The sequence below is a fragment of the Nocardioides sp. Soil805 genome (assembly GCF_001429625.1).
In the GTDB taxonomy this organism is placed as follows: domain Bacteria; phylum Actinomycetota; class Actinomycetes; order Propionibacteriales; family Nocardioidaceae; genus Nocardioides.
This window is the reverse complement of the sequence record NZ_LMSU01000001.1, coordinates 1462440-1575316: the sequence shown is the minus strand read 5'-3', so window position 1 is coordinate 1575316 and position 112877 is coordinate 1462440. Positions and strand designations below refer to the sequence as shown.

The 112877-nt window shown below is 72.9% G+C and carries 111 protein-coding genes and 1 riboswitch (2 of these 112 cut by a window edge); of the genes, 84 read left to right on the top strand and 27 right to left on the bottom strand.

Going from position 1 to position 112877, the window contains the following annotated elements:
* Both ASG94_RS07780 and idi read left to right on the top strand, forming a co-directional pair.
* Positions 1-387: the 3' end of an NAD(P)/FAD-dependent oxidoreductase gene (locus tag ASG94_RS07780; RefSeq protein WP_056925717.1), read on the top strand. The gene continues 654 nt to the left of window position 1, outside the view; the window shows 387 of its 1041 coding nt (coding positions 655-1041); the start codon falls outside the window, past its left edge; it ends in the stop codon at positions 385-387.
* The gene (idi, locus tag ASG94_RS07775) at positions 384-989 is read left to right on the top strand and encodes an isopentenyl-diphosphate Delta-isomerase (protein ID WP_056925716.1); all 606 of its coding nucleotides are present in this window, start codon (positions 384-386) and stop codon (positions 987-989) included. Before ASG94_RS07780 ends, idi begins: the two co-directional genes overlap by 4 nt.
* Positions 990-1047: 58 nt before the next feature.
* Here the strand turns inward: idi and ASG94_RS21650 are convergent, their stop codons facing one another.
* On the bottom strand, positions 1048-1203 hold the full coding sequence (locus ASG94_RS21650; RefSeq protein ID WP_156411460.1) for a hypothetical protein: 156 nt from the start codon (positions 1201-1203) through the stop codon (positions 1048-1050).
* 135 nt (positions 1204-1338) lie between these two features.
* On the opposite strand from ASG94_RS21650, the gene ASG94_RS07770 reads away from it, so the two are divergent.
* Both ASG94_RS07770 and ASG94_RS07765 read left to right on the top strand, forming a co-directional pair.
* A complete protein-coding gene (locus tag ASG94_RS07770; RefSeq protein ID WP_162260794.1) occupies positions 1339-2025 on the top strand; it encodes an SGNH/GDSL hydrolase family protein in 687 nt (228 codons plus the stop codon).
* 155 nt (positions 2026-2180) lie between these two features.
* A complete protein-coding gene (locus ASG94_RS07765; protein ID WP_056925714.1) occupies positions 2181-2507 on the top strand; it encodes a putative quinol monooxygenase in 327 nt (108 codons plus the stop codon).
* An 80-nt stretch (positions 2508-2587) separates the two neighbouring features.
* Here the strand turns inward: ASG94_RS07765 and ASG94_RS07760 are convergent, their stop codons facing one another.
* Positions 2588-3490, bottom strand: coding sequence for a LysR family transcriptional regulator (locus ASG94_RS07760; RefSeq protein WP_056925713.1), 903 nt, complete (start codon positions 3488-3490; stop codon positions 2588-2590).
* 210 nt (positions 3491-3700) lie between these two features.
* Between ASG94_RS07760 and ASG94_RS07755 the strand changes: the two genes are divergently transcribed.
* Genes ASG94_RS07755 through ASG94_RS07740 form a run of 4 tightly spaced genes read left to right on the top strand, consistent with a single transcriptional unit; the run spans position 3701 to position 8577 of the window.
* A complete protein-coding gene (locus ASG94_RS07755; protein WP_056925712.1) occupies positions 3701-4804 on the top strand; it encodes a PrpF domain-containing protein in 1104 nt (367 codons plus the stop codon).
* Between the two features lie 58 nt (positions 4805-4862).
* Complete coding sequence (locus ASG94_RS07750; RefSeq protein ID WP_056925711.1) at positions 4863-6062, top strand: Bug family tripartite tricarboxylate transporter substrate binding protein; 1200 nt, start codon at positions 4863-4865, stop codon at positions 6060-6062.
* A 9-nt stretch (positions 6063-6071) separates the two neighbouring features.
* Positions 6072-8147, top strand: coding sequence for a tripartite tricarboxylate transporter permease (locus ASG94_RS07745; protein WP_056925710.1), 2076 nt, complete (start codon positions 6072-6074; stop codon positions 8145-8147).
* Positions 8148-8193: 46 nt separating this feature from the next.
* Positions 8194-8577: a universal stress protein gene (locus tag ASG94_RS07740; protein ID WP_056925709.1), complete on the top strand. Its 384-nt coding sequence runs from the start codon at positions 8194-8196 to the stop codon at positions 8575-8577.
* A gap of 280 nt (positions 8578-8857) precedes the next feature.
* Here ASG94_RS07740 and ASG94_RS07735 read toward each other — a convergent pair whose 3' ends face one another.
* Positions 8858-9892: a LacI family DNA-binding transcriptional regulator gene (locus tag ASG94_RS07735; RefSeq protein WP_056925708.1), complete on the bottom strand. Its 1035-nt coding sequence runs from the start codon at positions 9890-9892 to the stop codon at positions 8858-8860.
* Positions 9893-10072: 180 nt separating this feature from the next.
* On the opposite strand from ASG94_RS07735, the gene ASG94_RS07730 reads away from it, so the two are divergent.
* The 12 genes from ASG94_RS07730 to ASG94_RS07675 all read left to right on the top strand — a co-directional run bounded on the left by ASG94_RS07730 (position 10073) and on the right by ASG94_RS07675 (position 24278).
* The gene (locus ASG94_RS07730) at positions 10073-11584 is read left to right on the top strand and encodes a sugar ABC transporter ATP-binding protein (protein ID WP_056925707.1); all 1512 of its coding nucleotides are present in this window, start codon (positions 10073-10075) and stop codon (positions 11582-11584) included.
* The gene (locus ASG94_RS07725) at positions 11581-12666 is read left to right on the top strand and encodes an ABC transporter permease (protein WP_235537167.1); all 1086 of its coding nucleotides are present in this window, start codon (positions 11581-11583) and stop codon (positions 12664-12666) included. Before ASG94_RS07730 ends, ASG94_RS07725 begins: the two co-directional genes overlap by 4 nt.
* Positions 12663-13715: an ABC transporter permease gene (locus ASG94_RS07720; protein ID WP_056925706.1), complete on the top strand. Its 1053-nt coding sequence runs from the start codon at positions 12663-12665 to the stop codon at positions 13713-13715. Before ASG94_RS07725 ends, ASG94_RS07720 begins: the two co-directional genes overlap by 4 nt.
* Positions 13716-13738: 23 nt before the next feature.
* Positions 13739-14782 (top strand): rhamnose ABC transporter substrate-binding protein, encoded by a 1044-nt coding sequence (gene rhaS / locus ASG94_RS07715; RefSeq protein ID WP_056925705.1) that lies wholly within the window; start codon positions 13739-13741, stop codon positions 14780-14782.
* Positions 14783-14971: 189 nt separating this feature from the next.
* Positions 14972-15361, top strand: coding sequence for an L-rhamnose mutarotase (locus tag ASG94_RS07710; RefSeq protein ID WP_056925704.1), 390 nt, complete (start codon positions 14972-14974; stop codon positions 15359-15361).
* Complete coding sequence (rhaI, locus tag ASG94_RS07705; RefSeq protein ID WP_056925703.1) at positions 15358-16521, top strand: L-rhamnose isomerase; 1164 nt, start codon at positions 15358-15360, stop codon at positions 16519-16521. The genes ASG94_RS07710 and rhaI overlap by 4 nt, the downstream gene beginning before the upstream one ends.
* Positions 16522-16560: 39 nt before the next feature.
* On the top strand, positions 16561-18612 hold the full coding sequence (locus ASG94_RS07700; RefSeq protein ID WP_056925702.1) for a bifunctional rhamnulose-1-phosphate aldolase/short-chain dehydrogenase: 2052 nt from the start codon (positions 16561-16563) through the stop codon (positions 18610-18612).
* 13 nt (positions 18613-18625) lie between these two features.
* Positions 18626-20140, top strand: coding sequence for a rhamnulokinase (locus tag ASG94_RS07695; RefSeq protein ID WP_235537166.1), 1515 nt, complete (start codon positions 18626-18628; stop codon positions 20138-20140).
* Positions 20141-20186: 46 nt separating this feature from the next.
* Positions 20187-20972 carry a (Fe-S)-binding protein gene (locus ASG94_RS07690; protein WP_056925701.1) on the top strand — a complete coding sequence of 262 codons (786 nt, stop codon included), beginning with the start codon at positions 20187-20189 and terminating at the stop codon, positions 20970-20972.
* Positions 20969-22450 carry a lactate utilization protein B gene (locus tag ASG94_RS07685; RefSeq protein ID WP_056925700.1) on the top strand — a complete coding sequence of 494 codons (1482 nt, stop codon included), beginning with the start codon at positions 20969-20971 and terminating at the stop codon, positions 22448-22450. The genes ASG94_RS07690 and ASG94_RS07685 overlap by 4 nt, the downstream gene beginning before the upstream one ends.
* Positions 22447-23058 carry a LutC/YkgG family protein gene (locus tag ASG94_RS07680; protein ID WP_056925699.1) on the top strand — a complete coding sequence of 204 codons (612 nt, stop codon included), beginning with the start codon at positions 22447-22449 and terminating at the stop codon, positions 23056-23058. Before ASG94_RS07685 ends, ASG94_RS07680 begins: the two co-directional genes overlap by 4 nt.
* A 65-nt stretch (positions 23059-23123) precedes the next feature.
* Complete coding sequence (locus ASG94_RS07675; protein ID WP_056925698.1) at positions 23124-24278, top strand: NAD(P)/FAD-dependent oxidoreductase; 1155 nt, start codon at positions 23124-23126, stop codon at positions 24276-24278.
* 34 nt (positions 24279-24312) lie between these two features.
* Here ASG94_RS07675 and ASG94_RS07670 read toward each other — a convergent pair whose 3' ends face one another.
* Positions 24313-27291 (bottom strand): sensor domain-containing protein, encoded by a 2979-nt coding sequence (locus tag ASG94_RS07670; RefSeq protein WP_156411459.1) that lies wholly within the window; start codon positions 27289-27291, stop codon positions 24313-24315.
* Between the two features lie 44 nt (positions 27292-27335).
* Entirely contained in the window at positions 27336-27677 is a 342-nt protein-coding gene (locus tag ASG94_RS07665) for a TraR/DksA family transcriptional regulator (protein ID WP_056925696.1), read from the bottom strand.
* Positions 27678-27717: 40 nt separating this feature from the next.
* On the opposite strand from ASG94_RS07665, the gene ASG94_RS07660 reads away from it, so the two are divergent.
* On the top strand, positions 27718-28008 hold the full coding sequence (locus ASG94_RS07660) for a DUF1330 domain-containing protein (RefSeq protein WP_056925695.1): 291 nt from the start codon (positions 27718-27720) through the stop codon (positions 28006-28008).
* A gap of 147 nt (positions 28009-28155) precedes the next feature.
* Here the strand turns inward: ASG94_RS07660 and ASG94_RS07655 are convergent, their stop codons facing one another.
* The gene (locus tag ASG94_RS07655) at positions 28156-29430 is read right to left on the bottom strand and encodes an ammonium transporter (RefSeq protein WP_056925694.1); all 1275 of its coding nucleotides are present in this window, start codon (positions 29428-29430) and stop codon (positions 28156-28158) included.
* Positions 29431-29703: 273 nt separating this feature from the next.
* Here ASG94_RS07655 and ASG94_RS07650 point away from each other — a divergent pair, with 273 nt between their 5' ends.
* The 3 genes from ASG94_RS07650 (at position 29704) to ASG94_RS07640 (ending at position 31981) form a co-directional block, all read left to right on the top strand.
* The gene (locus ASG94_RS07650) at positions 29704-30549 is read left to right on the top strand and encodes a hypothetical protein (RefSeq protein ID WP_156411458.1); all 846 of its coding nucleotides are present in this window, start codon (positions 29704-29706) and stop codon (positions 30547-30549) included.
* A 77-nt stretch (positions 30550-30626) separates the two neighbouring features.
* Complete coding sequence (locus ASG94_RS07645; RefSeq protein ID WP_056926367.1) at positions 30627-31529, top strand: cation diffusion facilitator family transporter; 903 nt, start codon at positions 30627-30629, stop codon at positions 31527-31529.
* 47 nt (positions 31530-31576) lie between these two features.
* Positions 31577-31981: a hypothetical protein gene (locus tag ASG94_RS07640; RefSeq protein ID WP_056925692.1), complete on the top strand. Its 405-nt coding sequence runs from the start codon at positions 31577-31579 to the stop codon at positions 31979-31981.
* A 15-nt stretch (positions 31982-31996) separates the two neighbouring features.
* On the opposite strand, the gene ASG94_RS21300 is transcribed toward ASG94_RS07640, so the two are convergent.
* Entirely contained in the window at positions 31997-32674 is a 678-nt protein-coding gene (locus ASG94_RS21300; RefSeq protein WP_056925691.1) for a hypothetical protein, read from the bottom strand.
* A 106-nt stretch (positions 32675-32780) separates the two neighbouring features.
* Here ASG94_RS21300 and ASG94_RS07630 point away from each other — a divergent pair, with 106 nt between their 5' ends.
* Together ASG94_RS07630 and ASG94_RS07625 are read left to right on the top strand one after the other, a co-directional pair.
* Complete coding sequence (locus ASG94_RS07630) at positions 32781-33611, top strand: glycerophosphodiester phosphodiesterase (protein ID WP_162260793.1); 831 nt, start codon at positions 32781-32783, stop codon at positions 33609-33611.
* Between the two features lie 106 nt (positions 33612-33717).
* A complete protein-coding gene (locus ASG94_RS07625; RefSeq protein WP_200958031.1) occupies positions 33718-34776 on the top strand; it encodes an MBL fold metallo-hydrolase in 1059 nt (352 codons plus the stop codon).
* On the opposite strand, the gene ASG94_RS07620 is transcribed toward ASG94_RS07625, so the two are convergent.
* Together ASG94_RS07620 and ASG94_RS07615 are read right to left on the bottom strand one after the other, a co-directional pair.
* Positions 34752-35177: a GNAT family N-acetyltransferase gene (locus tag ASG94_RS07620; protein WP_056925689.1), complete on the bottom strand. Its 426-nt coding sequence runs from the start codon at positions 35175-35177 to the stop codon at positions 34752-34754. The two genes, ASG94_RS07625 and ASG94_RS07620, sit on opposite strands and share 25 nt — an antisense overlap.
* Positions 35174-36076, bottom strand: a complete 903-nt coding sequence (locus ASG94_RS07615) for an alpha/beta hydrolase (RefSeq protein WP_056925688.1) — start codon at positions 36074-36076, stop codon at positions 35174-35176. Before ASG94_RS07615 ends, ASG94_RS07620 begins: the two co-directional genes overlap by 4 nt.
* A gap of 22 nt (positions 36077-36098) precedes the next feature.
* Positions 36099-36205: riboswitch (TPP riboswitch) on the top strand.
* Between ASG94_RS07615 and ASG94_RS07610 the strand changes: the two genes are divergently transcribed.
* From ASG94_RS07610 to ASG94_RS07590, 5 genes are all read left to right on the top strand, one after another.
* A complete protein-coding gene (locus ASG94_RS07610; RefSeq protein WP_056925687.1) occupies positions 36196-37287 on the top strand; it encodes a thiamine ABC transporter substrate-binding protein in 1092 nt (363 codons plus the stop codon). It overlaps the preceding riboswitch by 10 nt.
* Positions 37284-38918 (top strand): ABC transporter permease, encoded by a 1635-nt coding sequence (locus tag ASG94_RS07605; RefSeq protein ID WP_056925686.1) that lies wholly within the window; start codon positions 37284-37286, stop codon positions 38916-38918. The genes ASG94_RS07610 and ASG94_RS07605 overlap by 4 nt, the downstream gene beginning before the upstream one ends.
* Positions 38918-39892: an ABC transporter ATP-binding protein gene (locus ASG94_RS07600; protein ID WP_056925685.1), complete on the top strand. Its 975-nt coding sequence runs from the start codon at positions 38918-38920 to the stop codon at positions 39890-39892. Before ASG94_RS07605 ends, ASG94_RS07600 begins: the two co-directional genes overlap by 1 nt.
* Positions 39893-39937: 45 nt before the next feature.
* Positions 39938-40984, top strand: coding sequence for a phosphatase PAP2 family protein (locus tag ASG94_RS07595; RefSeq protein ID WP_235537165.1), 1047 nt, complete (start codon positions 39938-39940; stop codon positions 40982-40984).
* A gap of 328 nt (positions 40985-41312) precedes the next feature.
* Entirely contained in the window at positions 41313-42878 is a 1566-nt protein-coding gene (locus ASG94_RS07590; protein ID WP_156411455.1) for a C40 family peptidase, read from the top strand.
* Between the two features lie 130 nt (positions 42879-43008).
* On the opposite strand, the gene ASG94_RS07585 is transcribed toward ASG94_RS07590, so the two are convergent.
* Positions 43009-43884, bottom strand: coding sequence for a sulfotransferase domain-containing protein (locus ASG94_RS07585; protein WP_056925682.1), 876 nt, complete (start codon positions 43882-43884; stop codon positions 43009-43011).
* Between the two features lie 23 nt (positions 43885-43907).
* Here ASG94_RS07585 and ASG94_RS07580 point away from each other — a divergent pair, with 23 nt between their 5' ends.
* From ASG94_RS07580 to ASG94_RS07565, 4 genes are all read left to right on the top strand, one after another.
* Positions 43908-45926, top strand: coding sequence for an acyl-CoA dehydrogenase family protein (locus ASG94_RS07580; RefSeq protein ID WP_082623994.1), 2019 nt, complete (start codon positions 43908-43910; stop codon positions 45924-45926).
* Positions 45923-46579: a class I SAM-dependent methyltransferase gene (locus ASG94_RS07575; RefSeq protein ID WP_056925681.1), complete on the top strand. Its 657-nt coding sequence runs from the start codon at positions 45923-45925 to the stop codon at positions 46577-46579. The genes ASG94_RS07580 and ASG94_RS07575 overlap by 4 nt, the downstream gene beginning before the upstream one ends.
* 89 nt (positions 46580-46668) lie before the next feature.
* Entirely contained in the window at positions 46669-47247 is a 579-nt protein-coding gene (locus ASG94_RS07570) for a carboxymuconolactone decarboxylase family protein (protein ID WP_056925680.1), read from the top strand.
* Positions 47244-48116 carry an RNA polymerase sigma-70 factor gene (locus ASG94_RS07565; RefSeq protein WP_056925679.1) on the top strand — a complete coding sequence of 291 codons (873 nt, stop codon included), beginning with the start codon at positions 47244-47246 and terminating at the stop codon, positions 48114-48116. Before ASG94_RS07570 ends, ASG94_RS07565 begins: the two co-directional genes overlap by 4 nt.
* A gap of 30 nt (positions 48117-48146) precedes the next feature.
* Here ASG94_RS07565 and ASG94_RS07560 read toward each other — a convergent pair whose 3' ends face one another.
* A complete protein-coding gene (locus ASG94_RS07560; RefSeq protein ID WP_442938482.1) occupies positions 48147-48689 on the bottom strand; it encodes an inorganic diphosphatase in 543 nt (180 codons plus the stop codon).
* Between the two features lie 122 nt (positions 48690-48811).
* On the opposite strand from ASG94_RS07560, the gene dacB reads away from it, so the two are divergent.
* The 13 genes from dacB (at position 48812) to ASG94_RS07495 (ending at position 61286) form a co-directional block, all read left to right on the top strand.
* Complete coding sequence (dacB, locus tag ASG94_RS07555) at positions 48812-50284, top strand: D-alanyl-D-alanine carboxypeptidase/D-alanyl-D-alanine endopeptidase (protein ID WP_056925678.1); 1473 nt, start codon at positions 48812-48814, stop codon at positions 50282-50284.
* A gap of 40 nt (positions 50285-50324) precedes the next feature.
* Positions 50325-51392 carry a zinc-dependent metalloprotease gene (locus ASG94_RS07550; RefSeq protein WP_235537164.1) on the top strand — a complete coding sequence of 356 codons (1068 nt, stop codon included), beginning with the start codon at positions 50325-50327 and terminating at the stop codon, positions 51390-51392.
* Positions 51389-52387, top strand: coding sequence for a tRNA lysidine(34) synthetase TilS (gene tilS, locus ASG94_RS07545; protein ID WP_056925676.1), 999 nt, complete (start codon positions 51389-51391; stop codon positions 52385-52387). Before ASG94_RS07550 ends, tilS begins: the two co-directional genes overlap by 4 nt.
* A 168-nt stretch (positions 52388-52555) precedes the next feature.
* Positions 52556-53482, top strand: coding sequence for an endonuclease domain-containing protein (locus ASG94_RS07540; RefSeq protein WP_056925675.1), 927 nt, complete (start codon positions 52556-52558; stop codon positions 53480-53482).
* A gap of 160 nt (positions 53483-53642) precedes the next feature.
* A complete protein-coding gene (gene hpt, locus ASG94_RS07535) occupies positions 53643-54194 on the top strand; it encodes a hypoxanthine phosphoribosyltransferase (protein WP_056925674.1) in 552 nt (183 codons plus the stop codon).
* Between the two features lie 97 nt (positions 54195-54291).
* Entirely contained in the window at positions 54292-56361 is a 2070-nt protein-coding gene (ftsH, locus tag ASG94_RS07530; RefSeq protein WP_056925673.1) for an ATP-dependent zinc metalloprotease FtsH, read from the top strand.
* 11 nt (positions 56362-56372) lie between these two features.
* Positions 56373-56978, top strand: coding sequence for a GTP cyclohydrolase I FolE (gene folE / locus ASG94_RS07525; RefSeq protein ID WP_056925672.1), 606 nt, complete (start codon positions 56373-56375; stop codon positions 56976-56978).
* A complete protein-coding gene (gene folP / locus ASG94_RS07520) occupies positions 56975-57820 on the top strand; it encodes a dihydropteroate synthase (protein WP_056925671.1) in 846 nt (281 codons plus the stop codon). The genes folE and folP overlap by 4 nt, the downstream gene beginning before the upstream one ends.
* 4 nt (positions 57821-57824) lie before the next feature.
* On the top strand, positions 57825-58310 hold the full coding sequence (gene folB, locus ASG94_RS07515; protein ID WP_327152774.1) for a dihydroneopterin aldolase: 486 nt from the start codon (positions 57825-57827) through the stop codon (positions 58308-58310).
* The gene (folK, locus tag ASG94_RS07510) at positions 58307-58879 is read left to right on the top strand and encodes a 2-amino-4-hydroxy-6-hydroxymethyldihydropteridine diphosphokinase (RefSeq protein WP_056925670.1); all 573 of its coding nucleotides are present in this window, start codon (positions 58307-58309) and stop codon (positions 58877-58879) included. Before folB ends, folK begins: the two co-directional genes overlap by 4 nt.
* On the top strand, positions 58876-59400 hold the full coding sequence (locus ASG94_RS07505; protein ID WP_056925669.1) for a DUF3180 domain-containing protein: 525 nt from the start codon (positions 58876-58878) through the stop codon (positions 59398-59400). Before folK ends, ASG94_RS07505 begins: the two co-directional genes overlap by 4 nt.
* Positions 59401-59409: 9 nt before the next feature.
* Entirely contained in the window at positions 59410-60063 is a 654-nt protein-coding gene (locus ASG94_RS07500) for a hypothetical protein (RefSeq protein WP_056925668.1), read from the top strand.
* 137 nt (positions 60064-60200) lie between these two features.
* Entirely contained in the window at positions 60201-61286 is a 1086-nt protein-coding gene (locus tag ASG94_RS07495; protein WP_200958030.1) for a GNAT family N-acetyltransferase, read from the top strand.
* A 43-nt stretch (positions 61287-61329) separates the two neighbouring features.
* On the opposite strand, the gene ASG94_RS07490 is transcribed toward ASG94_RS07495, so the two are convergent.
* Entirely contained in the window at positions 61330-62394 is a 1065-nt protein-coding gene (locus ASG94_RS07490) for an ABC transporter ATP-binding protein (RefSeq protein WP_082623992.1), read from the bottom strand.
* A gap of 3 nt (positions 62395-62397) precedes the next feature.
* Here ASG94_RS07490 and ASG94_RS07485 point away from each other — a divergent pair, with 3 nt between their 5' ends.
* The 3 genes from ASG94_RS07485 to ASG94_RS07475 are packed head-to-tail and all read left to right on the top strand — an operon-like array spanning position 62398 to position 64896.
* Positions 62398-63120 (top strand): ABC transporter permease, encoded by a 723-nt coding sequence (locus ASG94_RS07485; RefSeq protein ID WP_235537163.1) that lies wholly within the window; start codon positions 62398-62400, stop codon positions 63118-63120.
* The gene (locus tag ASG94_RS07480; protein WP_082623990.1) at positions 63117-63893 is read left to right on the top strand and encodes an ABC transporter permease; all 777 of its coding nucleotides are present in this window, start codon (positions 63117-63119) and stop codon (positions 63891-63893) included. The genes ASG94_RS07485 and ASG94_RS07480 overlap by 4 nt, the downstream gene beginning before the upstream one ends.
* A gap of 55 nt (positions 63894-63948) precedes the next feature.
* On the top strand, positions 63949-64896 hold the full coding sequence (locus ASG94_RS07475; protein WP_056925667.1) for an ABC transporter substrate-binding protein: 948 nt from the start codon (positions 63949-63951) through the stop codon (positions 64894-64896).
* A 339-nt stretch (positions 64897-65235) separates the two neighbouring features.
* Here ASG94_RS07475 and ASG94_RS07470 read toward each other — a convergent pair whose 3' ends face one another.
* Positions 65236-66354 (bottom strand): glycosyltransferase family 2 protein, encoded by a 1119-nt coding sequence (locus tag ASG94_RS07470; protein ID WP_056925666.1) that lies wholly within the window; start codon positions 66352-66354, stop codon positions 65236-65238.
* A gap of 123 nt (positions 66355-66477) precedes the next feature.
* Between ASG94_RS07470 and ASG94_RS07465 the strand changes: the two genes are divergently transcribed.
* The 10 genes from ASG94_RS07465 to ASG94_RS07420 all read left to right on the top strand — a co-directional run bounded on the left by ASG94_RS07465 (position 66478) and on the right by ASG94_RS07420 (position 77987).
* Positions 66478-67536, top strand: coding sequence for a sulfotransferase family protein (locus ASG94_RS07465; RefSeq protein WP_056925665.1), 1059 nt, complete (start codon positions 66478-66480; stop codon positions 67534-67536).
* A complete protein-coding gene (locus ASG94_RS07460) occupies positions 67533-68483 on the top strand; it encodes a glycosyltransferase (RefSeq protein ID WP_056925664.1) in 951 nt (316 codons plus the stop codon). Before ASG94_RS07465 ends, ASG94_RS07460 begins: the two co-directional genes overlap by 4 nt.
* Before the next feature lie 146 nt (positions 68484-68629).
* A complete protein-coding gene (locus ASG94_RS07455) occupies positions 68630-69613 on the top strand; it encodes a Rossmann-like and DUF2520 domain-containing protein (RefSeq protein ID WP_056925663.1) in 984 nt (327 codons plus the stop codon).
* Positions 69610-70536 carry a pantoate--beta-alanine ligase gene (panC, locus tag ASG94_RS07450; RefSeq protein WP_082623989.1) on the top strand — a complete coding sequence of 309 codons (927 nt, stop codon included), beginning with the start codon at positions 69610-69612 and terminating at the stop codon, positions 70534-70536. Before ASG94_RS07455 ends, panC begins: the two co-directional genes overlap by 4 nt.
* Positions 70536-70952 (top strand): aspartate 1-decarboxylase, encoded by a 417-nt coding sequence (gene panD, locus ASG94_RS07445; protein ID WP_056925662.1) that lies wholly within the window; start codon positions 70536-70538, stop codon positions 70950-70952. The genes panC and panD overlap by 1 nt, the downstream gene beginning before the upstream one ends.
* A gap of 9 nt (positions 70953-70961) precedes the next feature.
* Positions 70962-72662 (top strand): L-aspartate oxidase, encoded by a 1701-nt coding sequence (locus ASG94_RS07440; RefSeq protein WP_056925661.1) that lies wholly within the window; start codon positions 70962-70964, stop codon positions 72660-72662.
* The gene (nadC, locus tag ASG94_RS07435) at positions 72659-73579 is read left to right on the top strand and encodes a carboxylating nicotinate-nucleotide diphosphorylase (protein WP_056925660.1); all 921 of its coding nucleotides are present in this window, start codon (positions 72659-72661) and stop codon (positions 73577-73579) included. The genes ASG94_RS07440 and nadC overlap by 4 nt, the downstream gene beginning before the upstream one ends.
* Before the next feature lies 1 nt (position 73580).
* On the top strand, positions 73581-74354 hold the full coding sequence (locus ASG94_RS07430) for a type III pantothenate kinase (protein WP_056925659.1): 774 nt from the start codon (positions 73581-73583) through the stop codon (positions 74352-74354).
* 132 nt (positions 74355-74486) lie between these two features.
* Complete coding sequence (locus ASG94_RS07425; RefSeq protein ID WP_056925658.1) at positions 74487-74819, top strand: histone-like nucleoid-structuring protein Lsr2; 333 nt, start codon at positions 74487-74489, stop codon at positions 74817-74819.
* 567 nt (positions 74820-75386) lie between these two features.
* Complete coding sequence (locus tag ASG94_RS07420) at positions 75387-77987, top strand: ATP-dependent Clp protease ATP-binding subunit (RefSeq protein WP_056925657.1); 2601 nt, start codon at positions 75387-75389, stop codon at positions 77985-77987.
* A gap of 164 nt (positions 77988-78151) precedes the next feature.
* On the opposite strand, the gene ASG94_RS07415 is transcribed toward ASG94_RS07420, so the two are convergent.
* Entirely contained in the window at positions 78152-79018 is an 867-nt protein-coding gene (locus ASG94_RS07415; RefSeq protein ID WP_056926359.1) for an A/G-specific adenine glycosylase, read from the bottom strand.
* An 81-nt stretch (positions 79019-79099) separates the two neighbouring features.
* Here ASG94_RS07415 and ASG94_RS07410 point away from each other — a divergent pair, with 81 nt between their 5' ends.
* The gene (locus ASG94_RS07410; protein ID WP_156411454.1) at positions 79100-79888 is read left to right on the top strand and encodes a hypothetical protein; all 789 of its coding nucleotides are present in this window, start codon (positions 79100-79102) and stop codon (positions 79886-79888) included.
* Positions 79889-80084: 196 nt separating this feature from the next.
* On the opposite strand, the gene disA is transcribed toward ASG94_RS07410, so the two are convergent.
* Positions 80085-81167: a DNA integrity scanning diadenylate cyclase DisA gene (gene disA, locus ASG94_RS07405; RefSeq protein WP_082623988.1), complete on the bottom strand. Its 1083-nt coding sequence runs from the start codon at positions 81165-81167 to the stop codon at positions 80085-80087.
* 77 nt (positions 81168-81244) lie between these two features.
* Positions 81245-82645 carry a DNA repair protein RadA gene (gene radA / locus ASG94_RS07400; RefSeq protein ID WP_056925655.1) on the bottom strand — a complete coding sequence of 467 codons (1401 nt, stop codon included), beginning with the start codon at positions 82643-82645 and terminating at the stop codon, positions 81245-81247.
* 74 nt (positions 82646-82719) lie between these two features.
* On the opposite strand from radA, the gene ASG94_RS07395 reads away from it, so the two are divergent.
* Positions 82720-83763 (top strand): LacI family DNA-binding transcriptional regulator, encoded by a 1044-nt coding sequence (locus ASG94_RS07395; RefSeq protein WP_056925654.1) that lies wholly within the window; start codon positions 82720-82722, stop codon positions 83761-83763.
* Positions 83764-83820: 57 nt separating this feature from the next.
* Here ASG94_RS07395 and ASG94_RS07390 read toward each other — a convergent pair whose 3' ends face one another.
* The 3 genes from ASG94_RS07390 to ASG94_RS07380 all read right to left on the bottom strand — a co-directional run bounded on the left by ASG94_RS07390 (position 83821) and on the right by ASG94_RS07380 (position 86012).
* Positions 83821-84504 (bottom strand): class I SAM-dependent methyltransferase, encoded by a 684-nt coding sequence (locus ASG94_RS07390; RefSeq protein ID WP_235537162.1) that lies wholly within the window; start codon positions 84502-84504, stop codon positions 83821-83823.
* Positions 84505-84521: 17 nt separating this feature from the next.
* On the bottom strand, positions 84522-85160 hold the full coding sequence (locus ASG94_RS07385; protein WP_056925653.1) for a VOC family protein: 639 nt from the start codon (positions 85158-85160) through the stop codon (positions 84522-84524).
* Positions 85161-85250: 90 nt separating this feature from the next.
* Entirely contained in the window at positions 85251-86012 is a 762-nt protein-coding gene (locus ASG94_RS07380) for a hypothetical protein (RefSeq protein WP_056925652.1), read from the bottom strand.
* Positions 86013-86037: 25 nt separating this feature from the next.
* On the opposite strand from ASG94_RS07380, the gene ASG94_RS07375 reads away from it, so the two are divergent.
* From ASG94_RS07375 to proC, 8 genes are all read left to right on the top strand, one after another.
* On the top strand, positions 86038-87000 hold the full coding sequence (locus tag ASG94_RS07375) for a Ppx/GppA phosphatase family protein (RefSeq protein ID WP_056925651.1): 963 nt from the start codon (positions 86038-86040) through the stop codon (positions 86998-87000).
* The gene (locus ASG94_RS07370) at positions 86997-87785 is read left to right on the top strand and encodes a sugar phosphate isomerase/epimerase family protein (RefSeq protein ID WP_056925650.1); all 789 of its coding nucleotides are present in this window, start codon (positions 86997-86999) and stop codon (positions 87783-87785) included. Before ASG94_RS07375 ends, ASG94_RS07370 begins: the two co-directional genes overlap by 4 nt.
* Before the next feature lie 20 nt (positions 87786-87805).
* Complete coding sequence (locus ASG94_RS07365; protein WP_056925649.1) at positions 87806-88402, top strand: TetR/AcrR family transcriptional regulator; 597 nt, start codon at positions 87806-87808, stop codon at positions 88400-88402.
* 118 nt (positions 88403-88520) lie between these two features.
* Positions 88521-90161 (top strand): peroxidase family protein, encoded by a 1641-nt coding sequence (locus ASG94_RS07360; protein ID WP_082623987.1) that lies wholly within the window; start codon positions 88521-88523, stop codon positions 90159-90161.
* Positions 90162-90202: 41 nt separating this feature from the next.
* Positions 90203-90907, top strand: a complete 705-nt coding sequence (locus ASG94_RS07355; protein WP_056925648.1) for an ABC transporter ATP-binding protein — start codon at positions 90203-90205, stop codon at positions 90905-90907.
* The gene (locus ASG94_RS07350; protein WP_056925647.1) at positions 90904-91641 is read left to right on the top strand and encodes an ABC transporter permease; all 738 of its coding nucleotides are present in this window, start codon (positions 90904-90906) and stop codon (positions 91639-91641) included. Before ASG94_RS07355 ends, ASG94_RS07350 begins: the two co-directional genes overlap by 4 nt.
* Before the next feature lie 454 nt (positions 91642-92095).
* Positions 92096-93031, top strand: a complete 936-nt coding sequence (locus ASG94_RS07345) for a proline dehydrogenase family protein (RefSeq protein ID WP_235537161.1) — start codon at positions 92096-92098, stop codon at positions 93029-93031.
* A 9-nt stretch (positions 93032-93040) separates the two neighbouring features.
* Positions 93041-93844, top strand: coding sequence for a pyrroline-5-carboxylate reductase (gene proC, locus ASG94_RS07340; RefSeq protein ID WP_056925646.1), 804 nt, complete (start codon positions 93041-93043; stop codon positions 93842-93844).
* Between the two features lie 33 nt (positions 93845-93877).
* Here proC and ASG94_RS07335 read toward each other — a convergent pair whose 3' ends face one another.
* The 4 genes from ASG94_RS07335 to ASG94_RS07320 are packed head-to-tail and all read right to left on the bottom strand — an operon-like array spanning position 93878 to position 95893.
* Positions 93878-94381 carry a general stress protein gene (locus tag ASG94_RS07335; RefSeq protein ID WP_056925645.1) on the bottom strand — a complete coding sequence of 168 codons (504 nt, stop codon included), beginning with the start codon at positions 94379-94381 and terminating at the stop codon, positions 93878-93880.
* Positions 94382-94413: 32 nt separating this feature from the next.
* The gene (locus ASG94_RS07330; RefSeq protein WP_235537160.1) at positions 94414-95088 is read right to left on the bottom strand and encodes a TetR family transcriptional regulator; all 675 of its coding nucleotides are present in this window, start codon (positions 95086-95088) and stop codon (positions 94414-94416) included.
* On the bottom strand, positions 95054-95467 hold the full coding sequence (locus tag ASG94_RS07325) for a hypothetical protein (protein WP_056925644.1): 414 nt from the start codon (positions 95465-95467) through the stop codon (positions 95054-95056). Before ASG94_RS07325 ends, ASG94_RS07330 begins: the two co-directional genes overlap by 35 nt.
* A 3-nt stretch (positions 95468-95470) precedes the next feature.
* Positions 95471-95893, bottom strand: a complete 423-nt coding sequence (locus tag ASG94_RS07320) for a hypothetical protein (protein WP_056925643.1) — start codon at positions 95891-95893, stop codon at positions 95471-95473.
* Positions 95894-96033: 140 nt separating this feature from the next.
* Here ASG94_RS07320 and ASG94_RS07315 point away from each other — a divergent pair, with 140 nt between their 5' ends.
* The 5 genes from ASG94_RS07315 (at position 96034) to ASG94_RS07300 (ending at position 100072) form a co-directional block, all read left to right on the top strand.
* The gene (locus ASG94_RS07315; RefSeq protein ID WP_056925642.1) at positions 96034-97212 is read left to right on the top strand and encodes an acetoin utilization protein AcuC; all 1179 of its coding nucleotides are present in this window, start codon (positions 96034-96036) and stop codon (positions 97210-97212) included.
* Between the two features lie 183 nt (positions 97213-97395).
* Positions 97396-97602, top strand: a complete 207-nt coding sequence (locus tag ASG94_RS07310) for a helix-turn-helix domain-containing protein (RefSeq protein WP_056925641.1) — start codon at positions 97396-97398, stop codon at positions 97600-97602.
* A gap of 185 nt (positions 97603-97787) precedes the next feature.
* Entirely contained in the window at positions 97788-97889 is a 102-nt protein-coding gene (locus ASG94_RS21295) for a 30S ribosomal protein bS22 (RefSeq protein ID WP_008356322.1), read from the top strand.
* Positions 97890-97911: 22 nt separating this feature from the next.
* Entirely contained in the window at positions 97912-98922 is a 1011-nt protein-coding gene (locus ASG94_RS07305) for an NAD-dependent epimerase/dehydratase family protein (RefSeq protein ID WP_056925640.1), read from the top strand.
* Positions 98915-100072, top strand: coding sequence for a lysophospholipid acyltransferase family protein (locus ASG94_RS07300; RefSeq protein WP_056926353.1), 1158 nt, complete (start codon positions 98915-98917; stop codon positions 100070-100072). Before ASG94_RS07305 ends, ASG94_RS07300 begins: the two co-directional genes overlap by 8 nt.
* A 49-nt stretch (positions 100073-100121) precedes the next feature.
* Here the strand turns inward: ASG94_RS07300 and ASG94_RS07295 are convergent, their stop codons facing one another.
* The 3 genes from ASG94_RS07295 to ASG94_RS07285 form a co-directional block, all read right to left on the bottom strand.
* Positions 100122-101426 (bottom strand): DUF5667 domain-containing protein, encoded by a 1305-nt coding sequence (locus ASG94_RS07295; RefSeq protein WP_056925639.1) that lies wholly within the window; start codon positions 101424-101426, stop codon positions 100122-100124.
* A gap of 148 nt (positions 101427-101574) precedes the next feature.
* On the bottom strand, positions 101575-102360 hold the full coding sequence (locus tag ASG94_RS07290) for a sigma-70 family RNA polymerase sigma factor (RefSeq protein ID WP_056925638.1): 786 nt from the start codon (positions 102358-102360) through the stop codon (positions 101575-101577).
* A gap of 106 nt (positions 102361-102466) precedes the next feature.
* Entirely contained in the window at positions 102467-103351 is an 885-nt protein-coding gene (locus ASG94_RS07285; protein WP_235537159.1) for an HAD-IB family hydrolase, read from the bottom strand.
* 80 nt (positions 103352-103431) lie between these two features.
* Here ASG94_RS07285 and ASG94_RS07280 point away from each other — a divergent pair, with 80 nt between their 5' ends.
* The 7 genes from ASG94_RS07280 to hemB all read left to right on the top strand — a co-directional run bounded on the left by ASG94_RS07280 (position 103432) and on the right by hemB (position 111065).
* Positions 103432-105030 carry a class I adenylate-forming enzyme family protein gene (locus ASG94_RS07280; RefSeq protein WP_056925637.1) on the top strand — a complete coding sequence of 533 codons (1599 nt, stop codon included), beginning with the start codon at positions 103432-103434 and terminating at the stop codon, positions 105028-105030.
* Positions 105027-105296 (top strand): glutaredoxin family protein, encoded by a 270-nt coding sequence (locus tag ASG94_RS07275; protein WP_056925636.1) that lies wholly within the window; start codon positions 105027-105029, stop codon positions 105294-105296. Before ASG94_RS07280 ends, ASG94_RS07275 begins: the two co-directional genes overlap by 4 nt.
* Positions 105297-105456: 160 nt before the next feature.
* The gene (locus ASG94_RS07270) at positions 105457-106173 is read left to right on the top strand and encodes a redox-sensing transcriptional repressor Rex (protein ID WP_056925635.1); all 717 of its coding nucleotides are present in this window, start codon (positions 105457-105459) and stop codon (positions 106171-106173) included.
* Positions 106170-107471, top strand: a complete 1302-nt coding sequence (locus tag ASG94_RS07265) for a glutamyl-tRNA reductase (protein WP_056925634.1) — start codon at positions 106170-106172, stop codon at positions 107469-107471. Before ASG94_RS07270 ends, ASG94_RS07265 begins: the two co-directional genes overlap by 4 nt.
* On the top strand, positions 107468-108406 hold the full coding sequence (gene hemC, locus ASG94_RS07260; RefSeq protein WP_056925633.1) for a hydroxymethylbilane synthase: 939 nt from the start codon (positions 107468-107470) through the stop codon (positions 108404-108406). Before ASG94_RS07265 ends, hemC begins: the two co-directional genes overlap by 4 nt.
* Positions 108403-110061, top strand: coding sequence for a uroporphyrinogen-III synthase (locus ASG94_RS07255; RefSeq protein ID WP_056925632.1), 1659 nt, complete (start codon positions 108403-108405; stop codon positions 110059-110061). Before hemC ends, ASG94_RS07255 begins: the two co-directional genes overlap by 4 nt.
* Positions 110058-111065 carry a porphobilinogen synthase gene (gene hemB, locus ASG94_RS07250; RefSeq protein WP_268788571.1) on the top strand — a complete coding sequence of 336 codons (1008 nt, stop codon included), beginning with the start codon at positions 110058-110060 and terminating at the stop codon, positions 111063-111065. Before ASG94_RS07255 ends, hemB begins: the two co-directional genes overlap by 4 nt.
* A 10-nt stretch (positions 111066-111075) precedes the next feature.
* Here the strand turns inward: hemB and ASG94_RS07245 are convergent, their stop codons facing one another.
* Positions 111076-111783 (bottom strand): 4a-hydroxytetrahydrobiopterin dehydratase, encoded by a 708-nt coding sequence (locus ASG94_RS07245; protein ID WP_056925631.1) that lies wholly within the window; start codon positions 111781-111783, stop codon positions 111076-111078.
* A gap of 247 nt (positions 111784-112030) precedes the next feature.
* Here ASG94_RS07245 and chrA point away from each other — a divergent pair, with 247 nt between their 5' ends.
* Positions 112031-112877, top strand: the 5' portion of a protein-coding gene (gene chrA, locus ASG94_RS07240) for a chromate efflux transporter (RefSeq protein ID WP_235537158.1). It continues 563 nt past the right edge of the window; only the first 847 of its 1410 coding nucleotides appear in the window; its start codon is at positions 112031-112033; its stop codon lies off the right edge, out of view.

Below are 112877 nucleotides of genomic sequence, written 5' to 3'. Positions count from 1 at the left end.
CTGCTGCGCGAGCGGCTGGTCGGGGAGCGCACCAAGGTGATGGGGGCCGGCCCGCTGCGGCAGCGGGCCCGCCGTCGGGTCGCCGGCCGCACGCTGCTCGTGGGCGACGCCGGCGGCTACGTCGACGCGCTCACCGGCGAGGGAATCGCGCTGGGGCTGGCCCACGCCCGCGCTGCCGTCGCGTGCGTGGCTGCCGACGACCCGCAGCGCTTCGAGGCCCTGGCGGGCCGGCTCAGCCGCCGCCACGAGATGCTGACCCACGCCCTGCTGCACGCCACCGCCCACCGTGTCGTCCGTCGCCGCCTGGTCCCCGCGGCGGCCCGGGCCCCGTGGCTCTTCTCCGCCGCCGTCAACCAGCTCGCCCGACCGATCGAGGTGCCCGCATGACGCCCACCGACCCCCCGTCCCGTCCCGCGCCCGCTTCCGAGTCCGTGGTCCTGCTCGACGAGGAGGGCCGGGCGGTCGGCACCGCCGACAAGCGCCTCGTGCACCACGAGGACACCCCGCTGCACCTGGCGTTCTCCTGCTACCTCTTCGACGGCGACGGCGCGTTCCTGGTCACCCAGCGGGCCCTGCACAAGCCCACGTGGCCCGGCGTGTGGACCAACAGCTGCTGTGGTCACCCGGCCCCCGGTGAGCCGATGGCCGACGCCGTACGCCGTCGGGTCGAGCAGGAGCTCGGCGTGCGCGTGCAGGACCTGCGGCTCGTGCTGCCGCGGTTCCGCTACCGCGCGGTGATGGACGACGGGATGGTCGAGCACGAGATGTGCCCGGTCTTCGTCGCCACCACGACCGATGAGCTCCGACCCGACCCCGAGGAGGTCGAGGAGGCGCGCTGGGAGCCGTGGGACGCCTTCCGGTCGGGGGTGCTCGACGGCAGCCGGGAGATCTCCCCGTGGTGTCGCGAGCAGGTCGCCGCGCTGCCGGCCGACCCGCTCGCCGCGACCAGCGCGTCGTACGACGACCTCCCCCCGGCCGCCCGCCCCTGACTCGTCCCGTCCGCCCCGCTGGCGGTGGCGGCCCGCAGGCAGGTGGCCGACGGGTCGATCACTCGGGGTCCTCGTCTTCCTCGGCCACCTCGTCACCCTCGGGGTGGGCCGGCGTCTCCGGGTCGGTGTCCAGCTCGTCCGAGAGCTGCTCGGTGTCGAGGTCGTCGTCGTGCGCCGGTGTCTCGGTCGGGGGCTCCGGGTTGGGATCGGACATGTCGCGCCTCCTGTGGGTCGCAGCCTCCTCGAGGCTGCCTGATCCAGCACCGTAGAGGCGTCGGAGGGAGGACGGAACACCCCCTGCGGGTGAGCCGGTGCGACGGCGCGGAGGGGGATCGGTACGGTCGTGCCGGTGTCCAAGCGAGTCGTGCCTGTCGTGGTGGTGGCCCTGGCGCTCGTCGCCGGGGGCACCTGGTGGTGGCGCGACCACCAGGAGGACGTCGACGTGTGCGAGGTGATCCGCGCCAGCGTCGCCCGGCGGGGTGACGCCCCCGTCGGCAGCGGGTCCCAGCAGGTCGTGGTGGTGGGCGACTCCTACGCCCAGGGCTGGGGACTGCACGACCAGCGCCGGTCCTGGCCGACCGCGATGGCCCGCGAGGCGGACGCGACGGTGCACGTCGACGGGTTCGCCGGCTCCGGCTTCACGGGATCGGCGTTCTGCGGGGGTGAGGACTTCGGCACCCGCGCCGACCGGCTCGACCTCGCCGACGGCGAGGTGCTGGTGATCCAGGGCGGCCTCAACGACGTCAACGCCGACCCCGACGCCATCGAGGCCGCCGCGGTGGCGGTCGTGGAGCAGTCCGGCGCCGCGGCCGTCGTGGGCCCGCCGCCGGCCCCCCAGCGGGACCAGGCGCTGACGGTGGCCACGGACGAGGCGCTCGCGCGAGCCGCGGAGGAGGCCGGGGTCGCCTACGTGTCGACGATCGACTGGGACGACCTGTCCTACCTGCCCGACCGGCTGCACCTGACGCCCGAGGGCCACGTCGTCTTCGGCACCCGGGTGGCGGACGCCCTCCTCGACGCCGGCGTCCTGCGCTGAGGTCCACACTGCTGTAACGCTCCGTTACAGGAGCTTCGCCCCCCACCGGTGGGGTGTGGAGCTCGTCTGACGGAGCGTTACAGCCGGATGGTCCGGCCGTCGGGTCCTCCGTATCCTCGAACCGTCCGATCCACCCCTGCGCGAGGAGTCCTGCGTTGATCTTCATCACCGCCAAGTTCCAGGTCCGTCCCGAGTCGGCCGAGCAGTGGCCCGAGATCAGCCGGGCCTTCACCGAGGCGACCCGTGCCGAGCCGGGCTGCCTGTGGTTCGACTGGTCCCGCAGCCTCGACGACCCGCACGAGTACGTCCTCGTGGAGGCCTTCGCCGACGACGCGGCCGGCGCGGCCCACGTGGGCTCCGCCCACTTCAAGGCAGCGACGACCGAGCTGCCGCAGCACCTCGCGGCCACGCCGAAGATCGTCAACACCACGATCGAGGGCCAGGACTGGTCCGAGCTCGGCGAGATGGCCGTCGAGGGCTGAGCGGGCAGTCCGTCGCCGGTCTCGTTCCCCAGCGGTCCCGCGCAGGGGCATGAACGGACGCGGCGGCATGCCCATGGGCGTCAGGAGTACGACGCGGCCGTCTCGACGAGCACGTCGTGCAGCGCCAGCTCGGCGGCGGCGCGCACCCGGCCCGGCCGGTGCGCCACGAGCACCCGGCGGGCGGGGGCGGTGTCGCCGAGGGAGATCACCCGGACGTCGGGGTGCTGGTTGACCGTGGCCGTCCGTGGCGCGAGCGCGATGCCGAGCCCGACGCTCACCATGGCCTGCGCCTCCTGGTAGTCGTTGGCGTGGAAGGCGATGCCTGGGGTGAAGCCCGCCGCCACGGCGCTGCGCTCCAGCACCTCGACCACCGGGTGTCCGCCGGCCCGGATGATCCACGGCTCGTCGGCGAGGTCGGCCATCCGCACCGTGCGCCGTCGGGCGAGCCGGTGGGTCGCTCCGACCAGCAGCACGGTCGGGTCGGTGAACAGCTCGGTGAGCTCGAGGTCCCGGTTGTCGACCCGCTGCCAGTCGTAGTCCCACAGCAGGGACAGCGCCACCGCTCCCTCCTCCAGCATCCGGACGAGGTGGTCCTCCCGCCCGCTGTGGATGGTCAGCTGGATCGCCGGGTAGAGCTCGCGGTAGCGCCGCACGGCCAGCGGCAGGAACGAGCTCCCGACCGTGGGGAACGTGCCGAGCGTGACGCTGCCGCGGCGTACGCCGGCGATGTCGGCGAGATCGGACTCGGCGGCGGCGAGCTGACGCACGACCTTGCGCGCGTGGCGGGCCAGCACGAGCCCGGCATCGGTGGGGGTCATGCCACGGGCGTGCCGGTCGAGCAGCGGCTGGCCGGCCTCTCGCTCCAGGCGCAGCAGCTGCTGCGACACCGCCGAGGGCGTGTAGCCCAGCGCGGTCGCCGCGGCGGTGACCGAGCCCTCCTCGACGATGGCCAACAGGACCTGGAGCCGCTTGACATCGAGCACGGTCCGATTGTGCCTGAAGGACTGCTACAGGGCCATGTAGCAACATCCAGCGTTGCTGGATTGACCCTCGGTGGTCGCGGCTCGGTCGAGGTCGCCGAAGCATGCAGTATTGCTACAGGCGCATGCATAAGATCGTGATTGTGCTTCACCTCACGTGACTCCACGCTGAGCAGGTCCGGACCGACCGGACCAGCCAGCCCAGGAGGCACGATGCACGAGATCCCCGCGACGTGGATGCGCGGCGGGACCAGCAAGTGCTGGGTCTTTCGCCGCGACGACCTGCGGGTGGGAGACCTGTCCGTCGACGAGGTCCTGTTGCGGGTCTACGGCAGCCCCGACCACCGCCAGGTGGACGGGGTCGGAGGCGGCACCTCCACGACGAGCAAGGCCGTCATCCTCGCCCCCTCCACCGACGACGGTGTCGACGTCGAGTACACCTTCGCGCAGGTCGGCATCGACGAGGCGAAGGTCGACTGGGGCAGCAACTGCGGCAACTGCTCGGCCGTCGTCGCCTCCTTCGCGATCCGCGAGGGCTGGGTCGTCACCGGATGCGACGAGACGGCTGTCCGCGTCCTCAACACCAACACCGGACAGCTCATCGTGCAGCGCGTGGACACCCCCGGCGGGGTGCTGGCCGAGGCCCCGACGCAGACCATCCCGGGCGTGCCCTTCCCCGGTGCACCGGTGCGGATGGGCTTCGTCGACCCGGCCGGTCGTAGCACCGGTCATCTCTTCCCGACCGGCCGGCCCAGCGACTCGATCGTGCTCGACGGCGACGTCGTGACCGTCACCCTGGTCGACGCGGGTGCACCCGTGGTCGCCGTGCGGGCCGCCGACTTCGACGTCCGGGGCGACGAGGAGACCCAGGTGCTCGATGCGACGCCCGGCCTGCTCGCACGTCTCGACGTCGTACGCCGCGAGGCCGGTGTCCGCATGGGCCTCGCCGAGGACCGGGCGTCGGTCGCGCGGGCCGTGCCCAAGCTCGCGATGGTCTCCGCCGCCGTGGGAGGCGGCACGGAGACCGACCTCACCGTGCGGATGTTGTCCATGGGCCGCTTCCACCCCGCAGTGCCCGTGACCGGATCGGTCGCCCTGACCCTGGCCGCCGGGGAGCCGGGGACGGTCGTGCACGACCTGGTGCCCGACCGGCAGGTCGCCGGCCTGCGGCTGGGCACCCCGGCCGGGTGCGTGACCACGTTCGTCGAGCAGCACGACGGGGTGCCGGTCGTCGGCGTGGTCCGGACCTACCGGCGTCTCGCGCACGGGTCCGTCCTGCTCCCGGAGCCACCCCTGCTGCCCTCGGCCTCGGCATGAGCGCCCTCTTTCCCGATCCCGGAGTCTCGTGCGAGGCTCGCAACCCCTGGAGGACCAGATGACCCAGCACGTTGACGACGAGGACGTCGTGGACACCACGCCCGGCCACGTGCCGTCCCCGGACGAGGCACCCGAGCGTCCGGCCCCGGGGCCGCGACTGGCCGCGATGGTCGTGGCCGGCTTCACCGCCCTGGCGGTGGGCGTCTCGGTGCTCGGTGGCGACCTCCTCAACCCCGCCGCCTCGACCACGGACGGTGACTACGCCGACGAGACCGTGGAGCTGATGATCCCGCTGGCCGAGGGCGGCGGGACCGACACGTGGGCACGCTTCGTGGCCGCCCGGCTGACCGAGGCGGTCCCGGGCCGGCCGGGGCTCGCGCCCGAGAACGACGACGGTGGCGAGGGCATCCTGGGCACCAACCACTTCATGACCTCGGCCGAGCCCGACGGCACCGAGGTGCTGGTGAGCACCGCGTCGACCGTGGTGCCCTACCTCCTCGACATGCCGGCCGTCCAGTACGACTTCGGCCGGCTGCGGCCGATCCTGGCCAACGGCACCGGCGCTGTCGTCTACGCACGCACCGCGGCGGGCGTCGAGGGGGTCGAGGACCTGGTCGACCGCGACCGGCCCCTCGTCTTCGGTGGCATCGCGGCCACCAGCCTGGACCTCACGACGCTGCTCGCCTTCGACCTGCTGGGTGCGGACGTGACGTCCACCTTCGGCTTCGAGGGTCGTGGGCCCGTCAACCTCGCGCTCCAGCGTGGCGAGGTCGACATCGACTACCAGACGACGTCGTCGTACGGGCCGGCCGTCGAGCCGCTCGTCAAGGACGGGACGGCCGTCCCGCTGTTCTCGCTCGGCCAGGTCGACGACGCCGGCGAGATCGTCCGGGACCCCAACTTCCCCCGGATCCCGACCGTCGTCGAGGCCTACGAGCAGCTGTACGGCGAGCAGCCGGACACCGAGCGCCTGGCGACGTACCGGGCGATCCTCGCCCTCACCTACACGTACCAGAAGGCGCTGTGGGTGCCCGAGGAGACGCCCGGCGAGGCCGTCGACCTGCTACGCACCACCGCAGCGGAGATGGGCGAGGACCCGGCGTTCCAGGAGTCCGCGGCCGAGGTGCTCGGCGGCTACCCGATCGACGCCTCCGCCGACCTCGACGAGCGCATCGGCGAGGCCTACCAGGTGGACGACGACGTCCGCACCGACGTGCTCGAGCTGCTCGAGGACACCTACGACATCACGATCGACTGAGGCACTCCGATGACTGACGCAGCCTTCTCCGCACTCGCCTCGCTGGGCGATCCCTCCCTGCTCATCATGCTCGCGATCGGGGTCGTCGCCGGCCTCGTGATCGGGCTCATCCCCGGTCTCGGCGGCACCGGTGCCGTCGCGATCCTGCTCCCCGTGACCTTCGGCATGGAGCCCGAGCAGGCCCTGGCCATGCTCATCGGCGCCCTGGCGGTGGTGCACACCTCCGACACGGTCGCTGCGGTGCTCCTCGGGGCACCGGGCTCGGCCTCGGCCAGCGTGACCATGCTCGACGGCTACGCGATGGCGAGGAAGGGGCAGGCCAAGCGGGCGCTGTCCCTCGCGTTCCTCTCCTCGATGGCCGGCGGCCTCATCGGCGCCGTGGGCCTCACGGTGGCCATCCCGCTGGCCCGGCCCCTGGTGCTGTCCTTCGGCAGTCCCGAGCTCTTCATGCTGACCATCCTCGGCGTCTCCCTCGCCGCGGTGCTCTCGCGCGGCAACGTGGTCAAGGGCCTCACGGCCGGCTTCCTCGGGCTCCTGCTCGGCCTGGTCGGCACGTCGCCGACGACCGCCGAGGAGCGCTTCACCTTCGGCTCGCTCTTCCTCGGTGACGGGGTCTCGCTCGTCGCGGTCGCCCTCGGCATCTTCGGCCTCGCCGAGATCGCCAGCCGCGTCGGCCAGCGACGGGTCACCGAGCAGCCGGTCTCGCTCGAGGGCGGCTGGGGCGCGGGCATCCGCGAGTGGCTGACCCACTGGACGCACGTCATCCGCGGTGCGCTCATCGGCATCTGGGCCGGCGTCCTGCCCGGTGTCGGAGCGACGGCGGGCACCTGGCTGGCCTACGGCCAGGCCGTCGCCACGGCAAAGGACAAGCGGAAGTTCGGCAAGGGTGACCCGCGCGGCATCGTCGGCCCGGAGAGTGCCAACAACTCCGTCGAGGCGGGCGACCTCATCCCGACGTTCCTCTTCGGCATCCCTGGCGGCGTGCCGTCCGCGATGCTGCTCGGGATGCTGCTGACCTACGGGATCCAGCCCGGCCCCGCGATCGTCACCGAGCACCTCGACCTGATGTACGTCATCATCTGGTCCTTCGCGATCGCCAGCGTGGTCGGCGCGTTCCTGTGCTTCCTCGCCACGCCGACCCTGGCCAGGCTCACCAAGGTGCCGTTCGCGGTCCTCGGTCCTGGCCTGCTGGTCATCATGCTGCTCGGCGCCTTCCAGGAGGGCGGCCAGATCGGCGACCTGTGGGTGATGGTGGTGCTCGGCGCTGTCGGGTTCTTCCTCAAGGCCACCGGTATGCCGCGCGCGCCGTTCCTCATCGGGTTCGTGCTCGCCATCCCCATGGAGCGCTACTACTACCTGACCACCAACCTGTACGACGGCGGCGGCTGGATGGCGCGTCCCGGCGTGCTCGTCTTCGCCGCCCTGCTCGTCGGGCCGCTCGTGTGGGCGCTGGTCAAGAAGCTGCGCGGCGCCTCCGGCGCTGTCGACGACGGGCACCGCAGCGAGCTCGAGACCGACGAGCCGGAGGGCGACGAGCTCGAGGGCTCGATGGCCGGCACCCGCTGGTCGCTGGCCGTGGCCGTGGTGGCCGTCGTGCTCTTCGCGGCGGCGCTGTGGGTGAGCGGTTCGTTCTCCGACGAGGCACAGCTGATGCCGCGCCTGGTCTCGCTCTGCGGCCTTGTGGCCGCGGGCGTCCTGCTCTGGCAGGAACGGCGCGGATGGCGCGAGGCGCACCCGACGCTCCCGGCCCGGGTCGAGTCTCTCGACGACGCGGTCGGCGGCTCGGTCTCGGGCCCGGCCTCGGGGTCCACCCTCGTGGCGACCCGGGTCGACGCCCGGCTCGAGGCGCGGCAGCGAGACCTGGTGGTCGCGGGTCGAACCTTCGCCGCGATGGCGGCCTTCCTCGTGCTGGTCGGGCTCTTCGGCTACCTGGCGGCCACGTTGGTCTTCGTCCCGGTGTGGCTGCTGTACGCCGCCCGGACCACGCCGCGCACCGCCGTCGTCTACACGCTGGTGCTCGGACTCGTGCTGCTCTCGCTGCCTTCCCTGCTCCCGGTCGAGCTGCCCATGGGGCTGCTGCAGTGAGCCCCCGTCGTACGACCGTCACGTCCCGCCTGCCGAGAGGATCCCGATGACCATCGTGGTGGCCTACGCCGACACCGCCCCAGGGCACGCCGCTGTCGAGGCAGCCCTCGACACCCCTGCGGCCGAGGGGGAGCCGCTCGTGCTGGTCCCCGCGGTCCGCGGCGAGCCGGTGCCGGACGTCGCGGCGCTGGTGGCGCGGTGGCCGAGGCTCGCCGGCCGCGCCGAGGTCGCGCGCGGCGACCTGGGGGACCCCAGCGACGCGGTCGTGCAGGTGGCGCAGCGTCGCGGCGCTCGGCTCGTGGTGCTCGGCCTGCGTCACCGGTCACCCGTCGGCAAGATGGTCTTCGGGAGCACCGCGCAGCGGATCCTCCTCGACGCCACCTGCCCGGTCCTGGCGGTCAAGCCGCCTCCGGAAGCCCGCGAGGCCTGAGTGCCCTCGTCGACCTACGGCAGGATGGCGGCCCCTCCGGTCCACACGGTGGATCACAGGGGCCGCTGTCGGTCCCACGTCTGAAGATCCACGCACCAGGGCGGGATTGCAGGAGTCGACCGCCGATCGATCCCGAAGTCCGACGCACGTGCGTGGATCTTCATCCGCGCTGTCGCTCCGTCGGTCTGGTGACCCTCGAGCCTGGTCCACGTGCACCCGCGTGCCCGGTCGGCACGAGCCAGGTGCATCCACGTGCCCGATCGGCAGCAGCGGGCGAAGGTCAGCCCAGCGTGGAACGCCGGGCCACCAGCTCGGGCTCGAAGACGACCTGCTCGTGCGCGTGCAGGGGGTCGTCGGCCTCGGCGAGCAGCAGGCGGGCGGCGGTGCGGCCCAGCTCGGCGCGGGGCTGGCGGACCGAGGTGAGGGGCACGGCGGCCGCGGCGGCGAAGTCGATGTCGTCGAAGCCCACGATCGCCAGCTCGTCGGGCACCCGCACGCCGGCGGAGGTGGCCTGCTGGAGCAGGCCGAGCGCGACGAGGTCGTTGGCGCAGAACACCGCGGTGGGGCGCCGCCGGGCCGGCAGGCCGGCGAGGCGCTCACCCGCCGCGCGCCCCTCGGCGACGCTCAGGGCGACGGTGGGTACGACGACGAGGTCGGCGTCGGGCAGCCCGGCCTCGCGCCAGGCCTGCCGGGCGCCCTCGAGGCGCTCGCGCACCTGGCCGAGAGAGTCGGGGCCGCCCACGAAGGCGACCCGCCGGTGGCCGCGGTCGACGAGGTGCTCGACCGCCAGACGACCGCCCAGCACGTCGTCGACCGACACGGTGCAGAAGGCGGCGCCCGGACGGGTGCGGTCCACGATCACCAGCGGCGTGCCGCGGGACGCGAGGTCGGCCAGCGCGGGGGAGTCCGGGTCCACCGGCGTCACCAGGATGCCCTGCACCCGCTGCTCCTGCAGGTGGGCGAGGTGCGCCGCCTCGCGGGTGGCGCGGTTGTCGCTGTTGCAGAGGAAGAGCGAGAGGTCGCGGTCCTCGGCGACGTGCTCCATCCCCTGGGCGACGTCGGTGAAGAACGGGTTGGTCGCGTCGAGCATCACGTAGCCGATGGTCCGGCTGCGTCCGGCCCGGAGCTGGCGGGCGGACTCGTTGCGGACGAAGCCGAGGTCGGCCATCGCCTTCTCCACGCGGGTGCGGGTGTCGGCGCTGACCCGCTCGGGGCGGTTGAGCACGTTGGAGACGGTGCCCAGGGAGACGCCTGCGAGCTGGGCGACGTCCTTGACGGATGCACTGCGCCCCGAGCCGTCGCGTGAGTGCGGCACGACGACGCCTCCTTCCGAGAAGTTGAAACGATCGAACGCTGATGGGGCGCGGGGCCCGCCATCCGCGTGAGCCGCACTCTAGCCGGAAATGGTCCAGAAGGGCCTTGACGGCTGTGACTGCCATCACTTAACGTCTCCGCCATCGCATTGAAACCTTTCAATCGATGACGAGGAGGACCCGTGACCGGCAGCAGCACCCCCGTGCTCGAGCTCCGCGACGTCTCGAAGTCGTTCGGCCCGGTCGTCGCCCTGCGCTCGGGCAGCCTGCGCGTCGACGCGGGATCGATCCACGCCCTGGTGGGGGAGAACGGCGCCGGCAAGTCGACGCTGGTCAAGGTCGTCGCCGGCGTGCACCGCCGCGACGGCGGTGACTTCCTGCTCGGTGGCGACAGCGTCGACTTCGGCTCGACGTCCGACTCCAAGGACGCGGGCGTCGCCGTGATCTACCAGGAGCCGACACTCTTCCCCGACCTCTCGGTCATGGAGAACATCTTCATGGGCCGCCAGCTCCTCGGCCGCGGCCGCCGCATCGACCGGGCAGCGATGTACGCCGAGGCGGAGGGCCTCTTCGACCGGCTGGGCGTCGACCTCGACCCGCGCCGACCGGCCCGGGGCCTGTCCATCGCCGACCAGCAGATCATCGAGATCGCCAAGGCCATCTCCCTCGAGGCGCGCCTCCTCATCATGGACGAGCCGACCGCCGCCCTCAGCGGGGTCGAGGTCGAGCGCCTCTTCGCCGTGGCCCGCAGCCTGCGCGACGAGGGCCGTGCCCTCGTCTTCATCTCGCACCGCTTCGACGAGGTCTTCGACCTGTGCGACACGATCACCGTGATGCGCGACGGCTCGTACGTCGCCACCCACCGCACCGAGGACACGTCCTCCCCGGCCATCGTCGCGGAGATGGTGGGCCGCGAGGTCGCCGACCTGTTCCCCAAGGCACCCGCCGAGATCGGTGAGCCGGTCCTCGAGGTCGAGGGCCTCCAGTCGCGCGGCGTCTTCCACGACGTCTCGTTCACCGTGCGCCGTGGGGAGATCGTCGGCCTGGCGGGACTCGTCGGCGCCGGCCGCAGCGAGATCGCCCGCGCCGTCTTCGGTGTGGACGCGTACGACGAAGGCCGCGTCCGGCTCAACGGCCGGGAGATCCGCCGACGCAGCCCCCGCGCCGCCATCGACGCGGGCATGGCCTTCGTGCCGGAGGACCGGCGCGCGCAGGGCCTGGTCACCGAGGCGTCCGTGGCCCGCAACGTGGCCGCGGTGATCCGGGGTGGCCTGGCCCGGGCCGGCCTCCTCACCACCGGCGCCGAGAACCGCGCGGCGGGTCCGTGGGCCGGGCGGCTCGAGGTCAAGACCAACGCCCTCGACATGAGCGCGCGCACCATGAGCGGCGGCAACCAGCAGAAGGTCGTCATCGCCAAGTGGCTGGCCACCGAGCCCGACCTGCTGATCATCGACGAGCCCACGCGCGGCATCGACGTCGGCACCAAGTCCGAGGTGCACCGCCTGCTGTCCGAGCTCGCGGGGCAGGGCATGGCGATCCTGATGATCTCCAGCGAGCTGCCCGAGGTGCTCGGCATGGCCGACCGCGTCCTGGTCGTCTGCGAGGGCCGGATCACCGCCGACCTGCCGCGCAAGGACGCCACCCCCGAAGCCGTGATGCACGCGGCCACCCGCCAGCTGGAGGTCGCCGGATGACTCCCCCCACCGAGATCAGGCACGCCGACGGGACCGAGGTCTCCACGAGCGAGGCCCTCCTCGTCGAGCCGAGCGCCATGTCTCCCACCCGGCGCGTGGTCGGCACGGTCCTGCGCTCGCGCGAGCTGTCGATCTTCCTGGTGCTCGTCGCCGTCACGGTCGTGGCCACGCTGAAGAACGAGAGCTTCCTCTTCAGCGCCGACGGCTGGCGCAACTTCTGGGTGAACCCGTCGCTCCTGCTGCTGCTCGCGGTCGGGCAGGCGGTGGTGATCATCACCCGCAACGTCGACCTGTCGGTCGGCTCGGTGATGGCGCTGACGGCGTACCTCACGGGGCGGCTGTTCATCGACCAGCCCGGCCTGCCGATCGTGGCGGTCTTCGCCCTGTGCATCCTCGCCGGGGCCGTCCTCGGCCTGGTCAACGGCATGCTGGTCGCCTACTTCAACGTGCCCTCGCTCGTCATCACCCTGGGCACCCTCTACATCTACCGCGGCATCGTCCTCTCCTGGGCGGGGAGCGACCGGATCAACGCCGGTGACCTGCCGGGCGACTTCCTGGCCCTGGGCAACAAGGCCATCCTGACCATCCCGGTGCTCACGATCATCGCCCTCGGGGTGATGGCCGCCGTCGGCTACTACCTCTACACCGCACGCGGTGGGCGCGAGTTCTACGCCATCGGCTCGGATCCCGACGCCGCCGTCCTCTACGGCCTGGACGTACGCCGCCGGGTGCTCGCGGCGTTCGTCCTGAGCGGCGCCCTGGCCGGCCTCGTCGGCGTCCTCTACACCGCGCGGTACGGCACGGTCAGCTCCGGCGTCGGCTCCGGCCTGGAGCTGCAGGCGGTCGCGGCCGTGGTCATCGGCGGCGTGGCCATCTTCGGCGGCAGCGGCACGGTCTGGGGGGCCGCCATCGGCGCCTTCCTCCTCGTCACCATCAACCGCGCCCTCCCCAGCCTGGGCATCGAGGACTTCTGGCAGCGCGCCGTGGTCGGCGCACTCATCCTCGGCGCCATCGTGCTCGACCGGCTCCTGGCCAACCGCCAGGCGCGCAAGCTCGCCGAAGCAAGGGAGATGACGGCATGACGACGCCGCGCACCTACTCCGAGTTCTCCCAGCCGCTGTGGCAGCGGGTGCTGCTCACCCGCGAGATGGCGGTCATCGTCCTCACGGCCGCGGTGGTGCTCTACTCGCTGGCCAACGTGCCCAACTTCGACGGCCCGCTGACGCTCAAGTTCCTGCTGCAGGACATCGCTCCCATCCTGCTCATCGCGCTGCCGATGACGCTGATCATCATCACCGGCGAGATCGACCTGTCGGTGGCGAGCATCGTGGGCCTGAGCAGCGTCATGCTCGGCGTCCTCCACGACAACGGCCTCTCCGTCCCGGTCGCCGCGCTGCTCGCCCTGCTGCTCGGCGCAGCGTGCGGAGCGCTCAACGGCTTCCTCATCGCCTACGTCGGCCTGCCGTCCCTCGCCGTCACCATCGGCACCCTCGCCCTGTTCCGAGGGATCGCGGTCGGCCTGCTCGGGACCAAGGCGGTCACCGAGTTCACCGAGCGCTGGACCGACCTGGCGACCGACACGCTCGGGTCCAGCAACATCCCCGTGGTGATGGTCCCGTTCGTCGTCCTCGCGATCGGGTTCTCCCTCCTGCTGCACTTCTCGACCTTCGGCCGCGGCGTCTACGACATCGGGCTCAACGACGAGGCCGCCCACTTCACCGGCATCAACGTGGCGCGCACCAAGTGGATCCTGTTCGTGCTCTCCGGCGTGGTGTCGGCCTTCGCCGGCGTCTACTACACCCTGCGGTTCGGCAGTGCCCGCGGCGACAACGCCACCGGCATGGAGCTCCAGGTGATCGCCGCGGTGCTGCTCGGCGGCGTCTCGATCTTCGGTGGCCGCGGCAAGCTCCACGGCGTCATCGCCGGCGTCGTGCTCATCGGCGTCATCGCCAGCGCCCTGCGTCTCGAGCGGGTGACGGTCAACGTCACCAACATCATCATCGGGCTGCTCCTCATCGCCTCGGTGATCTCCACCCCCCTGTTGTCGTGGGTCGCCACCCGGCTCCCGCGCAAGGCTCCTCCGTCCGAGGAGCCGACCTCTCCGAAGCAGGCCACACCGGCCGGCGTCTGAAACCAAGAGAAAGGTTGGATGGAATGTACCTCCATTCGAACCGGGCGACCGCGCTGGCAGCGTTGGTGCTCAGCTTGTCCCTCATGACCGCGTGCGGCTCCGACGACTCCGGGAGCGACTCCGGCGGCGAGTCCGACGGTGGCGGCGACGTGGCCCTGACCATGCTCCCCAAGAACCTCGGCAACCCCTACTTCGACACCAGCACCAAGGGTGCCGAGGCAGCGGCCGAAGAGGTCGGCGCGGCCATCGAGCAGGTCGGTCCCGAGACCGGCGACGACCCCGCCGGACAGGTGCCCTTCATCAACACCGTCGCCCAGCAGGGCGCCGACGGCCTCATCGTGTCCGCCAACGACCCGGAGGCGATCTGTGACGCCATCGGGGAGGCCCGCGACGCGGGCGTCAAGGTCGTCACCTTCGACTCCGACACCAACCCGGAGTGCCGCGACCTCTTCATCAACCAGGCCACCTCGGAGGGCATCGCCGCCAAGCAGCTGGAGCTGATCTCGGAGCAGATCGGTGGCGCCGGTGAGATCGCCATCCTCTCGGCAGCGGCCAACGCCACCAACCAGAACGCCTGGATCGAGATGATGGAGGCAGAGCTCGAGTCCAACCCGGACTACGCCGACATCGAGCTGGTCGACACCGTCTACGGCGACGACCAGGACCAGAAGTCGTTCGACCAGACCGAGGCGCTCCTCCAGAACCACCCGGACCTCAAGGGCATCATCTCGCCCACCACCGTCGGGATCGCTGCCGCGGCGCGCTACCTCTCGGAGTCGGAGGCCAAGGGCAAGGTCATGCTGACCGGTCTCGGCACCCCGAACCAGATGCGGCCGTTCGTCGAGGACGGCACCGTCGAGGCCTTCGCCCTGTGGAACCCCGCCGACCTGGGATCCCTCGCGGTCTACGCCACGACCGCCCTGGTCAACGGTGACATCACCGGCGAGGAGGGCGACACCTTCGAGGCCGGTGAGCTCGGCGAGTTCGAGGTCGGCGCCGACGGCGTCGTCCTGCTGGGCGAGCCGTTCACCTTCGACGCGGACAACATCGGCGACTTCGACTTCTGATCGCCCCAGCCCGAGCGAAGCGAGGGCTGGAGAAGACGATCAGGTTGAGGAGGGTCCCGCAGACCCGAACGTGTGAGGGGCTGCGGAACCCGTCTCGAAACCTCAGTCACGTTTCGAAACGGGCCCCTGGGGCCCTCCTCAACCGGCGACACCCACCACCCGCGATCGACGAGGAGGCGTGAGCCTGCCATGAAGCGCTACTGCTTCCAGCTCCAGGTCAAGCCGGACCGCATCGAGGACTACACCCGTGCCCACGCGGCCGTGTGGCCCGAGATGGTCCGGGCGCTCGCCGAGACCGGCTGGCACAACTACTCGCTCTTCCTGCGCGAGGACGGGCTGCTCATCGGCTACGTCGAGAGCGACGACCTCGCCGCGGCGCAGCGCGCCATGGCGGCCACCGAGGTCAACGCCCGCTGGCAGGCCGCGATGGGGGACTTCTTCGTGGACCTGGAGGTCCCTCCCGACGAGGGGTTCCTCCTCCTCGACGAGGTCTTCCACCTCGAGGACCAGCTCGCGGCGGCCGACGCCGCCGCCCACCCCAGCACCCCGCCCACCAGCAGGACGAAGGATCCGTCATGACCGTGTTCGCCGACATCGCCCCCACCCTCGAGGCGCTGGCCATCGAGGTCCCGTCGTGGGCCTACGGCAACTCCGGCACCCGCTTCAAGGTGTTCGGCAGCCCGGGGACCCCCCGCTCGGTGCAGGAGAAGATCGCCGACGCCGCGACCGTGCACCGCTTCACCGGCCTGGCGCCGAGCGTCGCCCTGCACATCCCGTGGGACCGGGTCGACGACTTCGCCGCCCTGGGGTCCTACGCGAAGGAGCACGGCGTCGTCCTCGGCACCATCAACTCCAACACCTTCCAGGACGACGACTACAAGCTCGGCAGCCTCACCCACGCCGACCCGGCCGTGCGCCGCAAGGCCGTCGACCACAACCTCGCCTGCATCGAGGTGATGAACGAGACCGGCTCCCGCGACCTCAAGATCTGGCTCGCCGACGGCACCAACTACCCCGGCCAGGGCGACATCCGCGCCCGCCAGGACTGGCTGGCCGAGGGCCTCGCCGAGATCTACTCCCAGCTCTCCGAGGACCAGCGCCTCGTGCTGGAGTACAAGTTCTTCGAGCCGGCGTTCTACCACACCGACGTCCCGGACTGGGGTACGTCGTACGCCCACTGCGCCGCCCTCGGCGAACGCGCGATGGTCTGCCTCGACACCGGCCACCACGCGCCCGGCACCAACATCGAGTTCATCGTGGCGCAGCTGCTCCGGCTCGGCCGGCTGGGCTCCTTCGACTTCAACAGCCGCTTCTACGCCGACGACGACCTCATCGTCGGCGCCGCCGACCCGTTCCAGCTGTTCCGGATCATGGTCGAGGTCATCCGTGGTGGCGGCTTCGGCCCCGGCAGCGACGTCGCGCTGATGCTCGACCAGTGCCACAACATCGAGGACAAGGTGCCCGGCCAGATCCGGTCGGTCCTCAACGTGCAGGAGATGACCGCCCGCGCGCTGCTGCTCGACGCCGAGGCCCTGGCCGCGGCCCGCGCGTCCGGTGACGTGCTGGCCGCCAACGCGGTCTTCATGGACGCCTTCTACACCGACGTGCGCGGCGACCTCGCGACCTGGCGCGCGGAGCGCGGCCTGCCGGCCGACCCGATGCGCGCCTACCTCGACTCGGGCTACCAGCAGCAGATCGAGGCCGACCGCGTCGGTGGCGCCCAGGCCGGCTGGAACTGACGCACCCCACCCCCTACGCACGAATCGAAGGACAACACCGTGAGTGACCTCAACCCCGCCGTCGCCGACCTGGTGGAGCGGTCCAACCGCCTGGGCCAGGACCCCAAGAACACCAACTACGCCGGTGGCAACACCTCGGCCAAGGGCGTCGAGACCGACCCCGTGACCGGCGAGGACGTCGAGCTGCTGTGGGTCAAGGGCTCCGGCGGCGACCTCGGCACGCTCACGGCCGGCGGTCTCGCCGTGCTGCGGCTGGACCGGATGCGCGCGCTGGTGGACGTCTACCCGGGCGTGGAGCGCGAGGACGAGATGGTGGCGGCGTTCGACTACTGCCTGCACGGCAAGGGCGGCGCTGCCCCGTCGATCGACACCGCGATGCACGGGCTCGTGGACGCCGCGCACGTGGACCACCTGCACCCGGATTCCGGTATCGCCATCGCGACCGCCGCGGACGGTGAGGCGCTCACCCAGCAGGTGTACGGCGACAAGGTGGTGTGGGTGCCGTGGCGCCGGCCGGGCTTCCAGCTGGGCCTCGACATCGCCGCCATCAAGGAGGCCAACCCGCAGGCGGTCGGCTGCATCCTCGGCGGGCACGGCATCACCGCGTGGGGCGAGACCAGCGCGGCGTGCGAGAAGAACTCGCTGTGGATGATCCGCACCGCGGAGCGCTACATCACGAAGCACTCGAGGAAGGACCCCTTCGGCGCCCGGCTCAAGAAGTACGAGCCCCTGGCCCCGGCGAAGCGTCGGGCCCGCGCCGCTGAGCTCGCGCCGCTGCTGCGTGGCGTCGCCTCCCAGGACCGGCCCATGGTCGGCCACTTCACCGACGACAAGGTCGTCCTCGACTTCCTGGCCAGCCGCAACCACCCGCGCCTGGCCGAGCTGGGCACGAGCTGCCCGGACCACTTCCTGCGCACCAAGGTCAAGCCGATGGTGCTCGACGTGCCGCCCACCGCGTCGCTGGACACGGTCCGCGAGCGGGTCGCGGAGCTGCACGAGGCCTACCGCGCCGACTACGCGGCGTACTACGACCGCAACGCGAAGGCCCTCGGCGGGTCCTGGCCCGCGATGCGCGGCGCCGACCCGCTGGTCGTCCTCGTGCCCGGGGTCGGGATGTTCAGCTACGGCAAGGACAAGCAGACCGCCCGCGTCGCCGGCGAGTTCTACATCAACGCGATCAACGTGATGCGCGGCGCCGAGGGGCTCTCGACGTACGCCCCGATCGACGAGTCGGAGAAGTTCCGCATCGAGTACTGGGCGCTCGAGGAGGCCAAGCTCCAGCGGATGCCGGCACCCAAGCCGCTCGCCACCCGCATCGCCCTGGTCACCGGCGCCGCGTCCGGCATCGGCAAGGCCATCGCGGTCAAGCTCGCCGCGGAGGGGGCCTGCGTCGTCATCGCCGACCTGTCGCTGGACAAGGCGCAGGCCGCGGCCGCCGAGATCGGCGGCCCCGACGTCGCCGTCGGCGTGCGGGTGGACGTCTCGGACGAGCGGGCCGTGCAGGCGATGGTGGACGCCGCGGTGCTCGCCTTCGGCGGCCTCGACCTGGTCGTCAACAACGCCGGGCTCTCGCTGTCCAAGTCGCTGCTCGACACCACCGTGGCCGACTGGGACCTCCAGCACGACGTGATGGCCAAGGGCTCGTTCCTCGTCTCGAGGGCGGCCGCGCGGGTGCTCATCGACCAGGGACTGGGCGGCGACATCGTCTACATCTCGTCGAAGAACTCCGTCTTCGCCGGCCCCAACAACATCGCCTACTCCGCGGTCAAGGCCGACCAGGCCCACCAGGTGCGGCTGCTGGCCGCCGAGCTCGGCGAGCACGGCGTCAAGGTCAACGGCGTCAACCCCGACGGCGTGGTCCGCGGCTCCGGCATCTTCGCCGGCGGCTGGGGCGCCCAGCGGGCGGCCGTCTACGGCGTCGACGAGGAGAACCTCGGCGAGTTCTACGCCCAGCGGACGCTGCTCAAGCGCGAGGTGCTGCCCGAGCACTGCGCCAACGCGGTCTTCGCGCTGTGCGGCCCGGAGATGACCCACACCACCGGCCTCCACATCCCGGTCGACGCCGGCGTGGCCGCCGCGTTCCTGCGCTGAGGACGGGGCTGTCGTGACGGAGCTGCGGGTCGCCGCCGTCGACCTCGGCGCGACGAGCGGCCGGGTCATGGCGGCGCGCGTCGGCGCGGACCACCTGTCCCTGGAGGAGGTGCACCGGTTCCCCAACGGCGGGGTCCCGGTCGGTCGCTCCCTCTTCTGGGACATCCTGGGCATCCACCGCGAGGTGCTGGGCGGCCTCGGCCGCGTCGCCCGCTCGGGCCCTCTGCACGGGATCGGCATCGACTCGTGGGCGGTCGACTACGGCCTCCTCGACCGGGACGGCGAGCTACTCGGCAATCCCTACAGCCACCGCGACGCCCGCACGGCCGGCGTCCCGGAACGGGTCGCCCGGCAGGTCTCCCCGCAGGAGCTGTACGCCGTCAGCGGCCTGCAGGAGCTGCCGTTCAACACGGTCTTCCAGCTGTACGCCGCCCGCGGCACCGCTGCCCTGGAGGCGGCCGACTCACTCCTCCTGCTGCCGGACCTGCTGGGCTACTGGCTCACCGGCCGGATCGGCGCCGAGCGCACCAACGCGTCCACGACCGGCCTGCTGGACATCGCCTCCGGCACCTGGTCGAGCGACCTCGCGGCCCGCCTCGGCCTGCCCTGGTCGATCCTGCCGCCGCTGCGGGACGCGGGCTCCGTCGTGGGACCGGTGCGCCCCGAGGTGGCCGCGGACCTCGGCCTGGACGCCGACGTGCCGGTCATCGCGGTCGGGTCCCACGACACGGCGTCGGCCGTGGTCGCGGTCCCGGCCGACACCGCCGGCTTCGGCTACATCTCCTCGGGCACCTGGTCCCTCGTGGGGCTCGAGCTCGAGCGGCCGGTGCTGAGCGAGGACGCCCGGCTGGCCGACTTCACCAACGAGGGCGGTGTCGACGGCACGGTGCGGTTCCTCAAGAACGTGACGGGACTGTGGGTCCTCTCGGAGTGCGTCCGGGCATGGAAGGGACGGGGCACACCGGCCACCGACCTCGCGTCCCTGCTCGCCGGGGCCGGCACGGCGACCCCGCTGCGCACGGTCGTGGACATCAACGACCCCAGCCTGCTCCCGCCGGGCACCGCGACCGACCCCATGCCCGAGCGTGTCGTGGCGCTGGCCAGGGCGGCCGGGGAGCCCGTGCCCCAGTCACCGGGGGAGATCGCCCGGTGCGTCCTCGACAGCCTTGCCCTCGCCTACCGCCGACACCTGCGCACAGCCGCGCGCCTGGCCGGGCGTGACCTCGAGGTCGTCCACGTCGTCGGCGGCGGCTCGCAGAACCACCTGCTGTGCCAGCTCACCTCCGACGCGCTGGGCCTGCCCGTCCTGGCGGGACCGGCGGAGGCGGCGGCCCTCGGCAACGCCCTGGTCCAGGCCCGCACGCTGGGCGCCGACCTGCCCGACCTCGCCGCGATGCGCGCCCTGGTGCGCCGGACCCACGACGTACGACGCCACGACCCGCGCCCCGGCCTCGACTGGGACGCCGCAGACCGCCGTGTCGCCACCCCCACCCACCACCAGGAGACCTCGTGGACCGAACGCCGTTGACGTCGGGGTGGTCCCGGACGACCGATCTCGTGGCAGGGTGCCCGACATGAGAGTCGCGCTGCTCGTCACGTGCATCAACGACGCCCTCTACCCCGACACGGGCAAGGCGGTGGTCACGCTGCTGCGCCGGCTGGGGGTCGACGTCGACTTCCCGACGGCGCAGACGTGCTGCGCACAGCCGATGGTCAACACCGGCTACCTCGACGAGGCCGTGCCCGTCGTGCGCACCTACGTCGACGCCTTCGCCGGGTACGACGCCATCGTGACGCCGAGCGGCTCGTGCGCCGGCTCGGCGCGGCACCAGCACTCCATCGTGGCCCGCCGCTCCGGCGACCCGGCCCTGGAGGCGGCGGTCGCGCAGACCGGGCCGCGGACCCACGAGCTGAGTGAGTTCCTCGTCGACGTGCTCGGCGTGACCGACGTCGGGGCCTACTTCCCGCACACGGTGACCTACCACCCGACCTGCCACTCGCTGCGGATGCTCGGGGTCGGGGATCGGCCGCGGCAGCTCCTCGAGAAGGTGCGCGGCCTGACCCTCGTCGACCTCCCGCAGGCGGAGGAGTGCTGCGGCTTCGGTGGAACCTTCGCGGTCAAGAACGCCGACACCTCGGTCGCGATGGGCTCCGACAAGGCGCGCCACGTCCGCGAGACCGGCGCCGAGATGGTGGTGGCCGGCGACAACTCCTGCCTCATGCACATCGGCGGGCTGCTCTCGCGTGAGCGCTCCGGCGTACGCCCCGTGCACCTCGCCGAGATCCTCGCCTCCACCGAGGACTCCGAGGGGCGCAGCGACGGCCCCGCCGTCGGCGCACGGGCGGGGGAGCGGGCATGACCGGCGGCACGTTCGTCGGGATGCCGGCGTTCCCCGAGGCCGCGCGCGCCGCGCTCGGCGACACCCAGCTGCGCCACAACCTGGCCCACGCCACCCACACCATCCGCGACAAGCGGGCCCGGGTCGTCGCCGAGGTCGAGGAGTGGGAGGAGCTGCGCGTCGCCGGGACTGCCGTCAAGGAGGCGGCGCTGCGCGACCTGGCCACCCACCTCGAGCAGCTCGAGGCCTCCCTCACGGCTCGCGGGGCGACGGTCCACTGGGCCCGCGACGCCGCCGAGGCCTGCGCGATCGTCGCCCGGGTGACCCATGCCCACGGTGCCGACGAGGTGGTCAAGGTCAAGTCCATGGCGACCGCCGAGATCGGCCTCAACGAGGCGCTCGAGGCCGAAGGGATCGCCGCGTGGGAGACCGACCTGGCCGAGCTCATCGTGCAGCTCGGCGACGACCTGCCCTCGCACATCCTGGTCCCGGCGATCCACCGCAACCGCGCCGAGATCCGGGAGATCTTCCGGCGCAGGATGGGCGACGTCGGCCGGCCTGCCCCCGACGACCTCACCGACGAGCCCTCCGTCCTGGCCGCCGCCGCCCGGGCCCACCTGCGGGAGAAGTTCCTGCGGGCCAAGGTCGCCGTCTCGGGCGCCAACTTCGCCGTCGCCGAGACCGGGACCCTGGTGGTCGTGGAGTCCGAGGGCAACGGTCGGATGTGCCTGACGCTGCCCGAGGTGCTGATCAGCGTCGTCGGCATCGAGAAGGTCGTGCCGACCTGGCGCGACCTCGACCCGCTGCTCCGGCTGCTGCCGCGCTCCTCGACCGGCGAGCGGATGAACCCCTACACCTCGATGTGGAGCGGCGTCACGCCCGGCGACGGCCCGCAGGAGGTGCACGTCGTGCTGATCGACAACGGCCGCACCCGCGCGCTGGCCGACGACGTCGGCCGCCAGGCCCTGCGCTGCATCCGCTGCTCGGCCTGCCTCAACGTCTGCCCCGTCTACGAGCGGGTCGGCGGACACGCCTACGGCTCGGTCTACCCCGGCCCCATCGGCGCGATCCTCAACCCCCTGCTCAACGGCGTCTCCGACCCGCAGACCGCGTCGCTGCCCTACGCGTCGTCGCTGTGCGGCGCCTGCTTCGAGGTCTGCCCCGTGCGCATCGACATCCCGTCGGTGCTCGTCGACCAGCGCGCCCAGGTCGTGGACAGCCACCGCGGCGACGCCGTGCCCAAGCCCGAGGCCGTCGCCATGAGGGCCACGGCCTGGGCGTTCAGCGACGCCCGCCGGCTGCGGTGGGCGCACCGCGCCTCCGGCGGCGCCGGCCGCGTCCTCGACCGCCTCGGTCGTACGACGCTCCCGGGCGGACGCCGGGCGGCCGGCAGGTTGCCCGGCCCGGGCGCGGCGTGGACGTCCGCGCGAGACCTGCCCGCACCGCCCGCGGAGTCGTTCCGTGCCTGGTGGCAGCGCACCGACGGAGGACGACGATGACCAGCGCCCGCGACGAGATCCTGGCCGCGGTCCGCGCCGCGCTCGACGGCGTCGAGCCGGCCGGCCCCCTGCCCCCTCCTCCCACGGTGCGCCCGGTGGACGACCTGGTCGGCCTCTTCGTCGAGCGGGTCGAGGACTACCGCGCCGTGGTGACCCGCTGCGCCGCCGACGAGGTCGCGGCCACCGTGGCCGCCGCGCTGGCCGGCGGCAGCGCCGTCGTACCGTCCGGGCTGGGGATCGAGGTGCCCGGCTCGGTGGTCGACCCATCGACAGGCTCAGGACACCGCGACGGGCTCTCCGCCACCGACCTGGACGGGATCGACGCCGTGGTGACCGCCGCCCGCGTCGGCATCGCCGAGACCGGCACCATCGTGCTGGACCACGCCGAGGACCAGGGCCGTCGGGCGATCAGCCTGGTGCCCGACCTGCACGTGTGCGTCGTGCGCGCCGACCAGGTCGTCGCCGACGTCCCCGACGCCGTGGCCCTGCTGGACCCCGCGCGCGCGCTCACCTGGATCAGCGGGCCGAGCGCCACCAGCGACATCGAGCTGGACCGGGTCGAGGGCGTGCACGGCCCGCGGACGCTGCACGTCGTGCTCGTCGAGTGAGGGTCGGCCAGCCGGCCCGAGCGACCGCCCGCCACCCGTGATCGATCACCGAGAAGGAGCCGCCCGTGGGCACGAGCGCGGAGGCCTGGGACCTCGTCGTCGTCGGGGCGGGGCCCGCAGGGGCGGCGACCGCCGTCGGTGCCCTCGCCGAGCACCCGGCGATGCGGGTGCTGATGCTCGACCGCAGCGACTTCCCGCGGGACAAGTCGTGCGGCGACGGCATCGCACCCCAGGCGCTGGACGCCCTCGCGACGGTGGGCGCCGGCGACGTCGTGGACGACTGGACCCCGCTCCGGGACCTGGAGCTGTCGCACGGTGAGGTCCGCGTCGCGGGGCCGATGGACCGGCCGGCCCGCGTCGTCCCGCGGAAGGTCTTCGACGCCCGCCTCGTGGAGCGCGCCGTCGCCGCCGGAGCCACGCTGCGCCGGCACCGGGTCACCTCGCTCACCACCTCGCCGCTCCTGGTCTCCGGCGACATCGCGGCGAGCGTGGTCGTGGGCGCCGACGGTGCACACTCCCTGGTCCGGCAGACCCTGCTGGGCCGCGGCCGCGACTCCCGCGCCCTGGCGATCCGCGGCTACGCACCGACGACGCCCGAGCTCCGGGGACGGCAGGTCATCCGCTACGGCGACCGCCGCCAGCCGTCGTACGCCTGGGCCTTCGACCGCGGCGACGGCCTGCTCAACGTGGGGTACGGCGAGCTGCTCCCGCGCGAGGGCGAGCGGCGCGAGCCGCCGAGCCGGGCCGTGCTGCTTGAGCAGCTCGAGGTCCTCATCCCCGGCGCCGCGTCCTCGGGCAGTGGCTGGCGCGGTCACCACCTGCCCCTCAGCAGCTGGCTCTGGCGTCAGCCCGACGGCCCCGTGCTGCTGGCGGGTGACGCCGCGGGACTGGTCAACCCGATGACGGGCGAGGGCATCTACTACGCGGTGGCGACGGGGATCCTGGCGGGCCGCACCGCCGCCCGCACGGTGCTCTCCGGTCGTTCGGACGACGCGGGCGCCGCTCATCGCCGCGACGTGCGACGGCTCTTGGCGCAGCACCTGCGCCACACGTGGCTCGCCGCCCGGCTGGCCCGGTCACCGCTGGTGGTCGACGCCGGGATTCGGGCTGCGGCACGCGACCGGCGCGTCTTCGACACCCTCGTCGCGCTCGGGCTCGGGGACGGTCTCATCCACCCACGGCTGGCTGGCGGGCTCCTCGGCGGGCTCGTGCGCAGGTGACCCGGTCCCCGGGCGCCGCGAGGCACCGCGCGACTCAGGCGTGCTGCGTGGCGAGGAGCGCGACGAACCGGTCCTCTGGCATCGGCGCGCCGGGCAGGTAGCCCTGGGCGAAGTCGACGCCCTCGACCCGCACGACCTGGAGGATCCGCTCGTCGGAGACGAACTCGGCGACGGTCTGCTTGCCGAGGTCGCGGGCGATCCCCACGATTGAGCGCAGGATGGTGCGGTCGATGTCCGACTCGTGGCAGTGCGAGATGAACTGGCCGTCGATCTTCACGTAGTCGAAGAGCAGGTGCTTGAGGTAGGAGAAGGAGCCGAAGCCGGCCCCGAAGTCGTCGAGGGCGAACTTGCAGCCCAGCGCCGACATCCGCTCCGCGAACTCGCGGGCCGCGACGAGGTCGGCCACCGCGGCCGTCTCGGTGACCTCGAGGATGAGGGCGCCGGGGTCGACCCCGTGCCGCTCCAGGGACTGCCGGATGGTGTCCTCGACGTCCGGGCGGCCGATCGAGTGTCCGGAGAGGTTGACCTCGAGCCGCAGGTCGGGGCGGCTGCGCCGCAGCCGCGCCAGCATCTCCACGGAGTGCCGCACGACCCACGCGTCGATCTCCGGCATGAGACCGACCCGCTCGGCGACGGGCAGGAAGTGCAGCGGGGGCACGATCTCGCCGTCGAGTCGCATGCGGAGCAGCACCTCGGCGGCGGTGACCTCACCCGTCGCCAGCTCCACGATGGGCTGCAGGTGGAGCTCGAAGCCGTCGTGGGCGAGGGCGTCCTCGATACGGGCCTGCCACTCCAGGCGGGCGCCCGACAGCGGCTGGTGCTCGCCGCCCTCCGCCAGCGCTGCCGACTGGTTGCGGCCGGCCTCCTTGGCGTCGTACATCACCAGGTCGGCCAGGGCGAGGGGGTCGAGGTCGTGCTCGGCCGCCGCGGCGAAGGTCACCACGCCGACGCTCGCGGTCACCCTGCGGCGCGCCCCCTCGAGGCCGGAGGCGTGGTCGCGGATGCGTGCCACCACGGCCGCCGCGACCACATCGGCCTCGGAGCGGTCGGCCTCCGGGAGCAGGATCGCGAACTCGTCGCCCCCGAGCCGGGCCACGGTGTCGCTGGCGCGCAGTCCGTCGCGCAGCACGGCGGCGACGCCCACGAGCAGGTCGTCGCCGGCCGCGTGCCCCACGGTGTCGTTGACCTGCTTGAAGTGGTCGAGGTCGAGGAGCAGCAGCGCGCCACGCTGGCCGTAGCGCTGGCACAGCCCGACGTGCCGCTGCAGGGCCTCGTCGAACGCGCGCCGGTTGGGGAGACCCGTGAGGGCGTCGTGGTGGGCCAGGTGGGCGAGGCTGGCCTCGTAGCGACGCCGCTCCGACATGTCGAGGACGTTGACCAGCACGAGGTCGTCGCCCGGGTCGTCGTGGGACAGCAGCCGGCCGCTGAGCAGGACGTGGACGACCTCGCCGGAGGGGTCCAGGACGTCGAGGTCGGCCTCCACCGCTGCTCCGGCAGCGTCGAGGACCCGGGAGAAGTAGTGCTCCACGGCGTGCGCCTCGCCGACGGTGGCGAGGTCGGGCAGCTCGGACCCGACCAGGCGGTCGGCGCTGCGGCGCAGGAGCTTCGCCACGGCCGCGTTGGCCCGCACCACCCGGCCGCTGCGGTCCAGCGCCAGCACCCCGTGCGGCGAGCCGGCGATCAGCCGCTCGGTGCGCTCGGTGGCCCGGACCAGGGCCGCCTCGCGGGCGCGGGTGGCGCTGACGTCGCGGGCCAGGATCATCGCCTTCCGGTCGTTGCCCGCCCCCGGAAGGGCGGTCACGAAGACCTCGTGGAGCTCCCCGGAGGGCGTGTAGGTCACCTCCGCCGTGCCGGACACGCCGACCAGTGCGCCCTCGACGAGGGGACCGAGGACGCGCATGGTGTCGGCGTCGGACACCTCCTCGAGGACCCGTCCCTCCGAGTCGCGCAGCCCCTGGCGCATGGGCCCGCCCCCGGCGACGAGGAGGACGCGCTGCTCGTCGTCGACCAGGAGCACCGTGGTGTCGGGCAGGTGCTCCACGAGGATCCGCCACTGGGTCTCGGCGAGGGCCAGCGCCTGCTCGGCCTCGAAGGTCGCGGTCGCGTCGACGGCGACCCCGAGGTAGCCGGTGACCTCGCCCGTGGCGCCGTGCAGCGCGGTGACGGCGAGGCGGACGTGGCGCCGGGCGCCGTCGGAGCGCACGTAGGTCCACGCGCGGCTCGGCGCGCCGGCCAGGGCCACGAAGACGTCGAAGCCCGGCTCCACCCCGAGCTCGGCAGCGGCCTGCCGGACCTCGTCGGCGTCGTGGAAGGCCGCCGGTGTCGCCTGGCCGACCACGTCGGACGCCGACCGGCCGAGGAGCAGCTCGGCGCCGGGGCTGAAGGAGCGGATGGTCCCGTCGACGTCCGTCGAGATGATGCTGGTCAGGCTCGCCCCGCGCATGATCTCGTCCATCTCGGCGGCCGCCCGGGCGACCCGGTCGGTCTCGGTGGCCAGCTGGCGCACGAGCCGGTGCACCACGGGCGCCACGAGGGCCGCGATCGTGGTCCAGAGCAGCGCCCGGCGCCAGTCGGTGTCGGGATAGGTGGGCGCCCCCACGACCAGGAGCGGCACCGTGAAGGCGGCCGCGGTCAGGACGGCGCCGACCACCAGGTCCCGGCGGGTGCCGGTGAGGGCCAGCCACAGGATGGGCAGGACGACGAGCGGGGCCAGCCCCGAGGCCGAGCCGCCGCTGGCGTCACGGGCGAGGGCGAAGACGATGAAGAAGAGGTACGCCGGAGCCGAGTCCAGCCACGAGCGGTGCGTGCGGCGGAGTCCGAGCAGCAGCAGGACGATGACGCCCGCCATGAGGGCCAGGGCGACCCAGGGCTCCACCGTCCCCCCGGAGGTGGGCGCGGCCGCGAAGCTGATCCCCCCGACGAGGGCCACCGCGGCGAAGGGCCACGACAGCTGCCAGGTCGGTCGCGGGAGGTGCACCCGCGCGACGTCCTTCACTTCTTCCCCGAGACCCACCCGCGCATCGTCCCATCCCACGGCCGCGTGAGGCGGGGGATTGCTCAATCCGTTGTGGCGCACCTCACGCACCGGCGGGCGGTGGGGCGGGCCTCCAGGCGGGCGACGGGGATCGGCTCGCCGCAGCGCTCGCAGGTGCCGTACGACCCGTCGTCGAGCCGCGCGACCGCCCGGTCGATCTCGGCGAGGTGCTCACGGGCCTGGGCGACGAGCGCACCGACCTGCGAGCGCTCGAAGGCGATGGTGGCCCCCTCGGGGTCGTGCTCGTCGTCGGCGTTGGTGTCGAGCGAGGCCGCGACGATGGCGTCGTGGTCCCCCGTGAGGGCGGCGAGCCGCGCCAGCACCGTCGCCCGCTCGGCCTCCAGCCGCGTCCGTACCTCGTCCACCCGTCCATGCTGTCACCCCGGACCCGACAGGATGGGGCCCATGAGCGCCTACTGGATCAGCACCTACCGGGAGATCATCGACGAGGACAAGGTCGCGGCGTACGCCGAGCTGGCCGGGCCGGCCCTGCGGGCGGCGGGTGGCACGTTCGTCGCGCGGGGACTGCCCGAGCAGACCTACGAGGCCGGCGAGTCCACCCGCACGGTGGTCATCGTCTTCGAGTCGGTGGAGGCGGCCCGCGCCGCCCACGACAGCCCGGCCTACTCGGAGGCGCTGGCCGCCCTCGACGGCGGTGCGGTGCGCGACATGCGGATCGTGCCTGGCGTGGCGTGAGCCGCGCGCAGTGATTCGAGTGGCGTGAGCCGCGCGCAGTGATCCGCGTGGAGTGATCAGCGTGGAGTGACCCCGGACGGGCGATCGGCGCCACGGCCCTGCAGCGGACCGTGGCACCGACGACCCCCGAGGCCCCGTGCCTCCGGTTCAGTGGGGCGTCCCACCGCCGAACACGCCGAGCTCGTAGCTCTGCTCCGCGTGCACCGCGGCGTCGATGCCCGCCACCTCGTGCTCCTCGACGACCCGCAGGCCCATCGCGGAGTCGAGCACCGTGGCGATGGCGAAGGTGACCACGAAGGAGAAGACCAGGACGGCCAGGGCCCCGATCACCTGGCGGCCCAGCTGGTCGACGCCGCCCCCGTAGAGGAGCCCGTCCACGCCGGCCGGCGCCGCCGCGGTGGCGAGGAAACCGACCGCCACCGTGCCCCACAGGCCGCCGACCAGGTGGACGGCGACGACGTCCAGCGAGTCGTCGTACCCGAAGCGGAACTTGGCGCCGATGGCCAGCGAGCACAGGACCCCCGCGACGGCGCCGACGGCGATCGCGCCGAGGGGGGACACCGACGAGCAGGCCGGGGTGATGGCGACCAGGCCCGCCACGACACCGGAGGCGGCCCCCAGCGACGTGGCGTGGCCGCCGACGACCTTCTCGGTGGCCAGCCAGGCCAGGCTGGCGGCGGCGGTGGCGACGAGGGTGTTGACCCAGGCCACGGCCGCAGTGTTGTTGGCCGCGACGGCGGAGCCCGCGTTGAAGCCGAACCAGCCGAACCACAGCAGGCCGGCACCGAGCATCACCAGGGGCAGGTTGTGCGGGCGCATCGGCTCGGCGCCGAAGCCGCGCCGCGTGCCCAGCACGATCGCGAGGGCCAGGGCCGCCGCGCCGGCGTTGATGTGCACGGCGGTGCCGCCGGCGAAGTCGATGGCCGCGAGGTCGTTGGCGATCCAGCCGCCCACGTGGTCGCCGAGGGAGAAGTCGAAGACCCAGTGCGCGACCGGGAAGTAGACGAGCGTGGCCCAGATGCCGGCGAAGACCATCCAGCCGCCGAACTTCATCCGCTCGGCCACCGCGCCCGACACGAGGGCGACGGTGATGATCGCGAAGACCGCCTGGAAGCCGACGAAGGCCATCGCCGGCAGCCCGCCCTCGGTGGAGGTGAGGTCCTCCATGAGCCCGCGCAGCCCGGCGTACTGGAACGGGTCGCCGAGCAGGCCGCCGCCCACGTCGTCGCCGAAGGCCAGCGAGTAGCCGTAGAGCACCCACAGGACGCTGACCAGGCCGAGCGCGCCGAAAGACATCATCATCATGTTGAGCACGCTCCGCACCCGGACCATGCCGCCGTAGAAGAGCGCGAGGCCGGGCGTCATCAGCAGCACGAGGCTCGCGCTGGTGAGGATCCAGGCGGTGTCGCCGGTGTTGACCATGGTGACCTCCTGAGGTCGTGGAAGGGATCCGTGCTCCCGAGGCGCACCGTGCCCACCACGATCGGGCCGTCGTGTTCTCCCTGACGGCCGGCGGGGTTTCGGGCCGGTTACCGATCGGGTGGCCGGATGACGGGCGTGTGAAAGGTGGTGGGATTCGACCGTCTCGCCCCGCGGCGTCCTCCATGCTGTTGTCCTGAGGGCATGTGTCCACGCGGGTGATGGGGTCTCGGGACCGCCGGACGCTGCCGCAACGCACTGTGTGTGGAGGTCCCGATGACCGAGTACGACGCCGGCACGCCCGCTCCGCCCGCCCGCCGCTTCACCGTGGCCGCCGACGGCACGGTCTCCGGGGACGACGGTGACTCCGGGCGACTCGCCGTCTCCCTGCGCTACGCGTGCCGGGTGGCCGGACAGCTCGAGTTCCTGACCGGTGCCGGCGACCTCGAGTGGGTCAGCACGGTCAGCAGCACGGCGGTGACCGCCCGGGTGGGCTGGAGCCTGGCCCGCGAGGTCACCCTCTCCGCCGAGGTGGAGGGCGGCGCCCCGCGACCGCCCAAGGAGTTCACCGTCGTCGGCGGCTCCGACGTGCACGCCGCCCTGGCCCACTGCATGCAGCGGGTCCGCCAGATGCTCGGCACCCACTGGGGTGCGGTCATCACCGGCGACAAGCGGGTCGTGGGGGCCGCCGTGCCGCAGTCGGGCGGCGGGGTGCTCGACTCGATGGCGGCGCTGCCGGAGGTGGGGATCCGGGCCCTCGCGGTCCTCGGCGCCCTGGAGGAGCGCTACCGCGAGACGTGCGTGCTTCTCGACTACGCCCACGGCACGCTGCTGGTCGCGGCGATCGGCGACCACGCGCTCTACGCCTTCGCCGACAAGGTCGACACCCGGGTGGTGGCCGAGATCGTGGACGAGGTGCGGGCGGTCCTCTCGCCCGACGACCTCGCCCGCGCCGACACCATCACGACCGGTGGGACGGCGGCCGACTCCCTCCTCGGCGGGACCGAGCCGGTCCCGTCGCCCTCCGAGCCGGCCGGACCCCCGCCGACCGGGATGCGCTACCGCAACGTCCAACCGCGCCAGTCCCGGTGGGGACGGCGTCGGGAGCAGGGCCGGGAGTAGGGCCACAGCGCGTGCCGGTGACCCGCTGGCTACGGTGGCGACGACACGAGCACCGGACGAGCGGGGAGGTGGCGGGCGTGGGGGCAGGTCACGGTCACGGCCACGGCCACGCGGGTGAGCGGCACCGGTGGCGGCTCGCGGTCTCCTTCGGGCTGATCGCCGCGTTCTTCTCCGTGGAGCTCGTCGTCGGCCTCACGTCGGGCTCGCTGGCCCTGCTCTCGGACGCCGGTCACATGGCCGCCGACGTCGTGGCCCTCGGTGCCGCCCTGGTGGCCACCCGGATCGCCTCTCGGCCGGACACCACGGGACGCCGTACCTACGGCTCCTACCGTGCCGAGGTCTTCGCCTCCGGCCTCGCGGTGCTGCTGATGCTCGGGGTCTCGGTGTACGTCGTCGTCGAGGCGCTCGGCCGGCGCGACAGCGACGTGGCGGTCGCCTCCACCCCCATGCTGGTCGTCGGCGCGCTGGGGCTCGTGGTCAACCTCGTCGCGCTCCTGCTGCTGCGCGGCGGCGCCGAGGAGTCGCTCAACGTCAAGGGCGCCTACCTGGAGGTGGTGGCCGACACCCTCGGCTCGGTCGGCGTCCTGGTCGCGGGCTGGCTGGTGGCGGCGACCGGTGACGGGGTGTGGGACACCGTGGTGGCCCTGCTCATCGGCATCTTCGTCGCGGTGCGCGCGGTCCTGCTCGGCCGCCAGGTGCTCGCGGTCCTCGGCCAGCACGTGCCGGCCGGGATGGAGGTCGAGGTCATCGCCGCCGACCTCGCCGGGCTCGCGGGGGTCGCGGACGTGCACGACGTCCACGTGTGGACCCTGACGTCGGGGATGCACGTCGCCACCGCCCACCTCGTCGCCGAGGAGGGGCAGGCGCAGCGGGTGCTGGACGACGCTCGCGGGCTGCTGCGTCGCGAGCACGAGATCTCCCACGCCACCCTCCAGGTCGAGTCGGCGGCGTCGCGGGAGTGCCACGAGCTCGACTGGTGAGCCCGACCGCTGGGGCGTCGCCCGGGGTCGGGCGGCATGCTGGGGGCATGCGCTTCACCGAGCACGAGCTGACCCTCGCCCTCACGGCCGCCGCCAAGCCGGTCGCCGCCGCCCAGCGACGCGGCGGCCTGCGCAGGAGCCGCCTGGACCCGGACGTCGTCTGGACCGAGCTGAGCGGGTACGAGCGCTACCAGGTCCTCGACGCCCTCGGCGGCCAGCTGCTGCCGGCGCTGGTGGCGCTGCCGGACGTGGAGGTCGAGACAGGCGCCCGGCCCGTCTTCACGGACGCGCAGGTGAGCGCCGCGGTCGAGGAGACGCTGGGCGACGTCCCCGGTGGTCGCGTACGCCGCAAGGTCGTCGTCGCCGCCCGCGTCGCCCTGGTGCGGGCCGCGCTGGCGGGGCTCCCGCCGCGCAGCGACCCGGACACGCTGCAGGTGCCCGACTCGCTCTGACGCGGGCTCGCCTCCTCAGGCCGGGTGGTCGTCCTCGTCCTCGTCGGGCAGGTGCGGGTCGGCCAGGAAGTACTGCGTCAGCGCCCCGTCGTCCTTGCGCTCGTGGTGGTGCAGCGGCTCGGGCACCATCCGCCCCTCGGCGACGTCCCAGAAGCCGTCGACCCGGCGGGCGACCGTCCGGGCGACCCGGCCCGGCATCCCCTGGTGGGGGATGTAGGGGTGCGGCCGGGTGGGGGCCGACAGCTCGGCCCGGTAGAGCCGCTCGCCCCAGTCGGGGTCGCCGTCGGTGCGCGTGTCGGCGATGTCGGCGGCCAGTGCGGTCTCCAGCGCACAGGTCTCGGCGAGCTCGCGTCGTACGTCGCTCCAGATCGACTCCCACGGCCGCCGCACGGCGTACGTCGACCCGTAGAGCTTGGCCTTGACCTGCGACAGCGCGATCTCGAAGCGGCGGCTCTGCGCGATGTACTCGTGGGCGCGCTCGGACCCGTCGGCGACGTGGCTGCGCGCGGCGGGCACCAGGACGGCCAGCGAGGCGGCGTTGTGCCGGCTCGCACTGGCCAGGAACGTGTCGATGGCGGGGTACTGGTCGCGCGGGTGCTCGGGGTCCGTCGTCGGACGCGCGACCGCGGCCAGGTCCAGGCGCTCGACGAGCATCTGGTGGGTGACCCGGAGACCGGGGACGAGCGTGTCCATCGTTGACTCCCGACGCGGCCGGGCGGGCGCCCGGCCCGTCCTCCAGTCTGCGCCTCGCACGGGGACCGGACAAGGGCAATCGGTCCCGACAGGCATGATGTGCGCCGTGTCCCGTGTCCTCGCCCTGCTCCTGACGCCGGTCCTCTCCCTGCTGCTCGCCCTGCCGCTGTCCGGCGCGCCGGCGAGCGCCACCGACGGCGGCACGGACGCGCCCGTCGCGGCCCGCGACTTCTCGGTCACCGCGCACCGCGGTGGCCCGACGCGGACCCTCGGTGAGAACACCATGGCGGCGTTCCGGCACTCGCTGCGCGCCGGCGCGACCGCGATCGAGACCGACGTACGCCGCACCGGGGACGACGAGCTCGTCGTCCTGCACGACAGCGGACTGGGCCGCACCACCACCTGCACCGGCCCCATCGGCGCGTGGACGCGCCGCCAGCTGGACCGCCAGTGCCTCGAGCGCACCGGCCGCCGGCCGATCCCGCACCTCGAGGAGCTGCTGGCGTTCGCCCGGGACCGCGCCGAGGGCGGCCGGCCGTTCTCGCTGATGCTGGAGCTCAAGGGCAGCAACTGGTCGACGACCCAGGTACGCCGCGTGGTCAACCTCGTCAAGGACGCCGGCCTCGTCGAGCTCACGGCCCTCTCCTCGCTGCGGGCCACGGTCCTGGAGCGGGTACGCCGCCTCTCGCCGCGGATGGGCAACCAGCTGATCGTCAGCGGCTGGCGCAAGGTCCGGGAGACCCGGGGCCGGGTCGGCGGCTACAACGTCCCGGCACGGCTGCTCACCGAGCAGCGCGTCCGCCGGCTGCACCGCGGGGGCGACGTCGTGCTCGGCGGCTACGCGCTCACCCGTGGCGAGTGGCGCACCCTCGCGCGGGTCGGCGCCGACGGCGTCGTGACCCCCGACGTCGTCGCCTACCGCGCCTGGCTGGGCTGATTCGCTGCCCCTCCCGGGGAACGAGACCGGCCGCCCATCGCACCCGATCGCCGATCTGGTTCCCCACGGCCCGAGCCGCACGACGTACCGGCCTAGAGTCGGCCCGGTGACCTCGACCGCACACGCGATCTCACCCGACTCCGGCACCCACTGGACCGAGCCGGGGGCCTGGGCCGTCGCGCCGGGGGTGCACCGGATCCCGCTGCCGCTGCCGATGGACGGGCTGCGGGCGGTCAACGTCTACGTGCTGGAGACCGACGACGGGCTCACGCTCATCGACGGCGGCTGGGCCGTGGAGGCCTCCCGCACCCAGCTCGAGCAGTCGCTCAAGGAGATCGACCGCCACGTCGGCGACATCCGGTCCTTCCTCGTCACCCACGTGCACCGCGACCACTACACACAGGCGGTCACCATCCGGCGCGAGGTCGGGTCGCACGTGAGCCTGGGCCTGGGCGACAAGGCGACCCTCGACCTCATCCACGACCGGGACCGGACCGGCCCCGACCCCCACGTCGCGCTGCTCGAGCGGGCGGGTGCCCCGGACATCGCCCGCGCGTGGGGCGAGTTCACCCGCGCGCACACGCCGGACCTGTCCCAGTGGGACTACCCCGACACCTGGCTGGAGGGCGACGTGGGCCTGCAGGTCGGCGGCCGGGCCCTCGACGCGGTCCACACGCCGGGCCACACCCGCGGCCACTACGTGTTCGCCGACCGCGACGCCTCGCTTCTCTTCGCCGGCGACCACGTGCTGCCGACGATCACGCCGTCGATCGGCTTCGAGCCGGCCGTCGCGGCGCAGCCGCTGGGCGACTTCATGGCGTCGCTCACGCGGGTCCGCGGGCTCCCCGACCTCACCCTGCTCCCGGCGCACGGCCCGGTCGCGCCCTCCTCGCACGCCCGGGTCGACGAGCTGCTCGCCCACCACGAGGACCGGCTCGCCCTGTGCCTGGAGGCCGTCGGCGGCGGTGCGCTGACGTCGTACGACGTGGCGGGCGTCCTGTCGTGGACGCGCCACGAGCGGACGCTGGCCTCGCTCGACGTCTTCAACTCCGCGCTCGCCACCCTGGAGACGCGCGCGCACCTCGAGCTGCTCGTCGCGCGGGGCGGCCTGGCCCACGCCGAGCAGGACGGGGTCGTGGTCTACCGGCGCACCATCGGCACGTGAGCGACGCCGTCCTCGACGAACTCCGGGCCGCTCACCTCGAAGCCGTACGACGCGTAGAACGCCGTGAGCCCCGTCTGCGCGTCGAGGTGCACCTCACGCCCGCCGACGACGGCCATCGCCGCGTCCATGAGGTCGCGCGCCAGCCCCCGGCCGCGCGCGGACCCGGCCACCACGACGCGTCCGATCCGTGCGTGCGAGCCGTCGTCCAGGAGCCGTAGGCAGCCGACGAGCTCGTCGCCGTCGTGGGCCAGCACGTGCCGCGTCGCCGGCTCGAGGTCGCGGCCGTCGAGGTCGGGGTAGGGCGAGGCCTGCTCGACGACGAAGACCTGCTGGCGCAGCCGCCACAGCGCGTACGCCGTGCGGGTGTCGAGGTCGTCGAAGGCCAGCACCGAGATCCTCACGAGCAGAACTCCACGACCTGGCGGAAGGCGCGGCGGGACTCGGGGAGGAACGGCAGGATCCCGTAGACGTGGATCAGGTCCGGCTCCTCGACCCAGGCGAGGTCCCAGCGGGCCTCGGCGGCCCGGGTGGCGAGCAGCCGGCAGCCGGGGGCCAGCAGGTCGCGGGTGCCGTAGAGCATCAGCGCGGGCGGCAGCCCCGACAGGTCGGCCAGGCCGGGGGAGACCTCGGGACGGCCGAGGTCCTCGGGGGTGCCGGCCCACCAGCCGGCGTACGCGTGCAGCTTGCCGAGGAACAGCCAGGTGTCCCGCTTCGCGAACTCGGCCGTCTCCGGCGTGCTCGTGGTCAGGTCGACCCACGGGGCGTGCAGCACGAGGTGGGTCGCGGGGGTGTGGCCGCGGCCGCGCATCGACTCGGCGACGGCCAGCGCCAGCCCGCCCCCGGCGGAGTCGCCGGCGAGCACGATCCCGCCGGGCTCGTCGGCCCAGCGGGCCGCGTGGGCGACCAGCGCGTCGTGGGAGTCGCGCCAGGTGTGCTCGGGCGCGAGCGGGTAGTCGGGCAGCACGACCCGCGCCCGCAGCGCGCGGGCCAGCCGCGTGGCGTAGCGGACGTGGATGGCGTCGATCCCCGAGGTGAAGCCGCCGCCGTGCAGGTAGTAGAGGGTGCGGACCGGATCGGCGCCCCGGGGCGTGACCACGTGCGCGGCGAAGCCGCCGAGCTCCTCCCCCCGGACGTCGAAGCGGCGCTCGAAGCCGCGCACCGCCCGGGTCGGCAGGGTGCCGTCGAGGGACTCGTGCCCGGCGACGACGCGGGCGCGCTCCGCGGGCTCGGAGTCGAGGTCGCTGCTGGCGCGCAGGCGCGGGATCGCGACCGCGAGCAGCTGATGGCGTCGGCTCGGCATGGCGGTCAGCGTAGAGTGCGACGTACACAGACAGGGGAGCACGCCAGCGTGCTGAGAGTGCGGGAGACCGCAGACCCTCCGAACCTGATCCGGTTAGCACCGGCGATAGGGAGTCCACGATGAAGATCGCGCGCGCACGCGCCCTCACCACGGCCGCCACCGCGGCCCTGCTGCTCGCCGTCACCGGCTGCAGCACCATGGGCGATGACTCGGCCAGCGAGCCGACCGGCACGTCGAGCCCGGCAGGCGACGGGGAGGTGGGCGGCACCGTCGTGCTGGTCACCCACTCGTCCTTCGCGCTGCCCAAGAAGCTCGTCCGCTCCTTCGAGTCCGAGACCGGGATCGACCTGCAGACCCGCTCGGCCGGTGACGGCGGCACGCTCAGCGCCAAGCTGTCGCTGACCAAGGACGACCCCACCGGCGACGTCGCGTTCGGCGTCGACAACACGTTCGCCTCGCGCCCGCTCGAGGAGGGCGTGTTCGCGTCGTACACCGCCGACCTGCCGCCGGGCGCCGAGCAGTACGCGCTCGACGACGGCGCCGATCGGCTGACCCCCGTCGACGTGGGCAACGTGTGCGTCAACGTCGACACCACGTGGTTCGAGCGCGAGGGCATCGAGCCGCCGCAGACCCTCGACGACCTCACCGACCCGACGTACCGCGACCTCTTCGTCACCCCCGGCGCGTCGACGAGCTCGCCGGGCATGGCGTTCCTGCTGAGCACCATCGCCGAGTACGGCGAGGACGGCTGGCAGGACTACTGGACCGACCTGCTGGCCAACGGAGCCGAGGTCGTCGACGGGTGGGAGGACGCCTACTACGGCGACTTCACGCAGGGCGGCGGCAACGGCGACCGGCCGATCGTGCTGTCCTACGACTCCTCCCCGGCCTTCACCGTCAAGGGCGGCCGCTCGACGACCGCCGCGCTGCTCGACACCTGCTTCCGGCAGGTGGAGTACGTCGGCGTCCTCGAGGGCGCGGCCAACCCGGCCGGCGCGGAGGCGGTCGTCGACTGGATGCTCTCCGACGAGGTGCAGGGCGCGCTGCCGGAGAGCATGTACGTCTTCCCGGTCAGCGACGACGTCGAGGTGCCGGCCGACTGGGCGCGGTACGCCGAGCAGCCGACCGACCCCTACGAGGTCGCGCCCGCCGACATCGCGGCCAACCGCGAGCGCTGGCTCACCGAGTGGACGGACGTCATCAGCCGGTGAGGCGGCTGGTCGCCCTGGCAGCGCTGGCCCTCGGGCCGGTGCTGGTGCTGGGCGTCTTCTTCGTGCTCCCGGTGTCCGCGATGGTCTCGCGCGGCTTCGTGGTCGACGGGCGGCTGGACGTCGGGGGAGTGCTCGACGTGTTGGCCCGGCCGCGGGTGCTGCGGGTCGCGTGGTTCACCGTCTGGTCCTCGACGGTGGCCACGGCCGTGGCCGTGCTCCTGGGGCTGCCGGCCGCCTACGCGCTGCACCGGCTGGCGCTGCCGGGGCGACAGCTGGTCCGCGCGGCGCTGCTGGTGCCGTTCGTGCTGCCCACCGTGGTGGTCGGCGTGGCCTTCCGCGAGCTGCTGGGCGAGTCCGGCCCGCTCGGCGGGCTCGGCCTCGACGGCACCCCGGTCGCGATCATCGCCGGCCTGGTCTTCTTCAACGTGGCCGTGGTCATCCGGGCCGTGGGCGCCGCCTGGGAGTCCCTCGACCCGCGGCCGGGCGAGGCGGCGGCCGCCCTGGGTGCCTCGCCGTGGCAGGTCCTGCGGACGGTCACCCTGCCCGCGCTGCGGCCCTCGATCGTGAGCGCGGCGAGCGTGGTCTTCCTGTTCTGCGCCACCGCGTTCGGGGTCGTGCTCACCCTCGGCGGCGTGCGCCACGCGACCGTCGAGACCGAGATCTACCTGCTCACCACCACGCTCTTCGACCTCCGCGCCGCGGCGGCCCTGTCGCTGGTGCAGCTCGTCGTCGTGGTCGGGCTGCTCGTGGTGGCCGCCCGGCTGCGGGCCACCCCCGACCCGTCGACCGCGCGGACGGTGCCGCGTGCCCGACGGCCCCGGCGCCACGACGTACCCGTCCTGGTCGCGACCACCCTGCTGCTCGCCGCGGTGGCGCTGCCGGTCGTCACCCTGGTGGCCGGGTCGCTGCACTCCGACGGCGCCTGGAGCCTGGACAACTACCGCCGCCTGACCACCGACGGCGAGGACCAGGCGCTGCTCGTCCCCGTCACCGACGCCCTGGTCACCTCGCTGCGGACCGCGGTGGACGCCACCTGGATGGCGCTGCTGATGGGACTGTCGGTGGCCCTGCTGGTGACGCGCCGGTCCCGCACGCGGGCCGAGCGCCGGGTGCGCGGCGGGCTGGACGTGTTCTTCATGCTGCCGCTGGGGGTGAGCGCGGTGACGATCGGCTTCGGCTTCCTCATCAGCCTCGACCGGCCACCGCTCGACCTGCGCGACACCCCGCTGCTCGTGCCCATCGCGCAGGCGCTGGTCGCGCTGCCGCTCGTCGTGCGCACGGTCGCCCCCGTGCTGGCCGGGATCGACGACCGGCAGCGCCAGGCGGCGGCCTCGCTCGGCGCACCTCCGTGGCGAGCGCTGCTCACCGTCGACCTGCCGGTCGTGTGGAAGCCGCTGCTCGCGGCCAGCGGGTTCGCCTTCGCGGTGTCGCTGGGGGAGTTCGGCGCGACCGCGTTCCTCGCCCGCGACGAGCGCCCCACGGTGCCGGTGGTCATCTTCCGCCTGCTCGGGCACCCCGGCGAGCACAACTACGGCATGGCGCTGGCCGCCTCGGTGGTCCTGGCCCTGGCCACCGCGACGGTGGTGCTGGTCGTCGAGCGGCTGCGCGTCCCGAGCCTGGGAGCCTTCTGATGCTGGGCCTCACCGACGTCTCCGTCGCGTACGACGGCGTCCCCGCCGTGCGCCACGTCAGCCTGGACCTCCCCGACGGGGAGGTGCTCGCCGTGCTCGGGCCGTCGGGGTGCGGCAAGTCCACCCTGCTGCGGGCGGTGGCCGGACTGGAGCCGCTGACCGGCGGGCGGATCGCCTTCGACGGGGAGCCCGTCGACCACCTGCCGACCCACCGGCGCGGCTTCGCGCTGATGTTCCAGGACGGCCAGCTCTTCGGGCACATGACGGTGGCCCGCAACGTCGGCTACGCCCTGCGGCTGCGCCGCAGACCCTCCACGGACCGGGTCCGCGAGCTGCTCGCGCTCGTCGGCCTCGAGGGGTACGACGAGCGGCTCCCGCGCACGCTGTCGGGCGGCGAGCGGCAGCGGGTCGCCCTGGCCCGGGCCCTGGCCGTCGAGCCCCGGTTGCTCCTGCTCGACGAGCCGCTCTCGGCGCTGGACGCGTCGCTGCGCGAACGGCTCGCCGTCGACCTCCGCGAGATCCTGCGCGCCGCCGGCACGACCGCGCTGATGGTGACCCACGACCACGAGGAGGCGTTCACGGTCGCCGACCGGCTGGCGGTGATGCGGGCCGGGGAGGTGGTGCAGGCGGGTCCGATCGGCGCCGTGTGGGCGACCCCCGTCGACGCGGCGACCGCGCTCTTCCTCGGCTACGCCCGGGTGCTGGTCGGCCCGGCGGCCGGACGCCTGCTGGCCGCGGCCGGCCTGCCCGGTGCCCCCAGCGTCGCCCTGCGTCGCTCCGCGCTCGTCGCGGGGGAGGGTGCCCTGGCGGGGACGGTCGTCTCCGCGCGGGCGACCCCCGAGCTGGTGCGGCTCGTCGTCGTCGTCGAGGGGCTGGGCGAGGTGGACGCCGTCGCGCCCCTCGGCAGTGTCGTCGTACCCGGCGCGCCGGTGCGTCTCGGCGTCGACCCGACCCGCGTGGCCACCATCACCTGAGTCACGATCGGGGGCTCGTGACCAGTCGTCCCTACACTGGCCTGCGTGTACCGACCGGCCTACGCGCTCCTCCTGGGGACCGCTGCTCTCATGGGTCTGCTCGCCGTCCTCGCATCGGTGACGCTCGACCGTCCCCTGGTCGACCCCGAAGGCTTCCTCGGGCCGTCGTGGCTGCGCCTGCCTCTGCTCGTCCTGGGGGCGTTCCTCCTCGACCTGCTGCCCAGGACGCTGTGGGCGTCGCGCCTCAACCCCAAGCTGATGCCGGAGATCGCCCGGGCCCGGGTGCGCGACCACTGGACCCGCGAGCGGATGACGCTCGTGGTGATGGGCCTGGTCTGCTTCTACATCACCTACGTCAGCTACCGGAACCTCAAGTCGTTCCTGCCCTTCGTGATGGGCGAGGAGAAGTACGACCGCGAGCTCCACCTCATCGACCGGGCCCTGTTCCTCGGCCACGAGCCCGCCACGATCCTGCACCAGGTCTTCGGGACCGGCTGGACCGCGCACGTGCTGTCGTCGGTCTACCTGTGGTTCCTCCCGCTGGTCCCGCTGGCGCTCGCCGCCTGGCTGGTGTGGTCGCGCAACATCTCCTTCGGCTACTGGTTCGCCACCTCCCAGTGCCTGGCCTGGACGCTCGGCACCGCGTCGTACTACGCGCTGCCCACCCTCGGTCCGGGCTTCCGCTACTCCTGGCTCTACAACGACCTGCCCGACACCGGGTCCGGGGCGCTGATGGAGTCGCTGTTCTATGCCCGAAAAGGGGTCCTGCGGGACGGCATCGAGGGCGCGGTCCAGTCCGTGGCGGGCTTCGCCAGCCTGCACGTCGCCATCACCCTGCTCGTGGCGCTGATGGTGCAGTACACGCTGCGCAACCGCGTCATCCACTGGATCTTCTGGATCAACTTCGCGATCACGGTCGTGGCGACCCTGTACTTCGGCTGGCACTACGTCGCCGACGACATCGCGGGCGTGGCCATCGCGCTCATCTCCTTCTGGCTCGGGGGTCTCGCCAGCGGCCAGAAGTTCGACCGCGGCGGGCTCTCCTCGCACCCCACGACGACCACCTCCCAGGTGCCCGTCGACGCCGACTGACCGGCGTACGACGCTGAACGACTCCCCGTGGTGAAGTCCCCGCTCAGCCGGGGACTCCGCCACCTGGTGACCGTTGCAACACCCCCACGGTGCACGACTCGCCGACGAAGCACGCCGTCGCGCGGCGTGTCATACCGGGGCGTCCTGTCGCGCCCGAGCGGCGATGCGCGCGAATTACAACCTTGTAGTTCGTCAAGCCGACACGCCGAGGGTTTGTGAAAAAGTTGGGAAAGTTGTTCCCTTTGGGACTGGTGAGCACTAGCGTGCCGCGAGTGTCACGGGTGAAAGGGAAGTCACCCGTGGCCACGAGAGCCGAGGGGAACCACCTGTGTCAGCCCTGCCTGCACCCGCACCACGTCGTACGCCGGACCGCGCCCGGCGGCTGCGCTGGCCGGCTGCTGCTGCCCTGAGCCTGGTGCTCGCCACCGGCGTCACCCCCGCCTCGGCGGCCGACGACGACGTCCCGAGCGAGGACGACATCGCCGTCGCCGAGCGCAACGCCAGCGACAAGGCTCGCGACGTGGCTGCCGTCCAGGCGGACCTGGTGCTGGCCAACGAGCGGCTGCGGCAGACGGCCGTCACCGCCGCCCAGGCAGCGGAGGCCTACAACGGGGCGCGCTGGCAGGCCGACGAGGCCCGGGCGGCAGCGCAGGCAGCGGCCACCGCCGCGCAGGCCGCCGAGGCCGACGTGCTGCGCCAGCAGGAGGACTACAGCGACGCCCTGGTGCGCAGCTACGAGATCTCCCCGGCCCTGCAGGGCTTCGCCGCGGTCGTCGGCTCCGACGGCATCGAGACGATGATCGACCGTACGACGACCATGCAGCAGGCGGAGGACGCCCTCGACGGCCGGTACGACGCGTTCCGGGCGTCCGCGACCCTGGCCGACGTCGCCCGTCAGCAGGCCCGTGACGCGCTCGCCGACGCCGAGCGACTGGAGGAGCAGGCGGGCCGGGCCCGCGCCGACGCCGCCGCGGCCGAGGCGTCCGCCGGGGCGACCGCCGAGTCGATCGCGGTGTCCAAGACCGCGCTGATCTCCGAGCTCGCCGACCTCCAGGGGATCAGCATCCGCCTCGCCGAGAAGCGCCAGTCGGCGCTCGAGGCGGCTGCCGCCGAGGCCGCCCGGAAGGCCGCCCAGAAGGCCGCCCAGAAGGCCGCGGAGCAGGCCGCCGCGCAGGAGGCCGCGGAGCAGGCCGCGCAGGAGGCCGCTGCCAAGGCTGCCCAGGAGGCCGCGGACAAGGCCGCGCAGGAGGCCGCCGACAAGGCCGCGGCCGAAGCGGCCGCCGAGGCCGCCCAGGAGGCGGCGACGAAGGCCCAGCAGTCGACGCCCCAGCCGACCAAGAGCCCGACCCCCACCCCGGCACCGACCAAGACCCCGACTCCGACGCCGGCCCCGACCCCCACGCCCGCGCCGACCAGGACTCCGACGCCGACCCCCACGCCGGCGCCCGCACCCGCGCCCACGCCGACGCCCGCTCCCGCGCCCACCCCGACACCTGCACCCGCTCCGGCTCCCGCGCCCCCGCCGGCCAGCACCGGCGCCGCAGCGGCCATCGCGTTCGCCGCCGCCCAGATCGGCGACCCGTACAAGTGGGGCGCCGCCGGGCCCGACGCCTGGGACTGCTCAGGCCTCACCGCCGGGGCCTGGGCCCAGGGCGGCAAGGCGCTCCCGCACTACTCGGTCGCGCAGTTCACCGGCTCCACCCGCATCACCGCGGCCCAGCTGGCCCCCGGCGACCTGGTGTTCTGGGGATCGAGCAGCAACCCGAGCTCGATCTACCACGTGGGCCTCTACGTGGGCGACGGCCAGATGATCCACGCTCCCCGCACCGGTCGGCCCGTCGTCCGGGAGTCGATCTACTCCTGGACCGCCCCGAACTTCTTCGCCCGCCCCTGACGCCGACGTCCCGACCCGCCCCCGCGGGTAGTTGGGGACGTTCTGGTAGGTAGAAGTGCGCCCGGAGCCACCAGTTCGTCCCAAACTACGCGCCGCGGGGCCAGCCGGCCCGCCCCGGCAACGCACGGACTCAGGGAGTCGGCGCGACCTTCGTCGCGAAGCGCGCGGCCAGCTCGCCGGGGTCCAGCGTCCCGGCGAGGATCCGGGTCGTCGGCCAGCCCGACGTGTCGAGGCCCGAGAGCCGGTCGAAGACGCCCAGGTCGGCGGCGTACAGCTCGGCCAGCGACTGCAGGTCCTCGGCGGTCGGCGGCGTCCCGGTGACCAGCTCGGCGCCGGCGTACCGGTTGCGCAACGGCGGGTGCTCCTCGAAGCGCGACAGGCCCAGGTGGTCGGTGGCCCGGTCGACGGAAGTGTCGAACGCCGCCAGCATCGAGCGGAACTCGAGCAGCAGCCACTGCTCGCGCGGGAAGACGGAGAAGCCGCGCTCGAGCTGCGCGCCGTAGTAGCCGCGCGCGATGCCCGACATGTGCTTGTAGCGCATCGGCTTGACGTCGGTCGGCACGGTGTCCGGCAGCGAGGTGGGGCGGAACTCGGTGAGGAACCCCGGCCAGTCCGGCCAGTCCGGGTGCCGCGTCCGCAGCATCGTCCAGTGCGAGAACAACCGCTCGAGCGGGTCGCGGAAGACCGCGATCAGCGGCATGTCCGGCTTGTAGGCGTGCATCCGCTCCAGCGCGTTCGGCCAGAACAGGTAGACCGGGGTGGAGTCGCCCACCATCGTGTGCACCTTGGCCCGCCGCGGCGCGGTGTAGTCGCGCTCGTAGTCGGGGTGCGCCCAGTCGTAGGACTCGTCGTTGAAGAAGTGGGCCTCCTTGCGAGGCGGCCGGCACACGTGGCGGTGCTGGCTGATCGTCCCCGAGAGCGTGGAGGTGCCGCTCTTCTGGACGCCCACGATCGAGAAGTTGTAGGGCATCCGCCCGAGATCGACGTCGGGCTCGGGACGGTTCACGCGCGCGACGCTACCTTGTGGCCATGACCACCGAGCAAGCCGCTGAGGAGACGACGGAGCAGACCGACGGGCAGGCCGCCGGCCCGTCCACGAGGGGCTACGTGCAGCCCGAGGTCGACGTCGCGGCGATGACCGCCCTGCTCGACGGCCGGTACGCCGACGTCCGCGCCCTGGTGCGCACCAACCTCGTCGAGCAGGCCGGGATCCTCCTCGAGGCGGAGACCCTCGACACCGCTGCGTTCCGCGAGCGGGTCAAGCAGGTCGTCGTCGAGATGGCCGCGACCGGCCAGACGGGCATGGGCTTCCCCGAGCAGTACGGCGGGGGCGGCGACATCGGCGCCTCCATCGCGGCCTTCGAGACCCTGGCCCTCGGCGACCTCAGCGTGCTCGTCAAGGTCGGGGTCCAGTTCGGCCTCTTCGGCGGCGCGATCCTCCAGCTCGGCACCGAGCGGCACCACGAGGCCTACCTCGCCCGGCTCATCACCGGCGAGCTGATGGGCTGCTTCGCGATGACCGAGACCGGCCACGGCTCCAACGTCCAGGCGCTCGGCACCACCGCGACGTACGACGTCGACACCGGCGAGTTCGTCATCACCACCCCCGACGACGCCAGCCGCAAGGACTACATCGGCAACGCGGCGGCGCACGCCGACGTGGCTGTGGTCTTCGCCCAGCTGGAGGTCGGCGGAGAGTCCCAGGGCGTGCACGCGTTCGTCGTGCCCCTGCGGGAGGGCGGCGACGTGCTGCCCGGCGTACGCATCGAGGACTGCGGCCCCAAGATCGGCCTCAACGGCGTCGACAACGGACGGATCTGGTTCGACGGAGTGCGCATCCCGCGCGCCAACCTCCTCGACCAGTTCGCCTCCGTCTCCGAGGACGGCGTCTACTCCAGCCCGATCGAGAACCCCAACCGCCGGTTCTTCACCATGCTCGGCACCCTGGTCCAGGGTCGCGTCTGCGTCGGCGGCGCCGGCATCAACGCGTCCAAGGTCGCGCTGACGATCGCCGTGCGGTACGCCGTCCGGCGCCGGCAGTTCGAGGCCAGCAACCCGCCCGTCGAGGACCTGATCCTCGACTACGGCATGCACCAGCGCCGGCTCTTCCCGCTGCTGGCCCGCACCTACGCGCTGCATTTCGCGCAGGAGTCCGTGGCCCAGCAGCTGCACGACGTCTTCTCCGGGCCGCCGCCGACCGGGGGCGAGGAGGGTGAGCAGAACCGCCGCCGCCTCGAGTCGGAGGCCGCGGGCCTCAAGGCGCTGGGCACGTGGCACGCCACCCGCACCATCCAGGAGTGCCGCGAGGCGTGCGGCGGCGCGGGCTACCTGAGCGCCAACCGCTTCGACGCGCTGCGCGCCGACACCGACGTCTTCACCACCTTCGAGGGCGACAACCACGTCCTCCTCCAGCTGGTCGCCAAGGGCCTGCTCACCGACTACTCCTCGGAGTTCGAGGACATGGACCAGTTCGGCATGGTCCGCTTCGTCGCCGGGCTCGCGGTCGAGACGATGCTGGAGCGGACCAGCGCCCGCAAGCTGTTCTCGGCGATCCGGGACGTGCTGCCCGGCGGCGACGAGTGGGACCAGGAGGCCGGGCTGCTGGACCCGGCGTACCAGCAGGCGATGCTCCGGTTCCGCGAGGAGCACATGCTCGGCGGCGTCGCGCGCCGGCTCAAGCGCGGCATCGACGACGGGATGAACCCGGGCGAGGTCTTCTCCCGGGTGCAGGACCACGTGATCGCCGCCGCCCGCGCCCACATCGAGCGCCTGGTGCTGGACGCCTTCGTGGCCAAGGCCGCCGCGCTGCCCGCCGGTGACACCAAGGTCGCCCTCAACCTGCTCTGCGACCTGCACGCGCTCACCACGATCGAGGCCGACCGCGCCTGGTTCATGGAGCACGGCCGCCTCACCGCCGCGCGGTCCAAGGCCATCAGCCGCGAGGTCAACGACCTGTGCCGCAAGATCCGACCGCTGGCCGTCGACCTCGTGGACGCCCTCGGCGTGCCGCGGGAGATGCTGCGCTCCGAGGAAATCCTCGGCTCATGAGGCTCTTCGGCGGCTGGCACGAGGACCCGCTGTGGGCGGGCGTCTACGGCTGGCTCGTGGAGCACCGCCGCGTCGGGGGACTGGCCTGGCGGCTCGGGCTCGGCAGCGACCTCGGCCTGCTGTACGACGCCGTGCGCGAGGTCGGCCGGCTGCCCGCGGGCGCCCGGGTGCTCGACGTGCCCACCGGCAACGGCATCGCGATGCGCGGCATCACCCCGGGCCAGGGGCTCGACTACGTCGCCGCCGACATCTCGCCCGCCATGCTCGACCGCGCGACGGCGACCGCCCGGCGGCTCGGGGTCCACGACCAGGTGACGCCGATGGTCGCGGACGTCGGCGACCTGCCCCTCGACGACGGCTCGGTCGACCTGGTCGCGACCTTCACGGGGCTGCACTGCTTCCCCGATCCGCACCGCGCGGTCCAGGAGATGGTGCGGGTCCTGCGCCCCGGCGGTGTGATCACCGGCAGCGCGATGTTCCTCGACACGGGCCTGGCCCACGAGCCCGCCCGGCGGGTGGGCACCCTGGCCGGTGTCCTGGGACCGATGTGCACGACCCGGGAGGCGGTCACGTGGCTGGCCGAGGAGGGCTGCCGCGACATCGACCTCCACCTCAGCGGCGGGCTCGGGTACTTCCGCGCAGTCGCGACCTGAGTCCCGCGGGGTTGTCACAGGTCGCGGCCGGCCGGTGTCTTGATGGTGAGGGCCCGGACGAGCCGGGTCCCGTCGACGAGGAGGCACCCATGCCCAGCACGTTCCGCATCCCGAAGGCGTCGCTCGACGGCGTCTACGGCCGCATCATGACCACCGTCGCCCGGCGCATGTGGGGCGAGGTCCCCGACAACGCCCACGTCCCGTTCCACCACCGGCCGCTCACGAGGGCGGTCTTCTCCTTCGAGCAGAAGGTCGCGCGCTGGAAGGCCCTCGACCCCCACCTCAAGACCTACGCCCAGCTCGCCAGCGCGGCACGGATCGGCTGCTCGTGGTGCCTGGACTTCGGCTACTTCCTCGCCCACGAGGACGGCCTCACGCTGGAGAAGGTGCGCGAGGTGCCCCGGTGGCGCGAGACCGACGTCTTCACCGACCTCGAGCGCGACGTGATGGCCTACGCCGAGGCGATGACCGAGACGCCGCCGACGGTGACCGACGAGATGGTGGCCGCCCTCGACGCGAGGCTTGGCCACGAGGCGATGGTCGAGCTCACCATGATGGTCGCGGTCGAGAACGAGCGCTCGCGCTTCAACGCCGCCTTCGGCCTCGCCAGCCAGGGCTACGCGGACCGCTGCGAGCTGGCGCCGCTCGCCGTACCCTCGCACCCATGAGCGAGCCGTCCACCGAGGCGTTCGTCGACCACCGCAACCTGCTGTTCACGGTCGCCTACGAGATGCTCGGCTCGGCGGCCGACGCGGAGGACGTCCTGCAGGAGGTGTGGCTGCGGTGGTCGGGCGTCGAGCACGCCGAGGTCCGCGAGCCACGTGCCTACCTCGTGCGGACCACGACGCGGGTCGCGCTCAACCACCTGCGCGCCGGCGCGCGGCGACGCGAGGAGTACGTCGGGCCCTGGCTGCCCGAGCCGCTCCTCACCACCCCGGACGTCGCGGAAGACGTGCAGCTCGCCGACAGCGTCTCGACCGCGATGCTCCTGGTCCTGGAGACGCTGCCGCCGACCGAGCGGGCGGTGTTCGTCCTGCGCGAGGTCTTCGACGTCCCGTACGACGAGATCGCGGCCGCCGTCGACAAGTCCGAGGCCGCGGTGCGCCAGGTGGCGCACCGGGCGCGCTCCCACGTGCACGCCCGGCGGCCGCGGACCACGGCGACCGTCGCCGAGCGGGACGCGGTCATCGCCCGGTTCCGGCTGGCCACCGAGACCGGCGACCTCCAGGCGCTGATGGACGTGCTGGCGCCCGACGTGGTGCTGATGACGGACGGCGGCGGGCGCGTGCACGCGGCGCTGCGGCCGATCCTGGGGCGCGACAAGGTGCTGCGCTTCCTCGCCGGCGTCACCCCCGAGGCGCTGGAGCTGGTGCCGGTGTGGCTCAACGGCGCCCCGGCGGTCCAGTTCGTCATCGGTGGCCGGCGTGACGGCGTGGGCACGATGCTCGTCGAGCACGGCGTCGTCACGCGGCTCTACCTCGTGCGCAACCCCGACAAGCTCGGCGCGGTCGCGGAGCCCGTCACCCTCGCGCGCTGAGCGCGGGGGGACGGACGGACCGGTCGTGCGTCAGTGGTCCTGGCCCTGGCCCTGACCCTGGCCCTTGGCGCGCTCGAAGGACGCGCGGACCTCGGCCTCGGCCTCGGCGCGGCCGACCCAGTTGGCGCCCTCGACGGACTTGCCGGGCTCGAGGTCCTTGTAGACCTCGAAGAAGTGCTGGATCTCGAGCCGGTCGAACTTGGAGACGTCGCCGATGTCCTGCAGGTGCTGCAGGCGCGGGTCGTGCGAGGGGACGCAGAGGACCTTGTCGTCGCCGCCGGCCTCGTCGGTCATCCGGAACATGCCGATCGCGCGGCACTCGATGAGGCAGCCCGGGAAGGTCGGCGCCTGCAGCAGGACGAGCGCGTCCAGCGGGTCGCCGTCCTGGCCGAGGGTGTCCTCGATGTAGCCGTAGTCCTCGGGGTAGGCGGTGGAGGTGAAGAGCATGCGGTCCAGCCGCAGGCGTCCGGTGTGGTGGTCCACCTCGTACTTGTTGCGCGAACCCTTGGGGATCTCGATCAGCACGTCGAAGAGCAACTGGTTCTCGGGCGGACGCACGTCGCTGTCGGTGATCTCGTCGCGGACGTCGTCGGCTACCTGCTCGTCGGGCACGGTTTCTCCTGGGGCATGTGGGTGGTCGGCGGCCAGTGTCGCGCACAATGTCCCCCGACGGCCAAAGTGAGGGAGCAATTCGCGTGGGACGTGACCGACACCACGCCTCGGGACCGAGCGGTCCGGGGCGTGTCGCGCACTGGGTCCCCACCCTCCTGGTGCTGGCCCTCGTCGCCGCCGCGTTCGCGTCGTACCGCCTCGACCTCGGCCCCCGCTACCTGCCCTGGCTCTCGGTCGACCCGCAGGCCGAGCCCGCCGCGATCGCCCCGCCTGCGGGCGTCGCGCTCCCGGACTGGGCGCAGCCGGGCCCGGTCTCCCAGGTCGTCCCGCCGGCGCAGCGCGGCCACGTCGACCCCGCCGCGGTCGCCGCCGCACTGGCACCCGGGCTGGCCGACAAGGACCTCGGGCGGCACGTGGTCGCCGCCGTCGGCGACCTCGGCGGCGACGGTGCCGCCTGGACGTACGGCGAGGGTGCGGTCATCCCCGCGTCGACCACCAAGCTGCTCACCAGCACCGCCGCGCTGGAGACGCTCGGCCCCGACGCCCGCTTCGAGACCCGCGTGGTCACCGGGGCCACGCCGCGCGACCTGGTGCTCGTCGGCGGGGGAGACCCCTACCTGGCGAGCCGGCCGCTCACCCCGGAGGAGGTGGAGACGACGTACCCCGAGCGGGCCGACGTCGTCACCCTCGCCCGCGACGTGGCGGCGACGCTGGCGCCGGGGCAGCGGGTGCGCGTGCAGTACGACGACGGCCTCTTCACCGGTCCCAGCAACAACCCGAGGTGGCGCGCCGACTACGTGCCGGACGACATCGTCAGCCCGATCACGGCGCTGTGGGTCGACCGCGGGGCTTCGCCGACCGGCTACGGCTACTCCGACGACCCGAGCGCCACCGCCGCCGGGACGTTCGTCGCCGCCCTGCGCGGCGCCGGGGTGAAGGTCGCCGGCAGCCCGACCCGCACGACGGCACCCGCGGGCGCGACCGAGGTCGCCGCGGTGTCCAGCGCCCCGGTGGCCGACATCGTCGAGCACGTCCTCGAGGTCAGCGACAACGAGGGCGCCGAGGTGCTGGCGCGCCACGTCGGGATCGCGGTGTCGGGGCTCGGGTCCTTCGAGGGGGGCTCGGCCGCCGTGCTCGACACCCTCAGGGGGCTGGGGATCGACACCGGGTCCGACGTCATCCACGACGGCTCGGGGCTCTCCCGCCTCAACCGGGTGTCCGCGACGACGCTGCTCCAGGTGCTCCAGACGGCGGCCGGCCCGGCGCACCCCGACCTGCGCCCGGTGCTCACCGGCCTCCCCGTCGCCGGCTTCACCGGCTCCCTCGCCTACCGCTTCGACCAGGGTTCCCCCGAGGGCCCCGGCCACGTCCGCGCCAAGACCGGCACGCTGAGCAACGTCCACTCGCTGGCCGGCGTCACTACCGACCGCGAGGGCACCCCGATGGCCTTCGTGGTGGCGGTGGACCGTGCCAAGGAGGAGGACAAGCTCGACGCCCAGCAGGCCGTCGACCGGCTCGCCGGGGACCTGGCCGGCTGCCGCTGCAGCGTCGGCTGAGGCGCGCGGTGCCGATGGGGTGCCCGGCTAGGGTCGCCCCATGACGTCAATGGTCGACTGGGACTTCGCGGTGAACCTCGGCGCCAAGGTGGCCGGTGACGGCCCCGAGGTGACGCCCGAGGCCGCGGCCGCCGCCGTGACGCAGCTGCGGGCCGACGCCGACCGCTCCACCTCGCTGGTGCGTGACTTCACGGGCCTGGTCGCCCAGGAGCACTCCGCCCCCGTGCTCGTGGTCGACCGGCGCGGGTGGGTGCAGGCCAACGCCGACGGCTTCGCCCGCATCCTCGACCCGCTGGTCACCCGGCTGACCGAGAAGAAGGGCGCCCCCCACGGGCTGTCCCTGGCCATCGGCTCGCGCGTCACCGGCGCCGAGGTGGGCCTGATGCTCGGGTTCCTCGGCACCAAGGTGCTCGGCCAGTTCGATCCCTTCCACGGCCTCGCCGACGGCGGCGACCCCGCCGGCGCGAGCGGGGTCGGCCAGGACACCGGCCGGCTGCTGCTCGTCGCGCCCAACATCGTGCACGTCGAGCGTGAGCTCGGCGTCGATCCGACCGACTTCCGGCTCTGGGTCTGCCTGCACGAGGAGACCCACCGCGTGCAGTTCACCGCCGTCCCGTGGATGCGCGACCACCTCTACTCCGAGATGCTCGCCCTCACCAGCACCGTCGAGCCCACCCGGATGATGGACGACGTCGTACGCCGCGTGTCCGAGGCCGTCCGCGGCGGTGGCGGCAGCCTGCTCGACGTGATGGGGACCCCGGAGCAGAAGGAGATCCTCGACCGGATCACCGGCGTGATGTCGCTGCTCGAGGGCCACGCCGACGTGGTGATGGACGGCGTCGGCCCCAGCGTGATCCCCAGCGTCGACCGGATCCGCGCCCGCTTCGACGAGCGCCGCAAGGGCGTCGGCACCCTCGACCGCATCCTGCGACGGCTCCTGGGCCTCGACGCCAAGATGGCGCAGTACCGCGACGGCGCCGCCTTCACCCGCCACGTCGTCGACAAGGTCGGCATGGACGACTTCAACGCCGTCTGGGCCGAGCCCGCCCACCTGCCCAGCAAGTCCGAGATCGGTGACCCGGACGCCTGGATCACCCGGGTGCTGTGAGCCTGCACCCCGCGGTCGCGCTCGTGCGCCGTGGCGTGCGCGGCGTCCTGGTCGACCTCCCGGCCGGGGCGACGGTCGTCGTGGCGTGCAGCGGCGGCGCCGACTCGCTCGCCCTGCTGAGCGCCACGGTCTTCGAGGGCCACAAGCGCGCCCAGCGGGTCGTCGGCGTCACCGTCGACCACGGGCTCCAGCCGGGTTCGGTCGACCACGCGGCGCGCGTGGTCGAGCAGATGGCCGGGCTCGGGGCCGACGAGACGATGACCGCCACCGTGGTCGTCGACGCCGCGGGCCTGGGTCCGGAGGCCGCCGCCCGCGAGGCGCGGTACGCCGTCCTCGAGGAGGTCGCCGCCCGCACCTCGGCCGCCGTGGTCCTGCTCGGCCACACCCTCGACGACCAGGCCGAGACGGTGCTCCTCGGGCTGGCCCGCGGCTCCGGGGGGCGCTCGCTGGCGGGGATGCGCCGACGCTTCGACGTCTTCGCGCGCCCGCTGCTCGACGTACGCCGCGACGACACCGTCACCGCCTGCCAGGTCGAGGGGCTCAGGGCGTGGGAGGACCCGCACAACACCGACCCCGCCTACACCCGGGTGCGGGTACGCCGCCGCGTGCTGCCGGTGCTCGAGGACGAGCTCGGTCCCGGCGTCGCCGCCACCCTGGCCCGCACCGCCGACCAGCTGCGCGACGACATGGGCCTGCTCGACGAGTTCGCGGCCGAGGTCGCCGCCGCCGTCACCACCGGGGACGGGCTCGCCGTCGAGCCGCTGGTCGCCCAGCACCCCTCGCTGCGGCGCCGCGTGCTCCGCAACGCCGTCCTGGCCGCCGGCGCCCCCGCCTCCGAGGTGCACCACGAGCACGTCCTGGCCGTCGACGCGCTGCTCACCGACTGGCGGGGCCAGAAGTGGATCGACCTCCCCGGCCACCTGCGCGCCGTGCGCCGCGACGGCCTGCTGGTCCTCGAGCGCGCGCCGTCCGCCCCCGGCGACCCCTCCACCTGACCCAAGACCTGAACTTCCACGCACTCGGGTGGAAGTACACGCCTCGGGCCTCCGTCGAGGCCGCACTTCCACCCCTCTGCGTGGAACTTCATCGACGGGCGGCACGAGGGCCGAGAACTGCCCTGTGGACAACGGTCCGGCTCGTCGGGATCCGGGAAGCCTGCCGGCATGGACCTCGACACGACCCGACCCTTCCCGCGGTGGCAGGGACTCCGGGCGGGCATCAGCCGGGCGACCCTCGACGGACCCTCCTACCAGCGCGTGCTGCACGGGGTGCTCGTCGAGTCGGGTGTGCCACTCACCCCGCGCCTGAGGGCGCAGGCGGCCCTCGTCTGCTTCTTCGCGCACGCCTTCGCCAGCCATGCGACGGCGGCCCGGGTCTGGGAAGCGCCGATCGCGACCCTGCCCGGCGAGCACGTGACCGTCCCCACCGCCGGCGAGCGGCTCCGGCGGGAGGGGGTGACCTGCCACGTGCGCGGCGGTGCGGTCCCGGTCGTCCACGACGGCGTGCGTGTCTCGTCCTTGCCGGACCTCTTCCTCGAGCTGGCGGAGCAGGTGCCGTTGGTGGAGCTGGTCGTGCTGGGCGACTGGATGGTGCGGCGCAAGGGAGTGAGGCCCGAGCAGCTGGTCCGCGCGGCGCGGTCTGCTCCGGGCGCCGCCGGTCGGCTGGCGCGCCAGGCGGCGTCGTACGTCCGGACCGGTGTGGACTCCCCGATGGAGACGCGGCTGCGCATGCTCCTCGTGCTCGCGGGCCTGCCCGAGCCGCGGGTCAACCTCACCATCCGCGACGTCGACGGTGGGCCGGTACGACGCTTCGACCTCAGCTGGCCGGAGGGCAAGGTCATCGTCGAGTACGACGGTCGCCACCATGTCGAGCGGGAGGACCAGTGGGCGGCGGACCTGGTGAGGCGCGAGGAGATCGACGACCACGGCTGGCGGATCCTGGTCGTGGTGGCGAGCGGCATCTACCGCGATCCCGGCTCGACGGTGGAGCGGGTGTGGCGCCTGCTGAGGGCCAGGCGGGTCCCGGGTGTGCCGGCCCGGCCCGAGCAGGCCTGGCGAGCGCACTTCCCGGGCCACGCGTCGTACCTCTGACCGCCCGACCGGGACGCCCACGCCTCCTGCGTGGAAGTACACCCCGCGACACCTGCTCGGCCCTGCACTTCCACGCGCCTGCGTCGAAGTCGCTGCCGTGACGCGACCACACGACGACCACACGACGGTCCCGGGGGCGGGTGCCCCTAGGCTGCACGTCATGGACGCGTCCCACGTGGAGTCTGACCTCGTCAACGTGCTCTTCACCGAGGAGCAGATCCAGACCCGGTTGGGGGAGATGGGCGAGCAGATCACGGCGGACTACGAGGGCCACGACCTGCTGATGGTCGGCGTGCTCCGCGGTGCCGTCATGGTGATGGCCGACCTGTCCCGCGCGCTGGGACGCCACGTCGAGATGGACTGGATGGCGATCAGCTCCTACGGCTCGGGCACCAAGTCGAGCGGCGTGGTGCGGATCCTCAAGGACCTCGACACCGACATCACGGGTCGCCACGTGCTGATCGTCGACGAGATCATCGACACCGGGCTCACCCTCAGCTGGCTGGTCAACAGCCTCGGCAGCCGCGGTCCGGCCAGCGTCGAGATCGCCACGCTGCTGCGCAAGCCGGAGGCGCTGAGCATGCCCGTGGAGCCCAAGTACGTCGGCTGGGACATCCCCAACGAGTTCGTCGTGGGCTACGGACTCGACTACCAGGAGCGCTACCGCAACCTGCGCGACATCGGCACCCTCGCGCCGCACGTCTACTCCTGAACGCCCGCGCGCTTCACCCCGCCTGAAAGAATGGGCCAGACCCGCGGGGGTGCGTGACGCTGTACGGTCACAACCCTCCAACTCCTCGTCGCGAAAGATGCTTGTGAAGCGTATTTTCAAGGGCCCCTGGCTGGTGGCGCTCGTGGCGGGCGTCGCCGCCCTCTTCGCCATCCAGTTCCTCATCCCCAACGGCGGGTACGACGAGGTCAAGACCTCCGAGCTCAACGCCTGGATCGCCGACGGCAGCGTCAAGGACATCACCTTCGTCGAGGGTGACCAGGAGATCCGCGCGACCCTCGACGAGGGCGTGCGCGACGGCAGCGACAAGGTCGTCACCTACTACATCCAGGGCCAGCAGGAGCCGATCCTCGCGGCGGTCCAGGAGCAGGCCGACGCGGGCACCATCGAGGAGTACACCTCCGAGGTGCCCAAGCCGAGCGTCATCGGCTCGCTGCTGGTGACCCTGCTGCCCTTCGCCCTCATCGTGCTGCTGTTCATCTTCTTGATGAACCAGGCCCAGGGCGGTGGCCGCGGCGTCATGCAGTTCGCCAAGAGCAAGGCCAAGCTGATCACCAAGGACATGCCGAAGACGACGTTCTCCGACGTCGCCGGGTCCGAGGAGGCCGTCGAGGAGCTCGGCGAGATCAAGGAGTTCCTCCAGGAGCCGGCCAAGTTCCAGGCGGTCGGCGCGAAGATCCCCAAGGGCGTCCTGCTCTACGGCCCGCCCGGCACCGGCAAGACGCTGCTGGCCCGCGCGGTCGCCGGCGAGGCCGGGGTGCCGTTCTTCTCGATCTCCGGCTCCGACTTCGTCGAGATGTTCGTCGGCGTCGGCGCGAGCCGTGTCCGCGACCTCTTCGAGCAGGCCAAGGAGAACGCCCCCGCGATCGTCTTCATCGACGAGATCGACGCGGTCGGGCGCCACCGTGGCGCCGGCATGGGCGGCGGCCACGACGAGCGCGAGCAGACCCTCAACCAGCTGCTGGTCGAGATGGACGGCTTCGACGTCCGCGGCGGGGTCATCCTCATCGCGGCGACCAACCGCCCCGACGTGCTCGACCCGGCGCTGCTGCGCCCGGGCCGATTCGACCGCCAGATCCAGGTCGACGCCCCCGACCTCAACGGTCGCCACCAGATCCTCAAGGTCCACTCCCGCGGCAAGCCGATGGCCCCCGAGATCGACCTGCTGTCGGTGGCGCGTCGTACGCCGGGCTTCACCGGCGCCGACCTGGCCAACGTCCTCAACGAGGCCGCGCTGCTCACCGCGCGCGGCAACGCCAAGCTCATCACCGACGCCTCCCTCGACGAGGCCATCGACCGCGTGATCGCCGGGCCCCAGCGTCGTACGCGCCTGATGAGCGAGAAGGAGAAGCTCATCACCGCCTACCACGAGGGCGGCCACGCCCTCGTCGCCGCGGCGCTGCCGGGCACCGACCCGGTGCACAAGGTCACGATCCTGCCGCGCGGGCGGGCCCTCGGCTACACGATGGTCCTGCCGGACTCCGACAAGTACAGCCAGACCCGCTCCGAGATGCTCGACTCGCTGGCCTACATGCTCGGCGGGATGGCGGCCGAGGCGCTGATCTTCCACGACGTCACCAGCGGTGCCGGCAACGACATCGAGAAGGCGACCAACCTCGCCCGCGCGATGGTCACCCAGTACGGCATGAGCGAGCGCCTCGGCGCGATCAAGCTCGGCGACAGCACCTCCGAGCCCTTCCTGGGCCGCGACATGGGCCACCAGCGCAACTACTCCGAGGAGGTCGCCGCCGTCGTCGACGCGGAGACCAAGAAGCTGCTCGGCACCGCGCACCAGGAGGCCTACGACATCCTCGAGCGCAACCGCGACGTCCTCGACGCGCTGGTGCTCGAGCTGCTCGACAAGGAGACCCTCGACAAGGCCCAGATCGCCCGGGTCTTCGAGCCCCTGCGCCTGCACCCGACGCGTCCGGCCTGGACCGGGTCGCCCGACCGCAACCCGTCGGCGATCCCGCCGGTCGAGATCCCCCAGGAGATCCGCGACCGCGCCCGCAACACCAACGGCACCGCCCCCGTGCAGGAGGAGGGCGGCATCGTCCTCACCCCGCCCGGCGCCGGCGGCGACACCCACGGCGACACCCTGGGCGGCGGCACCGACACCCCCACGCCGCCCACCCCACCGACGAGCTGAACAGGCCCACGATGACCGACCCGATCAGCCTCGACGAGCGCGAGCTGCCCGACTTCGACCACGCCCGCGCCGAGGCGGCCGTGCGCGAGCTGCTGCACGCGATCGGGGAGGACCCCGACAGGGAGGGCCTCGTCGACACACCGGCCCGTGTGGCGCGGGCGTACGCCGAGCTGACCGCCGGCCTGCGCCAGCGTCCCGAGGACGTCCTCACCACCACCTTCGACATCGGTCACGACGAGATGGTGCTGGTGCGCGACATCGAGCTGTGGTCGATGTGCGAGCACCACCTGGTGCCCTTCACCGGGGTCGCGCACGTGGGCTACATCCCGTCCGAGACCGGCAAGATCACCGGCCTGTCCAAGCTCGCCCGGGTCGTCGACGTCTACGCCAAGCGGCCGCAGGTGCAGGAGCGGCTCACCACCCAGGTGGCCGACTCCCTGATGGAGATCCTGGAGCCGCGGGGCGTCATCGTGGTCATCGAGGCCGAGCACCTGTGCATGACCATGCGGGGCGTCAAGAAGGCCGGTGCCCGCACCATCACCTCGGCGGTGCGAGGCATCATGCACAAGGCGGCCACGCGCTCCGAGGCGATGGCGTTGATCCACTCGGGCCGATGAGCCGCCCGGCGCGACCCCTGGTGATGGGGATCGTCAACGTCACCCCCGACTCCTTCAGCGACGGCGGCCTGTACGCCGACACCGCGTCCGCGCTCGCCCACGGGCGGACCCTGCTCGACCAGGGCGCCGACATCCTCGACGTCGGAGGGGAGTCGACGCGCCCCGGTGCCACCCGGCCCCTGGTGGCCGAGGAGCTCGACCGGGTCGTGCCGGTCATCTCCGGGCTCGCCGGCCTGGGTGCCGTCGTCTCGGTCGACACCATGCGCTCGGAGGTCGCCGCCGCCGCCCTCGAGGCCGGGGCACGCATCGTCAACGACGTGTCGGGCGGACTGGCCGACCCCGCCGTCCTCGACGTGGTCGCCGACTCCGACGCGACGTACGTCGCCATGCACTGGCGGGCCCACAGCGACCGGATGGCCGACTTCGCGACGTACGACGGTCCCGGCGGGGTGGTCGGTGCCGTCGTGGCCGAGCTCGGCGAGCGGCTGGAGGCGGCCCGGGCCGCGGGCATCGACGACGACCGCATCGTGCTCGACCCCGGGCTCGGGTTCGCCAAGCGCGGCGAGCACAACTGGCAGCTCCTCGCCCACCTCGACGCCGTCGCTGCGCTGGGGCGGCCCCTGCTCGTCGGGGCCAGCCGCAAGAGCTTCCTCGGCACCCTGCTGGCCGGACCCGACGGCACGCCACGCCCGCCCGCCGAGCGGGAGCACGCGCACGCCGCCCTGGTGCCGCTGCTGGCCGACCAGGGGGTGTGGTGCCTGCGCGTGCACGACGTGCGCGCGACCTGCGACGCCCTCGCGGCCTGGCAGGCCTTCCGCTCGACCCCCGCCCCCCAGGAGTGACGACGTGACCGACGAGCCCTTCGACACGGGTGCTGCGCGCCCTGCTCAGGACGAGCCCTTCGACACGGGCGCTGCGCGCCCTGCTCAGGACGAGCCCTTCGACACGGGCGCTGCGCGCCCTGCTCAGGACGAGCTGACGATCACCGGCCTGGAGTGCTTCGCCCACCACGGTGTCTTCGACTTCGAGCGCCGAGAGGGCCAGACCTTCGTGATCGACCTCACGCTGGGCATCGACACCCGGTCCGCGGCCGCCTCCGACGACTTGCAGGAGACCGTCCACTACGGGACTCTCGTGGACCGGGTCAGGGCCGCAGTCGAGTCCGACCCGGTGGACCTGATCGAGACCGTGGCCCAACGCATCGCCGACGTGTGCCTGACTGAACGTCGTGTTGAATGGGCCCGCGTCACGATCCACAAGCCCGATGCACCCATTGACGCGACATTTCGGGATGTCGCGCTGACGATCACCAGGACTGAGGCCAACCGATGACCGAGACCCCCAACCCCCACATCGTGGACGCGGACTCCCTCACCGGCGAGATGCACCCCATCCGTCGCATCGTCGTAGCGCTGGGCTCCAACCTCGGAGAGCGCTTCGCGACCCTGCAGGGGGCGGTGGACGCCCTGGCCGACACCCCCGACCTGTTCCTGACCGGCGTCTCGCCGGTCTACGAGTCGGAGCCGGTGGACGCCCCGGTCGAGGACGCGCCGATGTTCCTCAACGCCGTCGTGCTGGCCGACACCACCCTCCCGGCGGCGCGCCTCATGGAGCGGGCGCTGGCCATCGAGGACGCCTTCGACCGCGAGCGCAGCGACCTGCGCAACGCGCCGCGCACCCTCGACGTCGACCTGATCGTGGTGGGCGACCGCCGCGCCGACGACGACTTCCTGCGCCTGCCGCACCCTCGGGCCCACGAGCGGGCCTTCGTGCTCCAGCCCTGGCACGACCTCGAGCCCGACGCCGAGCTCCCCGACCACGGGCCGATCGCCGACCTGCTCGGCCGCGCCGACACCACCGGCGTCGCGCGCCGCGACGACCTGGCCCTCGAGGTCCAGTGACCGCAGGCCCTCCGGGCGAGGACCCGGCCGACCACGAGCCGGACGACGACTCCGACCGACCTCCGGAGGGCCGGTTGCGGCCCACCTCCGCCACCTCGCTGGCCGTCGCCGCCGCGATCGGTCTCGTCGGGGGTGGGCTGCTGCGCACCGTGGCCGTCGCGCTCGACGGCACCGCGCCCATCGTCACGTGGATCCAGGCGCTGTCGCTGGTCTTCGTCGCCTGCTTCGTGGGTGCGCTGGCCTGGGACACCTGGCGGACGCTGCACGTGCGCCACGAGCGGCTCGAGCCGCACCGCGCCGTCAACCGCCTCGTCCTGGCGCGGGCCTGCGCCTTGGTGGGCGCCCTGGTCGCCGCCGGCTACGCGGCGTACGCCGTGACCTGGATCGGCGACGGCTCCGAGCTCGCCGGCCAGCGGATCCTGCGCTCGGGCGTCGCAGCGCTCGGCGGAGTGGCGATCGTCATCACCTCGCTGCTCCTGGAGCGCGCGTGTCGGCTGCCCTCGCAGGAGGACGGGCCCTAACCTGCTGGTATGCCTTCCCTCCAGCCCCAGCAGTCACAGCCGTCCGCCCCGGCTGCGCCGGCCGAGCCCGCGCCCACCGCGCGCAGCGCCGCCCGGCGCCGCCAGCGCAGCACGCGACTGACCGTGGCCGTCGCCCTGCTCGCCGTGGCGACGCTGCTGGTCGGCTGGGCCCTCGTCGCCGGCATCGGCTGGCTGACCTCGGTGGTCGCCGTCGCCGCGCTGGTCCTCGGGGCCGCGGCCACCCGCATCACGCACACCGAGGTCATGCAGGCCCGCCGGGACGCCGCGCGCGACCGGGCCGAGCAGGCCGCCGAGTACGCCGCGCTGACCGCCGAGCGGACGGCCGAGAACGTCGCGTTCGCCATCGACATGCGCCGCAAGATCGCCGACCGCGAGGAGGTCATCGACGGCCTCGAGGTGGCGCTGAGCAAGGCGCAGCGCCTCGCCGCCGACCAGACCCGCAAGCTCAACGCCGAGGCCCGCCGTGCCGACGTCGCCGAGCGCGAGGTCGCCGAGTCCGCCCGCCTGCTCGACTCCTCCGAGGACCGTGCCGCCGAGGCCATCGTCCTGGTCGCCGAGCTCGAGGCCGAGCTCGACGTGCTGCGCTCCGAGCTGGTCTCCTGGAAGGCCGCTGCGGCCGCTCGTCGCGCCGAGTCCGCCTGAGCGCCCCACCGCCCGCCTGACCGGCCAGTCACCCGCTCGGGTGGCTGGCCGTTCTCGTGCCAGGGGTCGGTCCCGCTCGCCGCGTGGGCGGACGCGGCGGGGGCGCCGGACGGCGTCGTACGGCACAATCAGCCGATGTGATCCCTGAGGACAACCGGTTCGAGAGCGACCCCGCCAGCGTCATCCCCGGCGATCATCCGCTGCCCGACGGCTGGGAGCCCGGGCCGGTGGACGGTGAGGACCCCGCCACGGTCGCCCGCCTGACCGAGCTGCTGCGGGCGCACGAGGAGGCCGGGCGCGGCTGGGCGGGCTCCACGGAGGACGACGTGCTCGTCGAGGTCTCGGAGCACGGGCTGGCCACCCGCGAGAACGTCGCGGTCCGTGACGCCGACGGCACGATCCGGGCCTGGGGCAGCGTGCACGACCGCGCCGAGGGCCGGATGCTCTTCGTCCACGTCGTCGACCGTTCCCTCGACGACGACACCGCGGTGGCCTGCTCCGACGTCCTCGTCGAGTGGGCGCAGGCGCAGGCGCGCGCGGTCGGCGAGCAGCGCGGCCTCGACGTCCAGCAGATCGACACGGGTGCCTTCGAGGGCGACGAGCGCCAGCACCGGTTCCTCGAGGACGCCGGCTTCACGAAGGTCCGCACCTGGTGGCAGATGAGCCGTGCGGTGACCCCCGACGAGGCCGGCCTGGTGCCCGCGCCGGAGTCCTGGGAGCGCCGGGGCGTCCGGTTCCGCCTCGTCGGCCGCGAGGACGACGGGATGCCCGACGAGTCCTGCCTGCGGGCCGTCCACGACGTCCTCGAGGGAGCCTTCACCGACCACTTCAACTCGGCGGAGGAGACCTTCGACGAGTTCATCCACCGCCTGCGCGAGGACCCCGGGCACCGCTGGGACCACTGGTGGCTCGCCGAGCTCCTCGACGACCCCGAGTCGCCCGAGCCGGTCGGTGCGCTGGTCGGCACGGTCTCCGACGGCGGCGAGGGGCCCGACGGCTCCTACGTGTCCTACCTCGGCGTGCTGGAGACGGCCCGCGGTCGCGGGGTCGCCACCGGCCTGCTGCGCACGATCATCGCGGACGCCGCGGCGCGCGGACGCGACCGCGTCGGCCTCGAGGTCGACGCCGACTCACCCACGGGCGCCGACGGCCTGTACGTCGCCATGGGCTGGTCCACGCGCTACGTCACGGAGTCCTGGCACCGCGACGTGCCCGTCGCCTGAGCGCCCGCGTGGGCTGGGCGTCCGCGTCAGCTGGGCGTCCGCGTCAGCGCAGCGACTCGCGCAGGGCGCGGTGCACCCCGGCGGGCGTCAGCACGCCCACGAACGCCGCGCCACGCTTGACGCCGATCATCGGCCGGTCGTCGCGCAGCATGGCGGCCAAGGCCTCCTCCAGGGTCGAGTCGAGGTCGATGGCCGCGCCGAGCTGACCGCCCTGCACGCCGTCGAGGGGCTCGAGGTGTTCCTCGCGCAGTGGTGTCACCGCGAGCCGCCGCAGGCCGCGCGTCGAGCCCACGAAGTCGGCCACGAAGTCGTCCGCCGGGTGGGCGAGCAGCTCCATCGGGGTGGCGAACTGGGCCAGCCTGCCACCGGTGGCGAAGACCGCGACCCGGTCGCCCATCCGGACGGCCTCGTCGATGTCGTGGGTGACCAGGACGACCGTCTTGCCGAGCTCGCGCTGCAGCCGCAGGAACTCGTCCTGGAGCTTCGTGCGCACCACGGGGTCCACGGCCCCGAAGGGCTCGTCCATCAGCAGCACCGGCGGGTTGGCGGCGAGGGCGCGGGCGACGCCGACTCGCTGGCGCTGGCCGCCGGAGAGCTGGTGGGGGTAGCGGTCGGCGTACTGGTCGGGGTCGAGGCCGACGGTCTCCATCAGCTCCCGGGCCCGCGCGCGCGCGGTCGACTTCGACTCGCCGTACAGCAGGGGGACGGTCATCACGTTGGTGATGATCTTCTGGTGCGGGAACAGGCCGATCTGCTGGATCACGTAGCCGATGCCGCGGCGCAGCTGCACCGGGTCGGAGTCGGTGACGTCGGTGCCGTCGAGCCAGATGCGCCCGGTGGTGGGCTCGATGAGCCGGTTGATCATCTTCAGCGTCGTGGACTTGCCGCAGCCGGACGGCCCGACGAGGCAGACCATCTCGCCTCGGCGTACGTCGAGGTCGAGCTCGTGGACCGCGACCGTGCCGTCGGGGTAGGTCTTGCCGACCCCCGAGAGTCGGATCATCGTGTCCCCGCCGGTGTCCCCGCCCGCGTCGGCGTGCGTGTCGGGGCTCGCGCCGCGGCCCGCCTCGGCTGAGGGGGATCCGTGGTCGGAGGCGGTAGCGTCCATGCGGTGACCCTACTGGTGCAGGCCGCGCAGGCACGGCTACCGAGCGCCGACGAGCCGAGCTGCTACAGCCGACTGGTCAACGACTGGGTGTGCGGCGACTACCTCACCGACCGCCGCTCGGAGATCGTCGACGCCACCGTGCAGCACATCGGGATCACCGTGGTGGCGGTCGTGCTGGGCCTGCTCATCGCGTTCCCCCTGGCGCTGCTCGCCCGCCGCCTGCCGCGACTCGAGTCGGCGATCCTCGCGGTCACCACCGGCATCTACACGGTGCCCTCGCTCGCCCTCTTCCCGCTGCTGGTGCCCTTCACCGGGCTGACCGCCACCACCGTGGTGATCGGGCTCGCGCTCTACGCCCTCACCATCTTGGTGCGCAGCCTCCTGGAGGGCCTGCGCTCGGTGCCCGACGAGGTCCGCGAGTCCGCGACCGGGCTGGGCTACGGCCGCGGCGGTCTCCTGATGCGGATCGAGCTGCCGCTCGCCCTGCCCGTGGTGATGGCCGGCCTGCGCGTCGCGACCGTCTCCACCGTCGCGCTCACGACGGTCGGCTCGCTGGTGGCGTACGGCGGTCTGGGCAACCTCATCAAGGACGGGGTGCTCACCAACTTCCGCGCCGAGCTCTTCACCGCCTCGGTGCTCTGCGTCCTGCTCGCCGTGATCCTCGACGCGCTGCTGGTGCTCGCCCAGCGAGTCCTCACCCCCTGGACGAGGGGGGTGCGGACATGACGGTCTTCAGCGACATGTGGGCCTACCTCAGCGACCCGGCCAACTGGTCGGGCAGCGACGGGATCGCGGCGCTGCTGGGCCAGCAGCTGCTGCTGACCTTCACCGCGCTGCTGATGGCGATGGCGCTCGGCCTGCCGCTGGCCCTGTGGCTGGGCCACCTCGGCCGCGGCGGCTTCGCGGCGATCAACATCTCCAACATCGGCCGGGCCGTCCCGACCTTCGCGCTGCTGGCGCTGCTGGTGGTGGCTCCGTGGCCGGGCACCGACTCGTTCGGCCCCTACGGCCGCGCCGGGCTCGCGACGCTGATCGCGCTGACCCTCTTCGCCCTGCCCCCGATCATCACCAACGCGTACGTCGCGATGCGCGAGGTCGCCCCGGACGTCCGCGAGGCGGCCCGGGGGATGGGCATGACCGGGCGCCAGCAGTTCTGGCAGGTGGAGCTGCCGCTCGGCCTGCCGCTGGTGGTGTCGGGCCTGCGGCTGGCGCTCGTGCAGGTGTGGGCGACCGCCACGATCGCGGCCCTCGTGGCCGGTCCCGGCCTGGGCCAGATCATCACCGACGGGTTCTTCCGGTCCAACTACGGCAAGGGCATCGCGGGCGCCGTCGTGGTCGCCGCGGTCGCGCTCGTGCTCGAGCTGCTGGCGGCGATGGCGCAGCGCGCGGTCGACCCCACTCGCCGTACCGGCGCGACAGCCACCCCGGGAGGTGGTCACGACGATGCGTTGTCGGTGACCGGCGCTACCGTTGAGTCCTCCGCCGAACCCGTCGGCTGAGCGCAGCATCCGGACACGCGCACCCCTTGAGGATGCGGGACACAGAAGGAACACCATGCACCTGGCTCGCACGCTCGCCGCGGTCCTCGCCGCCGGCGCCCTCACCCTCTCCGGTTGCGCCGGCGACGACCTCTCCGACGACTCGGCCACCGACACGGAGTCCTCCGCCTCCGCCGACAAGGGCTCGATCACCCTCGCCGGCCAGAACTTCCCCGAGGCGACACTGGTCGCCTCGATGTACGAGCAGCTCCTGGAGGACGCCGGCTACACCGTCGACACCAAGCTCGTCGACTCCCGCGACGCCTACATGCCGACCTTCCCCGGTGACGTCGACATCGTCCCGGAGTACGTCGGCGGCATCGTCAACTTCCTCAACACCCAGGCCAACGGCGCGGAGGCCAAGCCCTTCGAGGCCGGCGACGGCGAGCAGCTCGCCACCGACGGGGCCCCCCTGCTCGAGGACGCCGGCATCGAGCTCCTCGACATCTCGCCCGCGACCGACACCAACGCGTTCTTCGTGACCCAGGAGTTCAGCGAGGCCGAGGGCGTCACCACGCTCTCCGACCTCGAGGGCAAGTCCGTCACGCTCGCCGCGGCGCCCGACTGCGAGGGGCGCCTCGACTGCGAGGGCGGCCTCTCCGACGAGTACGGCATCGACATCACCAAGGTCCTCGGCCTGGGCTACGCGTCCGACCAGACCTACCAGTCGGTGCTCGACGGCGAGTCCGAGCTGGGCGAGACCTCGACCACCGACGGCACCCTGGAGTCCCAGGGCCTCGTCATCCTCGAGGACGACAAGCAGATCCAGCCCGCCCAGAACCTCGTGCCGGCGGTCTCCGCCGAGTTCCTGGCCGACAACCCGGACGTCGCCGACATCCTCAACCCGCTGATGGCCGCGCTCACCACCGAGGGGCTCACCGAGCTCAACGGCCGGATGGCCGTCGACCGTGAGAAGCCCGAGGACGTCGCCGCCGACTTCCTCTCCGAGCAGGGCCTGCTCTGACCCTGTCCGGACCCTGGTCCCCACGCGCGTGACGAAGGGCCCCCGCCTCGGCGGGGGCCCTTCGTGCGTGCTGAGGGCCGAGAGGGCACTTCCTGACCGGTGAGGCGCGTCGACCGGGCACTTCCTGACTGCTGGGGACCGCCGACCGGGCGGTTCCTGACCGCTGAGGCGCGCCGAGCTCCCCCCTTCCTGACCGGTCGGCGGTCGTGTGCGGTCACAAAGTGCCCGGTCGGCGGGGTGGTGGTGTCAGGAAGTGCCCGGTCGGCGGGGGTGTGGTGTCAGGAAGTGCCCGGTCGGCGGGGTGGTGGTGTCAGGAAGCGCCCGGTCGGCAGCGGTGGGTCAGGTCTCGTGGGGGCGCAGGGCCAGGGCGGCCGGGTCGACCGTCGCGGTGTCCAGCACCCGGTGCGGTACGGCGAGGCGCCACTCGCCGCTGGCGACGTCCTGCACCCGGTCTGCCGGCCCCTCGAGGTCGGCCACCCACGTCATCAGCGCCACGGCGTCGGAGCGACGGTCCTGCTCGACCAGCCACCCGCACAGCCGGTGCACCGGCGGCAGGCCGCTGTGCACCAGCGAGCGCCGGCCCCACAGCTCCAGCACGCCGGCGCGCAGCAAGCGCCACCACTCCTCGCCGGCCCCCGGGATGAGCAGGAAGTAGCGCCACATGTCCCCGGCGAGCACGCGGTCGACGACGTACGCGGTGACCTCCGGGTCCGCGTGCGCGGTGACGGAGGCCAACGTCATCCGCTTGGTCTCCCAGCGGTCGACCAGGTCCGGCACGGAGGCCCGCTGCTGGGTGATCGAGGTGCCGTCGCTGCGGATCCGCCAGTGGTAGACCGGGTCCGCGAGCACGTCGAAGGTCCCGGCGAGGTAGGCGCGGGTCGTGGTCGGCTGGTCCTCGTAGCGGATCCGCTCGGGCCACGACAGGTCCGCGGACTCCCAGAAGGAGCGGCGGAAGAGCTTGTTCCAGGCGAAGACGTCGCCGAGGATCTCAGGGTGGTCGTGCACCCGCGCCCCCACCAGCGGGGGCCGGTGCAGGCGCCGCATCCAGGGCGGCTCGGTCAACGAGCCGTCCTCCCACCGCAGCACCGAGCCGGTGGCGAAGTCCGAGCCCGAGGACTCCAGCGACCCCACGAGCGCGGCCAGCGCGGTCGGCGGGAGCACGTCGTCGGAGTCGAGGAAACCCAGGTAGTCGCCGCGGACGTGGCGCAGTCCCTCGTTGCGGGCCGCGCCGAGCCCGCCGTTGTGGGTGTGCACCACGCGAATCCGCGGCTCGCGGGCGGCCCATTCGTCGGCGATCTCGCCGGACCGGTCGGGGGTGCCGTCGTCGACGACGACCGCCTCCCAGCGGGTGTGCGTCTGGGCCACCAGGGACGCCAGGCAGGCGGGCAGCCACTCCTCGACGGCGTACACGGGCACGACGACGCTGACGAGGGGCTGCCGACGACCAAACCACTTCACAGGTGGGGACAGTAGCGAGTTGTAGGCTCACCGACCGTGACTGAGGCGCGCGCGACCACCCCATCGACCAGCAGTTCGACGGCTGGGTCGACCACACAGCGGCAGGCCCGTGCCATCGACGAGATGAACCCCGACGGCGTGCCGCGCAAGGTGCTCTTCGTCGCCGGCGCCGGTCGCAGCGGCACCTCGACCATGGCCGGCATCTCCAGCCTGCTCGGCATGCACGTCCCGCTGCCCGAGGTCCCGGCCGACGCCTCCAACCCGCGTGGCTTCAGCGAGCCGCAGTGGGTCGTGGACCTGCACGACCGGCTCCTCAAGGAGGCCGGCGTCCAGGTGAGCGACAGCCGGCCCAGCGCCTGGTTCGAGACCGGCCGGATCTCGACGCGCGAGCCTGCCCGCATCCGGGTCACCGAGTGGCTCGAGCCGCACTTCGACGTCCACCCCGAGCTGGTGGTCAAGGACCCGCGCCTGAGCTGGTTCCTCGGCCTGTGGCGGGTGGCGGCCATCCGCACCGGCGCCACCCCGGTCTTCGCGACGATGCTGCGCCCGCCCGCGGAGGTCGTGGGCAGCAAGCAGAAGTACTACGCCAACAAGCTCGGGGCCTCGCACCTCGCGGCCAGCTGGCTCAACATGCTGCTGCACACCGAGCGCGCCACCCGCGAGAGCGCCGGCGGCGCCCGCGTCTTCGTCCGGTACGACGACCTGCTGACCGACTGGGTCAAGACCACGATGCACGTGGGCCACACGCTCGACCTCCAGACGATCATCCACACCCGCAGCGACCAGATCCGCGAGGTGCACCGCTTCATCGACCCCACCCTGCGCCGGGTCACCCAGAGCCTCGACGACCTCGGCCTGCCGCCGCGCCTGCACGAGCTGACCGCCACCACGTGGGAGGAGCTCAACAAGCTCGCCGAGCCCGACGGTGACACCGCCGAGGTGCACGCGACCCTCGACGAGCTGCGCGACGCCTACACCGACCTCTACGAGGAGGCCGAGGCGATCAGCAAGTCCTCGGTCGTCGCGGCGCGGATCGCCGGCGCCCAGGCGGCCGCCGCCGACGTGCCCGCCCCGTCCGGTGGCCTGGCGGAGAAGATCCCCCACGACGTGCGGGCCAAGATCCCGCCGTCGGTACGCCGCGGCGTGCGCAAGGCGCTGGGCCGGGAGCGGTCGCAGGGATGAGCATCCCGATCGGCTCCGGCCACGGCCTGAGCAACATCGAGGGGCACACCGACTTCGACATCGTCTGGCCCTGGAACCGCGAGGGCGGCCTGCGGCGTGGGGCGACCGCCGTGCTGCGCGTCAAGAACGAGGCGCCGTCGATGCCCTTCGTCCTGCCGCCGCTGCTGCGGGCCTGCGACCAGGTGCTGGTCGTCGACAACGGCTCCGACGACGGCACCGGTGAGGCGGCGCTCGCGGCGGCGGCCGACGCCGGCCTGCCCGACAAGCTGACCCTCGCGGAGTACCCCTTCTCCGTGGCCCGCGCCGGTGCCGAGCACCTGGCCGTCAACGAGCGGTCGGTGCACTCGCTGGCCTACTTCTACAACTGGTGCTTCAGCCACGTGCGCACCCGCTACTCGTGGAAGTGGGACGGCGACATGGTCCTCACCACCGAGGGCGAGGTCTCGCTGGCCGACCTGTCCTGGCAGGTCGGGATGACCGACGCGGTGATCCGCATCCCGCGCCACGGCCTCTACATCAAGGACGAGACCACGGCCTACCTCGACCTCGGCCTGCGCAACATCGAGGAGTGGGGCTTCCCGATGAGCCCGGACTTCGTCTACTCCAAGGCGCCCGAGTGGGAGATCCGTACGACGCCCCAGACGTTCCGGATGTTCGCGCTCCCGCAGGGCCTCGTGGTCGAGCTCAAGTACCTCGACGGCGACGAGTTCGCGCACTGGACCGACCCGGCGTCCTTCGCCACGAGCATCCGCAACCGCCGCAAGCGTCGCGAGTGGACCGTCTTCAACGCCCTCAACCACGGCGAGGTCCCCGAGGGCGTCACCGAGATCGTGGCCCCCGAGGGCGTGCACGTCGTCGACCACGTCACCCACGCGTGGCTGCCCCGCGCCCCGCGGCCGTTCGCCGTCGACGACCCCGACCACGCCAAGCTGCACCTGCGCGCCTGAGCCCGCGGCCCGTGTCGGGTACGTCACGTTCACGGACTGTTCACACGACCGTTTCACGCGGCGTACCCTCGCGGTGATCGAGCACATCGAGCGGTACCCGACCTGCCCTGCGGGGCAGAGGGACTGAAACGAGAGGTTCGCACCAGATGACCCAGCCCAGCACGGGCCTGCGGGTCGGCGCCATCGGCGCCGGTCGCGTCGGCGCGACCCTGTCCGCCGCCCTCGGCCGCGCGGGCCACCGGATCGTGGCCGTGGCCGGCGAGTCCGACGCATCGCGCCGTCGCAGCGAGGCGCTGCTGCCCGGCGTACCCCTCGCCAAGCCGACCGACGTCGCGCGGTCGTGCGACCTGCTGCTGCTCACCGTCCCCGACGACATGCTGCCCAACGTGGTCGCCATGCTCAGCGCGTCCGGCGCCATCCGCGAGGGCCAGTACGTCGCGCACACGTCCGGCCGCCACGGCCTCGGTGTCCTCGAGCCGGCCGCCGCCGTGGGTGCCCGACCCATCGCCCTGCACCCGGCGATGACCTTCACCGGCACCGAGGTGGACCTGCCCCGGCTCCGGGGCTGCGTGTACGGCGTCACCGCCGGAGAGGAGGAGCGCGAGCTCGTCGAGCGCCTGGTGGCCGACCTCGGTGGGCGCACCATGTGGGTGCCCGAGGACCGGCGCACGCTCTACCACGCGGGCCTGGCGCACGGCGCCAACCACCTCGTCACCCTCGTCACCCAGGCGGTCGAGCTGCTGTCAGCGGCGATGGAGACCGACGCCGGCGTCGGTCTCGACGACGTCAGCCCCGCGGACACGCTGCGCCCGCTGCTCACCGCCGCCCTCGACAACGCGCTGGCCCGGGGCGACTCCGCGCTCACCGGGCCCATCGTGCGCGGCGACGTCGAGACCGTGCGCGCGCACCTCGCCGAGATCGCCGTCACCGCGCCGCACACCCTTCCCTCGTACGTCGCGCTGGGACGCGACACCCTCGACCGGGTGGTCACCGACGGCCGGGTGCTGCCCATCCGGGCCGCCAAGCTGGCGTCGGTGCTCGACGCCGCCGAGCAGGCGGCCGCCACCGCGACGGCGAGCCCCTCCCCGGAGCGCCACGCGGAGCGCCGCACGGGGCACCCGGCTCGATGACGACCACGCCCGTCCTCGCGTCCACCCGCGAGGAGCTGAGGTCCTGGCGCGCGCAGCGTCCCGGCCGCGTCGCGCTGGTGCCCACCATGGGTGCCCTGCACGAGGGGCACGCGAGCCTGATGCGCACCGCCCGCGAGCACGCGGACACCGTGGTGGTCAGCGTCTTCGTCAACCCGTTGCAGTTCGGCGAGGGCGAGGACCTCGACCGCTATCCCCGGACCCTCGACGCCGACCTCGAGCTGTGTGCGGCCGAGGGCGTCGACGTGGTCTTCGCGCCGTCCGTCGAGGAGGTCTACCCGCACGGCGTGCGCAGCGAGCGGGCCGTCACCGTCGACCCCGGCCGGCTCGGCGAGATCCTCGACGGCGAGAGCCGGCCCGGGCACTTCACCGGCGTGCTCACCGTCGTGGCCAAGCTCTTCGGCCTGGTGCAGCCCGACGTCGCGGTCTTCGGCCAGAAGGACTACCAGCAGCTCGCCCTGATCACCCGGATGGCCGGCGACCTGTGCCTGCCGGTCGAGGTCGTGGGCGCCGAGACGGTCCGTGAGGCCGACGGCCTCGCGCTCTCCAGCCGCAACCGCTACCTCGACGCCGACCAGCGGCGGGCGGCGGTGGCGCTCAGCCGGGCGCTGCGGGCGGCGCGGGAGCGGGCGTCGTACGGCGTCCCGGCGGCGCGCTGGGCCGCGATGAGCGTCCTCAAGGCGGAGCCGGCCGTCGAGATCGACTACCTCGCGCTCACCTCCACCGACCTCGGCGAGGCGCCCGAGACGGGGGAGGGGCGGATCCTGGTGGCTGCCCGTGTCGGAACCACGCGGCTGATCGACAACATGCCCATCGTCTTCGACAGGCCCAGCGTCATCGAACGATCGATTGCACCGGCGGGGACCGCGACTGCGGCCTCGACCACCCACGAGAGGAGCAGCTGATGCTGCGCACCATGATGAAGTCCAAGATCCACCGGGCCACCGTGACCCAGGCTGACCTCCACTACGTCGGGTCGGTCACCGTCGACGAGGACCTCCTCGACGCCGCCGACCTGCTCGCGGGCGAGCTCGTCCACATCGTCGACGTCACCAACGGCGCCCGGCTGGAGACCTACACGATCGCCGGCGAGCGGGGCTCGGGCGTCATCGGCATCAACGGTGCCGCCGCCCGGCTGGTGCACCCCGGTGACACCGTCATCCTCATCGCCTACGCCCAGGTCGAGGACGCCGAGGCCCGCGAGCTGAAGCCGTCGGTGGTCTTCGTCGACGCCGACAACAAGGTGATGGCCACCGGCTACGACCCGGCCGAGACGTTCGGCGACCCGTCGCTGACCCGCGGCGACGCCGTGTCCCGCTAGCCTGCCCGGATGCAGTCCTCGCCCACGCCGGGCCCGTCGCACCACCTGCCGCAACGCCTCCGCGCCCCGGCCCCCGGCTGGACCACCCGGGCCGACGTCGTCGTGATCGGCTCCGGCATCGCCGGCCTGACGGCGGCGCTTCGCATCCACGCCGAGGACCCGTCGCTGGCCCTGCTGGTGGTCACCAAGGACGTCCTCAACGCCGGCTCGACCCAGTGGGCCCAGGGCGGCATCGCCGCCGCGCTCGGGCCCGGGGACACCCCGGAGCAGCACCTCCACGACACCCTGGTCGCCGGCGCCGGCGCCTGCGACGAGGACGCCGTGCGGGTCCTGGTGACGGAGGGACCCGACGCCGTGCGCGAGCTCATCGCGCTCGGCACCGTCTTCGACCACCACCCCGACGGCGAGCTCTCCTTGACCCGCGAGGGCGGGCACCACCGCGACCGCATCGCGCACGCGGGCGGCGACGCCACCGGCGCCGAGATCCAGCGGGCGCTCATCGCCGCCGTCGAGCGGGCGCCGGCGATCGAGGTCATCCAGCACGCGCTCGCCGTCGACCTGCTGCGCTCCGGGGACGGCGGCGTGGCGGGGGTGACCCTGCACGTGCTCGGCGAGGGGCAGCGCGACGGCGTCGGGGCGGTCCACTGCCGCGCGGTCGTCCTCGCGTCGGGCGGACTCGGCCAGGTCTTCTCCCAGTCCACGAACCCGAGCGTCTCGACCGGCGACGGCATGGCCCTGGCCCTGCGTGCCGGGGCGACGCTGCGCGACCTCGAGTTCGTCCAGTTCCACCCGACCGTGATGTACCTCGGCCCCGACTCCCAGGGCCAGCAGCCGCTGATCTCCGAGGCGGTCCGCGGCGAGGGGGCCTTCCTCGTCGACTGGGAGGGCGACCGCTTCATGCAGGGGCAGCACGAGCTCGCCGACCTGGCCCCCCGCGACGTCGTCGCCAAGGCGATCACCCGCCGGATGATCGAGACCGGCCGCCCGCACATGTGGCTCGACGCCCGCCACCTCGGCGCGGAGTTCTGGGAGCGGCGCTTCCCCACGATCCTGGCGGTGTGCCGCGAGCACGGCGTCGACCCGGCCGCCGACCTCATCCCGGTCGCCCCCGCCCAGCACTACGCCTCCGGCGGGGTGGCGACCGACCTGCACGGCCGCTCCGACGTACCGGGCCTCTACGCCACCGGCGAGGTCGCCTGCTCCGGCGTGCACGGGGCCAACCGCCTCGCCTCCAACTCCCTGCTCGAGGGGCTGGTGTTCTCGCGCCGCATCGCCGCGGTGCTCCCCGGCGAGCTGCGGCCGCGGGCCGACCCGGTCGCCGAGGACCCGCGCCCCGACGGCCTCGTCGCCTGGGACCGCCGGCGCGAGCTGCAGGAGGTCATGACGACGCGGGTCGGCGTGCTCCGCTCGGCCGAGGGCATCACCGACGCGCTGGGCCGGCTGGCGGACCTGGAGACCGACAGTGCCGAGGTCCCCGGCGTGGACGGATGGGAGACCACCAACCTGCTCGCCCTCAGCACCGCGCTGGCCGCCGCGGCCCTGGTGCGCGAGGAGACCCGCGGCTCGCACTGGCGCGAGGACTTCCCCGAGCGCGACGACGTCGCCTGGGCCGGCCACGTCGACAGTCGCCTCGTGGACGGCGTCCTGCACCAGGCGTTCGTCGCAGCCCCCTCGACCGACCCGTCCACCCCGACCGTGGAGTCCCGATGACGCCGACGCCGTACGACGCCCTGCCGCCCGAGCTGCTCGCCGAGGTCCGCGACGCCGGCCTCGACCCGGAGCAGGTCTACGCCGACATCGCCCGGGCCCTGGCCGAGGACCTCCCCGGCGGGGCCGACGACGCGACCAGCGTCGCGACCATCCCGGCGGACGCCACCGGCCGGGCCGACTGGGCGGCCCGGGAGCCCGGAGTGGTGGCCGGCCTGGCGCTCGCCGCGATGGTCTTCCACTACGTGATGGGCGACGCGGTGACCATCACCGGCCGGGTCGCCGACGGCACCCACGTGGCGCGGGGGGACGTGGTGCTCCACGTCGCCGGCCCCACCCGCGGCCTCCTCACCGCCGAGCGCACCGCCCTCAACTTCGCCAGCCACCTCTCGGGGGTCGCCACGGCCACCAGCCGGTGGGTCGCCGCCCTCGAGGGCACCCGGGCCCGGGTGCTCGACACCCGCAAGACGCTGCCCGGCTGGCGCGCCCTGCAGAAGTACGCCGTGCGCTGCGGCGGCGGCGTCAACCACCGGTTCAGCCTGGCCGACAAGGCCATGATCAAGGACAACCACGTCATCGCCGCCGGCGGCGTGGTGCCGGCGATCGAGGCCGTGCGCGCGGCGTACCCCGGCCTGCCGATCATCAGCGAGGTCACCGACCTCGACCAGCTGCGCGCCCTGCTCGACGTCGACGCCGAGTGGATCCTGCTCGACAACATGGACGACGCGACGATGGCCGAGGCGGTGCGCATCACCGCCGGCCGAGCCGTCCTCGAGGCCTCCGGTGGCCTGACTCTGGAGCGGGCGCGGGCGGTCGCCGGTACCGGTGTCGACTACATCTCGGTCGGCGCCCTGACGCACAGCGTCGTGGTGTTCGACCTCGGCATGGACCTCGTGGACGACGGCGCGGGCGACGAGTGAGATGACCCTGCTCGCGGCCGACATCGGCAACAGCCACACGTTCCTCGGGCTCTTCGAGGGCGACGAGGTGGCGCACCACTGGCGGGTGGCCACCGACGAGCGGCGCACCTCCGACGAGTGGGCGGTGCTCGTGCGAGGCCTGCTCGCCGACGTGGACGCCACCACGATCACCGGCATCTCGGTGTGCGCGACCGTGCCGGCGGTGCTGCACGAGTGGCGCGACATGATGGCGCGGCACTTCCCGCAGGCGCACAGCGTCGTGGTCGAGCCCGGGGTGCGTACCGGCGTCCCGGTGCTGATGGACAACCCGCGCGAGGTCGGTGCGGACCGGATCATCAACGCGCTCGCCGCGGCCACCCTGTACGGCGGCCCGGCGATCGTCGTCGACTTCGGCACGGCGACGACCTTCGACGTGGTGAGCGGCGCTGGGCAGTACATCGGCGGCGCCATCGCCCCCGGCATCGAGATCTCGCTGGAGGCACTGGGCCGTCGCGGTGCCCAGCTGCGCAAGGTCGAGCTGGCCCGGCCGCGCTCGGTGATCGCCAAGAACACCGTCGAGGCCCTCCAGAGCGGGATGATCTTCGGGGTCGCCGCCCAGGTCGAGGGGATCGTCGACCGGATGATCGCCGAGCTCGGGGTCGCGGTCGGCGACGTCACGGTCATCGCCACCGGGCACCTCGCCACCCTGCTGCTCGACGAGTGCGACTGCTTCACCGAGCACGCGCCGTGGCTCACGCTGCAGGGCCTCCGTCTCGTCTACGAGCGCAATTCCTGAGCAATTCCTCGCCACTCGCCGTGCGAATTGTCCGACCATTTCCCGCGGTATTTTGCCGGGGCCAATTGAATGCGAGTACCTTCAATTCCTCAGGGCTTGAGAAGCGAGGCCCATTCGTGGAAGAAGGAAGACGTGGCACAGAAAGTCAACATCATCCTCGTCGACGACCTCGACGGATCAGAGGCGGCCGAGACGGTCTCCTTCGGTCTCGACGGTGCGTCGTACGAGATCGACCTCAATGACGCCAACGCCGCCGCCCTGCGCGAGGCTCTCGCGGGATACGTGGGCCATGCCCGCAAGACCACCGGCGGCGCCCGCCGTGGCCGTCGTACCGGCAGTGCGGCCTCCTCGTCGTCCGGCAACACCAAGGACATCCGTGAATGGGCCAAGTCCCAGGGCATGGAGGTCTCCGAGCGCGGCCGCATCTCCGCCGACGTCCAGCAGGCGTACGACGCCGCGCACTGACGCACCTTTGTTGCCCCGGTGAGCTCGACAGCTCCCCGTGCAACGCGCATTCGAGGCGCCGCATCCCTCACCGGGATGCGGCGTCTCGTCATTGATGGGCGAAACTCGACGAGCGAATGCGCGCGACGAACGTGTCAAGAATGAATTGACACGTCTTCCAATTTGTCACGTGATTCACGCCGCACTGACGAACTTCCACGCAGGCGCGTGGGATTTCACGGCGGGGAGGGTGCCCGCGGACTGCACTTCCTCGCACCGGCGCGGAACTTCAGGACCGGGCGGCACTCGCCGGACGCCTCGCGCCCCGCGGCAGTCGCCACACATCTCCCATCGGGGTGCTGGGCTCCCGGTGATCTCCTCGTCACGACGACCAGGATCAGTCACCCGGGCCCGCCGTGGCGGTCGCGCACGGGGCTGGACGCCGTGACCTCTGCGGGTGTTCGCTGAGAGCGGACGCCTCCGTCGTGCGGGTGGGAACACGTAGGGTGGAGTCGGGCGTTGAGCCCACTGTCCGCCCACCGTCTGACGGAGGTCTCGCGGACGCACAGACGCAAGCGAGGAGCGCACATGTTCGAGCGGTTCACCGACCGAGCCCGACGAGTTGTCGTGCTGGCCCAGGAAGAGGCCCGCATGCTCTCGCACAACTACATCGGCACCGAGCACATCCTGCTCGGGCTGATCCACGAGGGCGAAGGCGTCGCGGCCAAGGCGCTGGAGTCCCTCGACATCTCCCTGGAGGCCGTGCGCGCCCAGGTCGAGGAGATCATCGGCCAGGGCCAGCAGGCCCCGTCCGGTCACATTCCCTTCACGCCGCGTGCCAAGAAGGTGCTCGAGCTGTCCCTGCGCGAGGCGCTGCAGCTCGGCCACTCCTACATCGGCACCGAGCACATCCTGCTCGGGCTGATCCGCGAGGGCGAGGGCGTCGCCGCCCAGGTCCTGCAGAAGCTCGGCGCCGACCTCAACCGGGTCCGCCAGCAGGTCATCCAGCTGCTGAGCGGCTTCCAGGGCAAGGAGTCGGCCGCGTCCGGTGCAGCGACCGGCGGGTCGTCCTCCGAGGCGCCGTCGAGCTCGCTGGTCCTCGACCAGTTCGGCCGCAACCTGACCCAGGCCGCCCGCGAGGGCAAGCTCGACCCGGTCATCGGGCGCGAGCAGGAGATCGAGCGCGTGATGCAGATCCTGTCGCGCCGCACGAAGAACAACCCCGTCCTCATCGGCGAGCCGGGCGTCGGCAAGACGACCATCGTCGAGGGCCTGGCCCAGGACATCGTCAAGGGCAACGTGCCCGAGACGCTGAAGGACAAGCACATCTACACCCTCGACCTCGGTGCGCTGGTCGCCGGCTCGCGCTACCGCGGTGACTTCGAGGAGCGCCTGAAGAAGGTCCTCAAGGAGATCCGCACCCGCGGCGACATCGTGCTGTTCATCGACGAGATCCACACCCTCGTCGGTGCCGGTGCGGCCGAGGGCGCCATCGACGCGGCCTCGATCCTCAAGCCGATGCTGGCCCGCGGTGAGCTCCAGACCATCGGTGCCACCACGCTCGACGAGTACCGCAAGTACCTCGAGAAGGACGCCGCGCTCGAGCGCCGCTTCCAGCCCATCCAGGTGCAGGAGCCCTCGATCGCGCACACGATCGAGATGCTCAAGGGCCTGCGTGACCGCTACGAGGCGCACCACCGCGTGACCATCACCGACGAGGCGCTGGTCTCGGCCGCCACCCTGGCCGACCGCTACATCTCCGACCGGTTCCTGCCGGACAAGGCCATCGACCTCATCGACGAGGCCGGCTCGCGCCTGCGCATCCGCCGCATGACGGCCCCGGCCGACCTGCGCGAGTACGACGACAAGATCGCCGACGTGCGCCAGCGCAAGGAGGCCGCGATCGACGGCCAGGACTTCGAGGCCGCCGCGCGCCTGCGCGACGAGGAGAAGCAGCTCATCGCCCGCAAGTCCGAGCGCGAGTCGCAGTGGCGCTCCGGTGACATGGACGAGGTCGCGGAGGTCGACGAGGAGCTCATCGCCGAGGTGCTCGCCGTGGCGACCGGCATCCCGATCGTCAAGCTCTCCGAGGCCGAGTCCACGCGCCTGCTCAACATGGAGGAGGAGCTCCACAAGCGCGTCATCGGCCAGGAGGAGGCCGTCAAGGCACTCTCCCGCGCCATCCGTCGTACGCGTGCCGGCCTCAAGGACCCCAAGCGTCCCGGCGGGTCGTTCATCTTCGCGGGGCCCTCGGGCGTCGGCAAGACGTGGCTGTCCAAGACGCTCGCCGACTTCCTCTTCGGCGACGAGGACTCCCTCATCCAGCTCGACATGAGCGAGTTCGGCGAGAAGCACACCGTCTCGCGCCTCTTCGGCTCGCCCCCCGGCTACGTGGGCTACGAGGAGGGCGGCCAGCTGACCGAGAAGGTCCGCCGCAAGCCGTTCTCCGTGGTGCTGTTCGACGAGGTCGAGAAGGCCCACCCAGACATCTTCAACAGCCTGCTGCAGATCCTCGAGGAAGGTCGCCTGACCGACTCGCAGGGCCGGGTGGTCGACTTCAAGAACACCGTCATCATCATGACCACCAACCTCGGCACCCGCGACATCGCCAAGGGCGTCAACCTCGGCTTCCAGCAGTCGGGCGAGGCGGGGTCCTACGACCGGATGAAGAGCAAGGTCTCCGAGGAGCTCAAGCAGCACTTCAAGCCCGAGTTCCTCAACCGTGTCGACGAGATCATCGTGTTCCCGCCGCTGTCGCGCGAGCAGATCGTCACCATGGTCGACAACATGATCGCCTCGGTCGAGCTCCGGCTCAAGGACCGCGACATGCAGCTCGAGCTCACCCAGGCGGCCAAGAACCTCCTGGCCGAGCGGGGCTTCGACCCGGTGCTGGGTGCGCGACCGCTGCGTCGCACGGTCCAGCGCGAGATCGAGGACGTGATGGCCGAGAAGATGCTCTTCGGCGAGATCGGCCCCGGTCAGATCGTGCTGGTCGACGTGGAGGGCGAGGGTCCGTCCGCGACCTTCACCTTCCAGGGCCAGAAGGTCTCGGCGCTGCCGGACCTCCCGCCGTTCGAGACCGCCGACGTGACCGCCGAGTCGCTGGACATCGCGGTCCCGGTCGAGGGCGAGGGTCCCGACGACTCCGAGGGCCCGACGGACATCCCGCGGTCCAACACCCCGGAGTGACGACCGGCTGAGACACCACCGGAGCCCCCGACGCATCCCGCGTCGGGGGCTCCCGTGCGTCCGGGTCCGGGGGGGGGTGTCCACCCCCACCCGGTCAGGGGCTTGGGGTAGTCCGTGACGATCGGACCCCATTTCGGGCCGATCGGGGGTCCCTTCGTCGGGGACTACCCCGGCAGGCGGTAGCCCCCGTCGACGACCGCGACGAGCCCGTCCGCGACGAGCCCGGCCAGGCACCGCTCCCGCTGCTCGGCCCCGGGCCACACGGCCTCCACCTGCGCCGGGCGCACGGTGCCCTCGGCGTCGCGCAGCACCGCCATGATCCGGCCGCGGCACTGCCGGTCGGTGCCTGCCCAGGCCTGCCCGCGGCGCGGCGGTCCGTCGTACGCCGGACGGCCAGCCGCCAGCCACGCACACCGGTCGGCGACCGGGCAGGCCTCGCAGCGCGGGTCGCGGGCGGTGCAGACCAGCGCGCCGAGCTCCATCACCGCGACGGCCCAAGTGGCAGCCGTGCCCTCGTCCTCGGGGAGCAGGCCGGTGGCCAGGTCGCGCTCGGCGCGGGTCACCGAGGTCGGCGGGAACTCGGTCCCCGACACCACCCGGGCGAGCACCCGGCGCACGTTGGTGTCGAGCACCACGTGGCGCCGGCCGTGGGCGAAGCTCGCCACGGCGGCCGCGGTGTAGTCGCCGACGCCGGGCAGCGCGATCAGCTCGTCGTACGACGCAGGCACCTCGCCGTCGTGCCGCTCGACGAGGGCGACGGCGGCGGCGTGCAGGCGCAGTGCGCGGCGCGGGTAGCCCAGCCGCCCCCACATCCGGACGGCCTCACCGGTCGGCTCGGCGGCGAGGTCGGCGGGGGTCGGCCACCGCTCGAGCCAGGCGTCGTGGACGGGCAGTACCCGCGCCACCGGAGTCTGCTGGAGCATCAGCTCGGAGACCAGCACCGACCAGGCCGACGCCTCGGGGCGGCGCCACGGCAGGTCGCGCGCGTGGGCGTCGTACCACTCGAGGATCGGGGCGTGCAGGTCGCTCATCGCGGCGATCGTACGCACGGATCCCAGGGGAGCGCGGTGTGGCTCCACGTCGTCTGCCCACCCGGCTCCTAGGGTCTGCACATGCCGTCCCCGCGCCCTGCCCCACCGATGGCACCGCGTGGTCCCCTGCCCGCCCGGGTGTACTGGTTCCGACGCCTGGTGGTGCTCGGCGTGGCCGTGCTCCTGGTCGCGGGACTGGCCCGGCTGCTGGGCGGTTCGAGCGACGCGTCGTCCGACGAGGACCCCCAGGCGACCACGGCCGGCGCGACCACGAGCACCAGCGCCGAGACGACCGCCCCTCCGACGACCCCGGCCGAGCAGCCGCGGCGCAAGAGGAAGAAGCAGACCCCGACGGAGCCGCCGCTGGCGGAGCCGGAGGGCACCTGCGAGAACGGCGACATCGTGGCCACGCCGACCATCACCGAGGCGCCCGGCGGCAGCGACGTCTCGATCACCCTCAACCTGCGCACCCGCGTCACCGCGGCGTGCACCTGGACGGTCTCCCCGGACACCCTGACCGTCACCATCACCTCGGGCAGCGACTCGATCTGGTCGAGCCGGGAGTGCCCGGCGGCGATCGTGCCGCAGGACGTCGTCGTCCGGCAGGCCGTCGATGCCCCCGTCGTCATCACCTGGAACGCCAAGCGGTCCGACGAGGAGTGCTCCGCACTGACCGAGTGGGCGCTGCCCGGGTTCTACCACGTGGAGGCGGCGGCGCTGGCCGGAGAGCCGACCGAGGTGCAGTTCGAGCTGGTCCGCCCCGCCAGCGAGGTGATCACCAAGACGGTGACGCCCAGGCCCCAGAAGGGCACGAAGAAGGACAACGCCCACCAGCCCGGCGAGGACGGCTCGGGGAACTCCGAGGGGTGATCGGGCGCCTGGCTCGCGCTCCTGGCCGGCCCGATCGTCGGTGTGAGTGTCTCCGGATCTCGACGCGCCCGTCGCGGGCTCGTCCCTCGCTCGCGGGGCTTGCTCGATCTGGCCGGGCCGACGCGACGGCCTCGTCCCCTTCGAGACGGCGCTGAAGCGCCTCCTCAGGACGGCGCCTCGGCCGCCGCTGCCCGTCTCAGATGTAGCGCTCGGTGATGCTGGACTCGGCGAGGCGGGACAGGCCCTCGCGGACGCTGCGCGCCCGGAGCTCGCCGACGCCCTCGACGGCCTGGAGGTCGTCGATGCCGGCGGAGAGCAGCTGCTGGAGCCCGCCGAAGTGCTCGACGAGGCGGTCGACCACGGAGGGGGGAAGTCGCGGCACCTTGGCCAGCAGCCGGTAGCCGCGGGGCGCCACGGCGCCGTCGAGGTTCTCGGCGGTGCCGAGGCCGAGCACCGCGGCGACCGCGCCCGGGTCGACCAGCTCGGTGGGGGAGAGGGTGGACAGGTCGCCCAGGATCACCGACGCCTCGACCTTGCGGCGCTTGCCGGCCGGGAGGTAGTCGCGCACGACCAGCTCCCGCTCGGCGTCCACGCCGGTGATGAGCTCCTCGAGCTGCAGCGACAGCAGGCGACCGTCGGTGCCCAGCTCGAGCACGTAGTCGTCGATCTCGCGGGCGATCCGGGTGACCATCTCGAGGCGCTGGGCCACCACGGCGACGTCGCGCACGGTCACGAGGTCCTCGATCTCCAGCGCCGACAGCGTCGCCGACACCTCGTCGAGGCGCATCTTGTAGCGCTCGAGGGTGGCCAGGGCCTGGTTGGCGCGGGAGAGGATCTGGCCCGAGTCCTCGAGGACGTGGCGGATGTCGCCGACGTACGCCGCGATGATCTGCATCGACTGGGACACCGAGATGACCGGGTGGCCGGTCTGCTTGGCCACCCGCTCGGCGGTGCGGTGCCGGGTGCCGGTCTCCTCCGACGGGATCGACTGGTCGGGCATCAGGTGCACGGCGGCCCGCGAGATCCGCGTGACGTCGCGGTCGACGATGATCGCGCCGTCCATCTTGGCCAGCTCGCGCAGCCCGGTGGCGGTGAACGGGACGTCGAGGGTGAAGCCGCCCGTGGCGAGCGACTCGACCATCTTGTCCTGGCCGAGCACGATGAGCGCACCCGTGCGGCCCCGCAGGATCCGCTCGAGGCCGTCGCGCAGTGCGGTGCCCGGCGCGATCATCGCCAAGGTGGCGCGCAGGCGGAGCACGTCGTCTGAACGCTCGGGCACGGTGGTCCTCTCGTACGGGTACGACGCGGACGTCGCGGCGCTCAGTGTAGGGGAAGCGACGCGCCGGGCCGCCCTTCTCAGTCGAGCGGCGGGAGCGGGATCCGGTCGGCCCGGGTGACGCGCAGGGTGCACAGCGCGTCCCACACGGTGCTCTCGGAGATGACCCGCATCCCGTCGACGTCGCGGTGCCGGTCCTTCTCGGGCATCCCGGCCGCGCGCGGCACCACCGCCACCTCGAAGCCGAGTCGCGCGGCCTCGGCCAGCCGTTGGGGCAGGTCGCGCACCCGCCTCAGCTCGCCGGCGAGCCCGATCTCGCCCATGGCCACCACACCCTTGGGCGGCGCGAGGCCGTGGGTCGCGCTGGCGAGGGCCACCGCGATGGCCAGGTCGGTGGCCGGCTCGGTGAGCTTGGCCCCGCCGACGGTGGAGGCGAAGACGTCGTGGGAGTGCAGCCTGATCTGCGCGTGCTGCTGGAGCACCGCCAGGATCATCGCCACCCGGGAGGAGTCGATGCCGGAGGTGGTGCGCCGGGGGCGCTCGAGCGGTGAGGGCGTCACCAGTGCCTGGACCTCGGCGAGCAGGGGTCGGCGGCCCTCCATGGTGACCGCCACGCAGGTGCCCGGGACCCGCTGGCTGTGGTGCTCGACGAAGAGCCCGGTCGGGTCGGTGATCGCGGTGATGCCGCCGGCGGAGAGGTCGAAGCAGCCCACCTCGTCGACGGGGCCGAACCGGTTCTTCATGGCGCGGACCATGCGGAAGCGCGAGTTGCGGTCGCCCTCGAAGTTGAGCACCACGTCGACGAGGTGCTCCAGGACGCGAGGCCCGGCGATCGAGCCGTCCTTGGTGACGTGCCCGACGATGACCGTGGTGATGTTGCGGGTCTTGGCCACCCGCACGAGCGCGGCCGCGACCTCCTTGACCTGGGTGACGCCGCCCGGCACCCCCTCGATGCCCGACGCGCCGATGGTCTGGATCGAGTCGATGACCAGGAGCGTGGGCCGCACCTGCTCGATGTGGCTCAGCACCGCGCCCAGGTCGGTCTCGGCCGCGAGGTAGAGCTCGTCGTGTACCCCGCCGGTGCGATCGGCGCGCAGGCGCACCTGGGAGGCCGACTCCTCGCCGGTGACGTAGAGGGTGCGGGTGCGGACCCGGGCCGTCTGGGCGGCCACCTCAAGGAGCAGGGTGCTCTTGCCGACACCCGGCTCACCGGCCAGCAGGATCGCGGCGCCGGGCACCAGTCCTCCGCCCAGCACCCGGTCCAGCTCGGGCACCCCGGAGGAGCGGAACGTGGAGTCCTCGACCGAGACCTGGCCGATCGGCACCGCAGGTCGCGTGACCGGGGAGGCGGTGGCCCGCAGGGTCGGGGCGGCGGCCTCGGCGACCGACCCCCAGGCCTGGCACTCCCCGCACCGTCCCACCCACTTGCCGGTCTCCCAGCCGCACTCGGAGCACTTGTAGGCGGCGCGCTGTCTGCTCATGGGCGGCACGGTAGGCGACAGCACCGACAGCGCAGTTATGCTGCCCGTGCTTGGAACGATCAAGGGGGACGCACATGTCGCGACCGGAGGCCCGGCTGGGCACACACCTGCCCGTGTCGCCGCCGACGCTGGCCGATGTCGCCGAGCGTGCGGGGGTGAGTCGCCAGACCGTCTCGAACGCCGTCAACAACCCGGACCTGCTGCGCCCGGGCACGCTGGAGCGGGTCCGCGAGGCCATCGAGGAGATGGGCTACTCGCCCAACCGCGCCGCGCGCAACCTGCGCACCCGCACCTCCCAGCTCATCGGCCTGCGCGTCTCGCCGGTGCAGGAGGGCACCGCCAACGCGATGATGGACCGCTTCGTCCACACGCTCGTCGAGACGTCCGCGCTGGCCGGTCACCACGTCCTGCTCTTCACCGGGGACGACGAGGACCCGGTCGCCGGCTACGACAACCTGCTCCGCTCGACCGCGGTCGACGCGTTCGTGGTGACTGACACCTACCTGGGCAACCCGCAGGCCGCCTGGCTCGCCCAGCAGCGGGCCCCCTTCGTCGCCTTCGGCCGGCCGTGGGACCGCGCCGACGCCCGCCACCCGTGGGTGGACGTGGACGGAGCGGCCGGCACCCGGCTGGCCACCGAGCACCTCATCGCCAAGGGCCACACCCGCATCGCCTGGATCGGCTGGCGCAAGGACTCGCCCATCGGCGAGGACCGCCGGGCCGGCTGGCTGACGACCATGCACGAGCACGGCCTCCCGACCACCGGGCTCGCGAGCCGGGTCGAGGACACCGTCCAGTCCGGGGGCGAGGCGGCCGCCGTGCTGCTCGACGAGTCGGCGCCCACGGCGTTCGTCTGCGCGTCGGACACCCTGGCCATGGGCGTGCTCCACACGCTCTGGCTGCGCCAGCTCGCCCCGGGCCGCGACATCGCGGTGGTCGGCTTCGACGACTCCCAGGTCGCGCAGGTCTACCCGGTCGGGCTGACGTCGGTGCGCCAGCCGCTCGAGGAGGTCGCCGTGCAGATCGTCACCGCACTCCACGCGCTGCTCTCCCACCAGCCGCCGGCCGAGGACGGGGTGCTGCTCACCCCGACCCTCGTCGTGCGCCAGTCGTCCTGACCGACTCGCAGGAGTCCCGACGGAGCCAGTCCCGCCGGAGCCGGTCCCGGCACGGGGTCAGTACGTGCGCCACCACACGTTGACGGCGTAGTCGACCTCGGTGCCCTCGTGCGAGGCGAGCACGCGCTCGGCCACCTCGGGGGAGAACTCGATCCGCACCACCGCCTCGAGGTCCTCACGACGGTCGAAGGACCAGCCCATGTCGACCGGGACCCGCGTCCAGCCACGCTGCGACCAGAACCGCTCCACCTCGACCGGGTCGACCATGGGGTACCCGAGGCGGAACCACGCCCCGAACGTCGACCGGGTGGCGTCGTTGTCGATGACGAACGCGGTGCCGCCGCGGCGTACGACACGGTCCAGCTCGGCCAGGCCGGGCTCGCAGCCCGGGCCGAAGAAGTAGGCCCACCGCGCGTGCACCACGTCCACCGACGCGTCCGGGACGCGCAGCGCCTGCGCGGTGCCCGGTTGCACCTCGACGTTGTCGAGCCGTCGGGTACGACGTCGCGCCAGCGCCGCCAGGGAGGGGTGCGGCTCGACCCCGATCACCCGCCGGGCGTGCTCGGCCCAGCGGGGGAGGTGGAAGCCGGTCCCGCAGCCGACGTCGAGCAGCACCCGGTCGTCCCACGACGCGACCTGCCGCATGGCGGCCTCGATACGGCCGTGGGGGTCGGCGGCGCGGTTCTCGAGCTCGTAGGTCTCCGGGTGGTGCCAGATGTTGGGGCTCGGCGTGGCCCCCACCCGGCGCGGCGGGGGCCTCAGAGCCGGACGAGCCCGGAGGGCGTCTGGAGCTGGACGGCGATGATGCCCGGCGTGCCGTTGGGGGCGACCCACTCGACCTTGATGTCCTCCAGCGGCGCCTCGACGGTCTCGCCGAGCCACTCGCTGACCCGCTGCGGGTCACCGGCGATCTCGAGGGCCACCAGCGAGAACTGGCTGTCGGCCGCGTTGCTGGGGTGCATCTCGGCCGGCGACTCCCACTGGATGAAGAACGGGAGCTGCGGGTCCGACAGCAGGCCGTGGACGCCGATCTGGCGCCAGAGGAGCTCCTCGCCGTTGGGCAGGTGGCGGTTGCCCTTGACCGACTCGCGGCCGAGCCGCTCCTCGACCGAGGTGATGTCGTCGACGGCCACCACCCAGCCGAGCCAGCCGCCACCGAGGGCGGAGCGGGCACGCACGGCTTGGCCGAAGGGGGCCTTGTCGCTCGCAGGGTGGTCGAGCACCTCGACGATCTCGATGTAGGTGCGGCCGTCCAGCGGCATGATCATGTTGCGGGTCCCGAAGCGGGGATGCACGCCGCCGTCGATGAAGTCCTTGCCGAGCTGGCCCCCGATGCGCTGGGCTGTGCTGGCAAGTCCATCCGGTCCGGCTGCGAACGAGAGATGGTCCAGGCGCATGGCTGCATTCTGTGCTCAGGGGTGGGGCGCCGTCACGCCGGGGTCAGGTTGTCTTGACGTCGAGCGAAATCGGGCTCATGTCGCGCCGGGTCAGCGGGGGTCGGCCGGGTGCAGCGCCAGCGCCGAGCGGGACCGCACGTGCGCGTCGCAGTGGCGCACCAGCTCGGCGTAGCCCGCTGCGCCCATCAGCTCGGTCAGCTCGGCCTCGTGGGTGAGGTAGACCGGCTCCGGGGCGATGTGGGCCTCGGTGTTGCCCGAGCAGTACCAGTCGAGGTCGTGCCCGCCCGGTCCCCACCCGCGCCGGTCGTACTCGCCGATGGACACCTCGGTGTACGACGTCCCGTCCTGGCGCTCGACGTCGCGGAACGTCCGGCGGATCGGCAGCTGCCAGCAGACGTCCGGCTTGGTCTCCAGCGGGTTGCGTCCCTGCTCCAGCGCCAGCCCGTGCAACGCGCAGCCGGCGCCGGTCGGGAAGTCGGTGCGGTTGTGGAACACGCACGCCGACTGCCCGTCGTACTCCACCGCGATCGTCTTGCGCTCCCCGTCGTCGTCGGCCTCGACCCAGTCGTCGGTCTCCACGGTCCGCTGCGGGTGGAACTGCCACTGCTCCGGCGTGAGCTGCGCGACGTACGACGCGACGCGCTGCTCGTCGTCGGCGTCGCTGAAGTGCGCCCCCAGCGTGCAGCAGCCCACGTCGGGGGAGTCGGCGTAGATCCCGCGGCAGCCCTGGCCGAAGATGCAGGTGTAGCCCGAGGTCAGCCAGGTGAGGTCGCAGCGGAACACCTGCTCCTCGTCGGCAGGGTCGGCGAACTCGACGAAGGCACGGGGAAAGACGAGGTCGACTTCGGGCACTGGGCAAGCCTAGTAGTTTGGCCACATGCGTCTCGGCGTCCTCGACATCGGATCCAACACGGGCCACCTGCTCGTGGTGGACGCACACGGCGGCGCCGCACCCCTCCCGGCCTTCTCCTACAAGCAGCCGCTGCGTCTCGCCGAGCACCTCGACGACGACGGTGCGGTCTCCGAGGCCGGCATCGAGGCCCTCACCCGGTTCTGCCGCGAGGCCGTGACCGTGGCCGAGGACAAGGGCTGCGAGGACATGCTCGGCTTCGCCACCTCGGCGGTGCGCGACGCGGTCAACTCCGACGCCGTGCTGTCGCACGTCAACGACGTGACCGAGGTCGACCTGTCGGTGCTGTCGGGGGAGGACGAGGCCCGCCTGACCTTCCTCGCCGTACGCCGCTGGTTCGGGTGGTCGGCCGGGCGGCTGGCGGTCTTCGACATCGGCGGCGGCTCCCTGGAGATCGCCGGCGGCGCCGACGAGGCCCCCGACGTGGCGTGGTCGATGCCGCTGGGCGCGGCCCGCCTGGCCCGGGACTGGTTCGGCGGCGCCCGCCCCGACGACGAGGCCCTGCGCCGGTTGCGCCGCCAGATCCGCGCCGACATCGCCCGCGACGCGGGCAACCTGCTGCGTCCCGGCGCCCCCGACCGGGCGGCGGCGACCTCCAAGACCTTCCGGTCGCTGGCCCGCATCTGCGGCGCCGCGCCCAGCGCCGACGGCCCGCTCGTCCCGCGGGTCCTCGAGCTCGACACCCTCTCGCAGTGGATCCCCAAGCTGGTCTCGCTCGACCCCGACGAGCTCGCGTCCCTGCCGGGCGTCTCGCCGAGCCGCACCCACCAGATCGTCCCGGGCGCGCTCGTCGCCGAGGCGTGCATGGACATCTTCGACCTCGAGGCCCTCGAGATCTGCCCGTGGGCGCTGCGCGAGGGCGTCATCCTCGAGCGCCTCGACCAGCTGTCGGTCGTGACGCGACCCGCGGCCCGGCGTGGCGCGTCGTGACCCTCGTCGCGCTCTCCACCGCCTCGGTCTACCCCGAGTCCACGGCACACGGCTTCGCCTGGGCCGCACAGGTGGGCTACGACGCCGTCGAGGTGATGGTCGGGATCGACGCGCTGTCCCAGCAGACCTCCGCGCTCCAGCAGCTCTCCGACCACCACGAGATGCCGATCTGCGCGATCCACTCGCCGTGCCTGCTGTGGACGCAGCGGGTCTGGGGGACCGAGCCGTGGGGCAAGCTCGAGCGCTCCGCGGAGCTGGCGTCCGCCGTCGGTGCCGACGTGGTCGTCGTGCACCCGCCGTTCCGCTGGCAGAAGGAGTACGCCGCGGGCTTCGTCGACGGGATCGCCGCGCTCGAGGAGTCGACCGGCATCGCCTTCGCGGTGGAGAACATGTACCCCTGGCGGGCCTCCTCGCGCCGCGGCATGGAGATGTACCTCCCGAGCTGGGACCCCAGCGACCACGAGTACGCCAACACCACCGTCGACCTCTCCCACGCGGCCATCGCCCGCAGCGACGTCATCGCGATGGCCGAGCGGCTCGGCGACCGGCTGCGCCACGTCCACCTCACCGACGGCAGCGGGTCGGCCAAGGACGAGCACCTGGTCCCCGGACGCGGGGCGATGGGGGCGGCCGACTTCCTCGCCCACCTCGCGGACCGCGACTTCGCGGGCCACATCGTGCTGGAGATCAACACCCGCCGCTGCTCGACCCGCGCCGAGCGCGAGGCCGACCTGCGCGAGTCGCTGGAGTTCGCCCGCGAGCACTTCGCGGTCCCGGCCCGCTGACGCGTCGTACCCTCCCTCGCATGACCCGCCCCACCCGCGGCCGCCGGCCCGGCGCCCCCGACACGCGCGCGGCGGTGCTCGCCGCGGCACGCGCCGCCTTCGCGGCCAAGGGCTTCGCCGGTACGACGATCCGCGCGGTCGCCGCGGACGCGGGGGTCGACCCGGCACTGGTGCACCACTACTTCGGCACCAAGGACGACCTGTTCCTCGCCGCCATGCAGCTGCCGATCGACCCGCGCGAGGTGGTCGGCCGGGTCATCGACGGACCGGTCGAGGAGGCCGGCGAGCGGTTCCTGCGCGCGTTCTTGTCGGTGTGGGACGACCCCGGCGTGCAGCCCGCGCTGCTCGCCGTGGCGCGAGGCGTGATGGACCCCGCGGCCCACCGCCTGCTCAGCGAGGGCTTCCTGCCGGTGGTGGTCCAGCCGGTCGGCGTCGCCCTGGGGCTCGACCGGCCCGAGCACCGGATGGCGCTGGTCGCCAGCCAGGTCGTGGGCCTGATCCTGCTGCGCTACGTCATGCGCGTCGAGCCGGTCGCGTCGCTCACCAGCGAGCAGGTCGTCGCGACGTACGCCCCGACGATCCAGCGCTACCTCACCGGGGACCTGCCCCCGGCCTGACGCGGTCTGCTCGGGCCCGGTGGTCCAGACCGCCCCTGCCCGGGGCCATTCGCCCCATGCGCTCCGGGGTGGCGAGGAGGACAGTCGATCCCAGACTCCCCCACCCGCAGGAGACGCCATGGCACCCACCACGTCCACCACCAGCGGCGACCGACCCGTCCGGCACGGCCGCGAGCAGTTCTTCATCGAGGGCGAGGGGGTGGTCGGTCCACCCGGTGGCACCGACGGCGTGGTGGCGCCCCGCGCGCACCTCGACGCGGCCGCCGCGCCGCGCGCCGCGGCGTTCGCGGCGCCGACCTTCCGCTTCTCGCGGGTGGGACCCCGGGGTGTCCGCCTCCCCGAGGCGACGCTGCGCAAGGTGGCCGTGGCGATGACCCGTGGTCGCCAGCGCGACGGCAACGTCCCGGCCGGCTTCACCTACCTCGGGCAGTTCGTCGACCACGACCTCACCTTCGACAAGACGTCGGTGGCCTTCGGCGACCAGGTGTCGCCCGCCGAGCTGCTCCAGGGGCGCTCGCCGACCCTCGACCTCGACAGCCTGTACGGCGCCGGGCCGCTCGACCCGCAGTCCGCGGTGTTCTACGAGGCCGACCGGACCCGGCTCAAGGTCGGGCGGACGACGCGGATCGGGAGCGACCGGGCGCGCGTCGGGTTCGACGTGCCGCGTGTCGGGACGGGCTCGGCGGCCGAGCGGCGCAGGGCCCTCGTCCCCGACCTGCGCAACGACGAGAACCTCGCGGTGGCCCAGCACCACGCCGCGATGATCCGCTTCCACAACCGGGTCGTCGGCTCCCTGGGCGCGGGCGTGCCGGCGAGCGAGCGCTTCGAGCGTGCCCGGCGCCGGGTGGTCCTGCACTACCAGTGGGTGATCCGCTCCGACTACCTCCCGCGGATCTGCGACGGGTCGGTGGTCACCGACGTCTTCGCCAACGGACGCAAGGTCGTCGAGCCGGGCGCCGACCCGTTCACCATGCCGACGATGCCCGTGGAGTTCTCCGTCGGGGCGTTCCGGCTCGGGCACTCGATGATCCGCGACGCCTACAGCTGGAACGCCCGCTTCCCGAGCGGCTCGGGGACCCTGGACCTGCTGTTCTTCTTCTCCGGCACCAGCGGGTCGCTGGGCGGGGACCCGACCCTGCCGAGCAACTGGATCGCGGACTGGCGCCGGCTCTACCGCTTCGCCCAGGTCGGCCACGGCGAGCTCACGCCGCCCCGCGGCGAGTTCAACCTGGCCCGGCGCATCGACACCCGGCTGGTCGACCCCCTCGCGGTGCTGCCCGCCGGCTCGTTCGGCGGGGCGGCCGGCGACGAGGGGACCATCCGGGCCAACCTCGCCTTCCGCAACCTGGTGCGTGCCCGGATGCTGCGGCTGGCCAGCGGCCAGCAGATGGCCGCGCACCTGCGCACCCAGGGGGTGCCGGTGACCACGCTGACGCGGGCGCAGCTGCGCGACGGCGCCGGGGGTGCGGACCTGTCCGACCTCACCCCCACCCAGCTCGACGCGTTCCTCGCCGACACGCCGCTGTGGTTCTACTGCCTGCGCGAGGCGGAGCTCAACGACGGCAAGCTCACCGGCGTCGGTGCCCGGATCGTCGTGGAGACGATCCACCGGGCGATCGAGGGGAGCACCCACTCGATCGTGCGCAGCCCCGGCTTCTCGCCCTCGCTCGGCGAGGTCGCCGGCCGCTTCCGGATGGCCGACCTGCTGCTCTTCGCGTTCGAGCAGAAGCAGGGACTCCTCGCTCCCCTGGGTGACTGACCCCTTGACCGCGGCGCGACCACGGGAGCACAATTCAACACATGATGAATAACGTCATCGAGCTCCGGGACCTCGTCGTCGTCCGTGGCGACCGCACCGTGATCCCGGGCCTCACGCTGGGTGTCGCCGCCGGCGTCACCGGGCTGCTGGGGCCCAGCGGCTGCGGCAAGTCCACCCTGCTGCGATCCGTGGTCGGCGTGCAGCGCATCCGGTCCGGTGCCGTCGAGGTCCTCGGCCTGCCGGCCGGCGACCGCGGGTTGCGCGACCGCGTCGGCTACGTCACCCAGGCCGCCAGCGTGTACGACGACCTCACCGTCGCCGAGAACCTCCGCTTCTTCGCCCGGGTCCTCGGCGTCCTACGGGGCGAGGTGGACGCCGCGGTCGCTGCCGTCGACCTCGGCGAGCAGCGGGACCAGGTGGTGGGCAACCTGAGCGGCGGGCAGCGCAGCCGGGCCAGCCTCGCCGTCGCGCTGCTGGGCGACCCCGACGTGCTGGTCCTCGACGAGCCCACGGTCGGTCTCGACCCGGTACTGCGCCGTGACCTGTGGCGCCTCTTCCACCGGCTGGCCGACCGGGGCAAGGCGGTGCTCGTCTCCAGCCACGTCATGGACGAGGCGGACCGGTGCGACCGCCTGCTGCTCATGCGCGAGGGCCGGATCATCGCCGACGGCACCCCCGACGCGATCCGGGGGAGCGCGCGGGACATCGAGGCGGCCTTCCTCCAGATCGTCGAGGCCCCGGCATGAGCGCCCGGGTGACGCTCGCCGTCGCCGGTCGGGTGCTGCGGCAGGTCCGCCGCGACCACCGCACGCTGGCGATGCTGCTGGTGCTGCCGTGCCTGTTGATGAGCCTGCTGTGGTGGATGTTCGCGGACCTGCCGGGCAACGCCTTCGACGGCTTCGGTCCCGCGCTGCTGGCCATCTTCCCCTTCACGGTGATGTTCCTCGTGACCAGCGTGACCACGCTGCGCGAGCGCGGCAGCGGAACCCTCGAGCGGCTGCTCTCCATGCCGATGGGCAAGCTCGACTTCCTTCTCGGCTACGCCCTGGCCTTCGGGGTCCTGGCCGCCGTCCAGTCGGCGCTGGCGGTCGCGGTGAGCGTCGGGCTCCTGGGGCTCGACGTCAACGGTCCCGTGTGGCTGCTGGGGGTGGTGGCCGTCGTCGACGCCGTGCTGGGCACCGCGCTGGGACTGCTGGTCAGCGCGTTCGCCGACACCGAGTTCCAGGCCGTGCAGTTCATGCCGGCCTTCGTGGTCCCACAGCTGCTGCTGTGCGGGCTCTTCGTCGCCCGCGACGAGCTGCCCGCTGTCCTCAGCGCCCTCAGCAACGTCCTGCCGCTCTCGTACGCCGTCGACGCCATGCAGGAGCTCGTCGGCACCGCCGACCAGGCCAGTGTCTGGGCTGACGTCTCGGTCGTGCTCGCCTTCGCCCTGGCCGGCCTGGCCCTCGGCGCGGCGACGCTGCGGCGGCGTACCCCTTGACGGCTCGCGCCCGCCGCAACTGGCGGCGAGCAACTGGCGGCGCGTGACATCCCGAGGGCCCGGCGCGACGTCGTACGCCGCCAGTCGGGGCTGGCTCTCGTGGGTGCGCCTCCAGGGTGGCGGCAGATCGCGCCGATCCCGCGCGGGGTCCGCGATGTGCCGCCACCTTGGCCCGGGGGTCCGTGATGTGCCGCCACCTTGAGGCGGGGGCCGGCGATGTGCCGCCACCCTGGCCCCGGAGTCCGTGATGTGCCGCCACCCTGGCCCGAGCGCCCGCGATGTGCCGCCACCCTGGCCCGGGGGTCCGTGATGTGCCGCCACCCTGGCCCGAGCCCCCGCGATGTGCCGCCACCCTGGCCCAGGCCCCCCGATGGACCCGCGACCCCGACCGCGCGCGAGCAGCAGGCCCGTCCGGAGGAGGCCCTCCGGGGCGGGGCGGCGTAACCTGTGCGACATGTCTCTGCTCCGTCAGCCGATCCTGCTGCTCGCCAAGAGCGAGCAGGTCAAGAAGCTCGTCAGCACCATGCCCGTCTCGTCGGGCATCGTCACCAGCTACGTCCCGGGTGAGTCCACCGACGCCGCCGTCACGGCGACCGACGGACTGGTCGGTGACGGCCTCCACGTGACCCTGGACTTCCTCGGCGAGGACACCCTCGACGTCGCCCAGGCCGACGCCACGGTCGCGGCCTACAAGGACGTGCTGGCCGAGCTGGCCCGCCGCGGCCTCGCCGCGAAGGCCGAGGTCAGCGTCAAGCTCAGCGCCGTCGGCCAGGCCCTGCCGGACAACGGCGAGAAGATCGCGCTGGAGAACGCTCGCGAGATCTGCCGTGCCGCCCGCAACGCCGGCACCACGGTCACCCTCGACATGGAGGACCACACCACCACCGACTCGACGCTGGGCATCCTGCGCGAGCTGCGCAAGGACTTCCCCGAGACCGGGGCCGTCCTCCAGGCGATGCTGCACCGCACCGAGGCCGACTGCCGGGCGCTCGCCTACGAGGGCTCGCGCGTGCGCCTGTGCAAGGGCGCCTACCACGAGCCCGAGTCGGTCGCCTTCCAGGACAAGCTCGACATCGACAAGTCCTACGTCCGCTGCCTCAAGGTGCTGCTGGCCGGCCAGGGCTACCCGATGATCGCCAGCCACGACCCGCGGATGGTGCAGATCGCGTCGTCGCTGGCGAGCCGCTACGGCCGCACGCCGGGCACCTACGAGTTCCAGATGCTGTACGGCATCCGCCCCGAGGAGCAGAAGCGCCTCGCCGCCACCGGCGAGACCGTGCGCGTCTACATCCCCTACGGCCAGGAGTGGTACGGCTACCTCATGCGGCGCCTTGCCGAGCGCCCGCAGAACCTGTCGTTCTTCGCCCGTTCGCTGATCTCCAAGAAGTAGGCCCCCGCGATGCCCCAGACCGCGATCATCGGCGCCGGCGTCATGGGCGAGACCCTGCTCTCGGGGCTGGTCCGCGCCGGTCGCCGGGTCGACAACCTGCTGGTCGGTGAGAAGCGGCCCGAGCGGGCCCGCGAGCTCGAGGAGCAGTACGGCGTCGCGGTGGTCTCCAACGCCGAGGCCGCCCGCAAGGCCGACACGGTCGCGCTGGTCGTCAAGCCCCAGGACATGGCGGCCGTCCTCGACGAGATCGCCGCCGAGCTGCGTCCCGGCCAGCTGCTCGTCAGCCTCGCGGCGGGCATCACCACCTCCTTCATCGAGTCCCGCGTGCCCGAGGGCGTCGCCGTCGTGCGGGTCATGCCCAACACGCCGGCGCTGGTCGACGAGGGGATGGCCGCGATCTCGCCCGGCTCGCACTGCGACGACGGGCACCTGGCCGAGGCGGAGTCGCTGATGGCCTCGACCGGCAAGGTGATGCGCATCCCGGAGCGGCAGATGGACGCGGTCACCGCGATCAGCGGCTCGGGCCCGGCGTACATCTTCTTCGTCGTCGAGTCGATGATCGAGGCGGGCGTGCACCTCGGCCTGCCGCGCGCGACCTCGACCGAGCTGGTCATCCAGACGCTCTACGGCTCCGCGACGATGCTGCGCGAGACGGGCACCCACCCGGTCGTGCTGCGCGAGCAGGTCACCTCGCCGGGAGGCACGACGGCCTCGGCGCTGCGCGAGCTCGAGGTGCACAAGGTGCGGGCCGCGTTCCTCGCCGCCATGGAAGCCGCGCGGGACCGCTCGCGCGAGCTCGCCGAGGGCTCCTGAGCCGCAGCCCCGACGGGCCGGGGCGGGAGGGCCTCAGCCCGCCGCGTGCGGGTCGGGCAGCAGGCCCGGCGTCGCGGCCAGGATGGCGTGCGCGGCCTCGCGGTGCTTGTGCTCGACGAGCACCTCGTAGCGGGTGGCGACCACAGCGGTCACCGAGCTGAAGTCGCGGCGCCCGCGGGTGGCGGCGTACCCCAGCAGGCCCCACACGAGGCCGAAGAGCGCGCCGAACGCCGCCGTCGACAGCAGGATGCCGAGCAGGTCGCCGTCGACCCACAGCGCGATGATCAGGCCCACGAAGACGCCGAACCACAGCCCCGACACCGCGCTGGCCAGGGCGACGCGACCCCAGGTGAGGCGACCGGTGACACGCTCGATCCGCTTGAGGTCGGTGCCGACGATCAGCAGGTTCTCGACCGGGAACTCCTCGTCGGAGAGGTGGTCGACGGCCCGCTGCGCCTGCTCGTAGGTGTCGTAGACCGCCAGCGACTGCGGGTAGGCCAGGTCGAGGCCGGTGCTGCGGGTGCCGGTGGTGTCCATGGCCCGAGTCTTGCACCCCGCCCGCAGCCCGCTCAGGCCCTGAGTGACTCCAGCAGGGAGACGAGGTCGGTGACCGCTCCGCGCACGACCGGCACCCGGGAGAGCCGGCCGAGCTTGTCGACGAGCGGGGCGACGCCGTGCGCGAGCGCGAGGGTACGACGGCGACCGTCGCTGGCGTCGTACACCCAGAAGAGCACCATGCCCATGTGGAGCAGCCACAACAGCTCGGGCAGGTGGGGGCGCAGCGCGGGAGTGACCTTGAGGTCCGACCCGTCGAGGACCTCCCGGAAGATCGCGATGCTGGCCTCCCGGGCGCCGCTCGACTCCGGGGAGAACGGGGAGAGCGGGCTGGTCGGCTCGGCGGCGTTCTTGAAGAACGTGCCCGCGAACTCGTGGTACGGCTCGGCGACCTCCACCCACGCGGCGAGCACTCCCTCGAGCCGGTCGGCGAACGCCGTCGTCCCCGTCAGCGCCTGCGCCGCGGCCGCGAGGTGGGCCTCCTGCATCTGGCCGTAGAAGGCCTGGATCAGGTGCTCCTTGCCGGCGAAGTAGTAGTAGGCGCTGCCGAGCGAGACGCCCGCCTCGTCGGCGATCCCACGCATGGTGGTGCCGTCGAAGCCCTTGCTGCGGAACAGCCGCATCGACGCCTCGACGATGGCCCGGCGGGTCTGCTCAGCCTTGGGGGAGCGGGGAGCAGGATCCGGCACAGTCGTCAGGGTAGTCACCCCCTCCGGCCGTGAGCCGGGCCGTGGTGGCGTTGCGGATGCCCGCCGCGAGGTACGCCGCGCCCTTGGCCAGCGGCAGCCGCGACGGCTGCGCCAGCGTCTCGGCCAGCGCCCGGTGCGAGGCGGTGGCCCACAGGCACATCACCCAGGCGTGGGCCCCGGTCCACACCGCACCCTCGTCGGAGACGACGGTGACCTCCGCCAGGGTGCGCTCGTGGTCGAGCGCGGGGAAGAGTGCGCGGGCCGCGGGCGACCCGGCCGGCACCAGGTCGAGCGGCACCAGGCAGGGCTGGGCGCCGAGCCACCCCCCGAAGGCGCGGCACAGCGGGCAGCCCGGGTCGGTCAGGACGGTGAGGCGCACGGCTCAGGCCGGGTACGCCGCGGCGTCCGGGCCGACGGTCGGGGTGTAGCGCTGCGGGGGCAGGGGAGGGGTCCGCAACGTCTCGAGCCGTGCACGACGCCGGATGGAGTTGAAGACGTACACGTTGCAGAAGTGCAGCAGCCCGAGCACGACCATCACGACCCCGACCTTGAGGCTGACGACCTCGATCATCTGGGTGAGGTTCACGACGGTGGTGCCGGTGCGCAGGTAGAGGAGCACGAACCCGACGTTGAGCAGGTAGAAGCCGACGACCAGCAGCGTGTTGACCGCGTCCGCGAGGCCGTCCTCGCCGAGGACGTCGGTGAGGAAGACCCGTCCGTTGCGCGAAAGGGTCCGCGCCACCCAGACGGTGAGCGGCACGGTGACGACGAGGTAGCTGAGGTAGGTGAGGGCGGTCCAGTCCATGACGACTCCTGTTGAACGTGTTCAAAAAGTAGGTGAGACGCACGCTAGCCCTCTTCTTGAACATGTTCAAGTGCGGGTCGGGGTGGGCGCGCCGCGGTCGGCGCCGGTCCTGCGGCGGGGTTGCGGGTAGCGTCCGTCACATGGAGTGCCCCGGCCCCGCGTCCGTCGTCTTCGACAAGAGCCTGACGGAGTACGACTTCGGGCCCGGTCACCCGATGTCCCCGGTGCGCGTCGACCTCACGATGCGTCTCGCCGAGGAGCTCGGCGTGCTCGAGCGCCTGCGCATGGTGGAGGCGCCGGTGGCGGACGACGACCTCATCGCCACGGTCCACGACCGCAGCCTCATCGCGGCGGTGACACGGTGTGGCACCGAGGGTGGGGAGGATCCCGACCACGGGCTCGGCACCGACGACGACCCCGTCTTCCCCGACATGCACACGGCCGCGGCCCACGTCGTCGGCGCGACCGTCGAGGCCTGCCGGCAGGTGGCCAGCGGGGAGTCGCTGCACAGCGCGAGCATCGCCGGTGGGCTCCACCACGCGATGGCCGACCGCTCCTCCGGGTTCTGCATCTACAACGACGTCGCCGTCGGCATCCAGAGCCTGCTCGACCAGGGCCACGATCGCGTCGCCTACGTCGACGTCGACGTCCACCACGGCGACGGGGTGGAGCGGATCTTCTACGACGATCCGCGGGTGCTGACCATCTCCCTGCACGAGACCGGGCAGATGCTCTTCCCCGGGACCGGCTTCCCCTCCGACAGCGGCGGGCCCGGGGCCGAGGGGACCGCGGTCAACGTCGCCCTGCCACCCGGCACCGCCGACGCCGGCTGGCTGCGTGCCTTCCACGCCGTGGTGCCTCCGGTCCTGCGCGCGTGGGAGCCCGAGGTGCTGGTGACCCAGCACGGATGCGACTCCCACATGGAGGACCCGCTCGCCCACCTGATGCTCACCGTCGACGGCCAGCGGGCGGCGTACGTCGCACTCCACGAGCTGGCCCACGAGGTCGCCGGCGGTCGGTGGGTGGCGACCGGTGGGGGCGGCTACGCACTGGTGGACGTCGTCCCGCGGGCCTGGACGCACCTGCTCGCCATCGTCGGCGGCCACCCCCTCGCGCCCGAGACGCCCACACCACCTCGCTGGCGGGCCTACGTCACCGAGATGCTCGACCGCACGCCCCCGCACCGGATGACCGACGGGCGGACCCCCGCCTACCGCGACTGGGCCGACGGCTACGACCCGGAGACCTGGCTGGACCGCGCGATCATGGCGACCCGGACCGAGGTCTTCCCGCTGCACGGACTCGACCCCTACCCCTAGGTCGGCACCCCGCGCCACGCAGCAGCAGAGGCAAAATCAACCCGACACGCCGTTGGTCCCACAAGTTTCAGCAGCAACCCCTTCCCCACCGGTCACACGAGGCCCTACAGTCAGCGAGAAGCGCCACGACTGTGACACCGGTGGGGAAGCCGGTGCCGTGCCGCACAGAAAGATCGGTGCACCATGGCCCCCAACTCCAACGGCGACATGTCGGACGTCGTGTTCCTCACGATCGCCGAGGTCGCTGCGAAGATGCGCGTCTCGAAGATGACCGTCTACCGGCTCGTCCACGGCGGCGAGCTCCCTGCTGTCCGCGTCGGTCGCTCCTTCCGGGTGACCGAGGACGACGTCAACGAGTACCTGCGCAAGAGCTTCTACAACGCCGGCTGAGCCTGGTCCCGGCCAGGTCGCCGTACCCGTCCCGGCAGTCGCCGGGGCGGTGCCGGGTGCGATCCCGGCCACTCGATTCTCCACCGTCCGGTGCGGCCAGTAGGCTGTACAGGGTCGCGCGGGCACCTGCCTGCGCGCCGCACGTGCGCAGGAGTGCTCGTGCGACGCACGTGAAAGGTTTCCCTGTGGGTTCTGTCATCAAGAAGCGGCGCAAGCGCATGGCCAAGAAGAAGCACCGCAAGCTGCTGAAGAAGACGCGCGTCCAGCGTCGCAAGCTCGGCAAGTAGGCCACGGACCGGGGGCTCCGTCATGGGACGGGTCGTGCTGGTCACGGGGATCTCCCGTGACATCGGCCGGCGCTTCGCGCGCTCGGCCGCCAGCGACCCGTCCATCGACCGGGTCATCGGCGTCGACGTCGTCCCCCCTCGCGGTGACATCGGAGACGTCTCCTTCGTGCGCGCCGACATCCGCACGCCGGTCATCGCCAAGGTCCTCGCCAAGGAGGACGTCGACACCGTCGTGCACATGAGTGTCATCGCGACCCCCGGCTCGGCCGGGGGGCGCAACACCATGAAGGAGCTCAACGTCATGGGCACCATGCAGCTGCTCGCTGCATGCCAGAAGAGCCCCGGCGTGGAACGGGTGGTCGTCAAGTCCACCACCACGGTCTACGGCGCGTCCTCGCGCGACCCCGCGATGTTCACCGAGGAGATGGGGCCCAAGCGGCTCCCGAGCTCCGGCTACGCCAAGGACGTCTACGAGGTCGAGGGCTACGTCCGCGGCTTCGCGCGCCGCCGCCCCGACGTCGCGGTGACGATGATCCGCGCCGCCAACGTCATCGGACCGCACGTGAGCAGCCCGATCACCAGCTACTTCCGGTTGCCGGTGGTCCCGCGGGTGCTGGGCTTCGACCCGCGCCTGCAGTTCCTGCACGAGGACGACCTCCTCGACGTGCTGAGGCACGCGGTCGTCGCGGGCGCGCCCGGCACCTTCAACGTGGCGGGCGACGGGATGCTGCTGCTCTCCCAGGCGGTCCGCCGACTCGGCAAGCCGTCGGTCGCGCTGCCGGGAGTCGCGGTCGGCCGCCTCGGCTCCACGCTGCGCCAGGCCCGGGTGGCGGACTTCTCGCCCGAGCAGCTGGGCTTCCTGACCTACGGTCGGGGCGTGGACACCACCCGGATGCGCACCGAGCTCGGCTTCGAGCCGCGCTTCAGCACCGCATCGGCGTTCGCCGACTTCGGTGCCTCGCTCGGGGCTCCCCGGCGCGTCCCGCCCGAGCCGCCCCCGGCCCGCGTCGCCTCCGGGGGTGCCCGTGGCTGAGTCCGAGCGTCCCCGCCCCGAGGGGGCCGACGTGGTCCCGATCGGTACGTCGGGTCGTCCCGGTCGCGGGACCGGCAAGAAGCGTCCCTCCGCGGCCGCCCGCAACCTGGCCCCGTCGCCTCGCAAGCCCACCCGGCCGACCCCGGTGAAGGCCGCCCGTCCCGCCCCGGTCCCCCTCGACGAGCCGGCCGAGGCCGCCGAGCAGCCCGCCGCGACGCGGCCCTCCACCACCACCGAGGAGCGCCACCCGTTGGCCGGCATCCCGGTCGGCGACTGGCTGCACGCCTTCCAGCACGCGGCCGTCGAGCTGTTCGGCGAGCAGTGGGAGCGGCGGTTGGCCGAGCTGATGGCCTTCCTGCGGCGCCGGCTCTCGGGCGACTACACCGTCGACGAGTACGGCTTCGACGCCGAGCTCACCGAGCGCTTCTTCATGGCGGCGCTGCGTCCGATCGCGGACAAGTGGTTCCGCGTCGAGGTACGCGGTGCCGACAACATCCCCGCCACCGGCGGGGCCCTGGTCGTGTCCAACCACTCCGGCACGGTGCCGGTCGACGGCCTCATGACCATGGTCGCGGTCCACGACACCACGGGGCGCTTCCTGCGCCCGCTGGGCGCCGACCTGGTCTTCAAGCTGCCGGTCGTCAGCAGCCTGGCCCGCAAGGGTGGCGCCACGCTGGCGTGCAGCGAGGACGCCGAGCGGATGCTCTCGGGCGGCGAGCTCGTCGGGGTCTGGCCCGAGGGCTTCAAGGGGATCGGCAAGCCGTTCGGCGAGCGCTACAAGCTGCAGCGCTTCGGGCGCGGGGGCTTCGTGTCGGCCGCGTTGCGCACCGGCGTGCCCATCGTGCCGCTGTCGGTCGTGGGCGCCGAGGAGATCTACCCCATGGTGGGCAACCTGCCCAACCTGGCCCGCCTGCTCGGCATGCCCTACATCCCGATCACCCCGACCTTCCCGCTGCTGGGCCCGCTCGGCATGGTGCCGCTGCCGTCCAAGTGGCTGCTGGAGTTCGGTGAGCCGATCCGCACCGACGAGTACGACGCCGTGGAGGCCGAGGACCCGATGCTGGTCTTCGACGTCACCGACCAGGTGCGCGAGACCATCCAGCAGACCCTCTACACGCTGCTGCGGGACCGCGAGAGCGTCTTCCGCTGACCCGGGGCTGACGACCCCTGTGCGGCGCGACCTGCGGCTGCCGGGTCGCTCAGTCCAGCAAGGAGTCCGTGGTCTGGTCGAGGCCGTCGCCCGCCCCGTCCACGGCTCCGCCGACACCGCCCACGACGCCGTCGACCACGGGTCCCACGACCGGTCCCACGACGGGCACCTCGTCGACGAGGGCCGGCACGTCACCGGTGAGCAGCTTGGTGACGTCGTCGACGCCCTTCACGGTGGTGTCGACGGTGCCCTTGACCGTGCCCTTGACGGTCTCCTCCGCGGGGCCGTTCCCGGGGCCCCCGGTTCCGCCGGGGGTGCCGGGAACGCCGGTGGTGGCCCCGCCGGTCGTGCCGTCGGGCGTGCCACCGCCCAGCGTCGTGTCCAGGTCCGGGACGACGATGCCACCCACGTCCTGCCCGGAGATGGTGGTCGGGATCGCCGGCTGGCCGGTGCGCCCGCGGTCGATGATCGAGGCGGACGAGGCGCTGAGCACCGTCCCGACGTCCTGTCCCGGCGCGGAGGCGGACAGGAGGAAGGGTGGGAGGGTGCCGACCCCGCCGGCGCAGGCCGGGCACGCGCTCGCCGCCCGGGCGTCCATCGCCGCCAGGGAGCTGCCGGCGGCGACGAGCTCGTCGCGCGCGGACTCGGGCACGACCGGCTCGAGCGCGGCCAGTCGGTCGAGGCTGTCGGCGGTGAAGGTCCGCAGCGAGGTGATGACCTGTTCGTCGCCCGAGGCGGCGTACGCGTCGAGGAGCAGCCCGGAGGCCGAGGTCGCCTGCTCGTCGAACAGCACGAGCGTGTCGGCCACCGCCGCGTCGCGGGTCGGGGAGTCGGTGCGAGCGAGCTCGTCGACCTCGTCGAGGCGGCCGCGGGCACTGGCCAGCAGCCGGGCGCCCTTGTCCGCGTCACCGGAGGAGAGGTCCGTGCGCGCGTCCTCGATCGCCCGCTTGACGGGGTAGAGCGAGTCGCCCGGCAGGGCGGTCTGCGCGGCCACCGCCATCGACGAGGTGGCACCGATCAGGGCGGCACCACCGAGCAGCGCGGCGAGCCGGCGGTCCCGTGTCCGGGCCCGCGGCGGCAGCACGAGCCGGGCTTCGTCCTCGCGAGCGCGGGCCGGGCCGGCCACCAGGGCGGTGTCCGCCTCGGCCATCAGCCGCTCGCGCAGGGCAGCGGTGAACTCGGGGCGCGCAACGACCTCGGGGACCCCGCGCAGGTCGTCCACCACCGCCAGGAGGTCGGCGAACCGCTCGGCGTCGCGCTCGGTGAGGGGTGGGCCGTCCCCCGGCCCGGCGCGCCTGGCCAGCAGGGCGTCGAACTCCTCCGCTCGGCGTCGTCCCGAGAAGGGCACAGTCATCGCGTCCGTCCTTGCGTCTCGTGCTCGGTGCCGCGCGGTTCCCCCGTGCGGTGCCCCTCCACCTCGCGCAACGACGAGTCGGCGCGGGAGGTTACGCCGTATGAGGCACCGAACAGCGCGGGGCGCGGGCGGGACAGGCACGCGGTCGTCATCGGTCGCGCATCCCCTCGGGCATGAGCTTGGCGAGGTTGCGTACGCCGCGCAGCTGCAGCTGCTTGACGGCACCCTCGCTGCGCTCCAGGGCCAGCGCCGTCTCCGCGATGCTCATGCCCTGGAGGAACCGCATGATGATGCACTCGCGCTGCTCGGTCGGCAGCTCGGCGAGGGCCTCGAGGAGGATCTCGTTGGTGAGGCTCTCCAGCACGGCGTCCTCGGGGCCGTCGGTGGCGTCGTCGTGGAGGCTCATGTCCTCCGTGGTCAGCTCCAGGCGGGTGCGGCCCGCCTTGAAGTGGTCGGTGGTGAGGTTGCGCGCGATGGTCATCAGCCAGGCGCCGAGGTCGCGGCCCTGCCAGCGGAAGTTGTTCATGCTGCGCAGCGCCCGGAAGAACGTCTCCGAGGTGAGGTCCTCGGCCAGGGTCACCGAGCGGGTCCGGTAGTAGAGGAACCGGTAGACCGCGGGCTGGTAGTGGTCGTAGAGCAGGCCGAAGGCCTCCGTGTCGCCGCCCCGGGCCAGCTCGACGAGGGCGATGAGCCGGCTGCGGTCGGCCTCGTCCTCCTCCGAGGAGGTCGCCTGGTCGGCGTCGCCGTACGGGTCGCGCCCCGAGCCCCGGGCGTCGTCGCGCTGTCCGCCCTGGCCGCCACCGCCCACGGACGTGTGCGCCTCGGCGAGGAGCGCTCCCGCGGGGGCGACCGGTCGCGCGGGCACGACGAGGGCGAGGAGCACGGCGCGCCGCAGCGCGTCGAGTCCCCGCTCGATGTCGGTGTGACTCCGCATGACGTTCTCGACGACCCTCCCCAGTCGGTCCCTGCCGGGACCTACCACAGAGTAGGTGGAGCCGACGTGCTTGGGAATGCCCTGCTCGGGCCGCGGGTCGGACGGCTCAGTGGTGACGCCGGCCCCGCACCGTGGCGCCCGCGGCGAGCGCCCCGCCGACGGCTCCGGCCGCTGCCGCGGCCACGAACCCGGCGCGGGCCGCCTTGCGGCCCGTGCGGTAGTCGCGGACCCGCCAGCCCTGCTGCCGCGCGTGGTGGCGCAGGCGGGCGTCGGGGTTGACGGCGCAGGCGTCCCCCACCAGGGAGAGCATCGGGAGGTCGTTGGCCGAGTCGGAGTACGCCGAGCAGCGGCTCAGGTCGAGCCCCTCGCGGACGGCGAGGGCCTTGATGGCCTCGGCCTTGGCCGGGCCGTGCAGCATGTCGCCCACGAGCCGGCCGGTGTAGACGCCGTCCTCGTGCTCGGCGACCGTGCCGAGCGCGCCGGTGAGGCCGAGGCGGCGGGCGATGATGCGGGCGATCTCGATCGGGGCGGCCGTGACCAGCCAGACCCGCTGGCCCTGGTCGAGGTGCATCTGGGCCAGCGCCCGGGTGCCGGGCCAGATCCGGTGCGCCATGCCCTCGTCGAAGATCTCCTCGACCAGCGACTCCAGCTCGGTGACGGTGTGACCGGAGATGAAGGACAGCGCGGAGCTGCGTGCGTCGGCGACGTGCTCGGGGTCCTCGACGCCCACCATGCGGAAGTAGGCCTGCTTCCACGCGGCGCCGAGGATCTCGCGGGTGGTGAAGAACTCGCGGCGGTGCAGGCCACGGGCGAGGTGGAAGATGCTGGCGCCCTGCATGATCGTGTTGTCCACGTCGAAGAACGCCGCGGCGGTCGGGTCGACCGGGGTGTCGAGGGCAGTCTCCACCTCGGCGGCCGCTGCCGCCGCCTCCCCGGCCATCGTCGAGCGCTGCTGCAGGTTGAGGCGGTGGGGGCGGTCGGGCGGCGTCACGCGCTCAGGGTAGTCCCGCCGGCGGCGGTCGACGGGCCGAACGGCCCGGGCGTCGCACCCGGGTGTGGAAGGATCGAGGCATGTCGTCGAGAGACCTTGCGGACCTGGTCGCCGAGGCCGCGCAGGCCTCGCCCGATCGCCTCGCCGTGGTCGAGTCCGGCGGCCGCGCGGTCACCTGGGGCGAGCTGGAGGCCGACGTCGCCCGCTGCGCCACCGGGCTGGGACGCCTCGGCGTCCTGGCCGGGCACCGGGTGATGATCGCGGTGGGCAACCGGCTGGAGTTCGTGACCAGCTACCTCGGCGTGCTGAGGGCCCAGGTCGTCGCGGTGCCGGTCAACCCCCGCTCCACCGCCGACGAGCTGGCCCGGATGATCGCTGACTCGGGCTCGCGCCTCGTCGTGGCCGACGCCGAGGCGCTGGCCGCGGTCCGCGCGGCGGTGGCACTGGTCGAGGCCGCGCTCGACGGCGACGCGTCGACGCTCGACGTCGACCTGGTCTCGCGCGCCGTCCGACCTCGCGTCGTGGCGGTCGGCGACGGACGGGGCGCCGGGGAGATCGGCTACGACGACCTGGTCTCCGGCGAGGCGCGGCCCGTCCCGCCGCTGCAGGACCCCGAGAAGCTGGCCGCCCTGCTCTACACGAGCGGTACGTCGGGCCGACCGCGCGGCGCGATGCTCACCCACCGCGCGCTCCTCGCCAACATCGAGCAGGTCGCGGGCGTCGAGCCGAAGATGATCCACGGCGACGACGTGGTGCTCGGGGTGCTCCCGCTCTTCCATGTCTACGGGCTCAACGCCGTCCTCGGCGGCGTGCTGCGCCACCGGGCCAAGCTCCTGCTGGTCGAGCGGTGGGACCCGGTCAGCGTGCTCGACATCGTCGAGGACGAGGCCTGCAGCGTGCTGCCGGTCGCGCCGCCGGTGTTCGGCCACTGGCTGCCGCTCGAGCACCTCGCCGAGCGGTTGGGGCCGGTGCGGCTCGTGCTCTCCGGCTCGGCTCCGCTGGCCGCCGAGGTGGTCGACGCCTTCACCGAGGCCACCGGCATCCCCGTCCACCAGGGCTACGGCCTGACCGAGGCCGCGCCCGTGGTCACCAGCACCCTGTGCAGCCGGACGCAGCAGTCCGGCTCCGTCGGCGCGGCCCTGCCCGGCATCGACATCCGGCTGGTCGACGAGACCGGGCGGGTGCTCGGGGGCGAGGACCCGGGTGAGATCCAGGTGCGGGGCGCCAACCTGTTCAGCGGCTACTGGCCCGACGGCTCCGGCGGCGTGGACGCCGACGGGTGGTGGGCGACGGGCGACGTGGGCTTCCTCGACCCGACCGGCGACCTGTTCCTCGTCGACCGGGTCAAGGAGCTGGTCATCGTGAGCGGCTTCAACGTCTACCCGACGGAGGTCGAGGAGGTGCTGCGCGAGGTGCCGGGCGTCCTCGACGCGGCGGTCATCGGCGTCGAGGACGCAGCGACCGGCGAGGCGGTCGTCGCGTACGTCGTGGCGCCGGGCGCCGACGCGGGGGCCACCGAGGCCGCGGTGGCCGACCACGCCGCCGTACGCCTGGCCCGCTTCAAGCGGCCCACGCGCATCGAGGTCGTCGACGAGCTGCCCCTCACCGTCACCGGCAAGGTGCAGAAGGGTCGCCTGCGCGGCCTGGAGCGCCGGCGCGCGCTGGGGCTGCTCGAGTGAGCGAGCCCGGCACGCTGCCGCCGGCCGGACCGCGGGTGACGCTCTACGGCCGGGTCGGGTGCCACCTGTGCGACGACGCCCGGGCCGTCATCGAGGCGGTCTGCGCGGAGCTGGGGGAGTCGTACGTCGAGGTGGACGTCGACGAGGACCCCGCCCTGCTCGCCCGCTACTCCGAGGAGATCCCGGTGACCCTCGTCGACGGTCGCCAGCACGACTTCTGGCGGGTCGATCCGGACCGGCTGCGGGCCGCTCTCCGGAGGTCCTGAGCCCGCCCCGCACCCCGCTCGGGGTGGGGATGCTCACATGTGCTAGCCGCAGTCGTTGTCAAGTTTGTTCTCCCGTTCACAAACTCCTACAGTGACAACGCCGCTCGACCTCGACCGGGTCCCCCAGCACCCGGGATCGAGTCGGCTGGAGAGAAGAGCAGTGACCGCACGGACTTCCACCGACAGCGCCCGGGACATCCCCGAGGCCACCGTCGCGCGGCTGCCCGTCTACCTCCGGGCCCTCATCGGGCTCGCCGAGGCCGGGACCGCGACGTGCTCCAGCGAGGAGCTCGCCGCCGCGACGGGCGTCAACTCCGCCAAGCTCCGCAAGGACCTCTCCCACCTCGGCAGCTACGGCACCCGCGGCGTCGGCTACGACGTGGAGTACCTGCGCTACCAGATCGCCCGCGAGATCGGCGTGACCCAGGACTGGCCGGTCGTCATCGTCGGCATCGGCAACCTCGGGCACGCCCTCGCCAACTACTCCGGCTTCCGGAGTCGTGGCTTCCGCGTCGTCGCGCTGCTCGACGCCGCGCCCGAGCGCCACGACGAGCTCGTCGCCGGCATCGAGGTGCGGCCCTTCGACGACCTCGAGGAGATCGTGGAGGACCAGGGCGTCGCCATCGGCGTCATCGCCACGCCGGCCGTCGCGGCCCAGGACGTGGCCGACCGCATGGTGTCCGCCGGGATCACCAGCATCCTCAACTTCGCGCCGACCGTGCTGGCGGTCCCCGACGGCGTCGACGTCCGCAAGGTCGACCTGTCCATCGAGCTGCAGATCCTCGCCTACCACGTGCAGCGCAAGACGGGCGCGACCGTGGCCGACGACCTCGACGGGCTCGACGACCGTCTCCACGACCGGGAGGTGACCGCATGAGCGTCCTCGTCGTGGGTGTGTCCCACCGCTCCGCGCCCGTGCCCCTGCTCGAGCGCCTCGCGCTCGACGCCGGCGGGGTGACCAAGCTGATCAGCGACGTCGTCGCCAGCGAGCACGTCACCGAGGCGACCGTCATCTCGACGTGCAACCGGCTGGAGATCTACGCCGACGTCGACCGGTTCCACGGCAGCATCGAGGAGGTCTCGCGGCTGCTCGTCGAGCGTGCCGGCGAGTCCACCGAGGCGCTGGTGCCGCACCTGTACGTCCACTACGACGACGGCGCCGTCTCCCACCTCTTCAACGTCGCCGCGGGCCTCGACTCGATGGTCGTGGGCGAGGGACAGATCCTGGGCCAGACCCGCGACGCGCTGCGGGTGGGCCAGGAGCTCGGGACCGTCGGTCCCGCCCTCAACGTGCTCTTCCAGCAGGCCCTGCGCGTCGGCAAGCGCTCGCGGGCCGAGACCGACATCGATCGCACCGCCCCGTCGCTGGTCACCGCCGCCCTCGAGCGCATCCCCGGCCAGGTGGCCGGGCGCCGGGTCGTCGTCGTCGGCGCCGGCTCGATGGCCTCGCTGGCGGCCGCGACCGTGCACCGGATGGGCGCCAGCGACCTGGCCGTCGTCAACCGGACGCCCGACCGGGCCGAGCGGCTCGCCACCGAGTACGCCGCCCGGCCGGTGTCGCTGGTGGACCTCGACGTGGAGATCGGGCGCGCCGACGTGCTGATCTCCTGCACCGGCGCGGCCGGCGTCCTCATCAGCCGCAGCGCGGTCGAGGAGGCGCGCGCCCAGACCAGCGCGCCGCTCGCCGTCATCGACCTCGCCCTGCCCCACGACGTGGACCCGGCCGTGGCCGAGCTGCCCGGCGTGACCGTGCTGGGCCTGGCCGCGCTGGCCGAGGAGCTCCAGGGCTCCGACTCGGCCCGTGGGGTCGACGACGTACGCACCATCGTCGCCCAGGAGATCGCGGCCTTCCTCGCCGCCCGCCGGCAGGCGAGCGTCACCCCGACCGTCGTCGCGCTGCGCTCGATGGCCACCTCGGTCGTCGACAGCGAGATGGAGCGCCTCGCCGCCCGCCTGCCCGGCCTGGACGACGCCACCCGCGCCGAGGTCCTGCACACAGTGCGCCGGGTCGCCGACAAGCTGCTCCACGAGCCCACCGTGCGGGTCAAGGAGCTGGCCAACGAGGACGGCGCCGTGTCCTACGCCGCCGCCCTGGCCGAGCTCTTCGCCCTCGACCCCGACGCCGTCGACGCGGTCACCCGCGCCGAGGGCATCTCGCGGGAGGGATCGCCATGACGGTCCTGCGCCTGGGCACCCGGGCCTCCGCCCTCGCCACCACCCAGTCGGGCCTCGTCGCCGATTTGATTCGGCAGCGGCTGGGGCGTGAAGTGGAGCTCGTGACCATCACCACCGAGGGCGACGTCAACGCCGCCCCCCTCGCGACCCTCGGGGGCACCGGGGTGTTCGTCAGCGCCCTGCGCGACGCGCTCCTGCGTGGTGAGGTCGACGTGGCGGTCCACTCGCTCAAGGACCTGCCCACCGCACCCGCCGACGGCATCGCCCTGGCCGCCGTACCCGTCCGCGAGGACCCCCGCGACGTGGTGGTCGCCCGCGACGGCCTGACCCTCGGCGAGCTGCCGCACGGCAGCCGCGTCGGCACCGGTTCGCCCCGCCGCGCCGCGCAGCTCGAGGCCCTCGGCCTGGGCCTGGACGTCTCCGGGGTCCGCGGCAACGTGGACACCCGCATCGGCAAGGTCGCCAGCGGCGAGTACGACGCCGTGCTGCTGGCCCGCGCCGGGCTCGCCCGGCTCGGCCGCCTCGACGACGCCACCGAGGTGCTCGACCCGCTGCAGATGCTCCCCGCCCCCGGGCAGGGTGCGCTCGCGATCGAGTGCCGCACCGACGACACCGACCTCGCGCGCGGCCTCGCCGCGCTCGACGACGCCGCCACCCGCGCGGCCGTCACCGCCGAGCGGGCCGTGCTGGCCACGCTCGAGGCCGGTTGCTCCGCACCCCTCGGCGCCCTCGCCGAGGTCGTGGAGGGGGAGGACGGCGACGAGCTGTGGGTGCGCGCGGTCGCGCTCTCCCACGACGGTGGCCTCTCGGTCCGGAGGAGCGCCACCGGACCGGTAGCCGACGCCGCCGGCGTCGGCCATCGCCTCGCGAGCGACATGCTCGCGGACGGCGCAGCAGACCTGATGGAAGCACCAGTGAGGAAGCAGCAGGCATGACTCGTAGCCAGAGCCAGTCCCCGTCCAGCACGTCGGGCGCCGCGCCCCGTGGATGGGTGTCCTTCGTCGGCAGTGGTCCGGGCGACCCCGGCCTGTTGACCGTGCGCGCGGTGGAGCTCCTCCGCGACGCCGACGTGGTCGTCACCGAGTCGCCCGAGCACGTGGGCATGGTCCGCACGCTCCTCGGTCTCCCCGAGCCGGTCGAGGACCAGGAGCCGGTCGGCCCGCTGCTCGTCGACGGTGGCTTCGGCGAGGACGGCCAGCCGCTGACCCACGCCGCGCGCGCCAAGGTGGTGGTCAAGCACGGCAAGAAGCAGCGCGTCGTACGCCTCATGACCGGTGACCCGTTCCTCTACGCCTCCGGCCCCGAGGAGGCGCAGGCCTGCGTCAAGGCCGGCGTCGGCTTCGAGATCGTGCCGGGCGTCTCGTCGGTCTCCGCGGTGCCCGCCTACGCCGGCATCCCGCTGACCACCAAGAACCACAAGGAGATGGCCGTCGTCACCTGTGGCGACAAGGTCGACTGGCGCCAGTACGCCGACGACCGCACCCTGGTGCTCCTCTCCGGCGTCGGGTCCATCGGCGAGACCGCCGCCGCCCTCCTCGAGGCGGGTCGCTCGGCGACGACCCCGGTCGCGGTGACCCGCGTCGGCACCACCACCGAGCAGGCCACGCTCATCTCCACGCTCGCGGACGTGGCCGCCGACGTGCGGGCCGCCCGGGTCGCCCCGCCGGCGATCATCGTGATCGGCGACGTCGTCGACCTGCGCGAGACGCTGTCGTGGTTCGAGACCAAGCCGCTCTTCGGCTGGCGCGTGCTCGTCCCGCGCACCAAGGAGCAGGCCGGCTCGCTCTCGCGCCGCGTGCGCGAGTACGGCGCCGTCCCCGAGGAGGTGCCCACCATCTCGGTGGAGCCGCCCCGCAACCCGCTCCAGATGGACAAGGCCGTGCGCGGCCTGGTCGAGGGCCGCTACGAGTGGATCGCCTTCACCTCGGTCAACGCCGTCAAGGCGGTCCGGGAGAAGTTCGAGGAGTACGGCCTGGACGCCCGTGCCTTCTCCGGCCTCAAGATCGCCGCGGTCGGAGACAAGACCGCCCAGGCCATCGCCGCCTGGGGCCTGCGCGCCGACCTGGTGCCCTCCGGCGAGCAGTCCGCCGCAGGCCTGCTCGAGGACTGGCCGCCGTACGACGAGGTGCTGGACCCCATCAACCGGGTGTTCCTGCCGCGGGCGGACATCGCCACCGAGAACCTCGTCGCCGGCCTGGTCGACCTGGGCTGGGAGTGCGACGACGTGACGGCCTACCGGACCGTGCGGGCCACCCCGCCGCCGGCGCCGACCCGCGACGCGATCAAGACCGGCAAGTTCGACGCGGTCGTCTTCACCTCGTCCTCGACGGTGCGCAACCTCGTCGGTATCGCCGGCAAGCCGCACCCCTCGACGATCATCGCGGTCATCGGTCCGGCCACGGCCAAGACGGCCGAGGAGCACGGCCTGCGGGTCGACGTCCTCTCGCCCAGGCCCGACGTGGAGGTCCTGGTCGACGCGCTGGCCGACTTCGGGGCGGCCCGCCGCCTCGCGATGCTGGAGGCCGGTGACCCCGTCACCCGGCCGAGCGAGCGCAAGCCCGCCGCACGGCGCAAGGTCCAGGCCAAGTGACCGCCGGCGCAGGGGAGCAGCCGGACGTCGTCGGACCGGTGATCCGGCCGCGGCGCCTGCGCCGCACCCCTGCGCTGCGCCGGATGGTGGCCGAGACCTCCGTCGAGCCACGGCAGCTGGTGCTGCCGATGTTCGTGCGCGAGGACCTCGACGAGCCTCGGGCGATCGGCTCGATGCCGGGCGTCGTCCAGCACACCCGCGACTCCCTGCGCCGGGCCGCCGTCGAGGCGGCCGAGCTCGGGCTCGGCGGGGTCATGCTCTTCGGCATCCCCTCCGAGAAGGACGCGACCGGGTCGGGCGCCATCGACCCCGCCGGCATCCTCAACCTGGCCATCAACGACGTCGTGGCCGAGGTGGGGGAGGGGCTCACGGTGATGAGCGACCTGTGCCTCGACGAGTTCACCGACCACGGCCACTGCGGCCTGCTGACCACCGACGGCGAGGTCGACAACGACAAGACGCTCGCTGCGTACGCCGACATGGCCCGCGCCCAGGCCGAGGCCGGCGTCGACATGGTCGGTCCCAGCGGCATGATGGACGGCCAGGTGCGGGTGGTCCGCGAGGCGCTCGACGCCGCCGAGCACCAGGGCGTCTCGATCCTGGCCTACTCCGCGAAGTACGCGTCGGCCTTCTACGGCCCGTTCCGCGAGGCCGTCGACTCCTCGCTCGAGGGCGACCGGCGCACCTACCAGCAGGACCCGCCCAACGCCCTGGAGGGCGTGCGTGAGGCCCAGCTCGACATCGCCGAGGGTGCCGACATCGTCATGGTCAAGCCGGCCCTGGCCTACCTCGACGTCATCCGCCGGGTCCGCGACGCCGTCGACGTCCCGGTCGCTGCCTACAACATCTCCGGCGAGTACTCCATGGTCGAGGCGGCCGCCGCCCACGGCTGGATCGACCGGGAGCCGGCCATCCTGGAGACCCTGACCTCGATCCACCGGGCCGGTGCGGACGTGATCCTCACCTACTGGGCGGCCGAGGCCGCGCGGCTCCTGCGTCCCTGACTGTCGCCGGTCAGTCCTTCGTCGCGGGGGGCGCGGCGACGCAGAGGACTCCCCGGTTGCCGTCCTGGTCGGCGATCACGGTGAGCGAGGGCGCCTCGCTGTCGTCGACGACGGTCCCGCCCGCGGCGACCGCAGCGGCGATCCGCTGCTCGGCCACCTCGGGAGCCACGTAGACCTCCACGTGGAACCGCTGGCCCGGGGCCTTCTGCTCGTCGGAGTCGTCGAACCACAGGTTCGGCACCCGGACCGTGGCGTCCCGGATCTCGTCGCTGGGGCTCCCGCGACCCTGGGACTCGGCGCTCCCGGTGAGCAGGGCGGCCCACACCGGGGCGATCGTCGCCGAGTCCGCCGTGTCGAGTCCGAGCTCGATCTCGCTGACCGAGGCCGGGTCGGCGGCCAGCCCTTGGTCGGCGGCGACCTCGGTGATCCGCCGCGCGAGGTCGACGTCCTGCTGGGTCACCCACTCGACGACGTGCTCGGTGCCCTCGTCGTCGCGGTAGACGGCGTCGTCGGTGACCAGCTCGAGGCCGACGTATCCCGGGCCGATGGACACGCGCGGGTGGTGGCCGATCGCGTCGCCCGCCTCGCCCACCGCGGCGACGAACCGTACGCCCGCGCCGAAGTCCTCGACCAGGTAGCGCGCATGCAGTCCCTGGGCCAGCTTGCGCCACTCGGTCAGGTCGGCCTCGGCGATCTGCTCGCCCCTGAGCATGTCCATGGACGGGGACCTTATCCGCGGTCCTGTCCGCGGCCCCGGCGCGCTGAAACAACCGAGTGCTCTGAGCGTCGTGCACGCGGTGCTCACGAAAACCTCGGTGAGTAGATCGATCTGCTTGACTTCGGCTCGGGCGATGCCACGATGCAACCGTGGTGACGAAGCACTCGGGCGAGGCGCTCGACTGCATCACTTCCCGCCCGCCGAGCGCGACGCCGCCGCAGCCTCTCCTCGGAACGGAGACCCCGACGTGACCACCCCCGGCCCCACCCCGCACACGGACGACGACGCCGTCGGGCCGACCCGACACTCGCACGACGTCATCCCGCTGCGCGAAGCGACCAGGGCGTGGTTCGCGATCTCCCTGCAGACCTTCGGCGGCCCGGCCGGACAGATCGCCGTCATGCAACGCACCCTCGTCGACGAGAAGCGCTGGATCGGTCAGCAGCGGTTCCTGTTCGCGCTCTCCTACTGCACCCTGCTGCCCGGCCCGGAGGCCCAGCAGCTCGCCACCTACGTCGGCTGGCTCCTCAACGGCGTCAAGGGCGCCCTCATCGCCGGGATCCTCTTCATCCTCCCCGGCGTCCTCGCCCTCCTCGCGCTCTCCGGGATCTACGTCGCCTTCGGCGACACCACCCTGGTCGAGTCGCTGTTCCTCGGCCTCGCACCCGCCGTCATCGCCATCGTCGTCCAAGCGGTCATCCGCGTCGCCAGGAAGGGCCTCGGACATCCCGCGCTCATCGGGCTGGCCGTCGCCTCGTTCGTCGCCCTGACGTTCTTCGCCGTCCCCTTCCCCGTCGTCGTGGGGTTCGCCGCGGTCATCGGCTGGGGACTCGGCCGAGTGATACCCGACCTCACCAGGCCCAGGGCTGCCGCCACCGACGACGGACCGGCCCCGCTCATCAGCGACGACGCCCTGCACACCGAGCGCCCCTCCGGCCGACGAGCCACCGTCATACTCGTCGTCGGACTGGTCCTGTGGTTCGCCCCGGTGGTGATCGCCGCCCTGCTGTTCGGCCGGTCCAGCATCTTCGTCGACCAGGGAATGTTCTTCTCGGGTGCAGCCGTCGTCACCTTCGGCGGCGCCTACGCCGTCC

Bases quoted from the DNA above. Each gene is read 5' to 3' on its own strand.
- ASG94_RS07570 (WP_056925680.1), top strand. From the start codon at position 46,669: ATGCCCAGCACGTTCCGCATCCCGAAGGCGTCGCTCGACGGCGTCTAC.
- ASG94_RS07755 (WP_056925712.1), top strand. From the start codon at position 3,701: ATGCACGAGATCCCCGCGACGTGGATGCGCGGCGGGACCAGCAAGTGC.
- ASG94_RS07465 (WP_056925665.1), top strand. From the start codon at position 66,478: ATGAACCCCGACGGCGTGCCGCGCAAGGTGCTCTTCGTCGCCGGCGCC.
- nadC (WP_056925660.1), top strand. From the start codon at position 72,659: ATGACGCCGACGCCGTACGACGCCCTGCCGCCCGAGCTGCTCGCCGAG.
- ASG94_RS07750 (WP_056925711.1), top strand. From the start codon at position 4,863: ATGACCCAGCACGTTGACGACGAGGACGTCGTGGACACCACGCCCGGC.
- ASG94_RS07550 (WP_235537164.1), top strand. From the start codon at position 50,325: ATGACGTCAATGGTCGACTGGGACTTCGCGGTGAACCTCGGCGCCAAG.
- ASG94_RS07315 (WP_056925642.1), top strand. From the start codon at position 96,034: ATGGAGTGCCCCGGCCCCGCGTCCGTCGTCTTCGACAAGAGCCTGACG.
- ASG94_RS07720 (WP_056925706.1), top strand. From the start codon at position 12,663: ATGACGACGCCGCGCACCTACTCCGAGTTCTCCCAGCCGCTGTGGCAG.
- ASG94_RS07565 (WP_056925679.1), top strand. From the start codon at position 47,244: ATGAGCGAGCCGTCCACCGAGGCGTTCGTCGACCACCGCAACCTGCTG.
- ftsH (WP_056925673.1), top strand. From the start codon at position 54,292: ATGCTTGTGAAGCGTATTTTCAAGGGCCCCTGGCTGGTGGCGCTCGTG.
- ASG94_RS07660 (WP_056925695.1), top strand. From the start codon at position 27,718: ATGAGCGCCTACTGGATCAGCACCTACCGGGAGATCATCGACGAGGAC.
- ASG94_RS07740 (WP_056925709.1), top strand. From the start codon at position 8,194: ATGACCATCGTGGTGGCCTACGCCGACACCGCCCCAGGGCACGCCGCT.
- ASG94_RS07420 (WP_056925657.1), top strand. From the start codon at position 75,387: ATGTTCGAGCGGTTCACCGACCGAGCCCGACGAGTTGTCGTGCTGGCC.
- ASG94_RS07280 (WP_056925637.1), top strand. From the start codon at position 103,432: ATGTCGTCGAGAGACCTTGCGGACCTGGTCGCCGAGGCCGCGCAGGCC.
- idi (WP_056925716.1), top strand. From the start codon at position 384: ATGACGCCCACCGACCCCCCGTCCCGTCCCGCGCCCGCTTCCGAGTCC.
- ASG94_RS07685 (WP_056925700.1), top strand. From the start codon at position 20,969: ATGACCGGCGGCACGTTCGTCGGGATGCCGGCGTTCCCCGAGGCCGCG.
- ASG94_RS07540 (WP_056925675.1), top strand. From the start codon at position 52,556: ATGGACCTCGACACGACCCGACCCTTCCCGCGGTGGCAGGGACTCCGG.
- ASG94_RS07430 (WP_056925659.1), top strand. From the start codon at position 73,581: ATGACCCTGCTCGCGGCCGACATCGGCAACAGCCACACGTTCCTCGGG.
- ASG94_RS07440 (WP_056925661.1), top strand. From the start codon at position 70,962: ATGCAGTCCTCGCCCACGCCGGGCCCGTCGCACCACCTGCCGCAACGC.
- ASG94_RS07480 (WP_082623990.1), top strand. From the start codon at position 63,117: ATGACGGTCTTCAGCGACATGTGGGCCTACCTCAGCGACCCGGCCAAC.
- ASG94_RS07680 (WP_056925699.1), top strand. From the start codon at position 22,447: ATGACCAGCGCCCGCGACGAGATCCTGGCCGCGGTCCGCGCCGCGCTC.
- ASG94_RS07745 (WP_056925710.1), top strand. From the start codon at position 6,072: ATGACTGACGCAGCCTTCTCCGCACTCGCCTCGCTGGGCGATCCCTCC.
- ASG94_RS07290 (WP_056925638.1), bottom strand. From the start codon at position 102,360: ATGCGGAGTCACACCGACATCGAGCGGGGACTCGACGCGCTGCGGCGC.
- ASG94_RS07350 (WP_056925647.1), top strand. From the start codon at position 90,904: ATGAGCGCCCGGGTGACGCTCGCCGTCGCCGGTCGGGTGCTGCGGCAG.
- ASG94_RS07415 (WP_056926359.1), bottom strand. From the start codon at position 79,018: ATGAGCGACCTGCACGCCCCGATCCTCGAGTGGTACGACGCCCACGCG.
- folK (WP_056925670.1), top strand. From the start codon at position 58,307: ATGACCGAGACCCCCAACCCCCACATCGTGGACGCGGACTCCCTCACC.
- ASG94_RS07500 (WP_056925668.1), top strand. From the start codon at position 59,410: ATGCCTTCCCTCCAGCCCCAGCAGTCACAGCCGTCCGCCCCGGCTGCG.
- panD (WP_056925662.1), top strand. From the start codon at position 70,536: ATGCTGCGCACCATGATGAAGTCCAAGATCCACCGGGCCACCGTGACC.
- ASG94_RS07345 (WP_235537161.1), top strand. From the start codon at position 92,096: ATGTCTCTGCTCCGTCAGCCGATCCTGCTGCTCGCCAAGAGCGAGCAG.
- ASG94_RS07410 (WP_156411454.1), top strand. From the start codon at position 79,100: ATGCCGTCCCCGCGCCCTGCCCCACCGATGGCACCGCGTGGTCCCCTG.
- ASG94_RS07375 (WP_056925651.1), top strand. From the start codon at position 86,038: ATGCGTCTCGGCGTCCTCGACATCGGATCCAACACGGGCCACCTGCTC.
- rhaS (WP_056925705.1), top strand. From the start codon at position 13,739: ATGTACCTCCATTCGAACCGGGCGACCGCGCTGGCAGCGTTGGTGCTC.
- ASG94_RS07580 (WP_082623994.1), top strand. From the start codon at position 43,908: ATGACCACCGAGCAAGCCGCTGAGGAGACGACGGAGCAGACCGACGGG.
- ASG94_RS07610 (WP_056925687.1), top strand. From the start codon at position 36,196: ATGAAGATCGCGCGCGCACGCGCCCTCACCACGGCCGCCACCGCGGCC.
- ASG94_RS07455 (WP_056925663.1), top strand. From the start codon at position 68,630: ATGACCCAGCCCAGCACGGGCCTGCGGGTCGGCGCCATCGGCGCCGGT.
- ASG94_RS21650 (WP_156411460.1), bottom strand. From the start codon at position 1,203: ATGTCCGATCCCAACCCGGAGCCCCCGACCGAGACACCGGCGCACGAC.
- ASG94_RS07640 (WP_056925692.1), top strand. From the start codon at position 31,577: ATGCGCTTCACCGAGCACGAGCTGACCCTCGCCCTCACGGCCGCCGCC.
- hpt (WP_056925674.1), top strand. From the start codon at position 53,643: ATGGACGCGTCCCACGTGGAGTCTGACCTCGTCAACGTGCTCTTCACC.
- ASG94_RS07295 (WP_056925639.1), bottom strand. From the start codon at position 101,426: ATGACTGTGCCCTTCTCGGGACGACGCCGAGCGGAGGAGTTCGACGCC.
- ASG94_RS07385 (WP_056925653.1), bottom strand. From the start codon at position 85,160: ATGCGCCTGGACCATCTCTCGTTCGCAGCCGGACCGGATGGACTTGCC.
- panC (WP_082623989.1), top strand. From the start codon at position 69,610: ATGACGACCACGCCCGTCCTCGCGTCCACCCGCGAGGAGCTGAGGTCC.
- radA (WP_056925655.1), bottom strand. From the start codon at position 82,645: ATGAGCAGACAGCGCGCCGCCTACAAGTGCTCCGAGTGCGGCTGGGAG.
- ASG94_RS07305 (WP_056925640.1), top strand. From the start codon at position 97,912: ATGGGACGGGTCGTGCTGGTCACGGGGATCTCCCGTGACATCGGCCGG.
- folE (WP_056925672.1), top strand. From the start codon at position 56,373: ATGACCGACCCGATCAGCCTCGACGAGCGCGAGCTGCCCGACTTCGAC.
- proC (WP_056925646.1), top strand. From the start codon at position 93,041: ATGCCCCAGACCGCGATCATCGGCGCCGGCGTCATGGGCGAGACCCTG.
- ASG94_RS07335 (WP_056925645.1), bottom strand. From the start codon at position 94,381: ATGGACACCACCGGCACCCGCAGCACCGGCCTCGACCTGGCCTACCCG.
- ASG94_RS07395 (WP_056925654.1), top strand. From the start codon at position 82,720: ATGTCGCGACCGGAGGCCCGGCTGGGCACACACCTGCCCGTGTCGCCG.
- ASG94_RS07650 (WP_156411458.1), top strand. From the start codon at position 29,704: ATGACCGAGTACGACGCCGGCACGCCCGCTCCGCCCGCCCGCCGCTTC.
- folP (WP_056925671.1), top strand. From the start codon at position 56,975: ATGAGCCGCCCGGCGCGACCCCTGGTGATGGGGATCGTCAACGTCACC.
- ASG94_RS07600 (WP_056925685.1), top strand. From the start codon at position 38,918: ATGCTGGGCCTCACCGACGTCTCCGTCGCGTACGACGGCGTCCCCGCC.
- ASG94_RS07265 (WP_056925634.1), top strand. From the start codon at position 106,170: ATGAGCGTCCTCGTCGTGGGTGTGTCCCACCGCTCCGCGCCCGTGCCC.
- ASG94_RS07615 (WP_056925688.1), bottom strand. From the start codon at position 36,076: ATGCCGAGCCGACGCCATCAGCTGCTCGCGGTCGCGATCCCGCGCCTG.
- ASG94_RS07320 (WP_056925643.1), bottom strand. From the start codon at position 95,893: ATGGACTGGACCGCCCTCACCTACCTCAGCTACCTCGTCGTCACCGTG.
- ASG94_RS07725 (WP_235537167.1), top strand. From the start codon at position 11,581: ATGACTCCCCCCACCGAGATCAGGCACGCCGACGGGACCGAGGTCTCC.
- ASG94_RS07245 (WP_056925631.1), bottom strand. From the start codon at position 111,783: ATGGACATGCTCAGGGGCGAGCAGATCGCCGAGGCCGACCTGACCGAG.
- ASG94_RS21300 (WP_056925691.1), bottom strand. From the start codon at position 32,674: ATGGACACGCTCGTCCCCGGTCTCCGGGTCACCCACCAGATGCTCGTC.
- ASG94_RS07460 (WP_056925664.1), top strand. From the start codon at position 67,533: ATGAGCATCCCGATCGGCTCCGGCCACGGCCTGAGCAACATCGAGGGG.
- hemC (WP_056925633.1), top strand. From the start codon at position 107,468: ATGACGGTCCTGCGCCTGGGCACCCGGGCCTCCGCCCTCGCCACCACC.
- ASG94_RS07310 (WP_056925641.1), top strand. From the start codon at position 97,396: ATGGCCCCCAACTCCAACGGCGACATGTCGGACGTCGTGTTCCTCACG.
- ASG94_RS07365 (WP_056925649.1), top strand. From the start codon at position 87,806: ATGACCCGCCCCACCCGCGGCCGCCGGCCCGGCGCCCCCGACACGCGC.
- rhaI (WP_056925703.1), top strand. From the start codon at position 15,358: ATGACCGTGTTCGCCGACATCGCCCCCACCCTCGAGGCGCTGGCCATC.
- ASG94_RS07575 (WP_056925681.1), top strand. From the start codon at position 45,923: ATGAGGCTCTTCGGCGGCTGGCACGAGGACCCGCTGTGGGCGGGCGTC.
- ASG94_RS07355 (WP_056925648.1), top strand. From the start codon at position 90,203: ATGATGAATAACGTCATCGAGCTCCGGGACCTCGTCGTCGTCCGTGGC.
- ASG94_RS07360 (WP_082623987.1), top strand. From the start codon at position 88,521: ATGGCACCCACCACGTCCACCACCAGCGGCGACCGACCCGTCCGGCAC.
- ASG94_RS07490 (WP_082623992.1), bottom strand. From the start codon at position 62,394: ATGGACGCTACCGCCTCCGACCACGGATCCCCCTCAGCCGAGGCGGGC.
- ASG94_RS07655 (WP_056925694.1), bottom strand. From the start codon at position 29,430: ATGGTCAACACCGGCGACACCGCCTGGATCCTCACCAGCGCGAGCCTC.
- ASG94_RS07475 (WP_056925667.1), top strand. From the start codon at position 63,949: ATGCACCTGGCTCGCACGCTCGCCGCGGTCCTCGCCGCCGGCGCCCTC.
- ASG94_RS07690 (WP_056925701.1), top strand. From the start codon at position 20,187: ATGAGAGTCGCGCTGCTCGTCACGTGCATCAACGACGCCCTCTACCCC.
- ASG94_RS07255 (WP_056925632.1), top strand. From the start codon at position 108,403: ATGACTCGTAGCCAGAGCCAGTCCCCGTCCAGCACGTCGGGCGCCGCG.
- ASG94_RS07710 (WP_056925704.1), top strand. From the start codon at position 14,972: ATGAAGCGCTACTGCTTCCAGCTCCAGGTCAAGCCGGACCGCATCGAG.